This window comes from Sphingopyxis sp. EU05-FHT14B03 (genome assembly GCF_058790875.1).
This window is the reverse complement of the sequence record NZ_JBYTDC010000002.1, coordinates 1,166,055-1,272,001: the sequence shown is the minus strand read 5'-3', so window position 1 is coordinate 1,272,001 and position 105,947 is coordinate 1,166,055. Positions and strand designations below refer to the sequence as shown.

The window sequence follows — 105,947 nt, the reverse complement described above, 5'->3', positions numbered from 1 at the left end:
ATGAGCGCTGGAAGAAGGCGCCCGCCGCTGGCTATCGGCTTATCAAGGCCACGACGATGAGCAACTCGGCGAATCTGCCCGAGGGCTACATCGACAGCTTGCGCGCGTCATACCCATCGAACCTCCTGCAAGCCTATCTCGATGGCGAGTTCGTCAACCTGACCGCTGGTAGCGTCTACGCTGAGTATGACCGCGAGAAGAACGCCAGCACCGAGACGATCCAGTCGGGCGAGCCGCTGCACATCGGCATGGACTTCAACGTCGGTAATATGTCCGCTGTCGTGTTCGTGCTTCGTGATGGCGAGCCGCACGCGGTCGATGAGCTGACCGGCATCCTCGATACCCCCGCCATGATTGCCACGATCAAGTCGCGGTACGAGGGGCACGCGGTCCACGTATACCCCGATGCGACGGGCAACAGCCGCAAGTCGAACAACGCGAGCGAGAGCGACATATCCTTGCTGCGCGCTGCCCGCTTCAATGTGCTGGTCGCCACGTCGAACCCCGCCGTCAAGGATCGGGTGCTGTCGATGAACCAGATGATCCACAGCGAAGGCAACCGCCGGATGCGCGTCAACGATGACCGCTGCCCGAGCTTCGCCGAGACGCTTGAGAAGCAGGCCTACGACAAGAACGGCGAACCCGACAAGACGAGTGGCTTTGACCACCTCAACGACGCGGCGGGATACTTCATATTCTACCGTTATCCGGTGAGGGGCCGGACCATGCAGAAAATCCAGATCGGGGGCATATAATGACCGGCGTTTCCACCCTTCATCCCAAGTACGAAGCCTATGCCGCCCAATGGCAGCGGTGCCGCGATGTCGTCGCCGGTCAGGACAAGGTGCATAAGGCAGGTCCGCTCTACTTGCCCAAGCTCAAGGACCAGACGACCGAGGATTACAACGCCTACGTCAAGCGCGCTGGCTTCTACAATGCGACCTGGCGCACGATCAGCGGCTTGCTCGGGATGATGTTCCGCAAGCCCCCGACGATGGACATTCCCGCAGGTATCGAGGGCTACCTCGAAGATGTCACCATGTCGGGCATGTCGTTCGGCACCTTCACGCGCAATGTTGCTGACGAGGTGCTGGAGGTTGGCCGCGTCGGCGTGCTGGTCGATCATCCCAAGGTCGAGACCATCGCACCCCTGACAGTGGACGCTGCTGCCAAGCTGGGCCTGCGCCCGACGATGCAGATCTACACTGCCGAGAGCATCATCAATTGGAAGCATCGCCGCATCAACAACCGGCATGTTCTCAGCATGGTGGTGCTGAAAGAGTGTCGCATGGAGGCAGAGGACGAGTTCAAGGACAAGGAGGTGGTACAGTACCGCGTCCTCGATCTCGACGGGGCCGGATTATATCGCGTGCGCCTGTTCGAGCGTCAGGACGAGAAAGATGTCCAGATTGGCGGCGACGCCTATCCGCTTATGAACAATCAGAAGCTCGACTATATCCCATTCGCGATTGTCGGGGTCGATGGCCTCGACAGCGCACCGGACGAGCCGCCGCTGATTGACCTCGTCGACCTGAACCTGTCGCATTATCGCACCAACGCCGATTATGAGCATGGGGCGCACTTCACCGGCCTGCCGACCGCCGTTGTGTCTGGCTACCAGCCCGAAGACGATACAAAGAAGCTCTATATCGGCTCGCAGGCCGCATGGGTATTCCCTGACCCCAACGCCAAGGCTGAGTATCTGGAATTTACCGGGCAGGGTCTAGGCGCGCTCAAGGATATGCTGGACCGCAAGGAGCAGCAGATGGCCGTGCTTGGCGCCCGTATGCTGGCAGCCGAGAAGAAGCAGGCCGAGACTGCCACGACCGCTGCCATCCACCGGACGGGCGAGAACAGCATCCTTTCGAGCATTGCGATTGCCATTTCTGAGGCGATGACATGGGCGCTCGACGTGTTTTCACAGTGGGCTGGCCAGTCGGGCAAGATCGTGTTCGAGATCAACCGCGACTTCCTGCCCGCGATGATCGACGCGGCCACGCTTACCGCGCTCATGTCGGCATGGCAGGCGGGCGGCATCAGTGAGCCGGAGCTATTCGACTTGTTGCAGCGCGCCGACCTGATCGACAGCGAAAAGACGCTGGAGGAGCATCAGGGCGAGATTGACGAGGCTCCTCCGCCTGCGCCCGAACCGGTGAAGCCCGCTGTCAATGACGACGAAGCAGTGACGCAACTCGATGCTGCGATTGCTCGTCACGAGCGGCACATGAACGGCACGGAACCGACTTCCGATGCCTCTCAGATGAAGATGATGAACGAAATGAAAGCGGCGCGGGCGGCGCTAGGCGGCGGCAAGAGCAAGCCGCGTAAGTCTGGAATGACGATGTGAGCGCGTATCGTGCCTGCGAACGCGGCGTAGTGGGTTCCGAAATCGAGATCGTTATCAAATGAGCGAACTCGAACTCCAGGACGCGATCATTCGCCACAGCCTCGACCTAATGCGGTTGACGGCTGGCGAGCAGCGCGTCGCTGAGGCATTGCTCAAGGAATTGCAGGACGACCTCAAGCGGCTGCTCCTGTCGCGCACGCTGTCCGCATCGGCCAAGGCGAGCGTCGAAGCCCTGATTGCCGATGCTGACGCCGCGATCAAAGCACGCTATGCCGCGATTGCGAAGGGACTGGACACCCGCACCCTCGCAATCGTCATCGCGCAAAAGACGGTCGACGCGATTGGAGAATACTTCCCCGTCTCGATTGCGCTGCCGACCCCTGAGACGTTCGCCAGCCTTGTTGACGAGGTGCTGATTGAGGGCGCCCCCTCCGCTGCATGGTGGGACAAGCAGGCCAGCGACACATCGCTCAAGTTCGGCGCGCAGGTGCGACAGGGCGTCATCAGCGGCGAGACCAACGAGAAGATCGTCTCCCGCATCACGAACCGGACTGACGGCCTGTTGATCGGCGCCCGCCGCAATGTCCGCACGCTGGTGCACTCATCGGTACAGGCTGCGGCGAACAATGCCCGCCTTGCGACCTATCGGAACAACAGCCGGCTCATCAAAGGCGTGAGGCAACTGTCTACCCTCGACAGCCACACGTCGGACATTTGCATCGCCTATTCGGATGCAGAGTGGGACTTGGACGGCAACCCGCTCAAGGGCACGACGCTGCCGTTCAACGGTGGCCCGCCGCGCCATTTCGCGTGTCGATCGATCCTGACCCCGATCCCCAAGACGTTTAAGGATATCGGCCTCGACATAGACGAGCCTACCGACGTCGGGCAGCGCGCATCGTCGCTTGGCCCGGTTGCCGGGGACACCACCTTTGACGCCTTCCTCAAGCGCCAGCCTGCGAGCTTTGCCGACAAGGTACTCGGCAAGGGCAGGGCAGACCTTTGGCGCGCCGGGAAGATCAGCCTTCGTGATTTGGTCAGCGGGACAGGGCGCCCGTTGACACTCGACCAGCTACGCGCCCTCTGAGGAGAGTTACCATGCCTTTCGACCCCAACGACCCCGACACCAAGGCCGCACTCGCCGCCGCCGTCAAAACTGCCGTCACCGAAGCCACGACCGGACTTGACGCCAAGAACAAGGAGCTTCTCGACGAGGTGAAGGCTGCCAAGGCCGAGCTGCGCAAGCACAAGGACATCGACCCCGCCGACGTTGCCAAGCTCGAAGCCGAGGCCGAGCGCCTGTCGAAGGAGCTGGCGGACGCCAACAAAGCCGCCAAGGACGCGACCACGGCGGCGGAGAAGGCCACCAAGGCCCTCGAAGCGGAAACCGGCTTCACCGCCAAGCTGCTGGTGCAGGACGGCCTCAAGTCGGCCCTGCTCGCGAATGGCGTCAAGGACGAGGACTTCATCGACACGCTGTCGGCAAAGATGGCGTCGGCTGCGCAGGTGGTCACCGAGGGCGATGCCCGCGTGGCGAAGATCGGCGACAAGACCGTGGCCGATTATGTCAAGGAATGGGCGGCAACCGACGTCGGCAAGAAGTTCGTCGCGGCGCCGAACAACTCGGGCGGCGGGGCGGGCGGAGGCAAGGGCACCGATGCCAACGTCAAGACCATGACTCGCTCAGCCTTCAACACCCTCGATCCGAGTGGGCAGATGGAGTTTTCAAAGGCTGGCGGTCGCCTAACCGAGGACGCCTAAAGCACGGCGGGGCGGCTTTAACGGGTCGCCCCGCAATCTGCTGTTGACACTTTCGCAAAAGTGTGAAAGAGGCAGAGCATTGGACGGGTTGCGCCTGTCCCCGATCTCCGGTTGCGCCGGACCCGCGACACCCTGCTGCGCAGGCTGCGGTTCCCCCATTCAGCACCGGAGCATCCTCCAATGGCTAATACCATTACCAATCTCATTCCTGACCTGTACAACGCGCTCGACGTCGTGTCGCGCGAACTCGTCGGCCTCATTCCTGCCGTTTCGTCGGACATGACCTTTGAGCGCGCTGCGGTCGGTCAGACTGTCCGTTCGCCCGTCGCGCCCGCCGCGACCGCTGGCGATATCACCCCCGGCGTCACTCCGCCCGACGATGGTGACCAGACCATCGGCAATGTCAGCATGACGATCACCAAGGCTCGCCGCGTTCCGGTGCGCTGGAACGGAGAGCAGTCGCTCGGCCTCGGCAACAACGGCCCCGGTCGTTCGCGCATCATGGTCGATCAGTTTGCGCAGGCCATGCGTACGCTGTGCAACGAGGTCGAGGTAGACCTCGCCGCGCAGCATGTCTACGCCTCGCGCGCCTATGGTACCGCTGGCACCACGCCGTTCGGCACCGCTGGCGACTTTTCGGACGCTGCCTACGTCTCGAAAATCCTCAAGGACAACGGCGCGCCGCTCGGCCCGCAGGTTGCCTCGCTGATCCTCGACACGTCGGCGGGCGCCAAGATGATCGGCCTCCAGTCGCGCTACGATATCGCTGGCGACACGACCATGCAGCAGCAGGGCATCTTCCTGAACAAAGCCGGTCTCGACATTCGCGAGTCGGCTGCCATCGTGACGAGCACGGCGGGCACGGGTGCTTCGGCTACCACCAACAACGCCGGTTACGCTGTTGGCGCCACGGTCATCACCCTGGCGTCGGCGGGCACCGGCACGATTGTTGCTGGCGACGTCATCACCTTTGCGGGCGATACGAACAAGTATCTGGTCGTGAGCGGTGACACCGACGTTTCGAACGGCGGCACGATCACGATTGCGGCGCCTGGTCTGCGCGTTGCCATGTCGGCTGCGACCAAGAACATCACCGTTGTGGCAGCTGCGGCTCGCAACATGGCGTTCACCCGCAACGCGATTGCTTTGGCGACCCGCGCGCCCGCGCTGCCGGAAGAGGGCGATCTGGCGGTTGACCGTCAGGTCATCACTGACCCGCGCTCAGGCCTGTCGTTCGAAGTCTCGCAGTACATGCAGTACCGTCAGGTGCAGTATGAGGTCGCGCTGGCTTGGGGTGTCAAGACCGTCAAGCCGGAACACCTCGCGCTGCTGCTCGGCTAATAGAGGGGCGGGGGCTTCGGTCCCCGCCTCCACACTAGGGAGGCGAGCATGGATTATTGCGCGACAGTCAAGGTTAAGCCGTGGGGCGAGGGGCAGGGCGATTTCGTCGAGGTCAACGCCGACGAGTTCGACCCCGATGTTCACGATCTGATCGGCTCGCCTGAAAAGGCCGTGCCCGCGAAGCCTGCGGCAAAGGCTAAGGCCGCAAAATGACGCTCATTACCGAAAATGGCACCGGACTCGCGAACGCGGAAAGCTACACCTCCGTAGCTGCTGCGGACGCGCGCCATGCTGCTTTCGGCAATACTGCCTGGGCCACTTTCGACACATCCGCAAAGGAAGTCGCGCTCAGGCAGTCCACATCCTACATGGTGCAGGCCTACCGCGAACGGTGGGCAGGTTGCCGTGTCAACTCGACGCAGGCCCTAGACTGGCCTCGCTACGGTGTCGTCGTGGACGGCTATTCTGTGGCATCTGACAGCGTTCCTACCGATATTGCTAACGCCTGTGCAGACCTCGCGCTGAAAGCCTCCACGGCGACGCTCGCCCCCGATATCGAACGGGCGGTGGTCCGCGAGAAGGTCGGGCCGCTTGAGACCGAGTACAGCCCTCATTCGTCGCAGGTGACGCGCTATCGTGCGATCGACAACGCACTCGCTCCCTATCTGACAGGGGGCGGGGCCATGGCTCGTCTGGTGCGCGCATGACGGTTGCTCAACGCGCTCGCGCCGCCTCCATGATCGGGGACAAGGGCCAGACCGTCACCATCACGGCATCGTTGCCGGGGACCTATAACCCCGCGACTGGCACCTCTACGCCCACGACAGCCAACATCACCACGACGGCAGCCCTGTTGCCGCTGTCGAAGTCGCGCATGTTCGGGAACACGAACCTTATCGCGGGCGACGAGACGCTGCTCATCTCGGCATTGGACAATAGCGGCGCCCCGCTCACCGAGCCGAAGGTCGGCAGCGTCGTGACCCTTGCCAATGGCGGCAAGCGCAAGATCATCGCGATTGACACGCTCAGCCCTGCTGGCCTCGATATCATGTTCGACGCGGTGGTCAGGAAGAACCCATGACCTTCGCGCTGGACCTCCAGAAGTTCGCTGAAAAGACGAAGGACAAGGCCAACGATGCGGTCGGGTCGATTGTCGTCCGCATCGCGCAGGAACTCGACAAGCGCTCGCCTGTCGGGGACGCAACCTATTGGAAGAACCCGCCGCCCAAGGGCTACATCGGCGGGCGCTTTCGCGGCAACTGGCAGCTTGGGGTGGGCACGATCCCCGCTGGCGAGACGGGCCGCATCGACACTGGCGGTGGTGCAACTGTCTCCGCGATCATCGCTGGCGTTCCTGAGGACGCGGCGGGAAAGATCTACTTTTTGGCGAATAACGTCCCGTACGCGAACCGGCTGGAGAACGGCTGGTCGCGTCAGGCGCCGCAGGGTGTCGTGGGCCTTACTGCCGTCATGTTTCAGCAGATCGTCGATGAAGCGGTGGAGGCATTGCCATGAGCCTTGTCGCCGTCCGCGCTGCGCTGGAGACCGCTCTGGCTGCAATCTCGCCCGCGCTCGCTACGCAATATGAGAACGTGCCCTATTCGCCAGTTGAGGGCACGCCCTATCAGCGCGTCTATCTCATGGCTGCCGAGCCGGACAATCCCGAGGTTGGCCGGCTGACGACCGAGCGCGGCTATCTGCAAGTCACCCTTGCATACCCACTCAACGATGGTCCCGGCGCAGCCGATGCACGCGCCGAACTTATCCGTTCGACCTTCTATCGGGGGCGCACGTTCACGGCGTCGGGTGTCTCCACCATCATCGACAAAACGCCGGACATCCGCCCCGCCCGCATCGAGGATGATCGATACACAGTCGATGTCCGCATCCGCTTTTTCGCGAATTACTAAGGAGTAAGCAGTCATGGCCGTTGCACAAGGCATCCGCAAGCAGACCATCTTCAAGGCGCAGGCCGCGCTCGGCACCCCCCAGTCGGGTTCGGGTGGCCAGGTCATCCGCCGCAACAGCAGCGTCTTTGAACTGGCGCGCGACACGTTCGAAAGCGACGAGATCGTTGCCCACGAACAGCACACCGGCGTTGCCTATGGCATGGTCAAGACGACCGGCAAGATCGGCGGGCTTCTGTCGCCGGGGACCTACTCGTCGTTCCTCGGCAACCTGCTGCGCGCCGACTTCGCCGCCGTCTCGGCTCTGACGGGCCTGTCCCTGACCATCGCGGGCAGCGGCCCCTACACCATCACGCGCGGCTCGGGCGACTTCCTCGCAGGCGGCATCAAGGCGGGTGACGTCATCCGCATCACGGCGGGCACCTACACGGGCACGGCGCGCGACATCAATATCCTGTTGTCGAGCGTCACCGCTACCGTCCTGACCGGCGTTGCCCTCAATGGCTCGGCTCTGACCGCGCAGGGACCGATTGCCACCTCGACCATCACTGTGGTCGGCAAGAAGTCCAAGCCGCCCCTGACGGGCCACACCAACGTCTATTACACCATCGAAGAATGGTATTCGGACATCACCAAGTCGGAACTGTTCACCGACTGCAAGGTGGCCAAGTGCGACGTCGGCCTCCCGGCGACCGGCAACGCGACCGTCTCGTTCGACTTCCTCGGGCTGGGCCGCACGCGCGGGACTTCGCAGGTGCTTACGACCCCGACCGCTGAAACGACCACTTCGGTCCTGACTGCGGTGAACGGCGCGGTCTATGTCAACGGCTCGGCTGTCGGCAACATCACCGGGGCGCAGATCAGCATCGATGGCAGCATGAAGCATGGCGAGGCCGTCATCGGCTCGAACTATGCCATCGACATCGACCGGGGCAAAATCAAGGTGTCGGGCCAGTTTACCGGCCTGTTCGACAGCACGACCTTGCAGGCGTTCTACGACACCGAAACGCCTGTCAGTCTTGTGCTGGTCATTACCGATGACGAGACCGCCGACGCTGATTTCGTGAGCTTCACGATGGGCCGCATCAAGATCACTGGCGACGCACCCGACGACGGCGAAAAGCAGGTGGTCCGCACCTATCCGTTCACCGCCGAACTCAACTCGGCTGGCGGCGCTGCCCTCGCTTGGGACCAGACCATCATCACCTGCCAAGACTCGGCAGCGTAACGACCTACGGCGGTGGGGCCGAATAGCTTATCAGGTTCCGGCGGTGCCCTCTCCCGCCGCCGGGACAACCGGAGAGAGAATATCATGACTAAGACCACCTTTGACCTCGCGTCGCTCGATACGCGCGCCGCCGCCGACAAGGGCTATGAGCTTGAGCTTACGCACCCTGTCACCAATGAGGCGCTGGGCGTGTTCATCACCGTCCTTGGCCGCGATAGCACGGTGATGACGGAACACACCCGCCGGGGCGTCAATGAGCGCCTCCGCCGCAACGCCATGCGCGAGTTGAAAAACAAGAGCGCGGAAATCCCGACCATCGAAAAGATCGAGGAGGAGGGGATTGCGATCCTCGCCCTTTGCACGACGGGATGGCGGGGCGTCGTCTATCAGGGCGCAGAACTGCCTTTCTCGCAAGAGAATGCGAAGAAGCTCTACGGCGACCAGCGGTGGATTCGCAGCCAGGTCGATGAGGCGATCTCAGACCTGGGAAATTTTATCGCGAGCTAGAGGAGGGTTTCGAGGCGTTCGCCGCTAGCCAGTTCGAATTGTCGGCCCCGCAAGAGGTTGACGGCAGGCCGCTACGGGAACACCTCGAAAGCATCGCCCGCCAGTCGGGCGTTACCCCCGATCAGCTCGCGGACGCACCCGATCTACCCGATGGCTGCCAAGCGCTGTGGCTCGACTTTCTGGCGTTGCATGAGCGCCGGGGGATGACGGGCTTTGGTCCGGCAAAGATCACGTTCGGTGACGTGGACGCCTACCAGCGCGTTGAGGGCATGGCCTTCGAGCGCTGGGAGCGGCGGTGCATATTCAAGGCCGACGCGGCGTTCTTCGCTTCGCTCCCAAAGCCGAAGGACAGTTGATTGCGCTGCGAGAATGTGCAAACCAGCGTCATGCGCTATCGCCTATTGCCAGCCGTGGCACTCGCTCTGCTCCCGACTACCGCTTTCGCGGCTGATCAGTTTGACCTGATTTGCACGGCCCCCAAGGAGGCGCAGAGGTTTCGGATCGACCTTGCGCGTGGTGAATGGTGCTTTAAAAAATGCGAACTCGTTCAAAAGTTGGCCGGTGTTACTTCGGGGATGATATCCCTACATGACCATGTGGCAGAGTATCGCGGTGACTCGACGTACTATAATAGAATCAACCGACTGACCGGCGAATGGGAGTGGTATAACCATGACCCGAAGGACACGGCCTTGGGGTTGCTCCCAATGGACGTCCGTGGGCGCTGCGAGGTTGCACCTTTCAGCGGGATGCCCACGCCGAAGTTCTAATTGACATTGCCGCCTATCTGTGAAAGAGCCTAAGACCTAAGCGGGCTGCGCTCGCTTTTCATCTCGGTTGCGCCGAGGCCCGCAATATACAGCTGCGCTGTTTGCGGTCACCCAATGCACCGGATGAACCGTGGTCGATCTAGCGACACTCGCAATCAAAGTTGACAGCTCCGACGTCCGCGATGGCGTCGATGAGCTTGATAAGCTGAGCGCGGCTGGCAACAAGGCCGAGAAGTCCGTTTCAAGTCTTGGCAACGAGACGTCGAAAACCGGGGCGAAGGTCGGCACGGCGAGCAGCGCCGCCCAAGAATACACAGACAAGATATTGCAGCAAGGTTCAGGCTTGGACGCGCTAAGCGGCAAGACCCAAGGCGCGACTGGTGCCATAATGGGCCTCCAGCGCGGCACAGTATCGACGGCGGCGGCCATTGTGGGCGCTACCGCTGTGACGGGGCTTCTCGGGATCGCGGTTGGCGTTGCGTCGGCAGCGGTAGACATGCTCGTGGAAAGCCTGTTCGACTCTGAAAGCGAGTTGCAAAAAAATGCCGACGCGCTTGGTAAAGTCCAAATGGCTTCCGATGGCGTCGGCGCTGCCCAGTCAGCGATGGGCGAGATGTTCGATCTGGCAACGGGCAAGATCAAGAATAATTCAGCGGCGCTCCGTACAAACCTAGAGCTTCTGGCGGCGCAAAACCTCGCTAATGCGGCTAACGCGAGAGGCATTGCCGCAGAAGCCGTGAATGATTCCGGCGAATATAGTTGGGGCGGTCTCTGGCGCAAGAACGTGCCAGGGCGGCTCGCGGGGGTGTCCAGGAATACGAACGCCAGGCAGCGATTGCAGGACGTCCTTGATGGGAGCCGTTCGCCCGATGATGTTGTGCGTTGGGCATCGAGCCAAGACTTCTCCAATCTTAACATAACACGTGATGAGTACATCAACGCTGTGGTGCGCGCCGCCTCTGCGCCGGGGATGGAGGACACCGCCAGCCGGATTAGGAGTAGTTTGGACAATGGCGTGGCCGACCCATCGTTTAGGACGGAGCCGCGTGTCACGCGGTCACGCTCGACCGGTGGTTCTGGCGGGTCGGGTTCCAGTCGTGCGTCGGCAATCTCTGACGAGCAGCGCGCTTACGATTCCGCGTTGAAATCTGCGCAAGCGTATCAGGACAGCTTAGACGTAGAGACGTCCAAGATCGGAAAAAACATATACGAAATCAAGCGTATGGAAGTTGCGGCAGCCGCAGCCGCAGCGCAGAAAGCTGCGGCGCTTGCCCCAACCACAGCGCAAACGGAAGCGCTTCGCGCGGAAGCGTTCGCCATCTTGGCGGCTGGCGAGGCATGGGAGCAAGATACCCGGTCAAAGGCCGCACTCGACTTTCAGAGCAACATCATCAAGCCGCTCGAAGATGAAATTGCCCTGCTCGGTTTGACTGGCGCCGCGCGCGAAGCAGCCGCGCTTGAACTCGAAAAAGAAGGTTTCATGGCCAAGACTGCGGCGAGCGGCGTCACAGATGTCGTCGCCGCTTGGGAGCAATATTTCACCGCCAAGTCGGCTGTGATCGAGGGCAAGGACATCATCGCTCGCGAGGCAGAGGCGGCGCAAGCGTTGACCGACTCTATCCGCGAAGCTGCTTTCGCTGCCAACGAAATGGGCGACGCGCTCGCCAACGCTTTCGGGCGGGGCGGTGGCGCGCTGGCCGACATGATTTCCATCGTGGCCGAATATCGGGTCCGGCAAGACGCGCTGGCCAAGGAGGTTGCGAAGGGCAACAAGACGCAAGCGCAAGCCGACGCGATCACCAAACAGCAACAACTTAGCAACTTCACCGCCCTGACCGGCGCCGCCAAGACGTTCTTCAAAGAGGGAACGACTGGCTACAAGGCCCTTGAGGCTGCCGAGAAGGCGCTCGCTGTCGTCCAGCTCATCAACACGGCCCGCTCGGTCGCGGCTGGTGCTGCCCGCATGTTCGAAGTGCTTGGCCCGTTCGGCTTCCCCGCTGTGGCGGCGATGCTTGGCGTGATGGCCTCGCTCGGCTTCTCGGGTGGCAAGGGTGGCTCTGCTTCGGTTCCTACCGCAGAGGATATTCAGGCCGCGCAGGGCACCGGTTCCGTCCTTGGCGACAGCAAGGCCAAGTCGGACAGCATCACCGCCTCGCTCGAAATCATGTCGAAGAACAGCAACAAGGACTTGGAATATTCCAACTCCATGGTGCGGTCGCTTCGCGCCATTGAGAACAACATCGGCAAACTGACCAGCCTGCTCGCCAAGCAGTTGGGGGTTTCCGGCGCGTTCGACACCTCGGGTCTTGGCCTCGGCACGACCTCGGGCGGGCTTTCCGGCACGCTGTTCGGTCTTGCTGGCGGGCTTCCCGGCCTGATCGCGTCGAAGCTTCCGATCATTGGGGATATCATCGGCGCGGTGGCCAAGTTCGTGTTCAGCACGAAAAAGACCGTTACCCTGATCGACCAAGGGCTGACCTTTGGCGCGCAGACGGTTGCTGACATTCTGGAAAACGGCCTCGCGGGCAGCACTTATCAGACGGTCGAGATCAAGAAGAAGAAGAAGCTGTTCGGCATCAGCATTTCGAACAGCACTAGCACCTCGACCGCCACCAACCCGCTCGGCAGCGAAATTGGCAATCAGGTGTCGCTCATCATCGGGTCGCTCAAGGACGGCATCCTTGCGGCGGCCGATATCCTCGGGGTGCAAGGCGCTGCTGCTGCGCTCGATGCTTTCTCGGTCAACATCGGCAAGATCAGTCTCAAGGACTTGACCGCCGACGAGATCGGCAAGGAGCTTGAGGCGGTCTTTTCGAAGCTGGGCGACGACATGGCCCGCGCTGCTATCCCCGGCCTCGATGCCTTCCAGAAGGCGGGCGAGGGGCTGTTCGAAACCCTTAGCCGTCTCGCCAAGGACTATATCACCATCGACACGACGTTGCAGTCCATCGGGCGCACGTTCGGCGCTGTCGGAGCTTCGTCGGTCGCGGCTCGCGAGGAGCTGATCGACCTGTTCGGTTCGCTCGACGACTTCGTGGAGCAGACGGCTTTCTTCCGCGAAAACTTCCTCACGGAAGCGCAGCAGATCGCGCCCATCGCCACGGCCCTGTCGGCGGAGTTGACGCGCCTTGGCCTGACTGGCGTGACGACCAAGGACGCTTTTGCGCAGACGGTGCTTGGCCTCGACCTGACCACGACGGCGGGGCAGGAGATGTATGCAGCGCTGATGGCAATCGCCCCGGCGTTCGCGGCTGTGTCTGACTACACGACGAAGCTGAACAAGACGACGGCGGATGGCCTCAAATCGACCATCGATCAGTTCGGCAAGTTCGTCGAAAGCCTGACCAAATACCGCGACCAGCTTTTGCAGGGCGAGCTGCGGGTTGGCAACGTCTATGCGCGGGCGCGGGCGCAGTTCCTCGCTACGTCGCTTCTGGCGGCTTCCGGTGATGCTGGCGGTCTCGGCAGCCTTGAGGGCGTGTCCAAGACGTTCCTTGCGGCGTCGCGCGACAATGCCTCTACGCTGACCCAATATCAGCGCGACGTGGCGGCTGTGGTCAGCGCGGTGGACAAGGGCCTGTTCGCAGCGACCGAGACGGTTGACTATGCCCAATTGCAGCTTGCAGCGCTCGATAACAGCGTTGCCCTACTGACGTCCATCGACGCGAACATCGCTGCCATCGTCCCCGCCAATCAGACGCCCGCCCCGATCGCTGGCACGCCGCCCGCTGGTACCGCGACGCCCGACAATGGCGCCATGGCCAATGAGCTTGCTCAGATTCGTGCGGATCAGGCCGCGATGGCGGCTGACATGGCCAAGACCAACGCGGCGATGCTGCGCTTCTATAATCGCTGGGAATCTGACGGCCTGACGGTCCGCACCGATCCGCTCCAGCCGCTCGACGTGGCAATCCCATGAAGCTGATCCGCCCGTCAACCTTCGCGCTGTCCGCCAGCAATGTGCATGAGACGCCCCCCGCGACCTATAACGCGGGCACGACCTATGCCGCTGGCGCGTTCGTCAGCGTCTACACCGGCACCCTCGCGACCGTCTACGAAAGCCTTGTCGGGTCGAACCTCGGCAACACGCCTGCTTCCAGCCCGACGCAGTGGAACCCCGTCTCGACGACCTACGAGGTTTACAGCGGCTCGAAAGTGTATGAGCTTGGCGAGATCGTCATCGATACGACGTCTCACCGGGAATATCAGAGCCTCACTGGCGTCAACCTCGGGACGGCGACCGTCACGATTGCCACGCCGGGGGTTGTGACCCGCGCCGCGCATGGGCTGGCTGCGAACACCCCTGTCTGCTTCGAAACGTCTGGCGCGCTGCCTACTGGCCTCACGGCGGGCACGATCTACTATGTCCGCAACCCCGCCGCCGATACGTTCGAAGTCTCGCTAACCTCTGGCGGGGCCTCGATCAACACGACCGGCTCGCAGTCGGGCACGCACACGCTCCATTCCGATCCGAACATCGGCTACAGCCTGTCCGATACGAGCGATGACGCCAAATGGCTCGACATCGGCGCCGATAACCGCTGGCGCATGTTCGACCAGTATAATTCCTCCCAGACCATCCGGGACGAGCAGGTTGACGTGACCCTCAATGTGACGGGCCGCGCGGACGGGATTGCGCTGCTCAACGTGCTGGCGGCTACCATCCGCATTGTCGTGAACGACGGAACCAGCGACGTCTACGACGAGACGCATAGCATGGTGTCGGACAGCGGGATTACCGACTGGTACGCCTATTTTTTCGAGCCGATCATTCGCAGCAGTGACCTGATTGTCACCGATCTACCTAGTGTCGCAGCGCCTGAGATTCAGGTGATCGTCGATAACGTCAACGGCTCGGTTGAAGTCGGGACGCTTGTTGTCGGTCAGACGAAAGACCTTGGCGCGACGGTATACGGCGCCCGCATCGGCATTCAGGATTACAGCCGCAAGGTCACCGACGAGTTCGGCAATTTTACCATTGTGCAGCGGGCCTATTCCAAGCGCGCGACCTTCGACGTGTCGGTGGATAACGCCAAGATCGACGCCATCACCGCTTTGCTCGCGACCTACCGCGCGACGCCGGTTGTCTGGATCGGCACCGACCTGTTCGCATCGACCTGGATCTACGGCTTTTACAAGGATTTCTCGGTGCAGGTTCAATACCTGACCAAGAGCAATCTGAGCCTCGAAATTGAGGGGCTGACCTGATGCCGCTTCCCACTATCTCTGCTCTGCCTTCGGCCCCGGCTCGCACCGACCTGCCGGATGTGTTCATCACGAAGGCCGATGCCTTCATGGCTGCGCTCCCGACGTTTCAGGGCGAGGTCAACACCTTCGGCTCCGCGCTCAACGTCTATGTGCCGCCCTCGGGGCTGGGGTCGATTATCGCCGGGTCGGGTTTGACCGGCGGCACGATCACGACGAGCGGGCAGACGATCGCCCTCGACACGTCGGTTGCGGCGACCCTGACCGGCTCGCAGACGCTGTCGAACAAGACGCTCACCGCGCCGGTTATCGCGACGATCAGCAATTCGGGAACGATCACCCTCCCGACCGGCACGCGCACGCTTGTGGCCCGCGACACGACCGACACGCTGACGAATAAGACCCTGACGAACCCTACGGTCACCAACTACACCGAAACGCTCTACGCGCCTTCTGCGGGGACGGCGTTCACGGTCGATCTGGCGAACGGTACCGTCCAGAAGCTGACCAGCAGCGGCAACCTAACGGTGACGCTCCCGGCTTCGGTGCTGGGCAAGTCCTATGTCGTCATGGTTGCCTACGGCGGGACGCACACCCTGACTTGGGCCGGTGGCTCGACGATCAAGTGGGCTGGCGGGGCTGCCCCGACTGCTACGTCGGTCAACGGCAAGATCGATATCTTCGGCTTCATCTGTGACGGCACGAACACCTACGGCTCCCTGATCGGGAGCAACTTCTGATGTTCGCCGCCCACCTCGCCCGATCTACCAACGTCCCGGTCATTCTGCTCGACCGCCTCGTCGAGCATGCCAATTCGGGCGGGGCTTTTACGAGCTTCACCCTAGGCTCGTCGGGCGGTGTTTTCGAAGCGATTGGCGGCGGCGGGGACTCTTACCTGTACAACTGGACCAGCGGTACCCCGGCGAACTTTGAGGCGCGAGCTACCTTGTCGTCTGGCGCCGTGAACGGCGGCACGTTCGGTTCCTGGCTGGCGCTGTCGTCGGCCCGCACGTGGAGCAACACAGCTTCCGCAGGGTCTTCGTCATTCGGCGACTTTCTACTCGAAATCCGCGACGTGGCGACGTCCACTGTGCGCGCGTCGGCGAACATCTCCCTTGAAAGCGATGCACTATGACCGCTCCCGTTATCACGCCCCTGCCGGATGCTCCCTCGCGGCAGGACGACCCCTCCACCTTCGTCACCAAGTCGGATGCTTGGGTTGCTGCACTGCCAACCTTCACCGATGAAGCGAACGCGGCGGCGGCGTATGTCGATGGCGTGGGCGGAGCGGTTGACGCTGCGCTTACCGATCCGGGCTTCATCGCGGTCGCCGCTGATCTTGTGGGCGACAACGATATTGGCACGGTCGCCGCCAACATCGCCGATGTTACCACCTGTGCAGTCAATATGGACGACATTCAGGCGGCCCCCGCTGCGGCTGCGGACGCGCTTACGGCGGCAGCTTCGGTCTACGTGACCAGCAGCGCCCATCCTCTCGCCAGCGGCAACCGCACGGCCACAGCGATTGCCAACGGCGGCAGTTTCACCACCACCCTGACCACAGGCGGCGGAACCATTGCCAACCTCATCAACGGCAGCGTCACGAACGACAATACCAACGCTATCGTGCTGACCGGCATTGCGCTCACCGGGCATGAGCTGTTTCGCTGGATTTTCCCGCTCGGTCGTTCGCTGATCTGCGACAGCGTGACAATCAAGAACAGCGGCACGCAGAGTTACGGCGCTGCCACCTTCTACGCCCTGAAGAACGACGGCACTTGGGTTGCCGTCAGCGCCAGCGCGAATATTGGCGGGGCAACGTCCGTTACCATCGCCCTGACTGCAATCGACAAGGGCGGCTATCTCGGCCTCAGGTGCGTGTTCGACAGCGGCACCGCAGGAAGCGGGCGGATGCTCGAAATCGAGTTCAAGTTCGCCAATGCTGCGCAGGACACGCTCTACAAATTGCCCGCCACCACCGGACGCGGGAAGATGGTGCAGCATCAAAGCGCGATCCCCGGCGACTATGTGCTTGCAGAGCCGCGCGGCTTCTTCCGCACGGTGCCCGCTGGCCATAGCCCGCTGTGCGAATACCTGTTTGACGGCAAGGGCACGGATACCGTCGTCACCGACTATTCGGGCAACGGGAAGCACATCGACCTCGCTGCGGCGGTTACGGCCTATGGAGGCTCCTACCAGTGGGTGAAGGAAGGCCTTCGTCTTGATGCTGGCCTCGCACCGACGCCCTCCATTACGAGCTGGCGGACCATTGTCGCGGTGTGGGAGGTCGATTACGAAGCGACGGGCTATCAGCTGGCGACCAGTTCGACCTCAGGCCAGGCGTTCGTCAACGGCTCCACCTTCAACGGCAACTGCACGATCCATACCGGGCACGGCGGGGAGTCCGTAGCTCCGCTTTACGCGGATGTTTCGGGTGCGGCGGGTAGCTCGGCGTTCAAGCTTGATCGCGGCGGCGCGGTGATGGTCTTTATTGATCGCGTCACCGGACAGACCAGCCAGATTTGCCTTGGTGGGCCGATCACTGCGACCACGACGAACCGCACGGTTCAGATGAAATGCTCGTATCTGGCGGCCTATTCCACCGGCTTTAATGACGCCGAGCGGACCTACATCCGCGACGGCCTCCGCCCCGCACTTGAGCCGCGCGGCATCTATTTCGACTGGCGCGATTGCCGGACCTATCACATCGGTGCCCTGCACGTTGGGCAATCGAACGTCGGGAACGCGAGCATCGCCGCAACGGCGCTCGGCTCGACGAACCTTTCGAGCGCCGCCTACACGCCCAGCACATGGATTCTCTCCGCCGGTCGCCAGAATGAAAACTGGATGAGCCAGCCGCAGGAATATCGGGTCGGCTTCAACAGCATTCCCGGCAGGGGTGATGGCGTCGGCTTCGAAGCGGGTATGGCCTTTGCTCATGAGGAAGCGTTCCAGACGCGCAAGCGCCGATTGGCCATCTGCAAGATCGCTCCCGGCAGCGCGTCCGTCTATCAGTCCGCGAACAACAATAGCTGGAACGTCGCCAACACCGTGGGCGTCGGGCTGATGGGATACGCGCTCAAGCGCTTCTGGTCCATGGAGCAGTATTTCCTCAAGCGCGGCGAGGGTGTGCGGCTCGTCGTCATCAACACGCAGGATGGCGAGCAGGAGTGCGGCGCGACGGGGACCAGTGATGGTGCGCCCGCCGTCTATCAGGTTCGCAAGCAAGAGATTTGGGACAAGTTCAAGGAACAGCTCAAATTCTCGGGCCTCAAGATGCAGATCGGGCAGCTCGCACCTTACCAGGTCGGCAGTCCCCTGACGCAAGCGAGCATCGATACCGTGCGTGCAGCGCAAGTGGCGCTGGTCGCCGCCAACTCGACGGAAATGACGCTGGTTTCGACCGCCTCGGGGCTGCTGCAAGGCGACTTCCTGCACTTCACCCCTGACAACGAAGTGACGCGCGGGCGGACCTTCTACGCCGGGATGCCCACGTCATGACCTTAGTCCATAGGACTCGGCCAAAGGAACGGCAGCGCGATCATAAGCGCCATAAAGGCGAGGGCGGTAACGCCAGCGAGCAAGGCGATAACGCCATTTCGTTGCATCCTTCCCGCATGGGCGGGGCGCGAGGTGTCCGTCAAACAAATTTATTGAATCACAGATGTTTGACTGATTCACCCAGTCGATTTGTCGGGAGCGTCCCATGACCCCCGAACACGCCGACACCATCAAGCACGTCGGAGACGGCGCATCCTTTCTCATTGCGCTGGGGGCGCTTGTGGACCTGCTGCCGTCTGTTGCCGCGCTTCTCTCGATTGTCTGGCTCTGCATCCAGATCAGCCAGTCGGCGCGCTTCGCTCAATTCTCAGCGTGGATCGGGCGGACGTGGGCACGGCTGCGCGGTCGCTAGGCCTGTGCGGGCTGCTCCTGCTCCTTTTCTACGTGCGCGGGGCTGTCGTCCCGGTGGTGATCTTTGCGGCGCTGTTCGGCGCCATGACAACGAGGTGAAGCTTGCAGGTCGATGAGAACCTCTATCAGTACGCCACCGCCACCGAGCGGCGCGCGCTAGATGCCATCGCCGAGCATGGGAGCGGGAAGGCGGCGGAACGCGCGCTAGGGCTGGGTGGCGACACAATCAACAAGGCGGTGCGCCGGGTGAAGGAGCGTGCGGCGCGCGAGGGCTACGCGCCGGGGCATTTTGAGCATGGGGTGGCGTCGGGCTACCTCATGGGCAAGGTCACCGTCCAGCGCGGCCCTGATGGGGCTGTGGAGCGCGTTTGGGAGCGGCAGCACCCTGACAGCCAGCGCGCCTTCGAGGCGCTGCGTGAGGCCATGGAGGCGCTTGCTGCCGACACGGCGCCGCTGCCACCGATCGCTGCGCCATCATACCACGACGCGCGGCTTTTGACAGTCATTCCTCTGGGCGACCCGCATTTTGGGATGCACTCATGGGCTGCCGAGACTGGCGAGAATTTCGACCTCGCGATTGCCGAGCGGCTGACCTTCGACGCGGTTGACCGGATATGCGCGCGGACGCCATCGAGCGACACGGCAATGCTGCTCAACCTTGGCGACTATTTCCACGCGGATAACAGCACCAACCGGACCCCGAACAGCGGCGCGCGTCTCGACGTTGACGGGCGTTTCAGCAAGATCGCGACTGTCGGCGTGCGAGCGATGGTCCGCTGCATCGAAAGGCTGCTTGAGAAGCACCAAACGGTCATCGTTCGGAACAACCCGGGCAATCACGACCCGCACCAAGCGGCGATGCTGTCCATCTGCCTTGCCGCGCGCTTCCACGACAACCCGCGCGTCACCATCGACGATAGCCCGTCGAGCTTCTTCTATAAGCTGTGGGGCAAGACGCTGATCGGATCTACCCACGGCGACGGGGCGAAGCTGGGCGACCTCCCGCTTATCATGGCGGCCGACGTTCCATCGCTGTGGGCGCAAGCAATCTGGCGCGTCTGGCACTGCGGGCACTTCCACCACAATCAGCGGCTCACCGAAAAGGATTGCGTCGGCTGCACGGTCGAGACGCACCGCACGCTTGCCGCTGGCGACGCATGGCACCGGCACCAAGGCTACCGCGCTTATCGCGACCTCAAGGCCATCGTTTACGACCTCGATTATGGCGAGGTGATGCGGCTGCGCTGCGGCGTCGAGGAACTGGAGTTGGCAGCATGACCGACAAGTTCGTCTGGGCGCTGGTCGCCCTGTTCGTCGCCGGCCTGATCGGCAGCACCGTAGGGAGCGCCGACTGGCTTTGGCTGTGCGCCCCGCTTCTCCTGTTTCTCGCCATCGTCGCGTTCGTCTTCTGGCTCGCGCATCGGCAATTGAAGGGGCTAAACCTGTGGCGATAGACGAAAAGCGGTTCTTCGCGCACCTCCGCGCCGGCTTGCTCGGCCCGACGCTCGAAGAGCGCGAGGTGAGCGGATGTAAAGCCATACTTGACGCCTGCATCGGCTGGCGCCCCGCATGGACGGCCTACGCGCTGGCGACCGCCTACCATGAGACGGCGCACACGATGCAGCCGATCAAGGAATATGGCGGGCCGAAATACTATAACCGCCTGTACGGGGTGGAGGGCGACAACCCGTCCCGCGCGCGACGGATGGGCAACACGGCCCCCGGCGACGGCGCAAAATATGCGGGCAGAGGTTATGTGCAGCTTACTTGGAAGTGCAACTACGCGAAGGCGGGCAAGGCGCTCGGCATCGACCTGGTTGGCAATCCCGACCTCGCCATGAACGCCGACATTGCCGCCCGCATCTTGCGCGAGGGCATGGCCTACGGGTGGTTCGGCAAGAACCTGCTCCAGTGCCTCCCCGACACCATCGGCACGCTCGACCAGTTCATCAAGGCGCGCGGCATCATCAACGGGACCGATAAGTCGCTGCAAATCGCCAAGTACGCGCTCGCATTCCAGAAGGCGATCACCGGATGAAACTCCCGTCCCCCGAATGGCGCCCATGGCTCTACGGCCTCGCATGGCTCCTTGGCGGCATTGCTGCCCTAGCCGTGTCGCTGTGGCTCATCACGCTGGTCCGCTGGGGTTGGCCGGCGGATCGTGCCGAACAGCAGCTCACCATCTTGGGCAACGCGCTCTACATCTTCGCCGCGACGAACGGCCTTGTCGTGTTCGGCCTCACCATGCGCGCCGCGATCCGCAACTTCAAAGGCTCGGCAGGAGCGCTGTCCTTTGAAGCGGACAGCCGCGAGGACGTTGTTCACAGCGGCGATCAAGTCACTATCCAGAAGGATGCGCCGTAATGCCCCGGTACTTCGCAAAGCCCGCTCGCTCGTTCGACGATGACGAGTATTGGCCCGAACCTTCGCTGATTACCAGTATCGACGTCTGCGATCATGTGGCGGTCGATACGGGGCTGCTCGACGCGGACGGCAATAGCATCTGGCGCGCGCCTAACCCGCTCGGCTTCGGGAGGGATGACGAATGGTGATGTTCCTGCTCAAGCACTGGCGCCTCGCCGCGTCGATTGCCGCGCTCGCCGCCGCCTTCGGATCGGGCTGGTACGTCCGCGCCAAGATCGCCGACGCCGACATGGCAAAGGTGCGGGCCGAGCTTCAAGAGGCCGTCGATGCTCAACGGGCGAGGGCGGACGCTGCGGCTGCTTCCTACGAGGCGACCCGCGCGGCCCTCAATCAGCAATCCTACGCCACACAGACGACCATCAGGGAGTATTATCGTGAGAACCCCGTCAATCCTGATTGCGCTGCTGGCGAGCCTATCGTTAACAGCTTGCGGACAGCCGTTGAAGCCGCCAACCGGGCCGCTTCCGGCGAACCTCCGCCAGCCGTGTCCGAAGCTCCCACTGCCCCCTGAACCGCTAGTAGGTGAGGCGAGGGACCTGTGGGAGGCCGCGCTCGTCGCAACCTATGGGGAATGCGCAGCTAGGCATCTGGCAGCGGTGAAGGCGACGACGCCCTAGGCGTAACCACCGCCGTTGCACTCGAAATGTCCGTACCCTCCGCAGTCAGGGCAGGGCGGGTTCGGGTCCCATGCAGCGCGGCGGGCCTTTTGCTCAAGATGCCCATGGTAAGACGGGGCAGGGTCTTCGGGGCGGACATCCCGCTTCCAAAGCTCGAACAAAATGCGCTGCGTCTCTATGAACTCAGCACTCTCCGGCGCGCCAGCGTTTCTCGGCTTGTGGCTCATTCCCGTTCCCCCGCGTTCAACCGAACCGCTTCCGCCTGCGCCTTGTCCGCGCTGTCGAAAGCCTCGGGAAGCGTTTCTTCTTCCTCCCCATCCATCTTTACGATGAACCAGTCTCCATCTGGATCGGGGCCGCGTATCTCATGGGGCATGGGGGTGGTCACTCTCCGACCATGGCCATGGCAACGCGCTTAATCCCGAATATCTCGGCGGCCTTCAACTGGTCGTCAATGGGCATCGCGCGCAAAAGGTCGCCGTGAGTGGGGCGCTCCACTTTGCGCATCGCGCGGAACCGATAGCCGCGTTCGGCATCGATTTTTCGTCCCTCTGCGAACGCGGCTGCGATTGCTTCATCGTCCGCGCCATCCTTGAAGGCATCCCAGCCCATCGCCTCGGCCATACAATCCCAACGAGACGGCGCGTGCATCGGGTCGCTTCCACGGGAAACGCAAGCCTCGTAGTCGATCAAGACCACATTCTTGGTCCAGCAATAGGTGGCGAAAGCCTCGGTGGCGGTGCGCCCGCGCCGAAGGTCTGCGATGTATGCTTTGATACTCGTGTCCATCCCATCATCCTACACGAATCCCGCAGAAAAGCGAGGATTTTGTTTGCCCTTCCTCCCCTATTGTGCTAGCAGAATAGGGCGCGGCAGAGCGGGTGGTTCGCTTGGCAACGCCGGCATTTAGAGGCAATGTGTAGTTGCAACCTCGACGTCGGGGGTCGCTCGTCACTCCAACTACTGACGAGCAGCTGGTCAATCCAGCCCGCGCATTTCAGTTGTACGCTGGTATCGTACAACTGCCCTCATTCCCCCGCGTTCAACCTATCCGCTTCCGCCTGCGCCTTGTCCGCGCTGTCGAAAGCCTCGGGAAGCGTTTCCTCTTCCTCCTCATCCATCTTTACGATGAACCAGTCTCCATCTGGATCGGGGCCGCGTATCTCATGGGGCATGGGTGAATTCCTTTGCGGCGCTCGTAGCGCGGCTGGCGAGTTTCCGGCTCGGCGCGGCGTTGCGGGCGCCGATCTTCCACCGCTTGACGTGCTGATTACCCTGCGTGTGAGGGAAGCACCTATCGCTGTTGAGCGACAAACATATCTTGTTCGGGCAACCCGGAACCGGGCAGTCGGGCCAATCGTCCATGATCATTCCCCTTACGCCGCGATCAGTGCGGGCGAGTTCAAAATGGCCACCAAGCGCTCGACATGGGCGCGGTCGATGCCGGTGACAAACGGCGTCTGGACGAAGCGCGGCAACTGATTGGCCAGCATGTCGTCGTCATCGTCCACTATGGCGTAGCACGTCACTTCGGGATGGCAATGGAGCCAAGCTGCTATCTCGCCCCCGCGACGGTCGCCGAGGTAGAGGCTCCCGATCTTGCCGCCGTATGGGGTGCGCCAATCCGGGTGCAGCGGAATCCCGCGCGAGCGCAGCGCCGCCTCTGTGTCGTCGGAAAATCGCCACGTGCTGCTAACGCAAACGATGGCGCCGGTTCGTTCGCAAACCTCTTTGATTAGAGCGATCTTGGCGGGCGGCAGGTATCGGTTATTATTCTCGGGCTTCCACAGTTCTTCACCCGAGAGGACCACGCCGTCAATGTCCAGAAAGAGAACCTTCAGCATCCCAAAACCCTAGCATTTCCGGCGAGTCGCGGCAAGTTATTGTTTGCGATTCCTCCCCTATTGTGCTACCGAGAATAAGCGCGGCGGCACAAACGGATTGGCGTATGCCGGTCGGGTCGAAACGGGGTCGCTCCTCGATCCGCGCACTTATTGGCGGCACCTGCCCAGTCCGGTTGCAAACGGCGAAGTGGTGCGGAGGTATCGGGCAAAGCGCAACCGCGAGGTCACCGACCAAGCACGCCTCTGGCCCGATTGGAAGCGGGAACCGGCATAGATTACCCCGCGCACCTTCTCCGACCTCATGCCCGTTACTGGTTCGGGATAACCGGTCGGGGAGGGGTTACTGGATCACCCCCGCCAGCATAAGCAGCCCGATCAACGCCCCCGCACACGCCATGACCCCGAGGACGATGACAACGCGACGGCCTTTGGCGATCGGGTCCATCACTTATCGCCCTGGTCGCGAAGGAGGATGGCGCGGACGGAGAGGCCGAGTGGTGTGAGCGTCGCACGTCCGGTGCCGCCCTCGATCAAGCCGTCGTCTCGCAGCCGCCGGTAAACGGCGTAGCGCATGTAGATCGTGGCGCGAATAGACGATCCATTGCTGGGGAAGCGCATCAGCGCTGTGATGCGATCGGGGGCGAGGGTTCGCTTATGCGGATGCCCCTGCATCACCCTCGCAATCGCCTCAGCGTCCATCCTGCTTACCTCCTGCTGCCTGTAGAGCGGCGCGGGATGCGGCGGCCACGCTTCGAGGGCTGATACTGGCGTGGTCGTGACCGTGCCACTCAAGGCGGACCTCGTTGGCGATTGCGCTGCCCACCCTCCCCACAACCTCATCCGTCTCCAGATAGGTGCGGACTGCGTTGGCGATGTGCGCGGCGAACGAAGCTGACAAATTGTCGTCGGCAGCAGGGCCATGCCCAAGCGCGTTCGCCCAATCGAAGCGGGCGTTGTCGATCACTTTCGCCAGCTCATCCATGTTTCTTCTCCCCGTTGAGGGTGGCGCGGAGGGCAAGAAGCGCGTCTCCCGCCGCCTTGCCGCATTCCGAGGCACACTGGTCCTTACTGCGGATGCACGGCGCGTCCGGCCCCGCATGGCAAGCGTAGGCGCAAAGCGCTTCGTCAGCGGTTCGCAACGCCACCTCTAGCTCAGCTATACGGGTGCGGAGAGGGGAGGCGTGGGCTGCGAAATCGTTAGCGAGCGCCGTCCGGTACACAGCGGGCACCCCATATCGTTCGCTAAGCGCGTCGAACACGTCGTCCGCCGCCTCGCGATCCTCCTGCCTTACTTCATCGGTCATGTCCGTTCTCCGTGCTTGGAGAGGAGGGCGGCGGTATTCGCCCAATGCGCGCACCACTCGCAAGGCTTACCGGCGATCTCTGGCCGGTTGTCCGCATCCCATAAGCCGGGCACGTCATGCGAGTGCCCCGGCCCCTGAGAGCGGCTGTGGAAATGCTCTTCGATGCCCCGCAGCCCCGCGACAAGTTCGTCTATCGCTTCCTGTTGAGTGGCGATGCGGGTGTTCCATGCGGTGATGGCTTCGGGAGGGGTCTCGGCAGCATTATCGGCCTTGTAACTTGGCCCCTTGGCGCGGCATTTGACGCAGCCAATGGCATAACCATACGGATGATAAACACACACCGGCACGACGTCGTCAAAGCCGCAAAACGGGCACGGCAGCAATCTCTCTATCAGGTCATCGGTCATGGGTTAGGGTTCCTTGGTCTCGTTGGGGATGTTGAGGTCTCTCTATCCTATTGTTGTGGGCGGGGGAGTGCCAGTCAGGCGTTCGGGGAACTGGCACTTGAGCAGTCGAGATTGCTCGACCATCATTTCACAGCAGGCCATGGCGGCCTCCCTCGCCTTGTGGTGCTGTTGGTCGAACATCCGCGCCGAGATCATCGTCGGTAGGTGCGTGACGGTCACCCAAGCGGCGTTCGGTCCGCAGTGCCATTGCCCGTTTTCTGGCCTGTCCTCGGTGAGGTGGATGCGATACTCGTTTCGAGGCTCATTCATTGCTGGCCCGCCTTTCCGCGACGGATCGCGATGGGGTAGATCGACGGCAGTTCCTGATAGTGCGTCGGCTCGTATTTGAGCCTGAGCCGCAGCCCGACGCCCTCGTAATACCATTCGCCGAGCGCGTCCTGTATCGCGACTGCCCACCATCCGAGCAGGCAGTCGTTGCATACCAGCACCGTCGTTTGCGACGGGCAGCGGGCTATCGGCAGCCAGCCGTTCCTATCCTCTGTCATAGGGAAGAACCTTGAGAATGGCGGGCAACGTCATGAGATATCGCCTTTGACCATTGGCCTGCATTCGCGAGCGCGTTGAACGGCGGGCTTGAGGCGATGGTCGTGGTTCATAAAGCCCCACGACCCGCTCGCCTTGCTGGTGTCTACCCAGCCTTCGCAATCCGAGCAAAGCGGCGCTCCACAAACGAACTGTCCAGTGTGGTTGCATTCGTTCGTCGCCTGATCACCACAGACGCAGCATTTCTTGCCGACGTGGCTGGTACAAAAGCCCGTCTCGCCAGCCAGCGCCCCGCATCCGCTCGCATATGCCGGACGATAACGGCAGCCGAACTCTGCTGCGGCGTTGCGGTCAGCGGTCACGACAGCACCCCTTCGCCATCCATGGCTTCGATCTGTGCGAGCAGCGGGTGCCGCCACACTTTCTCGCCGCGATCCTCGACCACAGCCGCGAGCAGATCATAGACTTGGCCGAGTCGCCCATCCTGCCAGCCGCCGACGCCTTCGTAGGTCGAGCGATCGCAGGGCAGCACGGCTTGCAGGGCAGAATCCGAGCGCGTATTTGAATCAGTAGCCATCACGAAAATATCCTTCGTCGTTGGTCAGGGCGGCGCGGGATTGCACTCCCGTTGCCGCCCGAATTGTTTTCCAGCATCCCGCTAAGTATCTGGCCACATTAGGGGTGATTTTCCCTGCCGAAGCGGCGGAAACCGCGTGAATGGTGCATTCTATCTTAACCGACACTTCACCCCTCACAGCTAGGTGTGCGCCTGAAAGGGCGCCACTTTCCCATGTTCCGACTGTTCAAACATTATGTCCCGCACGCCGTCGTCTGGCTGGCGCTGATCGAGTTTTTCGCGCTGCTCGGCTCGGCCGAGGGGGCGTGGCATCTTTATGCGCACCAGGCCGGTTTCGACGCCGGCGAACTTGCCGACCGTTGGCTGCCGATCCTGACCTTCGCGGTGTCCAACGCGCTCGCGATGATGGCGGTCGGCATGTACGGGACCGAGGCGCTGCGCTCGATGGGTTTCGCCACCGCACGGCTGCTCGCCGCGATCTCGCTCGGCGTGATCTTCCTGTCGCTCATCGGCTTTCTGCTCCCCGACGCGACCCTGTGGCGCGCGAACAGCGTTTACGCGATGGCGTTCGCGATCGCGCTGTTGTTCCTGATCCGGCTGGCGGTGACCCAGACCGCGGGGGCCGACCAGTTCCGACGGCGGATTCTGATCCTCGGCGCGGGGCCGCGCGCGGCGCGGCTGCGCACGCTCGCCGACGAACCGGGGAGCGGGCTGACGATCACCGGCTATGTCGCGATGGCCGATGGCGAGACCGCGATCGCCGACGCGGTGCCGCGCGGCGATGTCGCGAACCTCGCCGACCATGCCGTCGCGCTGGGGGCGGGCGAGGTGGTGCTGGCGATGGAGGAACGGCGCGGGTCGCTGCCGCTTGCCGACCTGCTGCGGGTCAAGACCACCGGGGTGCATGTCAACGACATCGCGAGCTTTCTCGAGCGCGAGACCGGCCGCGTCGACCTGGCGACGACGAACCCGAGCTTCCTGATCTTTTCGGACGGATTTTCGGCGGGGCAGCGGATCGGCAAGGTCAGCAAAAGGCTGTTCGACATTTTCGCCAGCCTCGCGGTGCTGGTGATCGGCCTGCCGCTGATCGTCATCGCGGGGATCGCGGTGCGGATCGATAGCAAGGGGCCGATCTTCTATCGCCAGCCGCGCGTCGGGCTGTTCGGCGAAACCTATAATATCGTCAAGATCCGCTCGATGCGGACCGACGCCGAGGCCGCGGGCAAGGCGGTGTGGGCGAGTGCGAACGATCCGCGGATCACCCGTGTCGGCAACATCATCCGCAAGCTGCGCATCGACGAACTGCCGCAGACCTGGTGCGTGCTGAAGGGCGAGATGAGCTTTGTCGGCCCGCGCCCCGAACGGCCGAGCTTCGTCGAGGAGCTGACCGAGGAACTGCCCTATTATGCCGAGCGCCACATGGTGAAGCCGGGGCTGACCGGCTGGGCGCAGATCAACTATCCCTATGGCGCGTCGGTCGAGGATGCGCGGGTGAAGCTCGAATATGATCTCTATTACGCCAAAAATTATTCGCCCTTCCTCGACCTGCTGATCCTGCTCCAGACCGTGCGCGTCGTGCTGTGGCCCGAGGGCGCGCGCTAAAATGGGCGCGCTCACCAGTCTTTCGGCGATCCTCGGCGGCCTGGCGCTGGCGGGTTTCGCCGGCGTCACCTTGTGGCTTCTGATGCGGCCGCGCGCGCGCATGGCGACGCTGATGCCGGGTTTCGGCTGGCTGGTCGCCGCGGCGGCGGCGATGACGCTGTGGTGCGCCGCGGCCTATGTCTTCGGCCCCGGATCGGCCGAGGCGCTCGTCGGGCGGGCGCTGCGCAACATCGCCCTGCTCGGCTGGCTCGGCGCGACCTTCTGGAACGAGCGTGCGCCGATGTCGCGGCCGCTGCGGCTGATTCAGCGCATGCTCGTCACCTTCTGCGTCGTCGCGCTGTCGTTCGGCAGCGCGGTGTGGCTGCGCCAGGGCGGGCTGTCGGACGAATGGGCGGGGCCGGGGCTTGAACTGGTCGCGATGATCGCCGCATCGGGCGGGCTGCTGCTCATCGACAGCGGGGTGCGCCACGGCAGCGCCGGGCTGCGCATGCCGGTGCTCGCGGTCGCCGGGGGCTTTGCGATGCTCTGGGCCTATGAACTCAACATCCAGCTGATCGCCGCGCTGACCGGGTCGGCGGCGACGACGCTGATCCTGTTGCTGCCGGCGGTCGCACTGCTCGCGTTGCCGACCTTCGTCGTTGCCGCGATGGATGTCGGGCGCGAACGGATGCGGCTGTCGCGCACCGCGGCGACGCGGACCTTGCTGCTGATCGGCGGCGCCGCGTATCTGGTCCTGATCGGGCTGGCTGGCGCGGTGGCGCGGATGGTCGGCGGCAATTACGGCGAACTGGCACAGGGGCTGTCGCTGGTCGTCGCGCTCGGCGCCGGCGGGATGCTGCTCGCCTCGGGCCGCGCGCGGGCGTGGCTGTCGGTAATGATTTCCAAGCATTTCTTCGAGCATCGCTATGACTATCGCGCCGAATGGATGCGCTTCACCGCGACGCTGGCGCGTGCCGGCGACGACGCCGACAAGAGCGCCGACAAGGGGGAAGGCGACCTGTACCGCCGCGTCGCCAAGGCGCTCGCCGAACTGACCGGAAGTCCGGGCGCGCTGCTGATGCTGCCCGACCCGCAGGGCAGCTATCGCGTCGCCGACCGCTGGCATTGGGAAGGCGGGGTCGAGGCCGATGCGATATTGTCGCTGCGCTCGGCCTTCATGCTGCAGGACACCGGCCATATCGTCGACCTCGATGCGGTGCGCCGCGGCGCGACGACGGTCGCGGGCGGGCACGACCTCGCGATCCCCGACTGGCTGGTCGCCGACACGCGCGCGTGGGTCGTCGTGCCGGTGCTCCATTTTCAGCGCATGATCGCGGTGGTGGTGCTGCACCGTCCGCCGGTGACGCGCGCGCTCGACTGGGAAGATCTCGACGTGCTGCGCATCGCGGGACGGCAGGCGGCGAGCTACCTCGCCGAATCGCACAGCCAGCAGGCCTTGTCGGAAGCGAAGCGTTTCGACGAGTTCAACCGCCGCTTCGCCTTCATCATGCACGACATCAAGAATCTGGCGAGCCAGTTGGCGCTGCTCGCGCGCAATGCCGAGCGTCATGCCGACAATCCGGCGTTTCGCGCCGATATGGTCGAGACGCTGAAGCTGTCTGCGGGACGGTTGTCCGACCTGCTGGCGCGCCTGTCGCCGCGCGAGCGCGGGCGCGCGGCGGAGGCCGGGCGCGTGGCGATCGAACCGCTGCTCGACGCCGTCGCGGCGCAGATGCGGCCGCGCCGGACGCTGTCGATCGGCTGCGACGCCGGGCTCGCCGCCTGGGCCGATAGCGGATCGGTGCGGCAGATCCTCGAGCATCTTGCGACCAATGCGATCGACGCCTCGTCCGCCGACGGATCGGTGCAGCTGATCGCGGCGCGCGAGGCGGGGCGGGTGCGGATCGACGTGCTCGACCAGGGATGCGGGATGACCCGCGAGTTCATCCGCGACGAATTGTTCAAGCCCTTCGTTTCGACAAAGGAAGCGGGGTTCGGGCTTGGCGCCTATGAAGCGTTGCAGATTGCGCAGGCGATGGGCGGCACGATCGATGTCGCGAGCGAGCCGGGCAAGGGAAGCCGCTTCACCCTGTGGTTGCCCGCCGCGGGCGAAGGCGGTGCGGCGGGGCGGGGCAACGACTGGATGAAAGTGGCATCATGAAGAACGACGGCGCCGAAGCACCGCGCAAACTGCTGGTGGTCGAGGACGACCCGGGGCTGCAGACGCAGCTCAAATGGGCCTATGACGGCTATGCGGTGCTGATCGCGGGCGACCATGACAGCGCGATCGACCTGCTGCGTGCCGAAGAACCCGATGTGGTCACGCTCGACCTGGGCCTGCCGCCCGATCCCGACGGGACGCGCGAGGGATTCCGGACGCTGAAGGCGATCCTGGAGATCAAGCCCGACACCAAGGTCATCGTCGTGTCGGGGCACGGCGAGCGCGCCAGCGCGTTGAACGCGATCGCTCAGGGCGCGTGGGATTTCTACCAGAAGCCGATCGATATCGAGGAGCTGGGGCTGATCGTGCGGCGGGCGTTCCATGTTCGCGAACTCGAGGTCGAAAATGCGCGGCTGGCGGAGCAGGGGACGAACGACAACCGCGTACTCGGCGGGATGATTACCGGGGCGCCCGAAATGCTGAAGGTCGCGCGGACGATCGAGCGCGTCGCCAATCTGGGCGTATCGGTAATGCTGCTCGGCGCGAGCGGCACCGGCAAGGAGTTGCTGGCGCGCGGGCTGCACGAGGCGAGCGGGCGGCGCGACGGCGCCTTCGTTGCGATCAACTGCGCCGCGATCCCCGAGAATCTGCTCGAAAGCGAATTGTTCGGGCATGAGAAGGGCGCCTTCACCGGTGCGGTGAAGACCACCGAGGGCAAGATCGAGCTGGCGCATGGCGGCACTTTGTTCCTCGACGAAGTCGGCGACATCCCGCTGCCGCTGCAGGTCAAATTGCTGCGATTCCTGCAGGAACGCACGATCGAGCGGATCGGCGGGCGCAAGCCGATCGCAGTCGATACACGGATCGTCTGCGCGACGCACCGCGACCTCGACGCGATGATCGCGGCGCAAAGCTTTCGCGACGATCTTTATTATCGGCTCGCAGAGATGGTGGTGAAAATTCCGGCGCTCGCCGAACGGCCAGGCGATGCGGTGCTGTTGGCGCGGCATTTCCTCCACCAATATGCGCCCGAGATGAACCCCGGGGTGCGCGGCTTTGCCCCCGACGCGCTGCAGGCGATCGACGAAGCACGCTGGCCGGGCAATGTCCGCGAACTGGAAAACCGCATCAAGCGCGCGGTGATCATGGCCGACGGCAAGCTGGTGACGAAGGGCGATCTCGATATCGCCGGAAGCGCCGATGGCGCCCATGGACCGGGCGACGAGGAAGCCTGGCTCAACCTGCGCAGCGCGCGCGAGGCGGCCGACCGGGTCGCGATCCGCCGCGCGATGATGCAGAGCGAGGGCAATATCTCGCTCGCGGCGAAGCTGCTCGGGATCAGCCGCCCGACGCTGTACGATCTGCTCAAGCAATATCGGATGCAGGCGGCCTGAATTGCGGCGCCTGCGCATCTTGACCGGGGTGCTGTTCGGTGCGCTGTTGCTGGCAGGGTGCGACGGGCCGCGCCCGGCGAGTCCGCGCGCCGATCTTGAACAGCGGCGCGTCGAACTGCAGCAATCGCTCGCCGACGATCCGAGGCAGCTTGCGGCGCAGGTCGAGCTGGCGCGCATCCTGTTCAAGCTCGGCGACGGTGTCGGGGCCGAGGCCGCGGTGCAGGCGGCGCTCGGTGCGGGGGGCGACGCGGCGGCGCTGCGCCCGTTGGCGGCGAAAGCCGCGGCGATGCAGGGCGAGGGCGACCGCGCCTTCCGCATCCTCGACGCCGGGCCGATCGCGCCCGAGATGATCGGCGAGGCGGCGTGGGTCGCGGGCAATGTCCACCTGGGCAATGGCGACCTTGCCTCGGCGCGCGATGCGTTCGACCGCGCGGTGCAGGATTTGCCGCGTAGTTCGGACCTGTGGGTCGACGTCGCGCGCTTTCGCGACGCCAATGCCGATGCGCTCGGCGCGCGCGATGCGATCGACTATGCGATCGAACTCGACAAGGCGAGCAGCGCGGCGCTGGCGTATAAGGCGAACCTGGTGCGCACCCAGCTGGGGCTGACCGCGTCGCTGCCCTGGTACGACCGTGCGCTGGAGGCCGATCCCGACAATGCCGGGGCGCTGATCGACCGCGCCGCGACGCTCGGCGATCTGGGGCGGTACAAAGACATGCTCGTATCGCTGCGCCACGCCGCGACACTCGTGCCGGGCGAGCCGCGCCTCTATTATCTGCAGGCGGTGGTCGCGGCGCGCGCCGGCAACTATCGACTTGCGCGCAGCCTGCTCCAGCGCACGCGCGGGCGAATGGACGAGGAACCGGCGTTCATGCTGCTCAGCGCGATCGTCGAGCTCGAACTCGGCGGCGAGGCGGTGGCGGCGACCTGGGCCGACCGGCTGATCGAGGAACAGCCGCACAATCTGACCGCGCGGCGCATCCTGGCGGTGTCCGAATGGTCCGGGGGCGATGCCGATGGTGCCGCCGAGGCGCTGGCGCCGATCGTGTCGCGCACCGATGCCGACAGCTGGTCGCTGTTGCTCGCCGCGCGGGTCGCCGCCGAACTGGGTCGGGCGGCCGATTCGGCCGATTATCTCGCGCGCGCTGCCGCGCTGGCGCCGGGCGAGGCGGCGCCTTTCCGCCCCGATGGCTTTGCGCTGTCGGCCGCGGCCGATGCCGACCCGCTCAACCCGGCGAAGGTCATCCCGGCGATGGAGGCCGAGATGGCGGCCGGCAATGCGGCGCGGGCGCTGGAGCGCGCGACACGGCTGCGCGACGCCAATCGCGGCGTCGCCGATGCGCATATCCTGTATGGCGACGCGGCGCTGGCGGCGGGCGAATATGGCCAGGCGGTGCAGAGTTTCCGCGCCGCGCGCGACCTCGACGCGGGCGAGCGGACGACGCTGCGGCTCGCGAATGCCCTGTTCCGGGCGGGTGACATCGCGGGGTCGGGGGCGACGATCCTCGCGCTGCGCGACAGCCAGCCGTCGAGCATCGCCGCCGACCGGCTGGCGGGTTCTCTGGCGATGGACATCGAACATTGGGACGATGCGATCACCCATTTCGAGCGCGTGCGCCAGCGGATCGGCAATCGTGACGTCGTGGTGCTGCGCGAACTGGCGAAGGCCTATGCGGCCAGAGGCGATCGCGCACGCGCGACCGGGCTGATCGCGCTGGCGTACCGGCTGCAGCCGCTGAACGGCGAGATCATGCGGCTCTATGCTGACCTGCTCGCTGAGGGTGGAAACGCACAGGGCGCGGCGGATTTGCGCGAGAAGATGGAGCAGGTGGGGCGGTAGTTTCGAAATCCTCCCTGTGGCGAAGCCATGGGGAGGGGGACCGCTTGCGAAGCAAGTGGTGGAGGGGCGGCGACGGCAGTGTTTTAGCCCCTCCGTCAGCGCTTCGCGCTGCCACCTCCCCATGGCTTCGCCACAGGGAGGATTTTTCTCAGGCCTCGGTCAAATCCAGCAACGTCCGCGCGTCGAGGCCGATGCGGCGCATCTGGTCGGCGACCGGGGGCCACACATTGGCCAAGAAATCTTCGCGCATCAGCGTGCGCAGGCGCTCGGTCGCGCCGTCGGCGACGAACATGCCGACCCCGCGCTTCACGGTCACCAGGCCTTCGTCCTGGAAGGTTTGGTACGCCTTGGCGACGGTGAGTGGGTTGGCGCCCTCTTCGGCAGCGAGGCTGCGCACCGACGGGAGCATGTCGCCGTCGCCGAAGCTGCCGTCGAGGATGGCGTTGGCGATCACATCGCGCAGACGCTGGTACACGGGTTTGGACTGATCGAGCATGCCGCCTTAATGCCATAAGACAGCAGCACAGTCAAATCACAATATTATCGATGTGTAGCAGGGTTTGAAATTAAATGTCCCACTCGCGAACGACGTCGTCATATTCAGGACGGGGGCGTTCGGAGAGGTTGGCGCCGGCGGTGCCGAGGAAGAAATAGCCGACGATCGTGTCGCCGACGCGCGCGCCGAACGCCGCGGCGACGTCGGGGCTGTACGCCGCCCAGCCGGTGAGCCAGCTGCCGACGAAGCCATGCGCGTGGGCGGCGTGGAGCAGGTTCATGCCGACCGCGCCCGCCGACATCTGCTGTTCCCACAGCGGGATCTTCGATCCTTCGACCGGAGTCGACAGGAGGACGAGCAGGGTTGGCGCCTGATGTGCGAACTGGTCGAGCGCGGAGAGGTCGAGACCCGCCGCGCCCGGATTCTCTTTCACCCATGCCTGCTTGAGCAGCGTCGCGAGCGTCTCGCGCTGGTCCTCCGCGACCGTGACGATGCGCCAGGGGGCGAGCTTGCCATGGTCGGGGGTACGCAGCGCGAGTGCGATGATGTCGTGCAGCGTCGCGGCGTCGGGGCCGGGCGCGACCATGTCGCGGGCCTTGCCCGAACGGCGGGTGGCGAGGTGGGCGCGGAGCGAGGAGGTGTCGTTGAACATGGCCAGCCATGTGGCGGTTTCCGAGCGTTTGCGCAAGTGTTGCGAATCGTTCGCAACACTATTTCGGCCCGATTGCGATGGTTTCACGCGCAATTAGATTCTTCCCATACGCAATTTTGACGCTAGTGTTACGTCCATCTGTCCCGTTTTCGGGACCAACACCATACCCAGGGAAGGGTCGCCATGACCAAAGCCTATGCCCAGCACGGGGATGCTGCCGGGACGTTTCTCGGCCATCCGAAGGGCCTGTTTGTTCTGTTCTTCGCCGAAATGTGGGAGCGTTTTTCCTATTACGGGATGCGCGCGCTCCTGATTTTCTACCTGACCAAGCACTGGCTGTTCTCGGACAGTGAATCGGGTGTCATCTATGGGGCGTATACCGCGCTGGTCTATATCACCCCGGTGCTCGGCGGCTATCTCGCCGACCGATGGCTGGGGCAGCGAAAGGCGGTGCTTTATGGCGCCGTGTTGCTGACCTTCGGGCATTTCATGATGGGATTCGAGGGCGATGGCGGACAGGATCCGACCAGCCTCAACATCTTCTGGCTGGCGCTCGCCTTCATCATCGTCGGCTCGGGCTTCCTGAAAGCCAATATCTCGGTGATCGTCGGCCAGCTCTATCCGCGTACCGACGTGCGCCGCGACGGCGCCTACACGATCTTCTACATGGGTATTAACCTCGGCGCGGCGCTCGGTTCGCTGCTCTGCGGCTATCTCGGCGAAGTCTATGGCTGGGCCTATGGCTTTGGCGCCGCCGGCTTCGGCATGCTGCTTGGCCTGATTGTCTTCGTGGTGTTCAAGCCGCTGCTGCTCGGCCGCGGCGAGCCGGAGAATCCGGCGCTGCTCACCGAAAAGAAGTTCGGCGTGCCGTTCGAATGGCTGCTCTATCTCGTCGGCCTCGTCGCCGTCGTCGTCTGCTGGTGGCTGGTCCAGAATCAGGCGATCGTCGGTACGCTGCTCGGCGGTGCGGGTGCGATCCTTGTCGCCTATGTCATCGGCACCGCGGTCATCAAGCTGCCCGCCGAGGACCGCGATCGTATCTTTGCCGCGATGTTCCTGATTCTCGGTTCGATCCTGTTCTGGGCGCTGTTCGAACAGGCCGGGTCGTCGCTCAACCTGTTCACCGACCGTTATGTCGACCGCGGCGGGGTGCCGGCATCGGTGTTCCAGTCGGTCAACGCCATCTATATCGTCCTGCTCGCACCGCTGTTCGCGGGGCTTTGGACCTGGCTCGGACGCCGCGGCATGGAGCCGTCGACACCGGTCAAGTTCGGCCTTGCGATGCTGCAGCTCGGACTTGGTTTCTATGCGCTGAAATGGGGCGCGGCGGCGGTCGGCATGGAAAATGCCACCCCGGTGCTCTTCATCTTCCTGATCTACCTCTTCCACACGACCGGCGAACTGTGCTTGTCGCCCGTCGGTCTCAGCGCGATGAACCGGCTCGCGCCGGCGCATATGGCGAGCCTGATCATGGGCACCTGGTTCTTCGCATCGGCAACCGGCAACTTCGCCGCCGGCCTGATCGCGGCGGCGACGGGGTCGGAAAAGGCGAGCGGCGAGGGCGCGGGCAAGGCGCTCGTCCTCGACGTCTATGGTACGATCGGCCTGTGGGCGGTCGGCTTCGGTATCCTGGTGATCGTCGTGTCGCCGCTGATCAAGAAGCTGATGCACCTCGACACGCTGCGCGATGCCGACGATCTGGCTGGCCAGAACGAGTTGGCCGAGCCGCAGGCTGCGGGCGTCCATCCCGAACCCAAGGGGGCATAATCGATGATCCGGGGCGTGAAAGCCGGCCTTTTGGCCGCGGTGTCGCTGGCGTTCGCGGGTTGCACCGCGAATAGCGGCGAGGTGGAGACGGCGAGCAGCAAGCCCGCCGCCGAAAAGCCGGTGAAGTTCAACAAGGATCCCTATCCGTCGACCTACAAGGGATATCCGACGCGGCTGACCGTCGTGCGGAACGTCACCATCTTCGACGGCGAGGGCGGACGGATCGACAATGGGTCGATCGTGATGTCGAGCGGCAAGGTCTTGTCGGTAGGCGGTCCCGATATGGAATTGCCCACCGACGCCGATGTCGTCGACGGCACCGGCAAGTTCGTCACCCCCGGGGTCATCGACATCCACAGCCACCTCGGCGACTATCCGAGCCCGAGCGTCGAGGCGCATTCGGACGGTAACGAGGCGACCTCGCCGACCACCCCCGAAGTCTGGTCCGAACATAGCGTCTGGCCGCAGGACCCGGGGTTCAGCCGCGCGCTGGCGAACGGCGGCGTGACGTCGCTCCAGATCCTGCCGGGCAGCGCGAACCTGATGGGCGGGCGCTCGATCACGCTCAAGAATGTGCCGTCGCGCACCGTGCAGGGGATGAAATTCCCCGGCGCGCCCTATGGCCTGAAAATGGCGTGCGGCGAGAATCCGAAGCGCGTCTATGGCGGCAAGGGGCGGATGCCCTCGACCCGCATGGGCAATTTCGCGGTCAATCGCGCGACCTGGCAGAAGGCGGCCGCCTATAAGAAGAAGATGGACGAGGGGAAGGTCGTCGACCGCGATCTCGCGATGGAAACGCTCGCCGGCGTGCTGTCGGGCGAGATCCTCGTCCACAACCATTGCTACCGCGCCGACGAAATGGCGCTGGTGATCGATATGTCGAAGGAATTCGGCTATAAGGTGTCGACCTTCCACCACGCGGTTGAAAGCTACAAGATCGCCGATATCCTCGCGAAAGAGGGCATCTGCTCGGCGATGTGGGCCGACTGGTGGGGCTTCAAGATGGAAGCCTATGACAGCGTGCCCGAGAATATTCCGCTCGTGTACAAAGCGGGTGCTTGCACGATCGTCCATTCGGACGATGCCAACCAGATCCAGCGGCTGAACCAGGAAGCGGCGAAGGCGCTCGCCTCGGGCCGCCGCATGGGCATGCAGATCAGCGACGAACAGGCCTGGACCTGGCTGTCGTACAATCCCGCCAAGGCGCTGGGCATCGGCGACAAGACGGGCAGTTTGAAGCCCGGCAAGATGGCCGACGTCGTGCTGTGGAACGGCAATCCGTTCAGCGCCTATACCCGGCCTGAGAAAGTGTGGATCGACGGCGCGATGATGTATGACGCGATGAACCCCAAATTGCGGCCGGTGAGCGATTTCGAGCTCGGCCAGCCGGGCGAAGGGGATGTGAAATGAGCGGTCTCCGGAACACCATCGCCCACTTCCGTTTGTCCCGAGCGCAGTCGAGGGACGCGAAAGCCGGCGCAAGCGTGTCTCGACTTCGCTCGACACGAACGGGGTTGGGGGGCACCTTGATCGCCGCGTTGGCGCTTGCCACACCGGCGCAGGCGCAGGATGTCGCGATCACCAATGCCAAGCTCGTCATCGGCGACGGCAGCGCCCCGATCGAGGGCGGCACCGTCGTCGTGCGCGGCGGCAAGGTTGTCGCGGCGGGCGCCGGCGTCGCCGTGCCCGCGGGTATCGAACGCGTCGATGCGGGCGGTCGCTGGGTCACCCCCGGCATCGTCGCGGCGTTCAGCCGCGTCGGGCTGACCGAGGTCGATGCCGTCAGCGGCACCAACGACCGGTCGGCGAACAAGTCGCGGTTCTCGGCGGGGCTCGACATCGCCCCGGCGCTCAATCCGATGGGGTCGCCGATCGCGGTCAACCGCGCCAATGGCGTCACCCGCGCGATCGTCGCGCCGGGATCGAGCGGCAATTTGTTCGCCGGGCAGGGCGCGGTGGTCGACCTCGCCGACGACAATGACATGGTGACCAAGCCCCGCGCGCTGCAATATGTCGCGTTCGGCGAGGATGGCTCGGCAAAGGCCGGCGGCAGCCGCGCCGCGCTGTTCCTGCTGTTCCGCGAACAATTGCTCGCGGCGCGCAGCTATGCGCGCAATCCCGCGACCTTGGCCGAATGGGGCAGCGATGCGCTGATCCAGCGCGCCGACGCCGATGCGCTGGTGCGCGTGATCGACGGCACGACGCCGCTGTTCGTGCGCGTCGACCGGGCGACCGACATCCTCAACGTGCTCAAGCTGAAGACCGAGTTTCCGGCATTGAAGCTGGTGCTGGTCGGCGCGACCGAGGGCTGGCTGGTCGCGGGCGACATCGCCGCGGCGCGGGTGCCGGTGCTGGTGTCGCCGCTCACCGACCTGCCGGGCAGTTTCGAACAGCTCGGCGCGACCCAGTCGAATGCCGGACGGCTCGCCGCCGCCGGGGTGCCGGTGTCGGTCGGGGTGTTCGACGACGACGACGCGCACAAAATGGGCTATGCGACGCAATATGCGGGCAACCTCGTCGGGCTGGCGAAGCTGCCGGGCGCGAGCGGGATGAGCTGGGACCAGGCCTTTGCCTCGATCAGCAGCGTCCCGGCGCGCGCGGTCGGCATGGACGCCAGCATCGGCTCGCTCCGTGCGGGCCGCGTCGGCGACGTCGTGATCTGGGACAATGATCCGCTCGAACTGGGCAGCCGCCCGACCGCCGTGTGGATCGATGGCAAGGCGCAGTCGCTGGTGACCAGGCAGGATCGCCTGCGCGACCGTTACCTGACGCCGCAGGAAGGCAATCTGCCGAAGGCTTACGACAGGTAATCGCCCGCGCCTGATGACCAAGCGGCGGACCGGGGAAACGGAGAGGAGAACTCCATGCAACCGATGACGCTGTTGATCACCACCGGCGCGCTGTTCGTCGGCACCCATTTTGCCCTGTCGCACCCGCTGCGCGCGCCGCTGGCGGGACGGATGGGCGAACGGGCGTTCCTGATCGTCTATTCGGTCGTCGCGATCGCGACTTTCGTCCTGCTGGTGCAGGCGTGGCGCGGCATGCCGCCCGAGCCGCCGCTGTGGGCGGTCGGCGACGGCCTGTGGATGCTCGCGTCGCTGCTGGTGCTGTTCGCGAGCATATTGTTCATGGGCTCGCTGATCGGCAATCCGGCACTGCCGGCGCCGAACGCCGCCGCGGCGGCGCAGGGCGCACCGCGTGGGGTGTTCGCGATCACGCGCCACCCGATGATGTGGGGCTTCACCTTGTGGGCGCTGGCGCATGCGCTGGTGATGCCGACGCCGGGGCAGATCGTCCTGTCGGCGATCATCGCCTTTCTCGCGCTTGCCGGGTCGGCGGGGCAGGACGTCAAGAAGGCGCGGCTGATGGGCGATGCCTGGCGCCACTGGGCGGCGCGGACGAGCTTCGTGCCGTTTGCGAGGCAGCTTGGCGGGCGCGGGTCGTGGATCGACACGATCCCGCGGCCGCACGCGCTGTTCGGCGGCATCGTCCTGTGGATCGTCGCGACCTGGGCGCATGGCGCGCTCGGTTACATGGTCGCCGGCATCTGGCGCTGGGTGGGATGATCGGATGAACGGCGAGGCGCATCTTTCGGACCTCTCGCTGCGATTGCTCGGGCGGCCCTATGCGGACCTCGACCCCGACGAATGCCGGGTGATCGCGGCGATCGCCAACCGCCAACTGATCAGCCGCGATGCCGCCGACCTCGACGATGCCGAGGCCACGTTCGGCGCGCGGCTATCCGACAAGGTCGCGGCGGTCGGCGGGTCGTGGAGTTTCATCATCCTGTTCACCGCCGTGCTGCTCGGCTGGATGCTGCTCAATTCGGACGTGCTGGCGCGCTGGGGAATGGCGTTCGACCCCTATCCGTTCATTTTCCTCAACCTGATGCTGTCGACGCTGGCGGCGGTGCAGGCGCCGATCATCATGATGAGCCAGAACCGGGCGGCGGCGAAGGATCGCATCGCGGCCGGGCTTGACTATGAAATCAACCTGCGCGCCGAGCTGGAGATCATGCGGCTGCACGAGAAGGTCGACCAGTTGACGGAGGCGGTGAAGGCGTTGAAAGTACAGCCCTGACCAAGCGGAATGGGGCGCTGCGACGATGACCACCGACCTGTCTTTTTGCGGCCGCGAGGTCGAGCTGGCTACCCTCGGCGAATGTTGGCGACTGGCGTCGAATGCTGATGACCCGCAACCGCAGCTTGTCCTGCTCGCGGCCGAGCCGGGGGTGGGCAAGACGCGGCTTGTGCTCGAATTCCTGCGCCGGCAAATTGCGGGGCTCACCGATCAGCCGGGCTATTGGCCCGATCCCGCGGGCCTTGTGTCCGATCTCCTGCATCTGAATTTTCCGCCCGACCAATGCCGCTTCGACCGGCCGATACCGTTCCTGTGGTGGGGCATCGCGGCGCAGGCCGAGGGCGGCGACAGCGTCGCGCTCCACGATCGCTTCCTCGCGCCGCACCTCGTCGCGATGTCGATGCGCGCCCGCATGGCGGGCACCGGCGTTTCGCTGGCAAAAATCTGGGCGGGGGCCGGCGTCGATGCGCTGGCTGGCGCGCTGCAGGTCGACACGATATTGTCGGTCGGCGGTGCCTTCCTCGATTCGGTCAAGCTGCTGCAGGGCGAGATCGGCAAGGGCGCGGCGCAGGCCTTGGCGGGGGACACGCTGGTGAAGAACCGCGTCGATGCGCTGCTCGCTGACCTCGAACAGGTGCTGAACCCCGCCGCGCGGCTGGGCTATGCGCGGGTGCCGGCGATGATCCTGATCGATGATGCGCAATTCGCCGCCGCCGATCCGGGCCTGCTGCGCTTCGTCGAGCGGCTGACCCATGCCGCGATGACGCAGCGCTGGCCGGTGATGATCGTGATGACGCACTGGCAGACCGAATGGACGCTCGAAGGCGATCGCGGCGGCCGGTCGGTCGCGACGCTGGTCCATCATGCGCGCCATGGCGGCAGCGACGAGCCGGGGCCGATCTCGGGGATATGCGGCGGTTATCTCAACAGCGAAAATTATCACGAGATCCGGCTGGCAAAGCTGAACGATCTCGATCCCGCGCTGCGGACCGCCTTGCCGGGCCTGCCCGCCGACCAGCGCAGCGCACTGCTGGACGCGGTCGACGGCAATCCGCGCTTTCTGGAACAGATCATCGCCTATCTGCGCGGCGAGCCGCGGCTGTTCGACGATTTCGATCCGGCGCGCGCGCTCACCGCCGAGGGGCTGGCCGAAGCGCTGTCGCGCTCGCAGCGCGTGCATGAGGTCGTGCTGGCGCGGCTGACGTCGGCGCAGGTGGCGCCCGAGGTTCGCGAGGCGCTGGCGCTGGCGAGCGTGCAGGGCATGCAGGTGGTTCGCGAGGTGGTCGAGGCGGCGGGGCGGTCACTGCTAGGCCACGACCTCGGCGAGCCGCTGCTGCGCGGGCAGGACCCGTTCAGCGTCATGGCATTCGAGAGCGGCGGCGCGGTCGGCAGCTTTACCGAGCGCCTGTTCCTCCAGGCGGCGGCGCAGTTGCGGCGCAACATCAAGGGGCTGCACGACGAGGCGGCGGTGAAGGCGGCGCTGATCCCGGCGATCCAGACGATGCTCGACGATCCGGGCGCGGATGCCGCGACGCGCGACGCGGCGGCGTCGGTGGCGCTCCGGCTTGTGGAGGATGCCGGCGATGCCGCCGCGCGCCGCCTGGTCGCGACCGCGGCCGCCACACGCATGGAGGCGAGCGATGAGCCCGAGGCGATCCGCGCGCTGCTCGATCGGTTTTTCGCCGCGATCGCAGCGGGCGATGATGCCGAGCAGGCGACGACGATCGCGGCGATGCCGCACGAACCGCTGGTGACGGCGGTGACGAATGCCCGGTTGTTCGACCGGAAAGAGGCGATCGCGCGGCTGGCCGACCTGCGCATATCCGCGCTGCGCAAGGCGGGCGGAACCTCAGCGCGCGAGCGGTACGAGCTGGCGATCTGGTTGAAGGGCCGCGGCGTGATCCACGGTGGTGCGGGCGAGTTCGACGAAGCGACCGCCTGTTTCGAGGAAGCCATCGCCCTGTACCGCGATGCGCTGTCGACCGAGCCGTCGCGGGCGATCCTCGACGGGATTCAGGACGTGCTGACCTTGACGGCGGGCGACGACGACATGACCGGATCCTATGCCAAGGCCGACGAACGGATCGACCTGTTGCTCGACATCATCGGCTGGGCGCGGGACCAGGCGGTGCTGACCGACGATGAGGCCGATTACCGGCGCGGTGCGACCTTGTCGCTGCGCGGGCATTTGTTGATGGCGCGCAATCGCCGGTCGATGCAGTCGGCGGGGGATGTTCGCGCCCGGATGCGCGCGCAGGCGGCGCGTCGGCCGACGATCGAGGCGAGCTTGGCCGAAGCCGAGGCCATCGCGCGCAAGCTGGTCGAGCAGGGCGATGGCGACGCGCGGCGCGACCTGTCGGCGGCGCTGAACAGCCGCGCCGAGCGAACGCGGACGAGCGATGCCGATGCGGCGCTGGCGGCAAGCGACGAGAGCGTCGCGATCATGCGCGCGCTGGTTGCCGAGGCACCGCGCGTGGCATGGCTGAGGGATCTGGCGACGGCGCTGACCGTCCGCGCGCGCGTGATGCGACAGCGCCAGGAATCGTCGGCGGACGAACTGGCCGAGGCACTCGATTTGCTGAAGCAGGCCGAGGCGCGCCTGCTCAACGATGCCGCGCGCGCCGATGTCGCGGCGGCGATCCGCAATGTCGCGATGGATCATGCGCGAAACGCCCCGCAACTGGCGACGATGGGACACATGCTGCTCGAACGGCGCGATATTGCGGGTGCCTTCGCGGCGTTTCGCGCCGCGGTGGCCGCGGTCGCGCCGATCTATGACCGGGAGATTTCCCACGAGTTGCTAACGCCGCTGTTTCAGTCGGCGTTGACGATGCTGGGACTCGCCCCGCATCTCGACCCGCCGCTCGACGCCGAAGCCGCCGAGCAGGTGATGCTCGAAGGCTTCATGGCGGCGATGGCCTTCGTCAAGCGCCGGATGCCCGATGGCGCCGACGGGATCGCCGAGGCAGGCGCGGCGTGCGCCGACGCTTATGCCGACACCGGCCTCGCCAAGATGTTCGCCGACCTCCTCGCGCTGGTGCAGGACCAGCGCGAGGTCGATGCCGACCTTTCCTAGAGCCGCACCATCCGCATGCCCTGTTCGCCGTAGCGCGGGCCGCTGGTGCCGCCCATCGGCGCCGCCGCTGCGATCGCGGCGAGGTCGTCGGGGGTGAGCGTCAGCTCGGCGGCGGCGACGCTGTCCTCCATCGTGACGCGGCGCTTGGTGCCGGGGATCGGGACGATGTCGTCGCCCTGCGCGAGCAGCCAGGCGAGCGCGACCTGGGCTTTCGAGGCGCCATGCTTGTCGGCGACCGCGCCGATCGCGTCGACGATCGCGAGGTTGGCGGGGAAGTTTTCCTCGCTGTAGCGCGGGTCGTTACGGCGCCAGTCCTTCTCGGGCAACTCGTCGCGGCTGCGCACCGCGCCCGCGAGGAAACCGCGACCGAGCGGCGAATAAGGGACGAAGCCGATGCCATTTTCGCGGCACGCGGTCAGGATTTCCGCCTCGACGTCGCGTTCCCAGATCGAATATTCGCTCTGCAGCGCGGTGATCGGCGCGGAATTGGCGGCGCGGCGGATCGTCTCGGGGCCGGCCTCGGACAGGGCGATGTGGCGGACCTTGCCTTCGTTGACCAGGTCCATCATGCCGCCGACCACCTCCTCGATCGGGATCGCGGGATCGATGCGGTGCTGATAGAAAAGGTCGATCGTGTCGATGCCGAGCCGCTGGAGCGAGCCTTCGCAGGCGGCGCGGGCGTTGGCGGGCGAGCCGTCGACCCCGACGATCTGGTTGCCATCGAATTTGAAGCCGAACTTGGTCGCGATGACGAGGCCCTCGCGCTTGCCCTTGATCGCCGCGCCCAGCAGTTCCTCGTTCGAAAACGGGCCATAGATTTGCGCGGTGTCGAAGAAGGTGACGCCGAGGTCGATCGCGCGGTGGATCGTCGCGGTCGATTCGTCGAGGTCGGCGGCCTCGCCATAGAGGATATTGCCGCCCTTGATCATCGGCATGCAGCCGATGCCGATGGCGGACACTTCGAGGCCGTGGCCGAGCTTGCGATATTTCATGGCGTCTCTCCTGCTGATTTCGTGTCGTCGTCGATGCCGTCTGCCGCATATTTCGTCGCGGCGACGTCGCCGATAACATTGCCGAGCGTCCGGAAGATGTCGGGGAAGGTCTCGACCGCGACGAGCAGCCCCAGCGGCGCGACGGGCACCCCCATCGACACCGCGATCGGGGCGATCGAGGTGACGAAGCTGATCGACCCGGGCAGGCTGACCGAACTCAGCGCCGCCGCCATCGCGACCCCCAGCCCGACCGCCATCTCCCACGGCGTGAGCTGAATGCCGAACAGCCAGGCGACATACACGACGACCGCGAGGTTCATCGCCGGGCTGGTGAAGCGGAACAGTGCGACCGCGAGCGGCAGGACGACATCGGCCTTCTTGGGATCGACGCCGAGTTCTTCGGAGGATTTGAGCATCGCGGGCAGGCTGGCGAGCGAGCTTTGGGTGCTGATTGCGACCGCGAGGGTCGGGACCATCGCGCGGACGAAGCGCGGCAGCGAAATGCCGACGACGAGCCAGGCGAGCAAGAGCCCGAGGATCAGGCAGCAGACGCCGATTCCCATCAGGATCAGCACATAATGGATGAGCCCGCCGAACGCCGCGACCCCGGCCTTGACGGCGAGCGCATAGCCCAGGGCGAAGACGCCGATCGGCGCCAGCGCGAGCACCCAGCCGATGACGATCAGCATCGCATCGCCCAGCGCCTTGAACAGCCCCGACAGCGTCGCGCGCTGCACGGGTTCGAGCTTGGTGATCGCGAAGGCGAAGATCGTCGTGAAGACGATGAGCGGCAGGATCGCGGTTTCGGCCGCCGCGGCGATCGGGTTGGTCGGGATCAGCGAGAGCAGGAAATCGGCGAAGGTCGGCGACGGTCCGGCGGTTGCCGTGCCGCCAAGCCCGTGACGCAGCGCTTCGGCGGCCCCGGCCGAGAGCGGGAAGAGCCGCAACAGCAGCGGCGTCATCAACAGCGACATCGTCCCCGACAGGAAGATCGCGGCAAGAAAGATCATCACCGAGCGCGCCGCGAGCCGGCCCGCGCGCGCGGCGTCGGCGGTCGCGGTGATCCCGGTGATGAGCAGCGCGACCACCAGCGGCACGATCGTCATCTTGAGCGCGTTGAGCCACAGCAGGCCGATCGGTTCGATAAAGGGTAGCGAGGCGGTCGCGGCGGCGAGCGAAACGCCCTCGACCGCGATCCCGAGCAGCATGCCGGCGACGAGCGCCCCAAGGATGATCCATGCCGATTTCAAGTTCAAATCCCCCAAAGGAACGCTGGCCAGCTTGCCAAGCAAAACGGCGTAACCTAGGGCCATCCCAGGAACGCCGGGGCAGGCTCTGTCTTCATCCCGGCTTAGGTAGCAGAGGTGGTATGCGCAAGTTTTTCGGAACCGATGGCATCCGCGGCCTGACCAACCAGATCCCGATGACGGTCGAGGTCGCGATGCGCGTCGGCATGGCGGCGGGCGCGCATTTCCTGCGCGGCGACCACAAGCATCGGGTGGTGATCGGCAAGGACACGCGGCTTTCGGGCTATATGCTTGAAAATGCGCTCGTCGCGGGGTTCACCAGCGTCGGCATGGACGTGGTGCAGGTGGGGCCGATGCCCACTCCCGCGATTGCGATGCTGACCCGGTCGATGCGCGCCGACCTCGGCGTGATGCTGTCGGCCAGCCACAATCCCTTTTACGATAACGGCATCAAGCTGTTCGGGCCCGATGGTTACAAGCTGTCCGACGCCGACGAGGCACAGATCGAGCTGTTGCTCGCGAGCGAACCGAAGCTCGCTGAACCCGCACAGATCGGCCGCGCGAAGCGCATCGACGATGCGCGCGGGCGCTATATCCATGCGGTGAAGCAGAGCCTGCCCGAATCGGTGCGGCTCGACGGGCTGAAGATCGTGCTAGATTGCGCCAATGGCGCCGCGTACAACAGCGCGCCGACGGTGTTCTGGGAACTCGGCGCCGATGTCGTCGCGATCGGGGTCACGCCGAACGGCATCAACATCAACGACAAATGCGGATCGACCGCGCCCGGCCTGCTGCAGGAAACCGTCGTCGCGAGCGGCGCCGACATCGGCATCGCGCTCGATGGCGATGCCGACCGGCTGATCGTCGTCGACGAAAAGGGCGCGATCGTCGACGGCGACCAGATCATGGCGCTGATCGGCGCGAGCTGGGCGCGGCAGGGGCGGCTGAAGGGCGGCGGGGTCGTCGCGACGGTGATGTCGAACCTCGGGCTCGAACGGTTTCTCGAAGGCCAGGGGCTGACGCTCGAGCGGACCAAGGTCGGCGACCGTTATGTGCTCGAACGCATGAAGAGCGGCGGGTTCAACGTCGGCGGCGAACAGTCGGGGCATATGATCTTGTCCGACCATGCGACGACCGGCGACGGCACGCTGGCGGGGCTTCAGGTGCTCGCCGAACTCGTCGCGTCGGGCAAGCCCGCGAGCGAATTGCTCCACCAGTTCGATGCGGTGCCGCAGCTTTTGAAGAATGTCCGCTTCGCGGGCGGTGCGCCGCTTGACGATGCCCATGTCAAAGCCGCGATCGCCGACGGCGAAGCCGCGCTCGCCGGGCGCGGGCGCCTCGTCATCCGCGCCTCGGGCACCGAACCCCTCATCCGCGTCATGGCCGAAGGCGATGACGCATCCCAGGTAGAAAGCGTCGTCGACAGTATCTGCGACGCAGTCAGAAAGGCAGTAAGTTAATGTTGGAAATGCGACCCGATTGCGAAAAGTGCGGCAAGGACCTGCCCGCGAACATGCACGGCGCCTTCATCTGTTCGATGGAATGTACCTTTTGCGCCAATTGTGCCGACCGGTTGGACGAGCAATGCCCCAACTGCGGCGGCGACCTGCTCGACCGGCCGTTGCGCGAGGGCGCGATCCTCGCGAAATATCCGGGCTCGACGGTGCGGAAGTACAAGGTTTGACCGCACGCGTCCTGATCATCGCCGGCTCCGACAGCGGGGGCGGCGCGGGGATTCAGGCCGATATCAAGACGGTCACGATGCTCGGCGGCCATGCGATGACCGCGATCACCGCGATCACCGCGCAGAACACGCTGGGGGTCGAGGGCGTCCATGCCATCCCGACCGAGATGGTGGTGCAGCAGATGCGCTGCGTTGCCGAGGACATCGGGGTCGATGCGGTCAAGATCGGGATGCTCGGCAGCGCCGACACCGCGATGGCGGTCGCCGAGGAACTGATCTCGGGCGTTTATGGCGAATCCTTCGTCTTCGATCCGGTGATGGTCGCGACCAGCGGCGCGATGCTCGCCGATCCCAAGACGATCGACGCGATGGAACTGCTCGCGAATCTGAGCACCGTCGTGACGCCGAACTGGCCCGAGCTCGCCGCGCTGCGCGGATGTGCGGCGATCACCGCCGACACGGTCGAGGCCGAAGCGGTCGCCTATGCGCAAAAGGTCGAGGCCGCAGTGCTTGCCAAGGGCGGCCATGGCGGGGGCGAGACGGTCATCGACCGGCTGGTCACCGGGCATGGCACGATCGCGTTGTGGGAAGCGCCGCGGATCGACACCCGCAGCACCCACGGCACCGGCTGCACGCTGGCGAGCGCGATCGCAACCGGGCTGGCGCAGGGCATGCCGCTCGAACCCGCGGTCGCGCGCGCGCGCGACTTTGTGCGGCTGGCGCTGCTCGACGCGCCGGGGCTGGGGCAGGGGCACGGCCCGATGGGGCAGCAACTGGTGCGCAACGACGGGCTGTTCACCGGCCCGGCGCTCAACCAGATCACCCTGCCGGCGAAGGATTATGCGGCGTCGGTTGCTTTTTACAAACAGATGGGTCTGACGCAGATCGTCGACAGCCCGGACAATGGCTATGCGCGTTTCGAGGCGATCAACGGGGTAACCTTGTCGATCCACGTCGGCGACGGCGAAGCAGGCGGCGCGACGACCTATCTGGAAAGCGGCGCGCTCGATGCCTGGGTCGCCTATCTGGCGCGGCGCGGGGTGCAGTTCGAGCAGATGCCGGCCGACGAGGAATGGGGCTGGCGCGAGGCGCGGCTGAGCGATCCGGCGGGGAACCGGCTGTGCCTGTACCAGGCGGGCGAATATCGGAGATATCCGCCGTGGCGGGTGTGATCGTCGGCGTCGACGAAGCCGGGCGCGGACCGCTCGCCGGCCCCGTCGTCGCGGCCGCGGTGTTGCTCTGCGACGGCGGCATCGCCGGCCTCGACGACAGCAAGAAACTCAGCGCCAAACGTCGCGCCGCACTCGAGATCGAGATCAGGGCACGCTGCCGCTGGGGCATCGGCGAGGCGAGCGTCGAGGAAATCGACCGCATCAACATCCTGCAGGCGACCTTCCTCGCCATGACCCGCGCGGTCGAGGCGCTGGGGATCGAACCCGCCGAGGTGCTCGTCGACGGCAACCGCCTGCCGCGCTGGCGCTACACCGCGCGCGCGATCATCGGCGGCGACGCGACGCATCCTTGCATCTCGGCCGCCAGTATCCTCGCCAAGGAACATCGCGACCGCTTCATGATCGCGGCGGCGCGCGACTTCCCCGGCTTTGGCTGGGAAACCAACATGGGTTATGGTACCGCCCGTCATCTCGCGGCGCTGCGTCAGCATGGTCCCACGCCGCTCCATCGGACCAGTTTTGCCCCGGTCGCTCAATTGCAGCTGGTCTGACCGCAAATCCGTAAAGGGGAGACGGCGATGAGCAAGGGTTTCACGGCCGACGACGTCGGCGCGCAAACGGGCCGAAGCTTCCTTGTCACCGGTGCCAATGCCGGGCTGGGTTTCGAGGTGTCGCGGGTGCTGGCAGCGCGCGGCGCGCATGTCATCCTCGCCTGCCGCGACGCGGGCAAGGCGGCGGCGGCGATCGATCGCATCCGCGCCGACGTGCCGGCGGCCGAATTGTCGTTCCAGCCGCTCGATCTCGCCGATCTCGACCAGGTGCGCGAGGCGGCGAAAGCGGTGCTGGCGGGACCGCGGATCGACGTGCTGGTCAACAATGCCGGGGTGATGATCCCGCCCAAGACGCTGACCAAACAGGGGTTTGAGCTGCAGTTCGGGGTCAACCACCTCGGCACTTTCGCGTTGACGGGACTGATCCACCCCCATGTCGACGACCGTATCGTCATCACCGGCAGCATCGCGCACAAGGGCGGCGAAATCGATTTCAGCGACCTCTCGGCGAGCCGGAGCTATCACAACTGGCAACGCTATCAGGCGAGCAAGCTCGCGAACCTGCTCCATATGTTCGAACTCGACCGGCGGCTGAGCGCCGCGGGGCGCTCGACGCAGGCGATCGGGTGTCATCCCGGGGTCGCGCTGACCGAGTTGACGCGGCATTTGCCGTTGCCGCTGCGCACGATGACACCGCTGGCGGCGCCCTTCTTCAACAGCGCCGCGCAGGGCGCCTGGCCGACCCTGCAGGCGGCGACCGGCGCGCATGTCCAGGGCGGGGATTATCTCGGGCCGCAGGGGCTGGGCGAGATATCGGGACGCTCGGGTCCGGCGCGTGCGACGCGCACCGCGCGCGATCCGAAGCTGGCGCGCGAGTTATGGGAGCGGTCGGTGGATCTGACCGGGGTCGATCCGGGGATATAGGCGGCCAAGACCGCGCGGAATGGGGGAGATGCGATGGGCCAGCATATGATGGGCGAGGGGCCGCTGCACGATGATGCGGGACGGCTGATCGATCCCGGCTATGCCACGCGCGAGGTGCGCTGGTACGATCGTGCCGCGATCGGCGCCGAAGCGGTGCGGATCAAGGAATGGGACTATTATTGCGTCATGAACGCCGATCTGGCGCTGGCGCTGACTGTCGCGGACAACGCCTATGCCGGCTTTCTGGGGGTGTCGTGGATGGATTTGCGGGCCGGGAGCTTCGTCAATCATGGCGTGCTGATCCCCGAACCGATGGGGCGCATGGCCTTGCCGGCCAGCGCCGATTACGGCGATATCGTGGAGGCGGCGGACGGGATGGAACTGGCGTTCCGACACGAGGCCGGAGGGCGCCGGCTGACCGTCCACGCGCCGGGCTTCGCCGATGGACGCGGATTGTCGGGCGAGATCTGGCTCGACCAGCCCGCGATGGACCGGATGGTGATCGCGACCCCCTTCGCCGACGATCCGCATGCCTTTTACTATAATCAGAAGATCAACTGCATGCCGGCGCGAGGGCGCGTTAAGATCGGCAGAGAATCTCATGATTTCCTGTCCGAAAATGCGTTTTCGGTGCTCGATTGGGGGCGCGGCGTCTGGACCTATGACAATGTCTGGTACTGGGGGTCGGCATCGGGGCTGGTCGACGGTCGGCGCTTCGGTTTCAACATCGGCTATGGTTTCGGCGACACCTCGGCGGCGAGCGAGAATATGCTCTTCATCGACGGCCGCGCGCACAAGCTCGACCAAGTCGATTTCCACATGCCCGAAGGCCCGCCCGACAGCGGAAACTGGCGCTTTTCGAGCAATGACGGACGGTTCGAACTCGACTTCGCTCCCGCCGTCAATCGCTGGGCCAAGGTCGACGCCGGGATGGTCCGGACTGAGCAGGATCAGGTCTTCGGCTGGTTTTCGGGGCGCGTGATCCTCGACGACGGCACCGCGATGACCGTTCGCGACCTGCCGGGCTTCGCCGAGAAGGTCTGGAACCGCTGGTAGCAGCCAGCGCCCAGGTTGACCCGTCAATCCTCCCTGTCGCGTAGCGATGGGGAGGGGGACCGCCGCGAAGCGGTGGTGGAGGGGCCGCGACGTTACGCTATAGCCCCTCCGTCAGCGCTCCGCGCTGCCACCTCCCCATGGCTTCGCCACGGGGAGGATCGAATTTGAGATTTTTTTCGGCACTGAGTCCTCTTCGCCACACCACCACCCGTTGAGTCTCCGATTCGGCCGAGACTCCATATGGTGTGTGGGACTCGTTTCGTTCCCCTGGCGTTAACCTTTATGACACCCGGAATCCTTAGAATCCCGGGCTTGACGGCGGACTCCGCCGGACTCATCAGGGCCTTCTTTTCATGCGGGACAGGGGCGAAACATGGGTGTGATGGAACGGGTGAAGGCACCCGCGGTGAAGCAGCGCGCGGCAAAAACGGTGCCGGTCGACCTGCCGCTCGACAGCATCCTGCAGGGCGATTGCGTCGAAATGATGCGCCGCCTGCCCGCGGCGTCGGTCGACATGATCTTCGCCGACCCGCCGTATAATCTTCAGCTTGGCGGCGACCTGCATCGCCCCGACGGCAGCCAGGTCGACGCGGTCAACGACGAATGGGACAAGTTCGACAGCCTCGCGACCTATGATCGCTTCACCCACGCCTGGCTCGCCGAGGCGAAGCGCATCCTGAAACCCGGCGGCAGCATCTGGGTGATCGGCAGCTATCACAATATCTTCCGCGTCGGCGCCGCGCTGCAGGATCGCGGTTACTGGATCCTCAACGACGTCGTGTGGCGCAAGGCGAACCCGATGCCCAATTTCAAGGGCACGCGTTTCACCAACGCGCACGAGACGCTGATCTGGGCGTCGATGGGCGAGAAGGCGAAATATACCTTCAACTATCGCGCGATGAAGACGCTCAACGACGAATTGCAGATGCGCAGCGACTGGCTGATCCCGATCTGCGCGGGGCAGGAGCGGCTGAAGAAGGGCGGGCACAAGGTCCATCCGACCCAGAAGCCCGAGGCGCTGCTTTACCGGATTCTGCTCGCCTGTTCGAACCCTGGCGACGTGATCCTCGATCCCTTTTTCGGGACCGGCACGACGGGCGCGGTCGCGAAGCGCCTCGGCCGCCATTATATCGGGATCGAGCGCGAGGATGATTATATCGCCGCGGCGAAGGAGCGCATCGAAATGGCGCTGCCGCTCGACGAGAGCGCGGTGAAGACGATGATGGCGCCGAAAGCGGCGACGCGCGTCGCCTTTGGCACGCTGGTCGAATGCGGCCTGATCGCGCCGGGGTCGGTGCTGACCGACAGCAAGCGGCGCTGGAAAGCGACCGTGCGCGTCGACGGCAGCCTCGATTGCGCCGGCCAGCCTGCGGGGTCGATCCACAAGGTCGGCGCCGGGGTCCAAGGCGCTCCGAGTTGCAACGGCTGGACCTTCTGGCATGTCGACGACGGCAAGCAATTGCGGGTGATCGATGCGGTGCGGCAGGACTGGCTGCTGGCCAACGAGGCGTAGCATCACGGTGTCATTGCGAGGAGCCGAAGGCGACGAAGCAATCTCCAGCCATCGGTGTCGCGCAACGTCGATGGCTGGAGATTGCTTCGCTTCGCTCGCAATGACGGATAGGGAAGAGGCATGTTCCAACCACTGACCAAGCCCGACCTCGGCAACGCATCATCCGATGCGCGGCTCTATTGCCGCCCGGCCTGCTTTGTCGACCGCCCGCATGAACTCGACGACGCCTGCCTTCGTGTCGCCGACTCCATGGTCTGGTTCGCCGCCTGGCACATCAGCCTGCGCGATGGGGGCGTCGTCAAATCGGCGATCGTCACGGTTCCCGAATTCGCTGATTGGGTCGCGGCGATGCCTGATCACCTCGTCGCCATGGCCGCCGCCCAGCGCGCCGGCGTGCTGCGTCCGCGCGGGGCGCTGCAGCTTGGCGAACGCATCGTGCGGCTGAATGAACCGCAGCTGATGGGCATCCTCAACATCACCCCCGACAGCTTTTCCGACGGCGGTAAACATGTCGACAGCGCCGCGGCGATCGACGCGGGCTTCGCGATGGCGTCGGCAGGCGCGGCGATCATCGACGTCGGCGGGGAGTCGACCCGGCCCGGTGCGCCGCTCGTCTGGGAAGGCGACGAGATCGAGCGCGTGCAGGCGACCGTCGCGGGACTGGCGAAAGGCGGGGTCGCGGTGTCGATCGACACGCGCAAGGCGGCGGTGATGGAGGCGGCGCTCGCCGCCGGCGCGACGATCGTCAACGATGTGTCGGCGCTGCGTTACGATGACCGCGCGATGGAGGTCGTCGTCAAGGCGGGCTGCCCGGTCGTGCTGATGCACGCGCCCGCGGCGAAGAGCGACCCGCATGAAGGCGGCGATTACGGCCATGTCTTGTTCGACGTCTATGACCTGCTCGCCGAGCGCGTCGCGGCATGCATCGCGGCGGGGGTCGACCCCGCGAAGATCATCGTCGATCCGGGACTCGGTTTCGGCAAGGGCATCGGCGACAATCTGGCGCTGATCAACGGCCTCGCGCTGTTTCACAGCCTCGGTTGTTCGATATTGTTCGGCGCGAGCCGCAAGCGGATGATCGGCGCGCTCGACAATGAAGCGCCCGCCGACCAGCGGCTCGGCGGCACGGTGGCGCTGCATTATCAGGCGGCGACGCAGGGCGCGCAATTGCTGCGCGTTCACGACATCGCCGAGAACCGGCAGGCGCTGCGCATATGGCGCGGGCTCAGGGATGCCGCGCTGACCGCCTGAGCGCCACGGCGCGCCGCATCGTGCGCAACCCAATCCTCTTCCCGTGCGTCTCTTTTGTGAAGCTCCCCCGTTCTGGCGGCGCTATTCCCAAGGAGATTTTTATGCAGCTGCCCCATGGCGCGCATGTCGCCGTCGCAGACGGCGAACGGTTTGTCCTGTTCCGCAACGATGGCGACGCCGCCATCATTAACCTCGTCGATGCTGTGAGCCCCGAGGTCGAAACCTCCAACCGCAGCGGCGCCAGCCCCGAGGTCCGCGATCTGGACGAACGCGGCCACGCGGCGGGCGTTGCGGCATTGCTCAACAAGCGTGTGCTCGACAATGATATCGAAAAATTGCTGATCGTTGCCGACCCGCATACGCTGGGAGTCATGCGCGGCCATTATCACGGCGAACTGGAAAAACGACTGATTGGTGAAATCGCCAAGACATTGACCAACGCCGACACCGCGCAGATCGAACAGGCGATTTCGGCGGCCTGAAGTCCTTCAGGCGGCGGTATCGATCCCGAGATCGCTGAGCTTGCGGTACAGCGTCGAGCGCCCGATCCCCAGCCTTCGTGCGACTTCGCTCATCCGGCCGCGATAGTGGCCGATCGCGAGACGGATCACGTCGGCCTCGATCTCCTCGAGCGGGCGGAGGTTGCCGTCGGGCAGGTAGAGGGTGACGCCGATCGCTTCGCCGTTGATCGCGACATCGCCCTGGCCAACCATGCTGCCGCCGGCGAGCGTCGCCTCGAGCGCCTGGAAATCGGCGCTGGTGAGCACGTCGGTGGTGCTGCCGACCGCAGCGCGGAACAGCACGTCCTGCAACTGGCGGACATTGCCCGGCCAGGCATAGGCGGCGAGCAGGCGCAGCGCGTCGTCGGTGACCCCGATCGGCCCCATGCCCGGCAAGCCGCCGATACGCGCGAGCAAATGGCGCGCGAGCGGGCCGACGTCGCCGCGGCGCTCCGAGAGCGAGGGCAGGGTGAACTGCGCGCTCGACAAGGCGTAGAACAGGTCTTCGCGGAAATGGCCGGCCTCGATCAGCTTGTCGAGCGGGCTGGCGCTGGTCGCGATGATGCGCACGTCGACGCTCTGGCGGATGCTGCCGCCGATCATCTGGACTTCGCCGGTGTTGAGGAATTCGACGAGCTTCGCCTGCGTCTCGAGCGGGATGCACTCGACATGGTCGATGATGATGCTGCCCGCGTCGGCCTGCACCAGCCGGCCGACCTGGCGGTCGAAGGCGCCCGGAAAGGCGCCGCGTTCGTGGCCGAACAGCCCCGATCCGATCAGCCCCGGCGACACCGCCGAGCAATCGACCATCACCAGCCCGCCGCGGGCGCGCGGGCTGGCGCTGTGGATCGCGCGGGCAAAGACTTCCTTGCCGGTGCCGGGCTTGCCGTTGATCATCACCGGCACGCGCGCGCGCGCCGCCTTGGCGGCGATCGCGAGCGCGCTGCGGAAATTGGGGCTCGACCCGATGATCTCCTCGAACGCCAGCGGCGCGCGCAGCTTTTCGGTGAGCGGGCGGAGCTCGGCTTGCGGGCCGCTTGTCGTGGTGATGCGGTCGAGCGCGTTGAGCAATCGGTCGGGGGCGATCGGTTTCTGGACAAAATCGCTTGCCCCGGCGCGCATCGCGCTGACCGCGACCTCGACCCCGTTGCGCATCGTGATGACGATCAGCGGTAGCGCGGGGCGCCAGCGGCGCAGTTCGGCGACGAATTCGGCCATATCCATGCCCGGCGTGCCCTGATCGACAAGCACGGCGTCGAGCGCCATGCCTTCCTGGGTGCCGAGCTTGGCGAGCGCGGTGTCGGTGTCGCCGGCGATCACGCTGCGCCAGCCGCCACGCGACACAAGCGCCGACAGGAAGCGCTGTTGCGCCGTTTCGCTGTCGACGATCATCACCATTCGGGTGTCGCGCGCGCTTGCCATCGGTGTGAATATGCCCCCATTGGGCGGCAGTTTTCTGCCACCTGTTCCGCGTCGAACCGCCGATCTACGCGAAAGGGGTAAAAGGGCGATTAAGCGCGTCGGGCTTTTGCGGCGGGCGACTTATCGCGAAACCATCTATTGAGCATCGCGGGAGGCATGGCTAAGACCGGCGCGAAGGCCGATTCCGGGCCGGGCGCGGCGCGCCCGCTCGGCGTCCGGCAGCGACAAAGGGGAAAAAGCCATGGCACAGCAGGAAATGAAGGCAGCGGAAGACACCTATTCGGGTTTCATCAGCCTGTTCAAGGTCGGGTCGATCATCACCGCGATCGTCGTCGTCCTCGTCGTCCTCCTGATCTCCTGACCGGACCGGCATGCGTATCGCTGTCCTGAAGGAACTCGCCGCCGGCGAGACCCGCGTCGCCGCCACTCCGGAAACCGTGAAGAAATTCATTGGCTTGGGTGCGGAACTTGCCGTCGAATCGGGAGCGGGTGACAGCGCGTCGATCGCCGATGCCGACTATAGCGCCGCGGGCGCGACGGTCGGATCGCGCGCCGATGTGCTGAAGGGCGCGAACATCGTCCTCGCCATCCAGGGACCCGATCCCAAGGGGCTGACGGGGATGGCCGACGGCGCCTGGCTGGCGGCGGGGCTCAACCCGTTCGGCGAGCGCGAGCGTGTCGATGCCTATGCCAAGCTCGGTATCGAGGCGCTGGCGATGGAGTTCATGCCGCGCATCACCCGCGCGCAGTCGATGGATATCCTGTCCAGCCAGGCGAATCTCGCGGGCTATAAGGCGGTCCTGATGGCGGCGAACGCCTATGGCCGTGCGTTTCCGATGATGATGACCGCGGCGGGCACCGTCAGCGCCGCCAAGGCGTTCGTGATGGGCGTCGGCGTTGCGGGGCTGCAGGCGATCGCGACCGCGCGCCGCCTGGGCGCGCAGGTCAGCGCGACCGACGTGCGTTCGGCGACCAAGGAACAGATCATGTCGCTCGGCGCCAAGCCGATCTTCGTCGAGGCCGTCGCCGGCATCGAGGGCGAGGGCGCGGGCGGCTATGCCACCGAAATGTCCGACGAATATAAGGCGGCGCAGGCCGAGCTGGTCTCGTCGCACATCGCCAAGCAGGACATCGTCATCACCACCGCGCTGATCCCGGGGCGCCCTGCGCCGCGGCTGATTTCGGACGCGCAACTCGCGACGATGCGCGCCGGCAGCGTGATCGTCGACATGGCGGCCGAAAGCGGCGGCAATGTCGAGGGTGCGGTCTCGGGCGAGGCGAGGAAGATCCACGGCGTCACGGTCATCGGCGCGAAGAATATCGCGGCGCTGATGCCCGCCGATACCAGCGCGCTGTTCAGCCGCAACCTCTTCAACTTCCTCTCGGCCTTCTGGGACAAGGAAGCGGGCAAGCCGGTGCTCGACGAGGAAATCGGCACCGCGGTGCGGCTGACGCAGGGCGGCAAGGTGGTGCACGAGCGTTTGCTGGGGTGATGCGGCGCTACGCGTGCGTCGCGACACTGGCGCTGGCGATTGCGACGTCTTCGGCGGATGCCAAAGAGGCCGACGCCGGGTCGATCCGTTATGGATTTGATACGTTGCTGGTCCCCGGGGACCCCGCTGAGCGGACGCACACGGTAGACAAGAAGGACGTCTGGTTCGTCGGCAAGGCCGTGCCCGCAGGCGCGGTCGTGCTTGATGCGCCGGTTGCCATTCCGAAAACCAAGGCGGTCCTCGAAAAGGGCCTGCCGCTGTCCATTGCGACGAGCAGTTATTTCATCGCGTGTCAGCAGGGTCTGTCGGTCACCGCCGGCCTTTTCGGCGGTGGCAAGGCGTCGGTTTGCCTGATCGATTACGACCGGGACGGTGTGCTCGATTCATGGTTCCGGAGCAGCGTCGCCACGATCTGGAGCGAATATCTCGGCAATATCCAGCGCGATGACATCTATCCTATCGGACCGATTGCGGCGACGCGCCTTACCCCTGAACAGGTCGACGACCTTGAGTCCTGGACGATGTATGCGCTGCGTTATGTCGGCGGCAGGCTGACCTATTGTATCGGCCTTGGCTATACTTGCCTGACCAACGGTCCGAAGATCGAGCCGATGGCGACCGAGCAGACGGTGGAGTTCGTAGGCGGCGAATATGGCTTCGCCCTTCTGGCCGACGGGCGATTGAACATCCGAATGATCCGCGATCCGCACAAGATGGTCTTCGTGCGCGGCGGTCTCGTAGCGCCGGCCCCTTGACCACGGGCAGCAAGGTTCGCTTCGCTTGCTAGGCCAAGCGTAGCCGGGCAATTTGTGCCGCCACGCGTCGCGTGACCCGCACTCCATTCGTCGCAAACGAGCGGCCCGCTGGAACGATCCTGTCGCCGTGGGAGTCATGCAGGGAGAGGGGACATCCCCCCGATCTCTGGAGATGATGTCATGAAAATCAGCTATCTGACGACGGCGGCCATGGTCGCCGCGCTCGGCCTTTCGGCTTGCAGCAAGACCGACGCGCCGCCCGCCACCGAAACCACGACCGTCGCCGAAGGCGACGCGGTGCCCGCCGATACCATGGCGCCGAGCACCAACCCGATGGTCGGCGGCGCCGAAATGTTCCCGACCAAGACGATCGTCGACAATGCGATCGCCTCGCCGATCCACAAGACGCTGGTCGCCGCGGTGACGCAGGCCGGACTGGTCGACACGCTGAAGGGCGCGGGTCCGTTCACCGTCTTCGCGCCGACTGACGACGCCTTTGCCAAGGTGCCGAAGGCGACGCTCGACGGCCTGATGCGTCCGGCGCAGAAAAGCGTGCTTGCCGACGTGCTGAAATATCATGTCGTCGCCGGCAAGCTGACCGCCGCCGATCTTGCCGCCAAGATTACCGCCGGCGGCGGCAAGGCGGTGCTCAAGACCGTCAACGGGCAGGATCTGACCGCGACGATGGCGGGCAATGTCATCACCCTGACCGGTGCCGACGGCAGCAAGGCGACGGTGACGCAGGCCGACGTCAACCAGTCGAACGGGGTGATCCATGTCGTCGACGGGGTGCTGACGCCGAAGATGTAGGCTTGAGGCGCCGACCGCGATGCCGACGAATCGGGCCCGCGATGCCGTCTGGACGGCGCCGCGGGCCTGTTTCTCTTGGCGGACTATCGCCAGCGAAGCACGGTTCGTGGGAAAATTGATAGAAAATGGCCGATTATGGCCTTTTCATGACAATGTTCTTGCTTAGGATGGGGCCGAGGGTTTGACCCCGTCCTTTCCTTATCCGGAGAAATGTCTGATGTTGCGTGCCAAGTTTCTTGTTGCCCCCCTTCTTGCCTTGACCACCGTGCTTGCCGTTCCTGCCCATGCCTGGGCCGACGAAGTGGCCGCCGAAGCCGCGCCCGACACGACCGTCGCGCAGGCCGCCGCCAACACCCCCGATCTGACGACGCTGGCGCAGGCGATTTCGGCCGCCGGACTTGGCGATACGCTCAACGGCGCCGGCCCCTACACCGTCTTTGCGCCGACCGACGCCGCTTTCGCCGCGGTTCCGCAGCCGATGACCGACTATCTGATGGCCCCCGCCAACAAATGGGCGCTGGAGCAGGTCCTGACCTATCATATCGTGCCCGGCGAGATCACCGCCGAGGATCTGTACAAGAAGATCAAGGCCGGTGGCGGCACCGCGAAGCTGACCACCGTCGCGGGCCAGGAGATCTCGTTCACCGAGGTTCAGGGCAATATCAAGGTCGACGGCACGCAGGGCAGCTCGGGCTACATCACCCGGTCAGACGTCGCGCAGTCGAACGGCATGGTCCATGTGCTGAACGGCGTGCTGATCCCGACGATCACGCCGCCCGCAGCGCCCGCAGCCGATGCCGCGGCGCCGGCGGAAGCGACCCCCGCGAGCTGATCGCCCGCGACATTTAATTGCCGCATGGGCCCGCAATCCGCCACCCGGCGATTGCGGGCCCGTCTTTTTGCGCGTCTTAGGAGTCGACAGGGTGGCGGCGGCGCGGCAAGAGGTGCGCTCGCGGAATCAGCAGGGGAGCTCGCCGTGGATTTCATCGGTATTTTTTCGATTTTCGTCCTGGCGTGCTTCGTCGGTTATTTCGTCGTCTGGTCGGTGACCCCGGCGCTGCACACGCCGTTGATGAGCGTGACCAACGCCATTTCGTCGGTGATCATCGTCGGCGCGCTGATCGCCAGCGCCGCCGCGGGCTCGGCGACGTCGAAATGGCTCGGACTCGCCGCGGTCGTGATGGCCAGCATCAACATCTTCGGCGGCTTCGCGGTCACCGCGCGCATGCTCGCGATGTACAAGAAGAAGGCGCGCTGAGATGGACATGCAATCGATCCTCTCCGCCGCGACCGGCGAACACGGCCTCGCCGTGAATCCCTGGGCCGCCGTCGCCTATCTGGTGTCGGGCGTGCTCTTCATCCTCGCGCTGCGCGGGCTTTCGAGCCCCGCGACCGCGCAAAGCGGCAACCGTTTCGGCATGGCCGGCATGCTCATCGCGGTCGTCACGACGCTGCTGACGCATGCGCCGGTCGATGCGGCGGGCGTGCTCGACAGCGTTAGCCTGATCGAAATCCTTGTCGCGATCGGGATCGGTGCCGTGATCGGTATCGTCATGGCGCGCCGCATCGCGATGACCGCGATGCCGCAGCTCGTCGCGGCGTTCCATAGCCTCGTCGGCCTGGCGGCGGTCGCGGTCGCGGCGGCGGCCTACCTCAACCCGCTCGCGTTCGGCATTGCCGATGCGGCGGGGCAGATCCATGTCGTCAGCCGCATCGAGATGGGGCTCGGCATCGCGATCGGTGCGATCACCTTCTCGGGCTCGGTCATCGCCTTCCTCAAGCTCAACGGCAATATGTCGGGTTCGCCGATCATGCTGCCCGGGCGGCATATCATCAACCTTGGCACGCTCGCCGCGATCGTCGGCCTGACCGCCTATTTCACGCAGGACCAGTCGCCTTGGGTGTTCTGGACGATCACCGGCCTTAGCTTCGCGATCGGTTTCCTGCTGATCATCCCGATCGGCGGCGCCGACATGCCCGTCGTGGTGTCGATGCTCAACAGCTATTCGGGTTGGGCAGCGGCGGCGATGGGCTTCACCCTCGGCAACACCGCGATGATCATCACCGGCGCGCTGGTGGGCTCGTCGGGCGCGATCCTGTCGTACATCATGTGCCGCGCGATGAACCGCAGCTTCATCAGCGTGATCGCAGGCGGTTTCGGCGGCGACGATGCCGCAGCAAGCTCGGGCGGGTCGAAGGAACAGCGCCCGTGGAAACCGGGCAGCGCCGAGGATGCGGCCTTCCTGATGAGCCAGGCCGAGAATGTCATCATCGTCCCCGGATACGGCATGGCGGTGGCGCAGGCGCAGCACGCGCTGCGCGAGATGGGCGACCAGCTCAAGAAGGAAGGCGTCAACGTCAAATATGCGATCCATCCGGTCGCGGGACGCATGCCGGGCCATATGAACGTGCTGCTGGCCGAGGCGAATGTGCCCTATGACGAAGTCTTCGAGCTCGAGGACATCAACGGCGAATTCGCGCAATGCGACGTCGCTTTCGTCATCGGCGCGAACGACGTGACCAACCCGGCGGCGAAGACCGACAAGACGTCGCCGATCTATGGCATGCCGATCCTCGATGTCGCCAATGCCAAGACCGTGCTGTTCGTGAAGCGCTCGATGGGCGGGGTCGGCTATGCCGGCGTCGACAACGACGTCTTCTATATGGACCAGACGATGATGCTGCTCGGCGATGCCAAGAAGATGGCCGACGACATCGTCAAGGCGCTGAGCGGCAGCGGGCACTAGACAAGAATCGTCGCCCCTGCGAAGCAGGGGCCGCTATGACGGCAGCTCCAGACTGCCAGCGGCCCCCGCCTACGCGGGGGCGACGTGTTTTAGAGGGACCTTATGCGCAAAATCGGCCTGATCGGCGGCATCAGCTGGGCATCGACCGAGCTCTATTACCGCCACCTCAACAAGGGCGTGCAGAAGCGCCTCGGCACCGCCTGTTCGGCACCGATCATCCTCGAAAGCCTCAACTATTGCGAGCTGTCGCGGCTGACGACGCCCGAGCAATGGGACCATGCGAAGTTCGTGCTGATCTCCTCGGCGCTGCGGCTCCAGGCCGCGGGCGCGACCGCGCTGATGATCGCGGCCAATTCGATGCACCGGATCGCCAAGGATATCGAGGGCGCGCTGTCGATTCCGCTGATTCATATCGTCGATGAGACGGGCGAGAAATTAAAGGCCGACGGAATCAAGTCTGCGGCGGTCATCGGCACCCGCAATGTGATGACCGAGCCATGGTTCCGCCAGAATCTGGTGCGCTACGGACTGACACTCGCGCCCTATGATGCCGAACGCGCCGAGGCGATCGACAACATCATCTATGACGAGCTGATGCAGGGCAAGGTCACCGAAAATTCGCGCCGCACGATGAAGACCTTCATCACCGACATCGCGAAACAGGATGTCCAGGCGCTGGTACTCGCCAGCACCGAACTGGTGATGCTCGTCGATCCCGACGCCAATGTGCTGCCGGTCTATGACACCACGCGCATCCATGTCGCGGCAGGGGTGGACTGGATTTTGGGGGATACGCCCTGAACTGATCCTCCCTGTGGCGAAGCCATGGGGAGGGGGACCGTTCGCGAAGCGAATGGTAGAGGGGCCGCGGCGCCGCACCGACGCCTGACGGCGTCGGCCCCTCCGTCAGCGCTTCGCGCTGCCACCTCCCCATGGCTTCGCCACAGGGAGGATCGAGTAACTACCCCATCTTCGTCCAGGTCACCGTCCTGCAAAAGACGCTGACGCAGCCCTTCATCGTCATCTTGCCGCCCTTCGCGGTGAGATGTGCCTTATAATAGCGGCCGTCCTCAGGGCTGTAGCCTTGGCCCTTCCACGCATTGCCGTCGGCGGCGAGGTCCCAGTAGATTTGCAGACCCGATACCTGGCGCGCGCGCTTCGCCTTGTCGGGATTGCGTTCGTCGCGCTGGCCGCCGGCGGGCTGGGCGATCAGCAATTTGTGGACCTTGCCGCACAGCTTGGCGCCGCAGGCATAGATGTCGACGATCGCCTTGCCGTCGTCGGTGGCCCAGCGGCCGGTAATCGATTGCGGCGCAACCGCCGACGCCGGCGATGCGGCGACGAACACGGCGGTCGCCGCGATGATAAGATGCTTCAATTTCTTCTCCCCGGTGCGGGCGGGGTTGCGACCCTGACCCTAGCTACATCCATGTCAGCAACATGGCTTGGCATGCGCGCAGTCTTGCACCATGCTGGCAAAAAACAAGGGAGAGTCTGATGCGATTCCATTATTTGGCCTTGCCGCTGGTTGCCGCGCTGATGGTCGCGGTGCCGACACAGGCCAGGACGATCAAGATCGAAGCGGGCGCCGCCGACGCGAACGAGAAACTCCAGGAAGCGCTGATCGTTGCGCAGCCCGGCGATGTCGTCGAACTCGGCGCGGGAACTTGGCATCTGACCGATGGCCTGTCGCTCGACGTGGCGAACGTCACGATCCGCGGCGCGGGGACGGGCGAGGGCGGATCGATCCTCGACTTCACGGGCCAGCAGGGCGCGGGCGAGGGGCTGCTCGTCACCAGCGACGATGTTTTTCTTACCAATTTTGCTGTGCTCAACAGCAAGGGCGACGGGATCAAGTCGAAGGGCGCCGACCGCATCGTCTATCACAAGCTGCGCGTCGAATGGACCGCGGGACCAAAGGAAACCAACGGCGCCTATGGCATCTATCCGGTCGAAAGCAGCGATGTACTGATCGACAGCGTCTACGTCCGCGGCGCGTCGGACGCGGGCATCTATGTCGGCCAGTCGAAGAATATCGTCGTCCGCGATTCGATCGCGACCGAGAATGTCGCGGGGATCGAGATCGAAAACAGCTACGACGCCGACGTCCACGACAATATCGCAACGAAGAACACCGGCGGTATATTGGTGTTCGACCTGCCCAGTCTGCCGATGCAGGGCGGGCACAACGTCCGCGTGTTCGACAATGACGTGAAGGACAACAGCACGCCCAATTTCGCGCCGAAGGGTAATATCGTCGCGAGCGTTCCGACCGGAACCGGTGTGCTGATCATGGCGAACCGCCATGTCGAGATTTTCGACAACGACTTCGATCAGAACGGCACCGCGAACGTCATGATCGTCGGCTATCGCTACGAGCATAAGGACCCGAAATACCAGCCGCTGCCGCGTCAGATCGTCGTGCGCGACAATGTGCATGGCAAGGCGGGCTATGCCCCGGCGTTCGACGGCGGGGCGCAGATCGCGGCGGCCTTCGGCGGCGCAATCCCGCCCGTCCTGTGGGACGGCGCGGGCGAGGATGTGATCGTGCTCGACAAGGTCGGGGTGCTGTCGCTCGGCCTGCCCGACGTCGCGACGCCGCGTGACCAGGCGAAGCCCGCGCCCGCGGACCTGTCGAAGGGCACGCCGCCCGCGGCACTGCCGGGGATCACGCTGCCTGAAGCGATGGAGGCGAAGGTCAAGTGAAGCGCGTTTTCGCCGCGCTGGCGGCGGCATTGCTGTGCGCGAGTGGCAGTTCGGCGGTTGTTATCCCGGTGCCCGAACCCGATCAGTCGCTGATCGAGGGCAGCGTCCTGCCGCCCAAATTGTCGGCGTTCCGGCTGTTCTGGCCGGACTCGTCGCAGCCGCTCGAATCGTTGACGCCCTATACGCTGCGCACCGCGCTGTTCTCGGACTATACCGAGAAGCACCGGATGTTCTGGATTCCGAAAGGCCGGAAAGCCTCGGTCGCCGCCGATGGCGGCATCGCTTTTCCGGTCGGCAGCATCATCGTCAAAAGCTTTGGCTGGCCCGACGTCAATGGCGGACGCCCGGTCGAGACGCGGCTGCTGATCCATCGCGCCGAAGGCTGGGTCGCGCTCCCCTATATCTGGGATGCCGACGGCAAGGATGCGACGCTGGCGCTGGGCGGGCGCCGCGTGGCGGTAAGCTTTAAGAGTCCCGACGGCGAAACACATGACATCCGCTACGCGGTGCCGAACAAGAACCAGTGCAAGGAATGCCACAGCCTGTCGGGCGAGATCGTGCCGATCGGACCCAAGGCGCGGAATTTTATACTGCCGGCGGGCGCGACCGACTATTGGCGTGGTATCACCTTCGACAAGCCTGCGGCGCTGAAACCGACGATGCCGCAATGGGACGACCCCAAATCGGGCAGCGTCGCGGACCGCGCGCGCGCCTATCTCGACGTCAATTGCGCGCATTGCCACAATCCGGCGGGCAGCGCGTCGAACAGCGGGCTGTTTCTGCGCTGGACCGACGATCCGACGACGGTCAATTACGGCGTCGGCAAGCGCCCGACCGCGGCGGGGCGCGGCAGCGGCGGCATGGATTTCGCGATCGCGCCGGGCGATCCCGACCACAGCTATATGATCTATCGCCTCGAAAGCACCGACGCCGGCATCGCGATGCCCGAAGTCGGACGCTCGACGGTGCACAAGGAGGGCGCGGCCCTGCTGCGGCAATGGATTGCGGAGATGCCGAAAGCATCGCATTAGACGCGCCATGACAAAGCTCGTCCTCCACGATTATTTCCGCTCCTCGGCGAGCTATCGCGTCCGCATCGCGCTCAACCTGAAAGGGCTCGCTTACGAGCGCGTCGAGGTCAGCCTGATCGCGGGCGAGCAGCGCAGCGACGCCTATCTCGAACTCAATGCGCAGGGCTTTGTGCCGCTGCTGATCGCCGATGGCGAGACGATCATCCAGAGCCTGGCGATTATCGACTGGCTCGACCGCGCCTTCCCCGAGCCGCGGCTGATTCCGGAGGAAGCAATGCCGCGCGCGGTCGCGCTGGCGCAGGCGCAGGTGGTGGCGAGCGACATCCACCCGCTCAACAACCTGCGCGTGCTCAAATATCTGACCCGCGACCTCGGCCTCAACGAGACGACCAAGGACCGCTGGATCGCCACCTGGATCGCGCAGGGATTTGAAGCTTTGGAAGCCATGGCGGGCGAGGGGACGTACCTTGGCGGCGCCACGCCGAGCATCGCCGACTGCTGTTTGGTGCCGCAGATGTACAACGCGCGGCGCTTCGAGGTGCCGCTCGACGCATTCCCGCGGCTGACCGAGATCGACGCTGCCTGCATGGAACTCGAAGCGTTTCAGAAGGCCCATCCCGACGCGGTCAAGCCCGTATGATCCGGCTGCTGACGGGGGTGGCGCTGCTGGCGATGCCGGCGGCGGCGATGGGGCAGGAAGCGGTCGATGACAGCGATACCGCAGTCGTCCTTCAAATGACGGCTCCGATTCCGGCGGAGGAGATCGTCGTCACCGGCGCTGGATCGCTGAGGCCATCGGGCGGTGACTCGGTGCAGACGACCGCTGTCCTCCGCGACCTCCAACCCGGCTTCGGCACGCGCATCGAGAACCGCCTCCGCGACGAAGCCGGCATCGTCCAGTTCCGCCGCAGCGACGGCCGCAGCGCCCATCCGACGAGCCAGGGCGTCACGCTGCGCGGACTCGGCGGCAATGCGTCGGCGCGCGCATTGGTGACGCTCGACGGGGTGCCGCAGGCCGACCCGTTCGGCGGCTGGGTGCCATGGAGCGCTTATGACGCGATCAACCTCGGCGGCATCGTCATCGCGCGCGGTGGCGGCAGCGGCGCCGACGGCCCGGGCGCGCTCGCGGGGACGATCGGCCTCTATTCGACGATGACCGACGGCGTCACCGCGAGCGCGGCCTATGGCAGCCGCGACAGCTGGGACGCCTCGGCCAGCGTCGGCGGCAAGCTGGGCGGCGGGCAGGTCGCGGTCGATGGCCGTTACGGTCGCGGCGACGGTTTCATCCCCGTCGCGGAAGGGCAGCGCGGAGCGGTCGACCGCGCCGCGCCCTATGAACAGGGCGGCCTCGGACTCCGCCTACGCTTCGACGCCGGCGACGACAGCCGGATCGAGGCGAGCCTGCGCGGCTTTTCGGACCGGCGCGACCGCGGCACCGATTTCACGACGAGCAAGACCGACGGCGTCGATGCGAGCTTGCGCGTCGTCCACGATCCCGCGGGCGCGGCGCAATGGCTCGCACTCGCCTATGTCCAGGTCCGCGATTTCGACAGCGGCTTCGCCAGCGTCGCGGCGGGTCGCAACAGCGTCGCCCCTGCGCTCTTTCAGCGCGTCCCCGCGACCGGCCTCGGCGCGCGCTTCGAGCTGCGGCCGGCGATCAGCGGCGACAACCCGCTGCGCATCGGCACCGACTGGCGCCGCACCACCGGGCGGACCGAAGAGGATTTCTTCTTCAGCGGCGTCACGCCGGGCCGCCACCGGATCGCCGGCGGCAGCAGCGATACCGTCGGCGCCTTCGCCGAATGGAGCGCGGGCGATGCCGGCGACGGGCTGCTCTGGACGCTCAGCGGCCGTGTCGATCACTGGTGGCTCGGCGAGGGCTATCGGCTCGAACGCAATATCGGCGGTTCGACGATCACCAACCTGCGCTTCGCGGCGCGGCAGGGCTGGGAGGGCAGCGGTCGCGCCGGGGTGCGCTGGACCTCAGACGCGCTGTCGCTGCGCGCAGCGGCCTATCGCGGCTGGCGGCTGCCGACGCTCAACGAACTCTACCGCCCGTTCCGCGTCGGTGCCGAGGTGACGACCGCGAACGAGATGCTCGAACCCGAACGTCTGTGGGGCGGTGAGGTCGGGGTCGACTGGGCGAGCGACGGCACGAAGCTGTCGGCGACCCTCTTCGCCAACCATCTGTCGAACGCCATCGCCAATGTCACCCTCGCCCCGAACCTCAACCAGCGCCAGAATCTCGACGCCATCGACAGCAAGGGCATCGAGGTCAGCGCCGAACAGGCGATCGGCCCCGCGACCTTGCGCGCGACCTATGCCTTTACCGATGCCAGGGTCGACGCCTCGGGCACGGCGGCGCCGCTCGACGGGCGCCGCCCGGCGCAGATCGCGAAACATGGCGGCAGCGTGTCGTTGCGCAGCAATGGCGACGGTCCGTTCGGCGGCTTCGCCACGCTGCGCTATATCGGCAAGCAGAATGAGGATGACCGTGGCCTGTTGGTGCTGGGCGACGCGCTGACGCTCGACGCCGGGCTGTCCTGGCGCCTGAACAAGGCGGTCAGCATCGAGGCACGCGGCGAGAATCTGTTCGACGAACTGGTGCCCGCCGCGATCTCCGCGTCGGGCGTCGTCGAACGCGCGACGCCGCGCACGCTCTGGGTCGGCGCCCGCGTGTCTTTCTAGGAATTTGGCGCAATTGCGGCCTTCACAGCGCCGGGATTGTCGATAAGAACGGGGACATGGCCGCAAAGAACCTCAACCTCGACAATTTCCTGCCCTATCGCCTGTCGATCGCGTCGAACGCGCTGTCGGAACGGATCGCCGCCGAATATCAGAACCGCTTCGGGCTCAAGATCCCCGAATGGCGACTGATGGCGGTGCTCGGCGAGGGCGCGCCCAAGACCCAGCGCGAGCTGGTGCAGGCGACGCGCATGGACAAGGTGACGGTGAACCGTGCCGCCAAGGCGCTCGCCGACCGGCAACTGATCGCGCGGCAGGCGCATGAGGCCGACGGCCGTTCGCATCACCTCGATCTCACCGCGACCGGGCGCGAGCTTTACAACGCGATCGTTCCCGCCGCGCTGGCGAGCGAGGCGCGGCTCGAATCGAACATCAGCGCCGCCGAGCGCGCGACGCTGCTCGCGATCCTCGCCAAGCTGACCGCCGCCGCCGAAGATTATGGCTGATCGTACGTATCGCGCAGCGGGGGAGGGCGCGCTGCGGGTCGAACCCTTGGGCGAACTGACCGCGATCTTCGACCGGCGGTCGATGCAGACCCACCTCGTCGTGGCGCCGATGCCCGAGATATTGACCGCATTGGCCGGCAGCCCGTGCAACGCCGCGACGCTCGCCGCGCGGCTCGCCGACCGCTTCGACCTCGACGGCGAAGGCGATGCCACCGCGATCCTCGCCGCGCGGCTCGCCGAACTCGCGGCGATGGGGCTGGTCGAGCCGGCGTGAGGCATCGCACGCGCATCGCCGTCGGCCCGGTCCAATTCCGTATCGGCAGCGACTGGGCGCAGCCGATCGCCGCGCTGAAGACCCTCTACGCCGGCTATCCCCGCGACGATGCCCGCCCCGCCGACGCGACGGTGCGCTTGTTCGCGGCGCGGCCCTGGCGGCGCTGGCTGCGCCCGTCGGTGCATATCGGCGGCGACTATATCGTCCCCGACGCGCTGCCGCTGCCGCTGTCGATGGGATTGCTCGCCGCCGAAATGGGGATGAACCTGCAGGTCGCGCTCGGCTGGCGGCGGCACATGCTGCTCCACGCCAGCGCGGTCGCGAAGGACGGCCGCGCGGTGATCCTGTCGGGCGAGTCGGGCTCGGGAAAATCGACCCTCGCGGCGCTGCTCGGCGAGGGCGAGTGGCGGCTGATGGGCGACGAGTTCATCTTGATCGATCCGCAGAGCGGCGCCGCGCTCGGCTTTCCGCGTGCGGTCAGCCTGAAGAATGAGGCGATCGCCGAGGTCGAAGCGCGCGTCGACGCGGCGCGGTTCGGCCCGTTGCTCGCGGGCACGCCGAAGGGCGATCTCCGCCACCTGATCCCGCGCGCCGATGCGATTGCCGCGATGCACGAACCCGCGCGCCCGGCGCTGCTGCTCTTCCCCCGCTTCGGCGGCGCGCCGGCGATCGAGCGCATCGGCGAGGGCGAGGCCTTTGTCCGGCTGACCGAGGCATCGACCAATTATGTCGCGCTGGGCGAGGCGGGGTTCGCCGCGATGACCCGGCTGGTGCGTGAGACGCCGGCCTTCACCATCGGCTATCCCGACAGCGCGAGCGGCATGGCGATCGTCGCGCAATTATGGGCGGAGGCAGTGCGATGAGCGCGGTCGAAGCGCTCGTCGACCTGCTCGCGGGGCGGCGCGACCCCGGCTCGCTGGCCCCGCGCGACTGGGACGGGGTGGTCAGCGTCGCGCGTGCAGAGGCGCTGCTGGCGACGCTCGCCTGCCGGCTCGAGGATGCGGCGCTGCCCCCCTCGGTCGCTGCCCTGTTCGCCGACCAGCGCGCCGCCGCCGCGGTAGGGCAGGCGCAGGCGCTGTGGGAGGCCGAAATGGCGCGCCGTTCGCTCGACCCGGCGGGGGTCGAGTTCGTGCTGCTCAAGGGCACCGCCTATGCGGCGGCGGGCCTCGCCTGCGCCGCGGGGCGCCAGATCGGCGATCTCGACATCCTTGTGCCCTGGCACGACCTTGGCCGTGCCGAGAATCTGGCGCTGATCGACGGATGGGAATGGCTGAAGCAGGACGACTATGACGATGCCTATTACCGCGACCATATGCACGAGCTGCCGCCGCTGATCCACAAGGACCGCGACCGGATGATCGACGTCCACCACACGATCCTGCCGCGCACGCACCGGATTACGCCCGATGCGCTGGCATTGGTCGGCGATGCGATCCGCACGCCGGGCGGCTTTCGTATACTCAACCCCGCCGACATGGCGTGCCACTGCGCCGCGCATATGCTCGCCGACGGCGACCTGCAGGGGGGCCTCCGCAACCTGTGGGATTTCCATAGGCTGACCGCCGAATTCGCCGCCGCCGATCGCGGTTTCTGGGGCAAGCTCGATGCGCGGGCGGAGGTGCACGGACTCGAAAAGCCGGTCCACCGCGCCGCGCGGCTGGCGCGCGACCTTTACGGGACGCAGCTGCCGTCGGGCTGGAACCGGATCAAGCCCGGTGATGAGCGATACCAGCGCCGCCTGCTCGCGCGCGACGATTGGGGCCGCGCGACCGATCCGCTGCTGCAACAGATCTTCTACATCCGCTCGCATTGGCTGCGTATGCCGCCGCTGATGCTGGCGCGGCATTTGTGGACGAAATGGCGCAAGGGCCGCGCGGCTATTTGAGGCCGCGCGCCATCTCCTTTTGCGCGGCCCGCATCCGTTGTCGTCCGGCGTCCGCGATCGTCTCGAGCTGCTCGGAAAGGGCGTTGAGCCGGTCGCTGTGGCGGTCGAATGCGGCCATGTCGCTTCGCGAGGTGAAGGCGAAGACCGTGCCCTGGGCATGCCAGTTGCCGCGCGCCAGCACCTGGCATGCGGCATGGGCGGCTTCGATCTGCTGGCCGTTGAGGTCCCAGCTTCGCTCGATGTCCGACCGCGCCTGCGGCATTCGGCTATCCATGCCGCGCAGAACCGCCTCCACCATCTCCGATTCCGCATCGACGTCTTCGAAATCGCGCCGCCCCTTTTCGATCAGGGCAAGGTGCCGCGCCTTATATTTCGGGATGTCCGACTTGACCGCGATGATCGCGCCGCAATTCTTGAACATGCCGGGATTGACGCGAATCCGGTTGGCATCGAACAGCGCCAGCATTCCGGACTGGTCCAACTGAAGCATATATTCGTCGTTGAGCTTTTCGGTTTCCTTCGCGAGCTTGATCGTCGCCCGCGAAAAGGGACCGTGGCTCGACGGGTCGGGGGGCGCCACCAGCCTGCCGCCGGCGTCGAAATACAGCTTGCCGAAGGTCGCCATATCGGCCTTGACCGCCACGGCATGCCGGTCGGCCTTGTCCAGATTGACCAGCATGATGACGACGAACAGGCCGGCCGCGGTCGCGATCGGACGCCAGGTCGGGCCATCGCGCATCCAGGTGAAATAGAGGATCGCCGAAAGCAGCACCGTCTGCATCAGGCTGTACCCGAGCACGCCGGTCGGCGAGACCTGCGACGGCCGCATCCCCACGATGGCCGCGATCAGCGCCGCGGCCGCGAGCACTCCGCCCAGCCGCACCCACTGATTGGGCGCCGGCGGCTCAATCTCTTCGTCCCATATCTGATTGGACATGCGAATCCCCCAACTCGCGCAACAAAGGCAGTAATGCGTTGTAATGATCGATAATATGGTCGGCGCCAAGCGTTTCGACCGGCTGGTTCGGAAAGCCGAACCGCACCGCGATGCTCGTCACCCCCGCGGCGTTGGCGGCCTCCATGTCATAGATGCTGTCGCCGACGAAGGCGGTGCGCCCGCCGCCGCAGCGCGCGATCATTTCGTGGATCGGGGCGGGGGAGGGTTTGGCATTCTCGCGCCCCAGCGTGTCGCCGCCGATGATCGTCGCGAAACGATCGGCGAGCCCGAGGTCGCCGAGCAGCAAACGCGCGAGGCGTTCGGTCTTGTTGGTCACCACCGCGGTCTTCACGCCCAGCGCGTCGAGCTGGTCGAGCGCCTCGATCAGCCCGGGGAAGGGGCGGCTGTGGACGGCGATATTGGCTTCGTAATGGCGCAGGAATTCGCGGAACAGCCGCTCGAAATCGCCACCTGGGACGCCGCCGGTCGCGTGCAGTCCCTGTTCGAGCATATGCCGCCCGCCCAGCCCGATCATCGGCCGCACCTGGTCGACGGTCAGCGGCGCGCGCGCGGCGAGGCTGAGCGCATGATTGACCCCGGCGGTGAGGTCGCCCGCAGTATCGACCAATGTGCCGTCGAGATCGAAGCCGATGATGGCGAAGGGAAATGACATGACACGAGCCCCGATTCCCGTTCGCATCGAGCGAAGTCGAGATGCGAACGGAGTTTGAAGGAGCGCATGGCGCGATGTTCTGGAAACCGCAATGATTTGCTGGCATGGCTCGCGCCATGAGCAATTCGATCGCTGCCGTCATCCTCGCCGCGGGTAAGGGCACCCGCATGAAGTCCGACCTGCACAAGGTGCTGCACCCGATCGCCGGGCGTCCGATGCTGCTCCACCTGATGGCCAGCGTCGATGCGCTGAGACCCGCGAAGAAGGTCGTCGTCGTCGGCGACAAGGCCGAGCAACTCGAAGCCGCGCTCGCGGGCAGCGCCGACCTCGCGGTGCAGGACCCGCAGCTTGGTACCGGCCATGCCGTGCAGCAGGCCGAGGGCGCCTTGACCGGCTTCGATGGCGATGTGCTGATCCTCTATGGCGACGTGCCCTTCGTCCCCGCCGCGACGATGCAGGCGATGATCGACCGGCTCGCCGCCGCCGATGCGCCCGCCGTGGTCGTGCTGGCGTTCGAGCCGGCCGATCCGCTGCAATATGGGCGCGTGATTGTGGAGGGCGACCGCGTCACCAAGATGGTCGAGCACAAGGACGCGACCGAGGCCGAGCGCGCGGTGACTTTGTGCAATTCGGGGCTGATGGCGGCCAGGTCGGCCGATCTGTTCGCGCTGCTCGCGCGCGTCACCGACGATAATGCGGCCGGGGAGTTCTACCTCGTCGATATCGTCAACATCGCCAACGCCGACGGGCGGCACTGCGCGGTGGTCAAGACCGACCCCGCCGACGTCGCCGGGATCAACAGCCGCGCCGAACTCGCCGCCGCCGAGGCGCAGTGGCAGGACTTCAAGCGCGACGAGGCGATGGCGGGCGGCGCGTCGCTGCGCGCGCCGGAGACGGTCTGGTTCTCCTGGGATACCGAGCTTGGCCGCGACGTGACGATCGAGCCCCATGTTTTCTTCGGTCCCGGCGTCACGATCGCCGATAATGTGACGATCCGCGGCTTCAGCCATATCGAGGGTGCGAGCATCGCGAGCGGCTGCGAAGTCGGTCCCTTCGCGCGGCTGCGCCCCGGCACGGTGCTGGAGGAGAAGGCGAAGGTCGGCAATTTCGTCGAAGTGAAGAAAACGACGCTGGGCAAAGGCGCCAAGGCCAACCATCTCACCTATCTGGGTGATGCGACGGTCGGCGCGGGCGCGAATATCGGCGCGGGCACGATCACCTGCAATTATGACGGCTATTTCAAATATCGGACCGAGATCGGCGAGAATGCCTTCATCGGATCGAACAGCGCGCTCGTCGCGCCGGTGAAGATCGGCCGCGACGCGATCGTCGCCGCCGGCAGCGCGGTGACCCGCGACGTCGCCGACGGCGAACTGCGGCTGGTCCGCGGTGAGCAACTGGTCAAACCCAATTGGGCCGACCGCTTCCACGATGCGATGCGGAAGAAGAAAGCGGCGGAGAAGAAATAACGCCATGCCCGCGCCGACCCTCACGACCGCGCGCCTCGTGCTGCGCCAGCTGCGCGAGGACGACGCCGCTGCGTTATTTCCCGTGCTGTCCGACCCCGAAGTGATGACCTGGTGGTCGAGCGGGCCGCACGCGTCGCCCGCCGAGACCGCGGACTATGTCAAAGGCAACGCGACCGAGGGGCAGGGCTTTCTGTGCTGGGCGATCACCGCGGGCGACGATGTTGCGCTCGGCTGGGTGATCCTGATCGACGGCAAGCCCGATGTGAAAGAAATCGGTTATATCCTGCACCGCGACCGGTGGGGCAGCGGTATCGCGCGCGAGGCGGTGGCGCGGGTGATCGATCATGGTTTCGGAGATATGAAACTGCGCCGTATCTTTGCCGACACCGACCCCGAAAACCCCGGGTCGATCGGATTGCTCGAGCGCCTGGGTTTCCAGCGCGAGGGCCGGCTGCGCGGCGAGTGGGAAACGCATATCGGCGTGCGCGATTCGCTGATCTACGGCTTGTTGCGGGACGAATGGATGATGGAGAAGACGCGATGAGCGACCGCTACACCGACAAGCCCTTCCTGCGCTTTGTCGACGCCTGGGTGCTCCAGGCGATCGGCCATCTCGACGACGCGACCGCCGCCTATTGCAAGGCGATGGAACCGCAGCTGCACAAGAGCTTCGGCACGACCGGAAGCTGGCCGCAGATCGTCGCGCGGCAGATGAAGCTCGGCCCCGACCTGCCCGCGCAGGTCCGCAAGATCTGGGAAGAGGGCAAGGCGCGCTTCGAACAGGCGAACAGCGCGCCGGCCGATCCGGTGCAATTCGCGATGATCTATGTCGACCGGAATTTCGGCGGTAGTTAGATTGTTGGTGACAAGCGGGGCGAGCGGAGGAGCATACGATGGGGTTGACGGTAGCGGTGGGATTATACGCGCAGAACTTGGCTGAGGATGAGGAGGAAGCTGAGTTTCTCGATGAACCGTTCGACGCGCTTAATGCAGTCCTTGCCGAGCAGGGGATGGCCGCTCACCAAGAACCCAAGTCGATGCCGCATGACAGATATTTCGAAGCCCAGATGTGGGGCTATGGCGGACTTCACGCGCTGCGGCGATTGGGGGCGTTCTGGGCTCTCAAGGGCGTGCTGCCACCTCCCGGGGCGAGTTATGAAAGCTATGCCGATGACCCCCTTTCCGTGCAATTTGGGCAGCTTCATGAACATTATTTGCTCAATCGCGATAAGCGAAAAATTCTAGGCCTGTTTGGCGGGCCACCGCCGCGCCCGAAGTTTCAGCACTTGGTGCTACATTCCGATGCCGAGGGGTTTTACCTGCCGCGGTCGTTCAAAGAAGTGATCGTCGACTTTACGCAACCGCAGCGACCCGGACTTGGCATGATGATCGGTTCTTCTGCCGCGCTGCTAGAAGAGTGTAGCGAACTGGCGGCCGCGCTTCATTTGCCGGACGATGTCGATCCAGAATCGGACGACTTTCTGGAATTGATGGATGAACCAAATACGCAAGGGTCGGTCTGGCAAGCTTATCCGGTGGAAGCGCACAGCATCCTCAACCTTATGGCGGCCTGCCGATCTTCATTGGAGACGGGCGCGGTCGTTCAGTTCACCTGATTGACTTGATATCATGATATGATATCAATCTTGCATGCGCTTCCTCGCCGACATCCCTGACGCCGACGTCGAATGGCTCGATAGCCTCGCCGCCGAGCAGGGCGTGTCGCGCGCCGAACTCGTCCGCCGCGCCGTCGCCGCCTATCGCGCCGATGCCTCGGGCGACGCCATCGACAATGCGTTCGGCATCTGGCGTGAGCGCGACGATATCGGCGACGGCCTGCGCTACCAGCGCCGCCTGCGGGGCAAGCGCGAATGATCGACGCGCAGTTCGACAGCGACATTCTCATCGACGCATTGAACGGCGTCGAGGCCGCGCGCAGCGAGATCCGCCGCGCGGGGCGCAAGAGCGTCAGCCGGATCAGCTGGACCGAGGTGATGACCGCCGCCGATCCCGTATCGGTGAAGGCGGTCGAGGCCTTCCTCGGCTGTTTCGCGGTCGAGGAGGTCGGCGATGCGGTCGCGCGCCGCGCCGCCGCGCTGCGCGCCGAGCGCAAGGGGCTGACGCTCTGCGACGCGCTGGTGCTCGCGACCGCGCAAATTAGCGGCCGCATTCTTGTTACACGCAATATCAAGGTGTTTCCGGCAGCAATGCCGGGTATTCGCGTTCCCTACACGCTCTAAACGAAAGCCAGACCCACATGTGCGGAATTATCGGAATTGTCGGCAAGGACCAGGTCGCCGATCGCCTCGTCGATGGCCTCAAGCGCATGGAATATCGCGGCTATGATTCGGCGGGGGTCTGCACCGTCGAGGGCGGCCAGCTCGTCCGCCGCCGCGCCGAGGGCAAGCTCGGCAATCTGGTGAAAGAGCTTGCGGGCAACCCCGCGCCGGGCCTCGTCGGCATCGCGCACACCCGCTGGGCGACCCACGGCGCGCCGACCACCAGCAACGCCCACCCGCATGCGACGGGCGAGGTCGCGCTGGTCCACAACGGCATCATCGAGAATTTCAAGCCGCTGCGCGAGGCGCTGCAGGCGCGCGGACGGACGTTCGAGAGCGAGACCGACACCGAGGTCGTCGCGCACCTCGTCAGCGAACAGGTCGAGGCCGGCAAGTCGCCGACCGAGGCGGTGCAGGCGGTCCTCCCGCAGCTGCGCGGCGCCTTCGCGCTCGCCATCGCCTTTCGCCAGCACCCCGACCTGCTGATCGGGGCGCGGCTCGGCTCGCCGCTGGTCGTCGGTTATGGCGAGGGTGAGACCTATCTCGGCTCCGATGCCCTTGCCCTTGCGCCGCTGACCCAGAAAATCGCCTATCTCGAGGAAGGCGACTGGGTCGTCATCACGCGAGAGGGCGCGCAGATATTCGACAGCGCGAACAATCCCGTGACCCGCGAAATCACCACCTCGGGCGTCACCGCGGCGACGATCGAGAAGGGCAATTACCGCCACTTCATGCAGAAGGAGATTTTCGAACAGCCAACCGTCGTCGCGCAGACGCTCTCCTCCTACATTCGCCCGCTCGAACAGACCGTCGCGCTGCCGCAGATGGACTTCGACCTCAGCAAAATCGACCGCATCACCATCGTCGCCTGCGGCACCAGCTTCTACGCCGGCATGGTCGCCAAATATTGGTTCGAGCAATTCGCGCGCGTCCCCGTCGACATCGATGTCGCGTCGGAATTCCGCTATCGCGACCCGGTGCTCCAGCCCGGCGGGCTCGCGCTCTTCATCTCGCAGTCGGGCGAGACCGCCGACACGCTCGCGGCGCTGCGCCATTGCAAGGCGAACGGCCAGACGATCGCGGTCGTCGTCAACGTGCCGACCAGCAGCATGGCGCGCGAGGCCGATCTGCTGCTGCCGACGCACGCGGGGCCGGAAATCGGCGTCGCGTCGACCAAGGCCTTCACCTGCCAGCTCGCGGTACTCGCCGCGCTCGCGGCGCACCTCGCGCTCAAGAAGGGCAAGCTCAGCGCTGCCGAGGAACGCGATATCGTCCGCCACCTGATCGAAGCTCCCGCCGCGCTCAACGCCGCGTTGAGCCACGACGAGGAAATCGCCGCCATGGCGCACCTCGTCGCCCCGGCGCGCGACGTGCTCTACCTCGGCCGCGGTCCCGACTATCCGCTCGCCCTCGAAGGCGCGCTCAAGCTCAAGGAAATCAGCTACATCCACGCCGAAGGCTATGCTTCGGGCGAAATGAAGCACGGCCCGATCGCGCTGATCGACGAGGCGGTCCCGGTGATCGTCCTAGCGCCGAGCGGCCCCTTGTTCGAAAAGACCGTCAGCAATATGCAGGAAGTCATGGCGCGCGGCGGCAAGGTCGTGCTGATCAGCGACGCCGAAGGCCTCGCCGAAGCCGGCGACGGCTGCATGGCGACGATCGAAATGCCCAAGGTCCACCCGCTGATCGCGCCTTTGGTGTATGCGGTACCGGTGCAGTTGCTGGCCTACCATGTGGCGGTGGCGAAGGGGACCGATGTCGACCAGCCGCGCAATCTGGCGAAGTCGGTGACGGTGGAGTGAGATGACTCAAGAGCCGGTCAATTGTCCAATCTGCCGCAATAGAGACCACATTGATTGCATCGGTTGGTATCTCGGGCAGGATACCTATCAGTTCGAGTGCGATTCCTGCGGAAAGTTCGCGCTAGTGGGCACTGCCAAAGCGATATTGGAGGGATGGGAAGCTGAGCCCGAAGATCTCCGTCGATCGCTTCTAGCCTATCGCGTGCAGCAGTCTGGGGCTTACGGCTCAGCCCTTCCAATTTTGAACAGCGATGATGTAAAAGCTGCGCTTGATGAAAAGCCTGTCCTGCCAAGCCCGCATGAACAGGCCAGTAATATCATCAAGCTTGTGGGCGACCATGTACGCGAAACTGGAGACGACCTTGTCGAAATGCCGGGCACGCTCGCGGCGATGGTAGGTGCGCCGAGCCGAAACGCCGCTCTTCGAATCGCCACCGAGTTGGTAAATCGCGGCGTATTAGCGGGAATTGAAACAGCAAGTTACGATTCACCGTACGACGTTCAGCATCTCAACTTATCGTTGGATGGTTGGGCCGCATATGATGCGGAGCGGCGCGGGAATATTGCCGGATCATTCGGATTCCTGGCCATGAAGTTTAATGATCCGGTGTTGGAAGTGTTCGCCAGAGACGTGATCAAGCCTGCAGTAGAATCTGTGGGTTTCGTATTGGTGGACATAAGAGACACAGCCAAAGCCGGAATTATTGACAATTTGCTCAGGGCTCAGATACGAGATTCGGCGTTTGTTCTAGTCGATCTTACGCACGACAATTCCGGAGCATATTGGGAGGCTGGCTATGCCGAAGGTCTCGGAAAACCGGTGCTATATCTTTGCGAGAAGAATAAGTTTGCAGAGAAGCAGACTCACTTTGATACCAATCACTGTACTACTGTCATTTGGGATGTCGAAAATCCCAGTAGGTTTTCTGAGGAGCTAGTCGCGACCATACGGCGGTCGCTAAACCTGTTTTCATGACGCGCTCCACCATTATTTTCGCTGCGACGCTGTCATCGCCTGGCAACGGCCCCCTCACCCTACCGCATTCGCCTGCTCCAGAATCGACTTCGCGATATCCTCCATCTTGCCGACGATCAGCAGCGGCGCGCCGCCGACCATGCCGACCTGCGTCTGGCCGTTCTCATAGTCGCGGAGCCACGCGACATTTTCCGCGACGAGCAGATAATTGCCGCCGCGCGATTTGAGCTCGATGAACTTCATGATTGCGTCTCCTGTTGCCATGGCCTCTAGGCCCGACAAGTTGCATTCGCATAAACAGGACGCGCGCTTATGACCCCCGCCGCCATCATCTTCGACTTCGACGGCGTGATCGCCGACAGCGAGGTGCGCGCGAATCTGTCGCTTGCCGAGAGCCTGACCGCGGTCGGCATGCCGACGACCTATGACGAGAGTTTGCGCGACTATTACGGCCATAATTGGCAGGAGACCCAGCGGCGGATCGAGGCGCGCTTCGGGCGTCCGCTGCCCGCCGATTTTCGCGAGCGGCACCGCGAGCGGGCAAGGGCGCGCTTCATGGAGGGGTTCGACGCGGTGCCCGGCGCGCCCGCCTTCCTCGATACGCTGGGGGCGCTGCCGCGCGCGATCGCCTCGTCGAGCCGCGCCGAATATATCGGCTGGGCGCTCGGGCTGTTCGGGCTCGGCCATCATTTCGGGGACCATATCTACAGCGCCGACGGCTGGGACCGCGGCAAGCCGCATCCCGACATCTATCTGGCCGCCGCCAATGGGCTCGGTGTCGATCCGGCGAAGTGCCTGGCGGTCGAGGATTCGCCGACCGGCGCGCGGTCGGCTCTTGCGGCGGGGATGACCGTCGTTGGTTTCTGCGGCGCGGGTCATATCGTCGATCGCGCCGCGCATGGCGCGATGCTGCGCGAGGTCGGGGTACACCGGCTTGCCTTTACCTTTGAAGAGATTAGCATCGCTGCTTGATCATGATTGCAGGGGGTGGATGTGATCTGGAATATCCTGTGGCCGTTGCTGTTGTTCGCTGCGCTCGTCGTCTGGCCGGTCTGGCTGTGGCGGCGGATGAAGAAGGTGCAGCAGATGGCGCGCGACGCGCTTGACGATGCGCCGATGCGCGGCGGTGCCCGCTGGGAGGAAACCGAGGCGGCGGCGGATGGGCGCCAATATGGCCGTGCCGAAAACTTCGACCCGGTTCTGGACAAGGTGTCGCGAGACCTTGCGGCCCCGGACATCATCAAGGATCTGGAGGGGCGGCGCTGAGACCCTGAAAAGGAGCTCAGCGGTCCATAATGTTGACGACACATTCGGGTCGATTCTCCCTGTCGCGTAGCGATGGGGGAGTCGCAGACGGCGCTTAGCGCCAGCGGGACTGCCGCGAAGCGGTGGTGGAGGGGCCGAAACCTTACACGACGCCTGACGGCGTCGGCCCCTCCGTCAGCGCTTCGCGCTGCCACCTCCCCATGGCTGCGCCACGGGGAGGATTGGATGCAAAAAGCGCTGTCCTAAAAAACATTGCCAGATTAGCCTGCGATCATGCAGTGCCCCGATCGCCCGTCGAAACGTCAATCGCGAATGAAGTTGCGCAGTTTTGCGCCGTTTTTCGAAGGCGAGTCGTTCGCTGTTTCCCGGAGCAGGCCGGGGTCCATGTCGTGGAGCGCGCGCCGATCTGTCTGGACCCCGGCCTGCGCCGGGGAACGATGGCCGGCGACGTGAATCCACTATAAAGTTCGGCAGTTTTCCGCCGCTTTCGAAAATCCCCCCAAGGAGAGACGCCATGTGCACCCACGAAACCGAAGCCGACCTCGACCGCGCCGGGCTGCCCGTCGGGCGGCGCAGCTTTACCGCGCTCGCGGGCGCCGGGGCGCTGATGGCGGCGCTGCCCGCGCGCGCGCTGGCGGGCCAGCCGGTCAAGGGCCGCGATGTCGAGATCAAGACCGCCGACGGCACCTGCGACGCCTATTTCGTCGCGCCCGCCGAGGGCAAGCATCCCGCCGTGCTGGTGTGGCCCGACATCCGCGGCTTGCGCCCCGCCTTTCGCCAGATGGCCGACCGGCTGGCGGGCGAGGGCTATGCGGTGCTGACGATCAACCCCTTCTACCGCTGGCAGAAATCGCCGGTCGTCGATGCTGCCAACGACTTCAACGTCCCCGAGGTGCGCGAGAAATTGTTCGGCTATCTGAAGCAGCTTAACAAGACGCTCGTTACCACCGACGCGACCGCGCATCTCGCCTTCCTCGATGCGCAGAAGGAAGTCGACACCAAGCGGCGGATCGGCACCACCGGCTATTGCATGGGCGGCGCGATGACGATCTATACCGCCGCGCTCAGCCCCAATCGCGTCGGCGCGGCGGCGAGCTTCCACGGCGGCGGGGTCGCCACCGACAAGCCCGACAGCCCGCATCTGCTGATCGACGGCACCAATGCCGGTTATCTCTTCGCGATCGCCGACAATGACGACAAAGAAAGCCCGAACGAGAAGGTCTTGCTGGCCGAGGTGCTCAAGCCGCGCCCGCAGTGGCACGAGGTCGAGGTCTATGCCGGCGCGATGCACGGCTGGTGCCCGCCCGACGGCCGCGCCTATAACGAGGCGGCGGCGGAAAAGGCGTGGGGGCGGATGCTGCAGCTGTTCAAGGCCGAGTTAAAGCCCGCCTGATTTCCCGTTCGTGTCGAGCGAAGTCGAGACACCCCGAAGGCGCGCACGACCGATGGGCATCTCGACTTCGCTCGATGCGAACGGGATTAGGGCAGGCGGTGAACTCAGCCGCCGCTCGCCGCATAGCTCGCATAGACGCGCTGGCCGTCGGGGCCGAAGGTCATCACCTTATAGGCTTCGCGGATATTGCGATATTCCATGCCGGGCGATCCTGTCGGCATACCCGCGACCGCCAGGCCCTTGACGCCCTTTGGTTTTTCCTTGAGCAGCCGGGCGATTTCCTTCGCGGGCACATGGCCCTCGATGACATAGCCGCCAACGAGAACGGTGTGGCAACTGCGCAGCGCCGCGGGCACGCCCTGCTTGTCTTTGACCGCATCCATGTCGGCCGCATTGACCACGGTGACCTTGGCCCCAAAGGAGGTCTTCACCAGCTCGAGCCATTTGAGGCAGCAGCCGCAGCCGGCGTCGCGGAACATCGTCGGATTGGCGGCGTGTGCGGTGCCGATGATGCCGGCAAAGGCGGCGAAGGCGAACAGGGTGCGGCGGGCGGGGGGCATGCGGTTTCCTTTCGGGGTGACCCGGTCAGGATAGCAAAGGTCCTCCGCGACGCAAGGCGCTCACCCCATCGGGTAGAGGATGTCGCGGCTGACCTGGTGCAGCGCCGCCATCACATCGTCGCTCAGCACCAGATCCTTGGCCGCGAGGATCGGGTCGACCTGGTCATAGGCGCTGACCCCGACGATCGTCGAGGCGACGAAGTCATGCTGCTTCGACCAGGCGGTCGCCATGGTCACAGGGTGCAGCCCGGCCTCCTCGGCGATCTTCAGATAGCGTTCGGTCGCGGCGAGGCTCTTGTCGTTGACGAAGCGGCGGCCCATCACGGCTTGCCGGCCTTCCATGCCGAGATAGCGCGAGAAACGCGCCCCCTCGGGGGTCGCGCCGCCCTGATATTTGCCCGACAACACCCCGCCGGCGAGCGGCGAGTATGGGATCAGGCTGACGCCTTCCTGCCGGCATACCTGCTTGAGTTCGTCCTCGAAGCGGCGGTTGTTGAGGCTGAAATTATTCTGGATCGTTTGGTAGCGATGGACGCCGAGCCGTTCGGACGCCGCGAGCGACTTCATCAGCCCCCAGCTTGTCTCGTTCGAGCAGCCGAGGATGCGGACTTTGCCGGCTCTGACCAGTTCGTCGAGCGCGTCCATTATCTCCTCGTAAGGCGCGTCATGGTCGGGCCAGTGGGTCTGATAGAGGTCAACATAATCGGTCTGCAGCCGCGTCAGGCTGTCGTCGATCGCCTGCATGATATTCTTGCGGTCGAGCGCGGTCATGCCGTTGCGGCACGGCGATTTGAACCAGACATGGCTCGGCCCCGAAACCTTGGTGGCGAGGATGATCGCGTCGCGCGGCTTGGTCTTCAGCCAGCGCCCGACGATTTCTTCCGTGCGGCCGACCCATTTGGTATCGGGCGGCACCGGATAGCCCTCGGCGGTGTCGTAGAAGTTGATGCCCTCGTCGAAGCAGCGGTCGAGGATGCGGAACGCTTCACCCTCGTCGGTCTGGCTGCCGAAGGTCATCGTCCCCATGCAGATGTCGGACACATGGATGGCGCTTTTGCCAAGGCGGCGGCTTTGCATACTTCTCTTCTCCGGTCGCGAGGGGAGGTCGCGCCGTGCATTAAGCCGTCAAATCAGAAGCGCAAGCGATCCGACGAGCAGCGCCGCCATCGTCCAGTTGAAGGCGCGCAGCCGCGCCGGGCTCGACAGCCAGCCGCGCAGCGCCTGTCCCATCACCGCCCAGATGCTCGTCGAGGGCAGGTTGACGATGCCGAAGACGATCGCGACGAGCAGTACCGCGACGACATTGCGGTCGGGGGCGTAGAGCGCGATCGCCGACAGCGCCATCGTCCATGCCTTGGGATTGACCCACTGGAACAGCATCGCCTGGACGAAGGTCATCGGCTTGCCGCGCGCATCGCCGTCGGTCGTCGGTGCGGCCGCATTGGCGATCTTCCACGCGAGCCACAGCAAATAGGCGACGCTGACCACCTTGAGAACAGTGTTGAGAATGGGGAACAGGTCGAAAAGGCCCATCAGTCCGACGCCGACGAGGACGATCATCAGCGTGAAGCCGATCCCGACCCCCAGTGCGTGCGGCACCGTACGGCGCAAGCCGAAATTGGCGCCCGACGCCATCAGCATCATGTTGTTCGGACCCGGCGTGATCGACGAGACGAGCGCGAAGGCCGAGAGGGCGGCAAGGGTGGTCTGATCCATATGCGCAATATAATGCGGCTTATGATGCTGGTGGTTGCAAAGATGGGCGGTTTTGCGATAGATTATGCAATCTATGGGCAACATCGACACCATTGGCCGCAATATATTGCGCGAACTGTCGCGCGACGGGCGAATCTCGAACCTCGAACTCGCCGAGCGGGTGGGGCTGTCGCCGTCGGCGTGTTTGCGCCGGGTGCAGGAGCTTGAACGCAGCGGCGTGATCAAGGGCTATCGCGCGCGGATCGATCCCGCGAAGGTCGGTTACAGCTTCATGGCCTATGTTACCGTCGGGCTGTCGACTCACACCAAGCAGGCGCAGGAGGATTTCGAGGCGGCGATGGCCGAGGCGCCCGAGGTTCGCGAATGCCACAATATTACCGGCGCGATCGAATATATCCTGCGCGTCGAGGCGGCCGACCTGGCGGCGTACAAGCATTTCCACACCGAGGTGCTGGGCATATTGCCGCAGGTGAATGCGATCACCACCTATGTGCTGATGGGTTCGCCTAAGGATGAGCGGGCGTAGTTTTTCTTGGCCGTTCCGGCGAAGCGCTAAGGTTGAACACGGCGCCCCGCGACCGCATATCGGTTTCATGCTGAAACTCTCCCTGCTCGATCTTGTGCCCGTCACCGACACCGGGACGATCGCCCAATCGCTGGCCAATGCGGCCGACCTCGCCCGACATGCCGAAGCACTGGGCTACGGCCGTTATTGGGTTGCCGAACATCACGGCATGCAGGGGATCGCGAGCGCCGCGACCGCGGTGGTGCTCGCGCATATCGGGCAGGCAACGTCGAGCATCCGGATCGGGTCGGCGGGGATCATGCTGCCCAACCATGCACCGATGGTGATCGCCGAGCAATTCGGCACGCTGGAGGCGTTGTTTCCCGGTCGTATCGACCTTGGCCTCGGCCGCGCGCCGGGGTCGGACGGAGTCGTCGCGCGGGCGCTGCGCCGCAACCTCACGAGCGACGAGCGGCAGTTTCCGCAGGATGTCGTCGAATTGCAGGCCTTTCTTGCCGGTGACGAACGGCTCGGCATCCGCGCGGTGCCGGGCGAGGGGACCCACATCCCGATCTGGGTCCTGGGGTCGAGCCTGTTCGGCGCGCAGCTCGCGGCGATGCTCGGGCTGCCTTATGCCTTCGCCAGCCATTTTGCCCCCGACGCGCTCGACGAGGCGCTCGATATCTATCGGCGGCAGTTCAAGCCGTCGGCGCAATTGTCCGAACCCTATGCCGCCGCGGCCTTCAACGTCTTCGCCGCCGACACGCGCGAAGAGGCCGAACTGCTCGCCTCGTCGCAGCAACAGGCCTTTGTCGCGCTGCGCACCGGCAATCCCGGGAAGATGAAGCCGCCGCTCGCGGGTTACAAGGACAGCCTGCCACCCAACGCGCGCGCGATCCTCGACCATGTGCTGCAATGCTCGGCGGTCGGCACGGTCGACGACGTTCGCGACGGGTTGAAGGCGTTCGCCCTGCGCACCGGGGTCGACGAGGTGGTCGTGGCTTCATCGATGTACGACCATGACGCGCGGAAGCATTCGGTGGCGCTCGCGATGGAAGCGGCGAAGAGTCTTTAGCCAAACGTCGTCATTGCGAGGAGCCGAAGGCGACGCGGCAATCCAGAGTAGCGTCAACTCGCTCTGGATTGCTTCGCTTCGCTCGCAATGACGACGTTATTGAGGCCGAAAGCTTAGGCTTGCCAGCCGCCAAGCGTTGTCGCCCATCAACTCGGTGGCAGAGGGAATGACAGCCGGCGGCGCGCAATCGACCTCAGCGGTGATATAGCGGCCGGTTTCGCGCAGCCGCACCCCGACGTCGCCGAAGCGCGCCTTGAGCGCTGCGATCAGCCGTTCGGCATCCTCGGCAATCGCGTTCGAATCGAGCGCGCGCGGGGTTCCGTCGAGCAGTTCGGCGACCGCTTGCCGCAGCGCGCCCACGGCATCCTTGATGATCGACAGCGCGATGAACAGCGCCGCACTGGCATCGGCCCACCACCAGCCGAGCCCGATGCCGGTGATGCCGGCGATCGCGGCAAGCCCGGTCTGCCAGTCGGCCTTCTGCATCAGCGCGTCGGTGTGCAGCACCTTGTCGTTGATCCGCTTTGCCACCGGCTGTTTGATCCGACCGAGGATGAGCGGCGGGATGATCGAATAGACGAGCGCCGCGATCATCAGCCAGCCCAGCCAGATGGTGTGGCCGAAGAGGGTGATGCCCCCGACGGTCGGATGCTCCTGGCGCACCAGCGTCGTGGCGCTTTCATAAACGAGGAAGCCGCCCATCGCCAGCAGTGCCGTCGCCGCAACGAGGAAAGCGAGGCTGTTGGCGCGGCGATAGCCGAAAGGGAAGCGATTGTTGGCGCGCTTGCGCTCCCAATGCACCGACAGCAGGAACACGATCGCAGGGATGAGGCTCAGCACATCCTCGATCACTGCCGACTTCATCGCCTGGCTTGCGCCCATGACGAGCGCCATCACCACGACGACGCTGCTGATCCACGCCAAGGTCCACCATTCGAGCCGCTCGCCATGCCGCACGTCGGCGGCGATGGCGTCGGGGATACCGCTGTGCAGGCTCATCGCGGGCCCTCGGAGACCAGCCGGTCGGTGGCGAGGATCAGGGCATTTTCGCCGTTGCGCCGCGCGATGCGCAGCACGGGATGTTCCTTGTCGTCGGGTTCGCCGCGCGCGACGGGCTTCGACAGCGCGATATCGGCCTGCCAAGGCGAGGCCTTGGCGAAATGACCGATGAGCGCATCGACCTCGCCGTCTTTGAGCGCCTTATGCGCATGCTCGCCGTGAATGGGCATGATGCGGAGGTGCGCGCCATGGTCGCGGGCATAGGCGCCGACGAGCGCGAGAGCGGGCTGCGCGTCGGGGGTTCCGGGGAGGACGGTGACGCGCATCGCGTGCGTGCGTTCGATCCGCTCGGTCGTGCCGGCCGCATCGCGCGGCAGGCCGTCGCAGGCAGCGAGCAGCAGCGCGGCGAAGGAAAGGGCGAACCGGTATCGCATCCCCGCTCATACGCCGCGCTGCGGCCTTGGTTGCCGCGCGCGCCCTGTGTTGACGCGGCCAAGCAGGGGGCAGTATAGGGACCCCCCGACCCAAGGGCGGCCCATCTGGGGTCGCCTTTTTGCTTTGGTCGTATCTTTTGTGTTTTGGAAAGGTGCCTGACATGTCGATCACGCCGCTGATGCCCGTTTACCCCCGGTGCGGTGTGCGTCCGGTGCGAGGTGAGGGCGCCTATCTGATCGGCGAACGCGGCGAGCGTTATCTGGACTTCGCGAGCGGCATCGCGGTCAATCTGCTCGGCCATGGCCACCCGCATCTGACCAAGGCGATCCAGGATCAGGCTGCGACGCTGATGCATGTGTCGAACCTGTACGGCAGCCCGCAGGGTGAGGCCTATGCGGCGCGGCTGGTCGAGAATACCTTCGCCGACACCGTCTTCTTCACCAACTCGGGCGCCGAGGCGGTTGAATGTTCGATCAAGACCGCGCGCGCCTACCACTCGAGCGCGGGCAACGCGCACAAGCACACGCTGATCACCTTCAACAACGCCTTTCACGGCCGCACGCTCGGTACGATCTCGGCGACCAACCAGGAGAAGCTGCGCAAGGGTTTCGACCCGCTGCTGCCCGGTTTCGCCTATGCACCGTTCGACGATGTCAATGCTGCGCTGGATCTCGTGGACGACAATACCGCGGGCTTCCTACTCGAACCGGTACAGGGCGAGGGCGGTATCCGTCCGGCGTCGCAGCCCTTTCTGCAGGCGCTGCGCGACATTTGCGACCAGCGCGACCTGATGCTGGTGTTCGACGAGGTCCAGTGCGGCGTCGCGCGCACCGGCTCGCTCTATGCTTATGAACAGTTCGGTGTGACCCCCGACATCCTCGCCAGCGCCAAGGGCATCGGCGGCGGTTTCCCGATGGGCGCGTGCCTCGCGACCGAAAAGGCGGCGCGCGGCATGGTGATCGGCACGCACGGCTCGACCTATGGCGGCAACCCGCTCGCAATGGCGGCGGGGCAGGCGGTGCTCGACGTCGTGCTCGAGGAGGGCTTCCTTGAGGGCGTCAAGGCGACGGGCGAGCGGCTGCGCGGTGCGCTCGAACAGCTGATCCCGAACCACGACAATCTGTTCGAGAGCGTGCGCGGCATGGGGCTGATGCTCGGCGTCAAGATGAAGAGCGACAGCCGCGCCTTCGTCGCGCATCTGCGCGACAACCATGGGCTGCTGACGGTGGCGGCGGGCGACAATGTCATCCGCATCCTGCCCCCGCTCAACATTGAAGAGTCGCACATCAACGAGTGCATCGAGAAATTGTCGGCGGGCGCGGCGAGCTATACGCCGCCCGAAAGCTGATGCCGAATTTTCTAAACCTGTCCGATGCGGGCGGGGATGCGATCGCAGCGATGCTGTCGGACGCGATCGACCGCAAGGCGGCGCGCGCCGGCTGGCCGAAGGCGAAACCCGACGCCGACAAGCCGCTCGCCGACCATGTGCTGGCGATGGTGTTCGAGAAGAATTCGACGCGCACGCGCTGCTCGTTCGACATCGCGATCCGCCAATTGGGCGGGGTGCCGATGATCCTCGACGCGGGCACGAGCCAGCTCGGCCGCGGCGAGACGATCGCCGACACTGCGCGCGTGCTGTCGCGCTATGCCGATGCGATCATGATCCGCACCGACCATCATGACAAGATCGAGGAACTGGCGCATTTCGCCAGCGTCCCCGTCATCAACGGCCTGACCGACCTGTCGCATCCGTGTCAGATCGTTGCCGACCTGCTGACGATCGTCGAGAGCGGCAAGGCACTGCCCGGGCTGGAACTCGCATGGCTCGGCGACGGCAATAATGTGCTGGCGTCGCTGATCGAGGCGGCGGGGCTGTTCGGTTTCAACGTCCGCGTGGGCGTGCCGCAGGGCTATGAGCCCGATGCGGGCTTCGTCGAGGCGGCACGTGCGAAGGGCGCGAAGATCGATATCGTCCGCGACGCGCGCGAAGCTGTCGCCGGCGCCGACCTGGTCGTCACCGACACCTGGGTGTCGATGGGGCAGGACCATGCGCACAACAAGCTCGCGGCGATGGCGCCCTATCAGGTCGACGAACGGCTGATGGGCGCGGCGAAGGGTGACGCGCTGTTCCTCCACTGCCTGCCCGCGCATCGCGGCGAGGAGGTCACCGATGCGGTGATCGACGGCGCGCAGTCGCGCGTCTGGGACGAGGCCGAGAACCGCGTCCATGCCCAGAAATCCGTCCTGTTGTGGGCGCTAGGGAAGTTATGAGCGAAACCGTCGAAACCTGGTTCGACCAGCCTTTGGTCTTTACCATTGCCGCGCGCCATGTGCGCGGGCGCTTCGTCCGGCTCGGGCCGGTGCTCAACACGATATTGAGCGCCCACAGCTATCCGCCGGTGGCGGAGAAATTGCTCGCCGAGGCACTGGTGCTGACCGTGCTGCTCGGCTCGACGCTCAAGACCGATGGCGGGCAATTGACGCTGCAGGCGCAGACCGGCGGCGGGCCGATCGAACTGCTCGTCTGCGACTATCGCGGCGGCGAGCTGCGCGGTTACCTCAAATTCGACGCCGAACGGCTGGCCGAGGTCGGACCGGACCCGACGCTGTTCGCGCTGTTCGGCGAGGGCTTCCTCGCGATCACCTTCGACCAGCCGGCGACCGACGAGCGTTATCAGGGGATCGTGCCGCTCGAAGGCGTGTCGATCGGCGATGCGGCCGAACATTATTTCGAACAGTCCGAGCAGATCCCGAGCCTGATCAGGCTCGCCGCGCGCCATGACCATGAAGCCGGCTGCGTCGCGGGCGGGTTGCTGCTCCAGCATCTGCCGGAGGGCGAGGTCGGTCGCGACCGGTTGCACACGCGCCACGATCATCCCGAATGGGAGCATGCGCGCACGATCGCGATGACGCTGAAACCCGAGGAACTGACCGACCCCGCGCATTCGCTCGAGACGCTGGCATGGCGGCTGTTCCACGAGGATGAGGTGCGCGTCGAATCGGGCATCACCGTGTCGCGCGGCTGCCGGTGCAGCCTCGATTATTTCGCCGGGGTGCTGCGCCAGTTTCCCGAGACCGAGCGCGTCGACATGGCCGACGAGGCCGGCAATATCGTCGTCGATTGCGCCTTTTGTTCGCGGATTTTCCCGATCCCGCTCGGCGAAATCGCCACCCCCAACTGAGCCGGCTGACGACGAATGGACGTTTTTCAGCGCCAAGCGGTTGAAATCGCGGCGCCGAAACGCTATTTTATCTTCACAGGGTCGCATGTTTGCCCGCGACGGGGGCAATCGTTGGATAGGTGTACATGGCGATCTTCTCTCCCCCGATGAAATGGGTCCTTGCGGCCACGATGTTGGCCGGCGCGACGGCGGTGCCCGCGCAGGCGCCGTCGCTGGCGATGCTCGATGGCCTCGAAAAGGGCAGCTGGCAGCTGCGCGAGCGCGGCAACAACGCCGTCGCCCAGACGATGTGTTTCGGCGACGCGCGGCGGATGATCCAGATCTACCACCCGCGCGCGAACTGCTCGCGCTATGTCATCGAGGACACGCCTAAGTCGGTAACGGTGCATTACACCTGTCCAGGCGCGGGCCACGGCCGCACCACGATCCGGTCCGAGACGAACCGCCTGGTCCAGATCGACACGCAAGGAATCGCCGACGGGAAGCCTTTCTCGCAGGCTTATGAGGCACGGCGCAGCGGCGCCTGCACGAACTGAGCCGCACCCTGCCGTAACAATCCGTTAACCAAAAGCCGCTAAGCCGGGTGTCACGACGCACCGATGTGTGTCCTTCTCCCTAACGGCTTTCATGCCGAACTGGGCCGTGTGACCTGTCATGCGGCCCGTTTCTTTGGTGCAGCGCAGCACTTGCACGCCCGACGACGCGGGCCTATCTGGCGCCGATGCAAGACGTAGCCGGAAAAACGCTGATCGTCCTCCTCTCGGGCGGGCTCGACTCGATGGTTTGCGCGGGCCTCGCGAAAGAGGCCGGCGCGCGCATCGTCGCGCTGACGATCGATTATAATCAGCGTCACCGCGTCGAACTGGAATCGGCCGCGCGCATCGCGGACTATGTCGGGGCGGCCGAGCATATTGTGCTGCCGCTCGACCTCCGCCGCTTCGGCGGCTCGGCGCTGACCGATGATATCGCGGTGCCCAAGGACGGCGTCGGGGACGAGGTGCCGGTCACCTATGTGCCCGCACGCAACCTGATCTTCCTGTCGCTGACGCTCGGCCTCGCCGAGGCGCGGGCCGCGCAGGACATCGTCATCGGGGTCAATGCGCTCGACTATTCGGGCTATCCCGACTGCCGCCCCGAATTCATTTCGGGCTTCGAAAAACTGGCGCGGCTCGCGACGCGCGACGGCGACAAGGGCGTCGATTTCCGCATCCACGCACCGCTCCAGCATATGACCAAGGCCGATATCGCCGCCGAGGCGGCGCGACTCGGTATGGACGCGGGCATGAGCTGGTCGTGCTACGACCCGACCCCCGAGGGGCTGCACTGCGGCGCGTGCGACAGCTGCCGGTTGCGCAGCAAGGGTTTTGCCGATGCGGGGCTCGCCGACCCGACGCGCTACGCCTGACCATGAGCTACGCGGTCAAAGAGATTTTCCTGACGCTGCAGGGCGAGGGCGCACAGGCAGGCCGCCGCGCGGTTTTCTGCCGCTTCGCCGGCTGCAATCTGTGGACGGGTCGCGAGAAGGACCGGTCCAAGGCGATATGCCAATTCTGCGACACTGACTTCGTCGGCACTGACGGCACATTGGGGGGCAAGTATAAGGACGCGACGGCGCTCGCCGCGACGATCGTCGCGAGCTGGGGCGAGGGTGAGGCCGACCGCTATGTCGTGCTAACCGGCGGCGAGCCGATGCTGCAGGTCGACGATGCGCTGATCGACGCGCTACACGCGCAGGGGTTCATCATCGCGATCGAGAGCAACGGGACTTTTGCCGTGCCGCGCAGCATCGACTGGATCTGTATCAGCCCGAAGGCGGGCAGCGAACTGGTGCAGACGAGCGGCGACGAACTGAAACTGGTATGGCCGCAGCCGGGCAGCGACGTTGCACGGTTTGCGACGCTCGATTTCGGGCATCTGCTGGTGCAGCCGCTCGACGATCCGAATGCCGCTGCCAATGTCCAGGCGTGCATCGAACTGGTGATGGAAGACCCGCGCTGGCGTCTGTCGCTCCAGGCGCACAAGAGTTTGGGGCTGCGCTAACCCAGCGCTATTCGCCGGCCTTTTTGGCAGGCGCCGGGGTGTCGGCCTTCTTGCCGACGGGGACAGTGATCGCTTCGCCTTCACCACTCGTCTCTTCGGCGTCGGCCTCGTCGGCCGCTTGCTCATCCTTCTTTGTCGCTGGCTTCGCCGTCCCATCGTCGGGAACGCTGTTGTCGACCGCAGTGCCGTCGCCGCTCGCATCGTCGAGGATGATCATCGAATCGCTGATCGTGCCCGGCTCGACCTCGACCGCTTCGAGCTTGGTCGTCGTCTTGCCCGACGGTTCGCTGCCGCAGGCGGCGAGGGCGAGGATCAGGAGCGAGGGGAGGATGATGCGGGTCATGGACATGTCCTAGTCGCTGGCCGAAATTTTGTCGAGAAAGGCCGGAAGCGCGCGTTCGAGCGCGGCGTCGACCTCGGTGAAGCTTGCCGCCTTGCCGAGCGCCGCGAGGCTGGTCACCGGAAATTCGGCGATCCCGCACGGCACGATGCCGCCGAAATGCGAGAGGTCGGGCGCGATGTTGATCGAGACGCCGTGCATCGTCACCCAGCGCTTCACGCGCACCCCGATCGCACCGATCTTGGCCTCGCGGCCATTTTCGTCGTCGGTCCAGATGCCGATGCGGCCTTCGGCGCGGCGTGCCGCGACGCCGAATTCGGCAAGCGCATCGATCACCCAGCCTTCGAGCGCCGAGACATAGGCGCGCACGTCGCGGCCCCGTTTGGAAAGGTTGAGCTGGACATAACCGACGCGCTGGCCGGGGCCGTGATAGGTGTAGCGCCCGCCGCGCCCGGCGTCATAGACCGGGAAACGCGGGTCGAGCAGCTCGGCGGGATCCGAACTGGTGCCGGCGGTGTAGAGCGGCGGATGTTCGAGCAGCCAGATGCGCTCGCTGGCCTCGCCCGCGAAAATCGCCGCGGCGCGCGCCTCCAGGTCGGCGAGCGCGGCGGGATAATCGCTCAGGCCCGGCGAAACGGTCCATAGAGGTGGCGGCAGATGGCTCATCGTGCCGCCTCCTGCTCCCACGCGCGAGCGAGTGCAAGGGGCGCGCGCTAAATCGTTAACATGGCTGGACATCGGGGAGCAAGACCGCCAGTCTCCCGCGTCAACGGGTCAACCAGAGACGGGATTTAGATGCCAAAATTCGACATGGGCGCGGCGTGGGAAGACAGCTTGGTCCTGCTGCGGTCGCACAGCGTATTGACGGGCACCATCGCCGCCGTCTTCCTCTTTCTGCCGACGCTCGCGGTCGCCTGGTTCGGGCCGGTCCCGATCGAGCCCGCCGCTGGCGCGACATTCGACCAGATGATGATGACGTTTCGCGAAAGCGCGCGGCAGGCCGTGCCGTATCAGTTGCTCGTCAGCGTGATTTCGGCGATCGGCGGGGTCGGTATCCTGCGCCTCTGGTTGTCGCGGACCAGCACCAGCGTCGGCGACGCGCTCGTCTTCGCGCTCAAGATGATCCCGACGATGATCGCGATCCAACTGATCCTCGGCGTCGGGCTGGGCCTGATCGCGGTTCTGGCGATCATGCCGGGAATCGCGGCGGGGGGCGGCGCCGTCGGCGCGCTGCTGTTGTTCGTCGGCGCGCTGTTGATCATCGGCATCTGCGCTTATTTGTGGGGGCGGCTCGCGGTGACCTCGCCGGTCGTTGCCGATCGCACCCAGTATAATCCGGTCGTCGCGATCCAGGAAAGCTGGCGTTTGACCAAGGGCAATGGTTGGCGGATTGCGCTCTTTCTGTTTCTCGTCACACTCGTGATCATCATCGTCGCACTGCTCCTCGGCGGGGTGATCGGCGCGGTCGTGGGGACCGGTGACGGTATCGGACGGATGCTGACCGGATTCGTCGAAGGCGGCGTCGCGGCGGTCGGCGGCATCGTCTCGGCTGCGATCAGCGCCGCGACCTACCGTCAGTTGGCGCTCACCGGCGGCAACGCCATATTTTCCTGAGGGAAACGCAAGAGGCCTTTGTCCGTGACGTCATGAAGTGATCGCAAACCGGACGACGGCCCGCTAATGAGGGACATTGGGCGCACAAAAAGGAACAAGGAACAGGTTCAACAAAGGGGGAAAATCATGGTCAAGATGAGTATCGGTGCCGCTTTTTCGGAGACCTTCGGGTTTCTGAAGACCAATTGGATGCAGATGCTGTTGTGGCTTGGTGGCGCGGTGGTGATCGCCTGCCTGCTCGGCTGGTTGCTGTTGCGCAATGCGATGATGACCATGATGATGGCGCAGGGCGATCCGTCGGCCGCATTCGGAGCCTTCGGGTCGATAATTCTGTTCGGTTTCATCGCCGGGACGATCGTCTATGCGGCGAGCCTTTTGATCTGGCGGACGGGACTGGTCGGCGGTGAGCCTGCCAGCGATATCGGCTGGGGCTTGGGCGCGGGCGCCGCGCTGATGCTCGCCAACTTCGTCGTGCAGATCGCGTTGATGATCGTCTTCTACATCGTGTTGTTCATCGTCGGCCTGCTGGCGTTCGGCATTTTCGGTGCCAGCGGCATGTCGCTGGAGAGTTTCGCGACTGGGGGTGCATCGGCCGGACTCATTCTGTTCGGCGTGATCTTCTATGTCGCGCTGATCGTCTTCTTCCTCTGGTTCTTCGGTCGCCTGACCGCCGCCGGCCCGGTGATGGCGGTGAACCGTTCGTCGAATCCCTTTTCGGCCTTCGCCGAATCGTGGCGCCTGACGAGCGCATCGCAATGGACGATCGTCGGCTTCAATTTTCTGATGATCCTCCTCTTTCTCGTCTTCTTTTTCATCGTCTCGATGGTCTTCGGCGGGGTTGCGAGCGCGATGATGACGCCCGACGCGGGCATGGGCGCGATGATCGGCGCGCTCATCATGGCGCTGGTCATCTATGTGCCGGTGGTTCTGGTGTCGGTGTCGATGCCGGCGGGCATCTATCGCTGCATCGGGGTGCAGGGTTCGCCGGACGTTTTCGCCTGAGGTGAGCCGATCAAAGCAAAAGAAGGGGCGCTCCGGAAACGGGGCGCCCTTTTCGCATCAGCTCCACTTGGCGAGTGGCGGCAGGCTCATCAGGATGGCGTCGATATTGCCCCCGGTCTTGAGCCCGAACAGGGTGCCGCGATCGTAGACGAGATTGAATTCGGTATAGCGGCCGCGCCAGATGAGCTGCGCCTCGCGGTCGGCGTCGGTGAAGGGCAGGCCCATGCGTCGCCGCACGATCTGCGGAAAGATATCGAGGAAGGCCTCGCCGACCGCGCGGGTCAGCTGGAAATTGCGGTCGAACTCGGCATCGTCGCCGGTTTCGAGATGGTCATAGAATATGCCGCCGACGCCGCGATGGACGCCGCGGTGCGGAATATAGAAATAATCCTCGGCCCATTTGGCATAGCGTTCATAGACCTCGGGACCGAAAGGCGCGCAGGCGGCGCGCAGCCGGGCATGAAAGGCGTCGGTGTCCTCGGCATAGGGAATCGGCGGATTGAGGTCGGCGCCGCCGCCGAACCAGCGCCGCGTCGTGACGAGGAAGCGCGTGTTCATATGCACAGCGGGAACATGCGGGTTCGCCATATGCGCGACGAGGCTGATCCCGGTCGCGAAAAAACTGGGGTCCTCGGCCGCGCCATGGATCGACGCGGCGAAATCGGGGGCGAACTGGCCGCCGACGGTCGAGACATTGACCCCGACCTTTTCGAACACCTGGCCGGTCAGCACCCCGCGCACTCCGCCGCCGCCTGCACCGGAGTCGAGTCCTTCGGCCTCGCGGTCCCACGGCGTATAGGCGAAGCGCGCGTCGCTGCCGGCTTCGGTCTCGATCGCCTCGAATTCGGCGCAGATCCGGTCGCGCAGCGATTCGAACCAGTCGCGCGCGGCCTGTTGCTGGGGATCGAGCGAAATCATGCGGGAAAACCTTTCGTCTGCCGAAGCGCTTCGGCGAGCGCGATGCCAGCCGCGACCGCGACATTCAAGGAGCGAAAGCCCTGGCACATCGGAATCGCGACCCGCGCGGTCACCGCCGCATGGACATGATGCGGGACGCCCGCGCTTTCCGATCCGAACAGCAGGATGTCGCTTGCGGTGAAATCGAACCGGGGCAGGGGCGTCGCCCCCGTCGTCGTCAGGAGCACGAGCCGCTGGCCGCCGATTTGCGACCATATCCGGAACGCGCCCCAGTCTGGGTGGCGCCGCACATTGGCGCGCGCCGTATAATCCATGCCCGCACGCTTCAGCGCGCCGTCGGAGAAGGGAAAGCCGCACGGCTCGATAATATGCGCGGGCACGCCGAAACAGGCGGCGGTGCGCAGCGTGGTACCGACATTGCCCGCGATGTCGGGCTGAAACAGGGCGATTTCCATGCGCTTTCCTTAGGGCGCGCGGCGTCGCAAATCGAGCGTTTCGGCACCGCGACATGATCCGGTCAAAGAAGCGGAAATTGCCTGTTGGCAAGCCCCGACTGTGCGGCTATCAGGCCCGCAATTCCCGGAGGGGCCGCCGGGGCGCGCCATTTCGTGCGCGCGCAATCAGGGTGGCCCTCAGCCCGGGGAAATTGTCAGTTCAGCCATACAAGGGCAATCGAATGGCCAGTGAAACCGAACACACCGCCGGAATCGAAGACGGGGTGCGCCGCCGTGATTTCATCAACATCGCAGCGGTCAGCTTTGCCGGGGTCGGTGCGGCCGCGGTCGTGCTGCCGCTGGTCAACCAGATGAACCCGTCGGCGGACGTGCTCGCGCTGTCGACGACCCAGATCGATATTTCGGCAATCCAGCCGGGCCAGGCGATCAAGACGAGCTGGCGCAAGCAGCCGGTGTTCGTTCGCAACCTGGTCGCCAAGGAAATCGCCGAGGCGAAAGCGGTGCCGCTGGGTGACCTGCGCGACCCGGAAACGATCGACCAGCGGACCAAACCCGGCAAGGAAAACTGGCTGATCACGCTCGGCGTCTGCACCCATTTGGGCTGCGTGCCGCTCGGCGCTGCTGAGGGCGAGAATCGTGGCGATTTCGGCGGCTATTTCTGCCCGTGCCACGGGTCGCACTACGACACCGCGGCGCGCATTCGTAAAGGTCCGGCACCCAAGAATCTGGTTGTGCCGCCTTATAATTTTGACAGCGACACCGTCGTGACGATCGGCTGAGGAGCGAGATAAGATGAGCTTTCCCTGGGCCAAGCAATATCAGCCGCAGCATCCGTTGATGCAGTGGCTGGACGAGAAGCTGCCAATGCCGCGCCTCGTCTACAACGCGATCGGTGCCGGCTATCCGGTGCCGCGCAACCTCAACTATTTCTGGAATTTCGGCGTCCTCGCCGGCGCCGCGCTGGCGATTCAGATCATCACCGGCATCGTGCTGGCGATGCATTATGCCGCCAATGCGGGCGTCGCCTTCAATTCGGTCGAGCATATCATGCGCGACGTGAACGCCGGCTGGTTCATCCGCTATGCGCATATGAACGGCGCGAGCATGTTCTTCATCGTCGTCTATCTCCATATCTTCCGCGGTCTTTTCTACGGATCGTACAAGGCGCCGCGCGAAATGGTGTGGTTGCTGGGCGTCGTGATCTTCCTGCTGATGATGGCGACCGCCTTCATGGGCTATGTGCTGCCGTGGGGCCAGATGAGCTTCTGGGGCGCGCAGGTGATCACCGGCTTCTTCTCGGCGATACCGCTCGTCGGCGAACCGGTCCGCGAATGGCTGCTCGGCGGCTTCGTCCCCGACAATGCCACGCTCAACCGTTTCTTCTCGCTGCACTATCTGCTGCCGTTCGTGATCGCGGGTGTCATCATCCTGCACATCTGGGCGCTGCACATCCCGGGTTCGTCGAACCCGACCGGCATCGAAGTGAAGGACGAACAGGACACCGTCCCGTTCCACCCCTATTACACCGCGAAGGACGGCTTCGGACTCGGTATCTTCCTGCTCATCTTCGCCGCGCTGACCTTCTTCAGCCCGAACATGCTGGGCCATGCTGACAACTATATCCCGGCGAACTCGCTTTCGACCCCGGCGCACATCGTTCCCGAATGGTATTTCCTGCCCTTCTACGCGATCCTGAAGGCCTTCACCTTCAACTTCCTGTGGATCGACGCGAAGCTGTGGGGCGTGATCGCGATGTTCGCGTCGATCGCGGTGCTGTTCTTCCTGCCCTGGCTCGACAGCTCGCCGGTCAAGTCGTCGACCTATCGCCCGATCTATCGCTGGTTCTTCTGGGTCCTGGTGATCGACGTGTTCATCCTGGGTTTCTGCGGCATGCAGCCGGCCGAACAGCCCTATGTGATCATGAGCCAGATCGGTGCGATCTATTATTTCGCCCACTTCCTGGTGATCCTGCCGATCGTGTCGCGCATCGAACGTCCGTTGCCGATGCCGAATTCGATCACCGAGGCGGTTCTCGCCAAGCATGCCGACACGCCGTCGGCGGCCACGGCCTGAGCGCCGGACTTTAATAGGAGCTGATACAGCCATGGTTCGTCCGCTCGGATTCCTCGTCGGCCTCGGTTTCATTGCCGCGCTGGTGCTCGCGATTCTCACGACGCCGCTCAGCAATGAAGAGAATGTCGCCCACAAGTTTCACGAACACCCCAAGCATCTGAAGCTCGCCAGCGACGGCCTGCTGCCCCATTGGGACAAGCAGCAGCTGCAGCGCGGCATGCAGGTGTACAAGGAGGTCTGCTCGGCCTGCCACAGCCTGCACCTCGTCGCCTTCCGCGACATCGAGGCGCTGGGTTACAGCGAAGGCCAGGTGAAGACCTTCGCCAAGGGTTTCCAGGTTCCGTCGATCAACCCCGACACCGGCGAACCGGCAACCCGCGATGGGCTGTCGTCGGATTATTTCCCGTCGCCCTATGCCAATGAAACCGCGGCGCGTGCGGCGAACAACAATGCGTTGCCGCCCGACCTGTCGCTGATCACCAAGGCGCGCGAAGGCGGCAAGGACTATGTCTATTCGCTGCTGACCGGGTTCAAGAACCCGCCGGCTAACCTGCCCGCCGAACTCAAGCCGGGCACCGGGCTGCACTACAACCCCTATTTCGCGAACCTCAATCTCGCGATGGCGCCGCCGCTGGCTCCGAACCAGGTCACCTATGCCGACGGCACCAAGGCGACGGTCGACCAGATGGCCAAGGACGTCACCGCGTTCCTCGTCTGGACCGCCGAGCCGAAGCTGGTGAAGCGCGTGCAGGTCGGTTGGGCCGTCGTGATCTTCCTGGCGATGTTCAGCGTGCTCGCCTATCTGTCGTACCGGAACATCTGGGCCGACAAGAAGCATTGAGCGGACTAGGGAGGGCGCGTCCCATGATCGCCCTCCCGCCGCAGCCGGACCTCGACCTCGCGTCGCTGGTCCGCACCATTCCCGACTTTCCCAAGCCGGGCATCCAGTTTCGCGACATCACGACACTGATCGGCGACGCCGCCGGCTTTTCCGAAGCCGTGCGGCGTCTTTCCGTTCGCGCGGCAAGCCATGCGCCTGACCTGATCGTTGCGGTCGAGGCGCGCGGCTTCCTGTTCGGCGCCGCGATGGCGACCGCGATGGGGCTGGGCCTCGTGCCCGTGCGCAAGGCGGGCAAGCTGCCCGGCGTCACCATCGGGGTCGATTATGAACTCGAATATGGCGTCGACCGGCTCGAACTGCACGAAGGCGCGGTGCTGCCCGGCCACCGCGTGGTGTTGGTCGATGATCTGCTCGCTACCGGCGGCACGATCCTCGCCACTGCCGAACTGATGCGCAATGCCGGGGCGGAGGTTGCTGCCGCGATGTTCGTGATCGACCTGCCCGATCTCGGTGGGTCGCAGCGGCTGACGGCGGCCGGACTGGCGTGCGAGACGCTGATCGCCTTCGACGGAGATTAGGCGGTTGGTCTCGGACCTTCGAGGCCGTTTAGCCGCCCTCGGCCCAGCGCACAATGCGCGCCCACAGTGGCAAGATGGCCGAGAGCGCAAGCAATATGGCGGCAGGAACCCAGATCAGCACCGAATATTTATAGAATTGTAGCGCCAAACCCGGATCGTTGCGATTGGCCGGCTCGATTACCGGAAATGCCACGACCCGGATGATCGCAATCAGGACGAGGAAAATTCCCCATTTGAAAAGCCGTGAAGGTGGGAGCATCGGACTTGGCTATCACGACTCTTGTCCTACGCAAAACGCCCGCACCTTTCAGCGCGGGCGTTCGAAGCGTCCAAGGGGGAAGGGCGCTTTTTAGAAGGGGACCCAGTTCTGCTTCTTGCGGAACTTCATATAGCCGACATTGGCGCCTAACCGTGCGCCGACGCCGACGCGGATCGGGATCAGCACCACGTCACCACGGCGCAGGTACGACGCGTTGAAGCCGCCGATCAGATAGGCAGCGCCTTCACCCGCCGGATAGCGCTTGTAGAGATCCTGGGTGTCGAACAGATTGTAGACGAGGACGAAGGTGTTGCCCGCGTTGGCGCCCGCGTCGAAGCCGATCGACGGGCCGGTCCAGTAAGCGGGCATCTCGCCCTCGATCTTGTGGAACAAAGTGCCCGAGCCGTAGCGCACGCCAAGCACCAGCGCGCCGCCGGCTTCGCGGCCGACGATATAGGCATTGGGTTCGCCTTGTTTCTTGAGGATGTCCTCGATCAGCCCGGCAAGGCCCTGTGCGCCCTTACCGAACACGCCCTCAGCGGCGCCGATCAGATCGTCCTTCTTGTAGGTCGAGCCCGGGGGTGCGTTCGTCGCCGCAGCTTCGGGACCGGTGGTCGGGGTCGCCGCCGTGTCGGGTGAGGTTACCTGATCGCCGGTCGCGAGATCACTGTCATAGGACGTATCGCCGCTCGTCGTGCTGGTGGCTGGCGGCGGCGGGGCCGGGTTGTCGAGATCGGCATCGATCGCGCTGTTGGGATCGATCTGCGTCATTTGCGCCGCCGCAGGTAGCGGCGACACGGCGAGGCCGATCGAAGCGATGGCCATCAAGGCGAGACTGGAAAGCGACTGACGCATGATATTCCCCCAAATTCCGGGCCGGCGACGCGCGATCGCGCCGCAGGGCAGTATTTACCATGACTCCAATTGGCCGGCGGGCAATGAACCGGCGATGACCTGAGTCGATTTTGCGCCAGGCCGAATCGATTTCGGCGCCGATCCGATGCTCGGGTGCAAAAAAATGGCAATGTTTGCCGTTGCGGGGTGCGAGGCGGCTGGCTATAGCGACCCGCCTAAGCCAGCCTGTCGTTAGCGCGACAGACCATGCGGAGACGTGGGTGAGTGGCTGAAACCAACGGTTTGCTAAACCGTCGTACTGGTAAATCCGGTACCGAGGGTTCGAATCCCTCCGTCTCCGCCACCTACCCTTCCGCAGGGGTCCGTCTCAGTCCACAGAGATTGAGCTTTTCCCAGAAAACCAGAGCTTTTCGGATTCGCTCGTCCGCGACGTCTTTACGCGGCTCGGCGAGGCGACGGCGTGCGGCCTGAAGAGCCGCTTGGTGCGCGGTTTGCAGGAGGATTCTCGCGCCGCCAGCGTTTCGCCGCGATCGACTTGCCGAACAGCGCGCGGGCCATGCCCTGCCGGGTCGTCTCCTGCATGGGGCCTCGCGGAGATTGAGTCCGGTTATGCGGTGCTCGACGAGGATTGGCAGGGTGCCTTGAAAGCGGACATTCGTATTTCACCGTCATCGACTATATCCGCCAAGCCGGATTTAACCCGGCGACATGTCCTTGCTGGTACTCGCCCGGCGGGCTAGTGGAGCTGAGCGTAAGTGCTCGCGTTCATTTTGAATGCGCAATCAATTTGCCGTTCGCACGTCAGGCAACCATCGCGACACGATATTCGTCCGAGCGACAACAGGATGCGTAGTGAAACTTCGCCAGATTGAAATCTTCCACGCCGTTTATGTGACTGGCTCGGTCAGCGCCGCGGCGCGGGTGCTGAATATTTCGCAACCGTCGGTCACGAAAATCTTGCGTTATGCGGAGACCAGCCTCGGGCTGTCGTTATTCGAACGGACGAAGGGGCGCCTGGTCCCCACCGAGGATGCGCACGAGCTTTTCCTGGAGGTGGCGGAGGTCCAGAAGCGTGTCGACCAGCTCCGGCGGGCGAGCCGCAACCTGCGGTTCGGGCAAGGGCGGACACTGCGCGTTTCGGTGCTGCCGTCCCTCGGGCTCGGAGCGATTCCGGATGCGGTCACGGCCTTTCTGGCCAAACATGAGGGCGTGTCGCTCGAGCTTCACACGGCGCATCACGACGACATGGTGCGCAAGCTGTACGAGCGGGAAACGGATCTGGTCATCAGCTATGACGTGCCTTCGACCGCTCCCGTAGGCTTCGACGTGCTGGGCACGGGAGAATTGGTCGCGATCTATAAACCGGGCGCTATTCAATGCGATATGCCGCGCATGCCCCTGAGCGCGCTGGAAGGGCATCGCTTCATAACCACAGTCAAAAGCGGCCCCATGGGTAATCTGTTGTCCGAGGAACTCGCCCAGACCGGCGTGATGTTGAATGACGTCGTCTCGTCCCAGACCTTCTTTGTCGCGGCGGCGCTCGTCCGGTCGGGCGCAGGTGTCTCGATCGTCGACAGTTTTACGGCACAAGCAATCGCGGCGCCGGACATCGCCTTCAAGCCGCTCCAGCCGCCCATCCCGTTCAACGTCTATGCCATCTATCTGCAGAACCGGCCCCCGTCGAAATTGGCGACCGTTTTGCTGAAGCATCTGAAAAGCGCCTTTCAGGCCTATAGAAAATTTCTATAGGCCGCCGCCGGATAGATATTGTTCGGATCGTCCGTCGCGGATTAGGCAAGCAACATCTGTCAGTCAGCAAAGCGGATCATTGCGCTTGTCCTTCGATATTTGTGGTATTTCCGGGGTCGTATCCAGCCAATGGTCCGGCCTGGGCAGGCTTGGCCATCGCTTGAGGCGAGGGCGGCGTGGGACGCTGGCCGCCTTGCTGGCCGGTGCCGGGATTGCGATAGGCATGGGAGGAATCGGATCGTCCTCGGCGCAGGTCGTCGACCAGCCGCGCGTCCACGCTCGCGACATTGGTATCGCGCCGGGAATATTTGCGCCCGGTCCTCTCAATTCCATCACCGACGTCGATGGCGTGCGAGTTGGCCAGGTGACACGTATCGAGGGCGCCGACGTCAGGACCGGCGTCACGGCGATCTTGCCGCACGGCGGCAATATTTTCCAGGACAAGGTGCCCGCGGGTATCGTCGTCGCCAATGGCTTCGGCAAATTTGCGGGCGCGACGCAGATCGCCGAGCTGGGCGAGATCGAGACGCCGATCGTCCTGACCAACACCTTGAGCGTCGCGCCGGCGATCGATGGCATTCTCGACTGGACCCTGACGCGGCCCGGCAACGAACATGTCCGGTCGGTCAATGCGGTGGTGGGCGAAACCAACGACAGTGTCCTCAATAACATCCGCAAGCGGGTGATCGGCCGGTCTGACGTGATCGCGGCCATCGAGGCCGCAACCGGCGGCCCGGTTGCGGAAGGCAGCGTGGGCGCCGGCACTGGCACCATGGCCTTTGGCTGGAAAGGCGGTATCGGCACGAGTTCGCGCATACTCCCGCCGGCGCTGGGCGGCTATCGCGTCGGCGTGCTGGTGCAAACCAATTATGGCGGGACGCTGACGATGGACGGCGTTCCCGTCGGCAAAGCGCTGGGGCGCTATTATCTGCGTGAGCATAGCGAGCGGGCGTCGGCCGACGGGTCGATCATTCTGGTCGTGGCGACCGATGCGCCGCTCAGCGATCGGAATCTGACCCGGCTCGCTCATCGCGCGATCGCGGGTCTGGCGCGGACCGGGGCAGCCTTTTCAAACGGGTCCGGCGACTATGCCATCGCTTTCTCGACCGCCGATGGGGTTCGCCGGACGGCCGCACGGCGTGCCGGTGTCGCGGCCTATCCCGAACTGGCCAATGACGAGATGTCGCCGCTGTTCGTGGCGGTGTCGGAAGCGGCCGAGGAAGCAATCTATAATTCGCTGCTGATGGCCACGACCATCGACCGGCAGGCGACGGCCGAAGCCGGAGCGGCGAGGGGAGAGGCGCTCGACATCGCGGCGGTCAGGCAGGCGATCGCACGCTATCGACCGGCGGCGACACGGCGCCCGGCGCCGGCGAAGGGAAATGTCCGTTGAGGCGGGTCGACATATTGGTGATCGGCGGCGGGATTGCCGGCGTGTCGGCGGCGGCGCGATTCGCGCAGCGGTCGGAAACCATCTTGCTCGAACGCGAAAGCGCGCTTGGCTATCATTCGTCGGGGCGCAGCGCGACCTTCTATCATTTCGGCATCGGCGATGACGCGGTGCGCGGGCTGACGGCGGCCAGCCGCCACTTTTTCGCCAATCCGCCGGGTGGAGAGGAACTGCCGCCGCTGTGGCAGACGAAATCGGCCATGTTCTTCGCAACGTCCGAAACGATGGACCAGCTGTCGGCGCTCGAAACCGAAATGCGACGCTTTTCTGACAATATCTCGCAAGTGGGACCGGCTGAGATGCAGGCGATTGTCCCCGTGCTGAAGGTCGGGACGGGCGGCGCGGTTGCCGGACTGGTCGATACGGGGGGTCGCAAGCTGGACGCCGATCTGCTCCTCCAAGCCAATGCGCGCGCGCTGCGGACGGCAGGCGGCGAGATACATTTCCACGCCGGGGTGACGGGTATCGCGCACGACGGGGCCGATTGGATCGTCGATACGGTGGAGGAGAGTTACGCAGCCCGGATCGTCGTCAACGCAGCGGGCGCCTGGGCGGATGAATTCGCGGCGATTGCCGGCGTCCGCCCGCTCGGATTGATCCCGCTCCGGCGGACTATCATCGGCTTTGATCCGCCACAGGGTCTCGATGTGTCGGACTGGCCGTTTCTCAAGACGGTCTTCGACGATGGCTTCTACATGTTGCCCGATGCCGGCCGGCTCCTGGCTTCTCCCATGGATGTCACGCCATCGCCGGCGTGCGATGCCCAGCCGGAAGATTATGAAACGGCGCTTGCCGCGTGGCGCGTCGAAGAGGCGACGACATTGTCGGTGGACCGGATCGCGCTAAAATGGGCCGGTTTGCGAAGCTTCGTGGCGGACAAGGTACCCACCGCCGGGTTCGCGCCCGACGCGCCGGGATTCTTCTGGCTCGCCGGGCAGGGCGGTTACGGGCTGCAGACATCGCCCGCGATGGCGCTCGCCGCCGAAGCCCTGTTGTTCGACCTTCCCTGGCCCGAACTGCTTCGCGAACATGGCGTCGAGCCGCGCCAGATCCGGCCCGAACGCTTGTACGTCTGATGCCCAAGGCCGGGCGATGGTTTTTGGGACGATCCTATCGGGAGTAATCTTGCATGCGTTTCCTGACCCTGATCGGCGCGCTCTGCGTCGCGACAACGCCCTCCGCCTATGCGCAGGACAAATGGACGGTCGTCATCCATGGCGGGGCCGGGGAGATGGCCCGGGGCAAGACGTCGCCGGAGCAGGATCAGGCGCTTCGTGCCGGTCTGAATGCGGCGCTCGATGCGGGGGCTGGTGTGTTGGCGGCCGACGGCAGCGCGCTGGACGCCGTCGAAGCGGCGATCAAGGTGCTGGAGGATGATCCGCGTTTCAATGCGGGGCGCGGCGCCGTCTTTACCTGGGAAGGGCGCAACGAACTCGACGCCGCGATCATGGACGGGCGCACCCGCGCGGCGGGTGCGGTGGCGGGTATCACGCGCACGCGCAATCCCGTCAGCCTCGCGCGGGCGGTCATGGAAAAAAGCCCGCACGTCTTCCTCGGCGGT

Annotated in this window: 120 protein-coding genes and 1 tRNA gene (2 of these 121 cut by a window edge); 90 read left to right on the top strand and 31 right to left on the bottom strand. The window is 64.9% G+C overall.

Features of this window, described 5'->3' with window-relative positions:
- From AC3WS4_RS15275 to AC3WS4_RS15155, 25 genes are all read left to right on the top strand, one after another.
- On the top strand, positions 1-755 hold the 3' portion of the coding sequence (locus tag AC3WS4_RS15275) for a phage terminase large subunit family protein (protein WP_492742866.1). The gene continues 490 nt to the left of window position 1, outside the view; the window shows 755 of its 1,245 coding nt (coding positions 491-1,245); the start codon falls outside the window, past its left edge; the stop codon is at positions 753-755.
- Positions 755-2,347, top strand: coding sequence for a DUF4055 domain-containing protein (locus AC3WS4_RS15270; protein ID WP_492739421.1), 1,593 nt, complete (start codon positions 755-757; stop codon positions 2,345-2,347). The genes AC3WS4_RS15275 and AC3WS4_RS15270 overlap by 1 nt, the downstream gene beginning before the upstream one ends.
- Before the next feature lie 58 nt (positions 2,348-2,405).
- Positions 2,406-3,434: a hypothetical protein gene (locus AC3WS4_RS15265; protein ID WP_492739422.1), complete on the top strand. Its 1,029-nt coding sequence runs from the start codon at positions 2,406-2,408 to the stop codon at positions 3,432-3,434.
- A gap of 11 nt (positions 3,435-3,445) precedes the next feature.
- The gene (locus AC3WS4_RS15260; RefSeq protein ID WP_492739423.1) at positions 3,446-4,108 is read left to right on the top strand and encodes a hypothetical protein; all 663 of its coding nucleotides are present in this window, start codon (positions 3,446-3,448) and stop codon (positions 4,106-4,108) included.
- A gap of 180 nt (positions 4,109-4,288) precedes the next feature.
- A complete protein-coding gene (locus AC3WS4_RS15255; protein WP_492739424.1) occupies positions 4,289-5,449 on the top strand; it encodes a major capsid protein in 1,161 nt (386 codons plus the stop codon).
- 48 nt (positions 5,450-5,497) lie between these two features.
- Positions 5,498-5,662, top strand: a complete 165-nt coding sequence (locus AC3WS4_RS15250; protein ID WP_492739425.1) for a hypothetical protein — start codon at positions 5,498-5,500, stop codon at positions 5,660-5,662.
- Positions 5,659-6,156 (top strand): DnaT-like ssDNA-binding protein, encoded by a 498-nt coding sequence (locus tag AC3WS4_RS15245; RefSeq protein ID WP_492739426.1) that lies wholly within the window; start codon positions 5,659-5,661, stop codon positions 6,154-6,156. The genes AC3WS4_RS15250 and AC3WS4_RS15245 overlap by 4 nt, the downstream gene beginning before the upstream one ends.
- A 29-nt stretch (positions 6,157-6,185) precedes the next feature.
- Positions 6,186-6,530, top strand: coding sequence for a hypothetical protein (locus AC3WS4_RS15240; protein ID WP_492742864.1), 345 nt, complete (start codon positions 6,186-6,188; stop codon positions 6,528-6,530).
- Positions 6,527-6,964, top strand: coding sequence for a hypothetical protein (locus AC3WS4_RS15235; protein ID WP_492739428.1), 438 nt, complete (start codon positions 6,527-6,529; stop codon positions 6,962-6,964). Before AC3WS4_RS15240 ends, AC3WS4_RS15235 begins: the two co-directional genes overlap by 4 nt.
- Positions 6,961-7,359: a phage tail terminator-like protein gene (locus AC3WS4_RS15230; RefSeq protein ID WP_492739429.1), complete on the top strand. Its 399-nt coding sequence runs from the start codon at positions 6,961-6,963 to the stop codon at positions 7,357-7,359. The genes AC3WS4_RS15235 and AC3WS4_RS15230 overlap by 4 nt, the downstream gene beginning before the upstream one ends.
- 13 nt (positions 7,360-7,372) lie before the next feature.
- Positions 7,373-8,584: a phage tail tube protein gene (locus AC3WS4_RS15225; protein WP_492739430.1), complete on the top strand. Its 1,212-nt coding sequence runs from the start codon at positions 7,373-7,375 to the stop codon at positions 8,582-8,584.
- A gap of 84 nt (positions 8,585-8,668) precedes the next feature.
- Positions 8,669-9,091, top strand: a complete 423-nt coding sequence (locus AC3WS4_RS15220) for a hypothetical protein (RefSeq protein ID WP_492739431.1) — start codon at positions 8,669-8,671, stop codon at positions 9,089-9,091.
- A gap of 38 nt (positions 9,092-9,129) precedes the next feature.
- Positions 9,130-9,447 (top strand): phage tail assembly chaperone, encoded by a 318-nt coding sequence (locus tag AC3WS4_RS15215; protein WP_492739432.1) that lies wholly within the window; start codon positions 9,130-9,132, stop codon positions 9,445-9,447.
- A gap of 544 nt (positions 9,448-9,991) precedes the next feature.
- Positions 9,992-13,780 carry a hypothetical protein gene (locus AC3WS4_RS15210; protein ID WP_492739433.1) on the top strand — a complete coding sequence of 1,263 codons (3,789 nt, stop codon included), beginning with the start codon at positions 9,992-9,994 and terminating at the stop codon, positions 13,778-13,780.
- Complete coding sequence (locus AC3WS4_RS15205) at positions 13,777-15,069, top strand: hypothetical protein (RefSeq protein WP_492739434.1); 1,293 nt, start codon at positions 13,777-13,779, stop codon at positions 15,067-15,069. Before AC3WS4_RS15210 ends, AC3WS4_RS15205 begins: the two co-directional genes overlap by 4 nt.
- Positions 15,069-15,806: a hypothetical protein gene (locus AC3WS4_RS15200; RefSeq protein WP_492739435.1), complete on the top strand. Its 738-nt coding sequence runs from the start codon at positions 15,069-15,071 to the stop codon at positions 15,804-15,806. Before AC3WS4_RS15205 ends, AC3WS4_RS15200 begins: the two co-directional genes overlap by 1 nt.
- Entirely contained in the window at positions 15,806-16,201 is a 396-nt protein-coding gene (locus AC3WS4_RS15195) for a hypothetical protein (protein WP_492739436.1), read from the top strand. Before AC3WS4_RS15200 ends, AC3WS4_RS15195 begins: the two co-directional genes overlap by 1 nt.
- Positions 16,198-18,567: a sialate O-acetylesterase gene (locus AC3WS4_RS15190; protein ID WP_492739437.1), complete on the top strand. Its 2,370-nt coding sequence runs from the start codon at positions 16,198-16,200 to the stop codon at positions 18,565-18,567. The genes AC3WS4_RS15195 and AC3WS4_RS15190 overlap by 4 nt, the downstream gene beginning before the upstream one ends.
- Positions 18,568-18,772: 205 nt before the next feature.
- Positions 18,773-18,979, top strand: a complete 207-nt coding sequence (locus AC3WS4_RS15185) for a hypothetical protein (protein ID WP_492739438.1) — start codon at positions 18,773-18,775, stop codon at positions 18,977-18,979.
- A 101-nt stretch (positions 18,980-19,080) separates the two neighbouring features.
- Positions 19,081-20,256, top strand: coding sequence for a hypothetical protein (locus AC3WS4_RS15180; RefSeq protein ID WP_492739439.1), 1,176 nt, complete (start codon positions 19,081-19,083; stop codon positions 20,254-20,256).
- Positions 20,253-20,432, top strand: a complete 180-nt coding sequence (locus AC3WS4_RS15175) for a hypothetical protein (RefSeq protein ID WP_492739440.1) — start codon at positions 20,253-20,255, stop codon at positions 20,430-20,432. Before AC3WS4_RS15180 ends, AC3WS4_RS15175 begins: the two co-directional genes overlap by 4 nt.
- A complete protein-coding gene (locus AC3WS4_RS15170) occupies positions 20,423-21,016 on the top strand; it encodes a glycoside hydrolase family 19 protein (protein ID WP_492739441.1) in 594 nt (197 codons plus the stop codon). The genes AC3WS4_RS15175 and AC3WS4_RS15170 overlap by 10 nt, the downstream gene beginning before the upstream one ends.
- Positions 21,013-21,342 (top strand): hypothetical protein, encoded by a 330-nt coding sequence (locus tag AC3WS4_RS15165; protein ID WP_492739444.1) that lies wholly within the window; start codon positions 21,013-21,015, stop codon positions 21,340-21,342. The genes AC3WS4_RS15170 and AC3WS4_RS15165 overlap by 4 nt, the downstream gene beginning before the upstream one ends.
- Positions 21,342-21,530, top strand: coding sequence for a hypothetical protein (locus AC3WS4_RS15160; protein ID WP_492739445.1), 189 nt, complete (start codon positions 21,342-21,344; stop codon positions 21,528-21,530). Before AC3WS4_RS15165 ends, AC3WS4_RS15160 begins: the two co-directional genes overlap by 1 nt.
- Positions 21,524-21,913 (top strand): hypothetical protein, encoded by a 390-nt coding sequence (locus AC3WS4_RS15155; protein ID WP_492739446.1) that lies wholly within the window; start codon positions 21,524-21,526, stop codon positions 21,911-21,913. Before AC3WS4_RS15160 ends, AC3WS4_RS15155 begins: the two co-directional genes overlap by 7 nt.
- A 329-nt stretch (positions 21,914-22,242) precedes the next feature.
- Here the strand turns inward: AC3WS4_RS15155 and AC3WS4_RS15150 are convergent, their stop codons facing one another.
- From AC3WS4_RS15150 to AC3WS4_RS15100, 11 genes are all read right to left on the bottom strand, one after another.
- Positions 22,243-22,395 (bottom strand): hypothetical protein, encoded by a 153-nt coding sequence (locus AC3WS4_RS15150; RefSeq protein ID WP_492739447.1) that lies wholly within the window; start codon positions 22,393-22,395, stop codon positions 22,243-22,245.
- Positions 22,396-22,403: 8 nt separating this feature from the next.
- Positions 22,404-22,808: a hypothetical protein gene (locus AC3WS4_RS15145; protein ID WP_492739448.1), complete on the bottom strand. Its 405-nt coding sequence runs from the start codon at positions 22,806-22,808 to the stop codon at positions 22,404-22,406.
- Between the two features lie 239 nt (positions 22,809-23,047).
- Positions 23,048-23,194, bottom strand: coding sequence for a hypothetical protein (locus AC3WS4_RS15140; RefSeq protein WP_492739449.1), 147 nt, complete (start codon positions 23,192-23,194; stop codon positions 23,048-23,050).
- A 201-nt stretch (positions 23,195-23,395) separates the two neighbouring features.
- Positions 23,396-23,863 (bottom strand): HAD domain-containing protein, encoded by a 468-nt coding sequence (locus AC3WS4_RS15135; protein ID WP_492739450.1) that lies wholly within the window; start codon positions 23,861-23,863, stop codon positions 23,396-23,398.
- Positions 23,864-24,307: 444 nt separating this feature from the next.
- The gene (locus AC3WS4_RS15130) at positions 24,308-24,562 is read right to left on the bottom strand and encodes a hypothetical protein (RefSeq protein WP_492739451.1); all 255 of its coding nucleotides are present in this window, start codon (positions 24,560-24,562) and stop codon (positions 24,308-24,310) included.
- Positions 24,552-24,845, bottom strand: coding sequence for a hypothetical protein (locus tag AC3WS4_RS15125; protein WP_492739452.1), 294 nt, complete (start codon positions 24,843-24,845; stop codon positions 24,552-24,554). The genes AC3WS4_RS15130 and AC3WS4_RS15125 overlap by 11 nt, the downstream gene beginning before the upstream one ends.
- A complete protein-coding gene (locus AC3WS4_RS15120; RefSeq protein ID WP_492739453.1) occupies positions 24,838-25,167 on the bottom strand; it encodes a hypothetical protein in 330 nt (109 codons plus the stop codon). Before AC3WS4_RS15120 ends, AC3WS4_RS15125 begins: the two co-directional genes overlap by 8 nt.
- Positions 25,164-25,574: a Lar family restriction alleviation protein gene (locus AC3WS4_RS15115; RefSeq protein ID WP_492739454.1), complete on the bottom strand. Its 411-nt coding sequence runs from the start codon at positions 25,572-25,574 to the stop codon at positions 25,164-25,166. Before AC3WS4_RS15115 ends, AC3WS4_RS15120 begins: the two co-directional genes overlap by 4 nt.
- Before the next feature lie 305 nt (positions 25,575-25,879).
- Positions 25,880-26,119 carry a hypothetical protein gene (locus tag AC3WS4_RS15110; protein ID WP_492739455.1) on the bottom strand — a complete coding sequence of 80 codons (240 nt, stop codon included), beginning with the start codon at positions 26,117-26,119 and terminating at the stop codon, positions 25,880-25,882.
- A gap of 30 nt (positions 26,120-26,149) precedes the next feature.
- Positions 26,150-26,479 (bottom strand): hypothetical protein, encoded by a 330-nt coding sequence (locus tag AC3WS4_RS15105; protein WP_492739456.1) that lies wholly within the window; start codon positions 26,477-26,479, stop codon positions 26,150-26,152.
- Complete coding sequence (locus AC3WS4_RS15100) at positions 26,476-26,694, bottom strand: hypothetical protein (protein ID WP_492739457.1); 219 nt, start codon at positions 26,692-26,694, stop codon at positions 26,476-26,478. Before AC3WS4_RS15100 ends, AC3WS4_RS15105 begins: the two co-directional genes overlap by 4 nt.
- 213 nt (positions 26,695-26,907) lie before the next feature.
- Here AC3WS4_RS15100 and AC3WS4_RS15095 point away from each other — a divergent pair, with 213 nt between their 5' ends.
- The 4 genes from AC3WS4_RS15095 to AC3WS4_RS15080 are packed head-to-tail and all read left to right on the top strand — an operon-like array spanning position 26,908 to position 33,670.
- Positions 26,908-28,296 (top strand): TIGR03013 family XrtA/PEP-CTERM system glycosyltransferase, encoded by a 1,389-nt coding sequence (locus AC3WS4_RS15095; RefSeq protein WP_492739458.1) that lies wholly within the window; start codon positions 26,908-26,910, stop codon positions 28,294-28,296.
- Between the two features lies 1 nt (position 28,297).
- Entirely contained in the window at positions 28,298-30,436 is a 2,139-nt protein-coding gene (prsK, locus tag AC3WS4_RS15090) for an XrtA/PEP-CTERM system histidine kinase PrsK (RefSeq protein WP_492739459.1), read from the top strand.
- Positions 30,433-31,830: a PEP-CTERM-box response regulator transcription factor gene (prsR, locus tag AC3WS4_RS15085; protein WP_187139720.1), complete on the top strand. Its 1,398-nt coding sequence runs from the start codon at positions 30,433-30,435 to the stop codon at positions 31,828-31,830. Before prsK ends, prsR begins: the two co-directional genes overlap by 4 nt.
- 1 nt (position 31,831) lies before the next feature.
- Positions 31,832-33,670, top strand: coding sequence for a tetratricopeptide repeat protein (locus tag AC3WS4_RS15080; RefSeq protein WP_492739460.1), 1,839 nt, complete (start codon positions 31,832-31,834; stop codon positions 33,668-33,670).
- Between the two features lie 148 nt (positions 33,671-33,818).
- Here AC3WS4_RS15080 and AC3WS4_RS15075 read toward each other — a convergent pair whose 3' ends face one another.
- Both AC3WS4_RS15075 and AC3WS4_RS15070 read right to left on the bottom strand, forming a co-directional pair.
- On the bottom strand, positions 33,819-34,166 hold the full coding sequence (locus AC3WS4_RS15075; protein WP_056350846.1) for a GntR family transcriptional regulator: 348 nt from the start codon (positions 34,164-34,166) through the stop codon (positions 33,819-33,821).
- A gap of 70 nt (positions 34,167-34,236) precedes the next feature.
- The gene (locus tag AC3WS4_RS15070) at positions 34,237-34,818 is read right to left on the bottom strand and encodes a nitroreductase family protein (RefSeq protein WP_492739774.1); all 582 of its coding nucleotides are present in this window, start codon (positions 34,816-34,818) and stop codon (positions 34,237-34,239) included.
- 183 nt (positions 34,819-35,001) lie between these two features.
- Here AC3WS4_RS15070 and AC3WS4_RS15065 point away from each other — a divergent pair, with 183 nt between their 5' ends.
- The 6 genes from AC3WS4_RS15065 (at position 35,002) to AC3WS4_RS15040 (ending at position 43,741) form a co-directional block, all read left to right on the top strand.
- Complete coding sequence (locus AC3WS4_RS15065) at positions 35,002-36,585, top strand: peptide MFS transporter (RefSeq protein ID WP_187139721.1); 1,584 nt, start codon at positions 35,002-35,004, stop codon at positions 36,583-36,585.
- 3 nt (positions 36,586-36,588) lie between these two features.
- Positions 36,589-37,995: an amidohydrolase gene (locus tag AC3WS4_RS15060; protein ID WP_492739461.1), complete on the top strand. Its 1,407-nt coding sequence runs from the start codon at positions 36,589-36,591 to the stop codon at positions 37,993-37,995.
- Between the two features lie 116 nt (positions 37,996-38,111).
- A complete protein-coding gene (locus AC3WS4_RS15055) occupies positions 38,112-39,395 on the top strand; it encodes an amidohydrolase family protein (RefSeq protein WP_492739462.1) in 1,284 nt (427 codons plus the stop codon).
- Between the two features lie 54 nt (positions 39,396-39,449).
- Positions 39,450-40,151, top strand: coding sequence for an NnrU family protein (locus AC3WS4_RS15050; protein WP_492739463.1), 702 nt, complete (start codon positions 39,450-39,452; stop codon positions 40,149-40,151).
- Between the two features lie 4 nt (positions 40,152-40,155).
- A complete protein-coding gene (locus AC3WS4_RS15045; RefSeq protein ID WP_056350854.1) occupies positions 40,156-40,665 on the top strand; it encodes a DUF1003 domain-containing protein in 510 nt (169 codons plus the stop codon).
- Between the two features lie 25 nt (positions 40,666-40,690).
- The gene (locus AC3WS4_RS15040) at positions 40,691-43,741 is read left to right on the top strand and encodes a hypothetical protein (RefSeq protein WP_492739464.1); all 3,051 of its coding nucleotides are present in this window, start codon (positions 40,691-40,693) and stop codon (positions 43,739-43,741) included.
- Here AC3WS4_RS15040 and AC3WS4_RS15035 read toward each other — a convergent pair.
- Both AC3WS4_RS15035 and AC3WS4_RS15030 read right to left on the bottom strand, forming a co-directional pair.
- Positions 43,738-44,733 carry an aldo/keto reductase gene (locus AC3WS4_RS15035; protein ID WP_492739465.1) on the bottom strand — a complete coding sequence of 332 codons (996 nt, stop codon included), beginning with the start codon at positions 44,731-44,733 and terminating at the stop codon, positions 43,738-43,740. The genes AC3WS4_RS15040 and AC3WS4_RS15035 overlap by 4 nt on opposite strands.
- Positions 44,730-45,989, bottom strand: a complete 1,260-nt coding sequence (locus tag AC3WS4_RS15030) for a dicarboxylate/amino acid:cation symporter (RefSeq protein WP_492742861.1) — start codon at positions 45,987-45,989, stop codon at positions 44,730-44,732. Before AC3WS4_RS15030 ends, AC3WS4_RS15035 begins: the two co-directional genes overlap by 4 nt.
- A 113-nt stretch (positions 45,990-46,102) precedes the next feature.
- Between AC3WS4_RS15030 and glmM the strand changes: the two genes are divergently transcribed.
- From glmM to AC3WS4_RS14985, 9 genes are all read left to right on the top strand, one after another.
- Positions 46,103-47,440, top strand: coding sequence for a phosphoglucosamine mutase (glmM, locus tag AC3WS4_RS15025; protein WP_492739466.1), 1,338 nt, complete (start codon positions 46,103-46,105; stop codon positions 47,438-47,440).
- A complete protein-coding gene (locus AC3WS4_RS15020; RefSeq protein ID WP_194952849.1) occupies positions 47,440-47,664 on the top strand; it encodes a DUF1272 domain-containing protein in 225 nt (74 codons plus the stop codon). Before glmM ends, AC3WS4_RS15020 begins: the two co-directional genes overlap by 1 nt.
- Complete coding sequence (gene thiD / locus AC3WS4_RS15015; protein ID WP_492739467.1) at positions 47,661-48,836, top strand: bifunctional hydroxymethylpyrimidine kinase/phosphomethylpyrimidine kinase; 1,176 nt, start codon at positions 47,661-47,663, stop codon at positions 48,834-48,836. The genes AC3WS4_RS15020 and thiD overlap by 4 nt, the downstream gene beginning before the upstream one ends.
- On the top strand, positions 48,824-49,387 hold the full coding sequence (rnhB, locus tag AC3WS4_RS15010) for a ribonuclease HII (RefSeq protein ID WP_492739468.1): 564 nt from the start codon (positions 48,824-48,826) through the stop codon (positions 49,385-49,387). Before thiD ends, rnhB begins: the two co-directional genes overlap by 13 nt.
- A gap of 27 nt (positions 49,388-49,414) precedes the next feature.
- The gene (locus AC3WS4_RS15005) at positions 49,415-50,311 is read left to right on the top strand and encodes an oxidoreductase (protein ID WP_492739469.1); all 897 of its coding nucleotides are present in this window, start codon (positions 49,415-49,417) and stop codon (positions 50,309-50,311) included.
- A 33-nt stretch (positions 50,312-50,344) separates the two neighbouring features.
- A complete protein-coding gene (locus AC3WS4_RS15000) occupies positions 50,345-51,367 on the top strand; it encodes a DUF2804 domain-containing protein (protein ID WP_492739470.1) in 1,023 nt (340 codons plus the stop codon).
- Between the two features lie 373 nt (positions 51,368-51,740).
- Positions 51,741-52,880, top strand: coding sequence for a site-specific DNA-methyltransferase (locus tag AC3WS4_RS14995; RefSeq protein ID WP_492739471.1), 1,140 nt, complete (start codon positions 51,741-51,743; stop codon positions 52,878-52,880).
- Positions 52,881-53,000: 120 nt separating this feature from the next.
- The gene (gene folP, locus AC3WS4_RS14990; protein WP_492739472.1) at positions 53,001-54,131 is read left to right on the top strand and encodes a dihydropteroate synthase; all 1,131 of its coding nucleotides are present in this window, start codon (positions 53,001-53,003) and stop codon (positions 54,129-54,131) included.
- Positions 54,095-54,613 (top strand): host attachment family protein, encoded by a 519-nt coding sequence (locus tag AC3WS4_RS14985; protein ID WP_492739473.1) that lies wholly within the window; start codon positions 54,095-54,097, stop codon positions 54,611-54,613. Before folP ends, AC3WS4_RS14985 begins: the two co-directional genes overlap by 37 nt.
- 6 nt (positions 54,614-54,619) lie before the next feature.
- On the opposite strand, the gene AC3WS4_RS14980 is transcribed toward AC3WS4_RS14985, so the two are convergent.
- Positions 54,620-56,053: a sigma-54-dependent transcriptional regulator gene (locus AC3WS4_RS14980; protein WP_492739474.1), complete on the bottom strand. Its 1,434-nt coding sequence runs from the start codon at positions 56,051-56,053 to the stop codon at positions 54,620-54,622.
- A gap of 241 nt (positions 56,054-56,294) precedes the next feature.
- Here AC3WS4_RS14980 and AC3WS4_RS14975 point away from each other — a divergent pair, with 241 nt between their 5' ends.
- The 8 genes from AC3WS4_RS14975 to AC3WS4_RS14940 all read left to right on the top strand — a co-directional run bounded on the left by AC3WS4_RS14975 (position 56,295) and on the right by AC3WS4_RS14940 (position 62,659).
- Complete coding sequence (locus AC3WS4_RS14975) at positions 56,295-56,414, top strand: aa3-type cytochrome c oxidase subunit IV (RefSeq protein WP_056350876.1); 120 nt, start codon at positions 56,295-56,297, stop codon at positions 56,412-56,414.
- A 10-nt stretch (positions 56,415-56,424) separates the two neighbouring features.
- Positions 56,425-57,546 carry an NAD(P) transhydrogenase subunit alpha gene (locus AC3WS4_RS14970; RefSeq protein ID WP_492739475.1) on the top strand — a complete coding sequence of 374 codons (1,122 nt, stop codon included), beginning with the start codon at positions 56,425-56,427 and terminating at the stop codon, positions 57,544-57,546.
- The gene (locus AC3WS4_RS14965) at positions 57,546-58,301 is read left to right on the top strand and encodes a hypothetical protein (RefSeq protein WP_492742859.1); all 756 of its coding nucleotides are present in this window, start codon (positions 57,546-57,548) and stop codon (positions 58,299-58,301) included. The genes AC3WS4_RS14970 and AC3WS4_RS14965 overlap by 1 nt, the downstream gene beginning before the upstream one ends.
- A 180-nt stretch (positions 58,302-58,481) precedes the next feature.
- Positions 58,482-59,111 (top strand): fasciclin domain-containing protein, encoded by a 630-nt coding sequence (locus AC3WS4_RS14960; protein WP_056350882.1) that lies wholly within the window; start codon positions 58,482-58,484, stop codon positions 59,109-59,111.
- Between the two features lie 265 nt (positions 59,112-59,376).
- The gene (locus tag AC3WS4_RS14955) at positions 59,377-59,943 is read left to right on the top strand and encodes a fasciclin domain-containing protein (RefSeq protein ID WP_492742892.1); all 567 of its coding nucleotides are present in this window, start codon (positions 59,377-59,379) and stop codon (positions 59,941-59,943) included.
- 144 nt (positions 59,944-60,087) lie between these two features.
- Positions 60,088-60,369, top strand: a complete 282-nt coding sequence (locus tag AC3WS4_RS14950; protein WP_077146687.1) for a proton-translocating transhydrogenase family protein — start codon at positions 60,088-60,090, stop codon at positions 60,367-60,369.
- Between the two features lie 7 nt (positions 60,370-60,376).
- Positions 60,377-61,858, top strand: coding sequence for an NAD(P)(+) transhydrogenase (Re/Si-specific) subunit beta (locus AC3WS4_RS14945; protein ID WP_492739776.1), 1,482 nt, complete (start codon positions 60,377-60,379; stop codon positions 61,856-61,858).
- A 102-nt stretch (positions 61,859-61,960) separates the two neighbouring features.
- Positions 61,961-62,659, top strand: coding sequence for an aspartate/glutamate racemase family protein (locus AC3WS4_RS14940; protein ID WP_492739478.1), 699 nt, complete (start codon positions 61,961-61,963; stop codon positions 62,657-62,659).
- A gap of 160 nt (positions 62,660-62,819) precedes the next feature.
- Here the strand turns inward: AC3WS4_RS14940 and AC3WS4_RS14935 are convergent, their stop codons facing one another.
- Positions 62,820-63,236 carry a DUF2147 domain-containing protein gene (locus tag AC3WS4_RS14935; RefSeq protein WP_056350890.1) on the bottom strand — a complete coding sequence of 139 codons (417 nt, stop codon included), beginning with the start codon at positions 63,234-63,236 and terminating at the stop codon, positions 62,820-62,822.
- A 119-nt stretch (positions 63,237-63,355) separates the two neighbouring features.
- Between AC3WS4_RS14935 and AC3WS4_RS14930 the strand changes: the two genes are divergently transcribed.
- From AC3WS4_RS14930 to AC3WS4_RS14895, 8 genes are read left to right on the top strand one after another with little or no spacing between them, the layout of a single operon-like run.
- Positions 63,356-64,564: a parallel beta-helix domain-containing protein gene (locus AC3WS4_RS14930; protein WP_492739479.1), complete on the top strand. Its 1,209-nt coding sequence runs from the start codon at positions 63,356-63,358 to the stop codon at positions 64,562-64,564.
- The gene (locus AC3WS4_RS14925; RefSeq protein WP_492739480.1) at positions 64,561-65,595 is read left to right on the top strand and encodes an SO2930 family diheme c-type cytochrome; all 1,035 of its coding nucleotides are present in this window, start codon (positions 64,561-64,563) and stop codon (positions 65,593-65,595) included. The genes AC3WS4_RS14930 and AC3WS4_RS14925 overlap by 4 nt, the downstream gene beginning before the upstream one ends.
- A gap of 7 nt (positions 65,596-65,602) precedes the next feature.
- The gene (maiA, locus tag AC3WS4_RS14920; protein WP_056350896.1) at positions 65,603-66,235 is read left to right on the top strand and encodes a maleylacetoacetate isomerase; all 633 of its coding nucleotides are present in this window, start codon (positions 65,603-65,605) and stop codon (positions 66,233-66,235) included.
- A complete protein-coding gene (locus tag AC3WS4_RS14915; RefSeq protein ID WP_492739481.1) occupies positions 66,232-68,283 on the top strand; it encodes a TonB-dependent receptor in 2,052 nt (683 codons plus the stop codon). The genes maiA and AC3WS4_RS14915 overlap by 4 nt, the downstream gene beginning before the upstream one ends.
- Positions 68,284-68,339: 56 nt before the next feature.
- A complete protein-coding gene (locus AC3WS4_RS14910) occupies positions 68,340-68,786 on the top strand; it encodes a MarR family winged helix-turn-helix transcriptional regulator (RefSeq protein ID WP_492739482.1) in 447 nt (148 codons plus the stop codon).
- A complete protein-coding gene (locus tag AC3WS4_RS14905) occupies positions 68,779-69,060 on the top strand; it encodes an HPr-rel-A system PqqD family peptide chaperone (protein ID WP_492739483.1) in 282 nt (93 codons plus the stop codon). Before AC3WS4_RS14910 ends, AC3WS4_RS14905 begins: the two co-directional genes overlap by 8 nt.
- Positions 69,057-69,923, top strand: coding sequence for an HprK-related kinase A (locus tag AC3WS4_RS14900; RefSeq protein ID WP_492739484.1), 867 nt, complete (start codon positions 69,057-69,059; stop codon positions 69,921-69,923). The genes AC3WS4_RS14905 and AC3WS4_RS14900 overlap by 4 nt, the downstream gene beginning before the upstream one ends.
- The gene (locus AC3WS4_RS14895; RefSeq protein ID WP_492739485.1) at positions 69,920-70,945 is read left to right on the top strand and encodes a nucleotidyltransferase family protein; all 1,026 of its coding nucleotides are present in this window, start codon (positions 69,920-69,922) and stop codon (positions 70,943-70,945) included. The genes AC3WS4_RS14900 and AC3WS4_RS14895 overlap by 4 nt, the downstream gene beginning before the upstream one ends.
- On the opposite strand, the gene AC3WS4_RS14890 is transcribed toward AC3WS4_RS14895, so the two are convergent.
- Entirely contained in the window at positions 70,938-71,882 is a 945-nt protein-coding gene (locus AC3WS4_RS14890) for a hypothetical protein (RefSeq protein WP_492739486.1), read from the bottom strand. The genes AC3WS4_RS14895 and AC3WS4_RS14890 overlap by 8 nt on opposite strands.
- The gene (locus AC3WS4_RS14885; RefSeq protein ID WP_492739487.1) at positions 71,851-72,555 is read right to left on the bottom strand and encodes an HAD-IA family hydrolase; all 705 of its coding nucleotides are present in this window, start codon (positions 72,553-72,555) and stop codon (positions 71,851-71,853) included. Before AC3WS4_RS14885 ends, AC3WS4_RS14890 begins: the two co-directional genes overlap by 32 nt.
- Before the next feature lie 116 nt (positions 72,556-72,671).
- On the opposite strand from AC3WS4_RS14885, the gene glmU reads away from it, so the two are divergent.
- From glmU to AC3WS4_RS14845, 8 genes are read left to right on the top strand one after another with little or no spacing between them, the layout of a single operon-like run.
- Positions 72,672-74,024 carry a bifunctional UDP-N-acetylglucosamine diphosphorylase/glucosamine-1-phosphate N-acetyltransferase GlmU gene (gene glmU / locus AC3WS4_RS14880; protein ID WP_492739488.1) on the top strand — a complete coding sequence of 451 codons (1,353 nt, stop codon included), beginning with the start codon at positions 72,672-72,674 and terminating at the stop codon, positions 74,022-74,024.
- 4 nt (positions 74,025-74,028) lie between these two features.
- Positions 74,029-74,568 carry a GNAT family N-acetyltransferase gene (locus AC3WS4_RS14875; RefSeq protein ID WP_492739489.1) on the top strand — a complete coding sequence of 180 codons (540 nt, stop codon included), beginning with the start codon at positions 74,029-74,031 and terminating at the stop codon, positions 74,566-74,568.
- The gene (locus AC3WS4_RS14870; protein ID WP_492739490.1) at positions 74,565-74,879 is read left to right on the top strand and encodes a hypothetical protein; all 315 of its coding nucleotides are present in this window, start codon (positions 74,565-74,567) and stop codon (positions 74,877-74,879) included. Before AC3WS4_RS14875 ends, AC3WS4_RS14870 begins: the two co-directional genes overlap by 4 nt.
- A 38-nt stretch (positions 74,880-74,917) precedes the next feature.
- Positions 74,918-75,640, top strand: a complete 723-nt coding sequence (locus AC3WS4_RS14865) for a putative DNA-mimic protein (RefSeq protein WP_492739491.1) — start codon at positions 74,918-74,920, stop codon at positions 75,638-75,640.
- A 34-nt stretch (positions 75,641-75,674) separates the two neighbouring features.
- Positions 75,675-75,899 carry a ribbon-helix-helix domain-containing protein gene (locus AC3WS4_RS14860; protein WP_492739492.1) on the top strand — a complete coding sequence of 75 codons (225 nt, stop codon included), beginning with the start codon at positions 75,675-75,677 and terminating at the stop codon, positions 75,897-75,899.
- Positions 75,896-76,264 (top strand): PIN domain-containing protein, encoded by a 369-nt coding sequence (locus tag AC3WS4_RS14855; protein WP_056350918.1) that lies wholly within the window; start codon positions 75,896-75,898, stop codon positions 76,262-76,264. The genes AC3WS4_RS14860 and AC3WS4_RS14855 overlap by 4 nt, the downstream gene beginning before the upstream one ends.
- Before the next feature lie 17 nt (positions 76,265-76,281).
- The gene (glmS, locus tag AC3WS4_RS14850) at positions 76,282-78,105 is read left to right on the top strand and encodes a glutamine--fructose-6-phosphate transaminase (isomerizing) (protein ID WP_492739493.1); all 1,824 of its coding nucleotides are present in this window, start codon (positions 76,282-76,284) and stop codon (positions 78,103-78,105) included.
- A gap of 1 nt (position 78,106) precedes the next feature.
- Positions 78,107-79,081 carry a hypothetical protein gene (locus AC3WS4_RS14845; RefSeq protein ID WP_492739494.1) on the top strand — a complete coding sequence of 325 codons (975 nt, stop codon included), beginning with the start codon at positions 78,107-78,109 and terminating at the stop codon, positions 79,079-79,081.
- Positions 79,082-79,135: 54 nt separating this feature from the next.
- Here AC3WS4_RS14845 and AC3WS4_RS14840 read toward each other — a convergent pair whose 3' ends face one another.
- A complete protein-coding gene (locus AC3WS4_RS14840) occupies positions 79,136-79,324 on the bottom strand; it encodes a hypothetical protein (protein ID WP_492739495.1) in 189 nt (62 codons plus the stop codon).
- Between the two features lie 69 nt (positions 79,325-79,393).
- On the opposite strand from AC3WS4_RS14840, the gene AC3WS4_RS14835 reads away from it, so the two are divergent.
- The 3 genes from AC3WS4_RS14835 to AC3WS4_RS14825 all read left to right on the top strand — a co-directional run bounded on the left by AC3WS4_RS14835 (position 79,394) and on the right by AC3WS4_RS14825 (position 81,740).
- Positions 79,394-80,053 (top strand): HAD family hydrolase, encoded by a 660-nt coding sequence (locus AC3WS4_RS14835; RefSeq protein WP_492739496.1) that lies wholly within the window; start codon positions 79,394-79,396, stop codon positions 80,051-80,053.
- A gap of 21 nt (positions 80,054-80,074) precedes the next feature.
- Positions 80,075-80,347 (top strand): hypothetical protein, encoded by a 273-nt coding sequence (locus tag AC3WS4_RS14830; RefSeq protein WP_492739497.1) that lies wholly within the window; start codon positions 80,075-80,077, stop codon positions 80,345-80,347.
- Positions 80,348-80,861: 514 nt separating this feature from the next.
- Positions 80,862-81,740 (top strand): dienelactone hydrolase family protein, encoded by an 879-nt coding sequence (locus tag AC3WS4_RS14825; RefSeq protein ID WP_492739498.1) that lies wholly within the window; start codon positions 80,862-80,864, stop codon positions 81,738-81,740.
- Positions 81,741-81,844: 104 nt separating this feature from the next.
- On the opposite strand, the gene AC3WS4_RS14820 is transcribed toward AC3WS4_RS14825, so the two are convergent.
- The 3 genes from AC3WS4_RS14820 to AC3WS4_RS14810 all read right to left on the bottom strand — a co-directional run bounded on the left by AC3WS4_RS14820 (position 81,845) and on the right by AC3WS4_RS14810 (position 84,016).
- Positions 81,845-82,300 (bottom strand): DUF411 domain-containing protein, encoded by a 456-nt coding sequence (locus tag AC3WS4_RS14820; RefSeq protein ID WP_492739499.1) that lies wholly within the window; start codon positions 82,298-82,300, stop codon positions 81,845-81,847.
- A gap of 60 nt (positions 82,301-82,360) precedes the next feature.
- Positions 82,361-83,326, bottom strand: a complete 966-nt coding sequence (locus tag AC3WS4_RS14815) for an aldo/keto reductase (RefSeq protein WP_492742857.1) — start codon at positions 83,324-83,326, stop codon at positions 82,361-82,363.
- 99 nt (positions 83,327-83,425) lie between these two features.
- Positions 83,426-84,016: a LysE family translocator gene (locus AC3WS4_RS14810; protein ID WP_492739501.1), complete on the bottom strand. Its 591-nt coding sequence runs from the start codon at positions 84,014-84,016 to the stop codon at positions 83,426-83,428.
- Between the two features lie 73 nt (positions 84,017-84,089).
- Here AC3WS4_RS14810 and AC3WS4_RS14805 point away from each other — a divergent pair, with 73 nt between their 5' ends.
- Together AC3WS4_RS14805 and AC3WS4_RS14800 are read left to right on the top strand one after the other, a co-directional pair.
- Positions 84,090-84,542: an Lrp/AsnC family transcriptional regulator gene (locus AC3WS4_RS14805; protein ID WP_492739502.1), complete on the top strand. Its 453-nt coding sequence runs from the start codon at positions 84,090-84,092 to the stop codon at positions 84,540-84,542.
- Between the two features lie 67 nt (positions 84,543-84,609).
- Complete coding sequence (locus tag AC3WS4_RS14800) at positions 84,610-85,596, top strand: LLM class flavin-dependent oxidoreductase (protein ID WP_492739503.1); 987 nt, start codon at positions 84,610-84,612, stop codon at positions 85,594-85,596.
- 96 nt (positions 85,597-85,692) lie between these two features.
- Here AC3WS4_RS14800 and AC3WS4_RS14795 read toward each other — a convergent pair whose 3' ends face one another.
- On the bottom strand, positions 85,693-86,595 hold the full coding sequence (locus tag AC3WS4_RS14795) for a cation diffusion facilitator family transporter (protein ID WP_492739504.1): 903 nt from the start codon (positions 86,593-86,595) through the stop codon (positions 85,693-85,695).
- Complete coding sequence (locus AC3WS4_RS14790; protein WP_492739505.1) at positions 86,592-87,029, bottom strand: hypothetical protein; 438 nt, start codon at positions 87,027-87,029, stop codon at positions 86,592-86,594. The genes AC3WS4_RS14795 and AC3WS4_RS14790 overlap by 4 nt, the downstream gene beginning before the upstream one ends.
- 161 nt (positions 87,030-87,190) lie before the next feature.
- Between AC3WS4_RS14790 and AC3WS4_RS14785 the strand changes: the two genes are divergently transcribed.
- From AC3WS4_RS14785 to queE, 6 genes are all read left to right on the top strand, one after another.
- The gene (locus AC3WS4_RS14785; RefSeq protein WP_056350943.1) at positions 87,191-88,378 is read left to right on the top strand and encodes an aspartate aminotransferase family protein; all 1,188 of its coding nucleotides are present in this window, start codon (positions 87,191-87,193) and stop codon (positions 88,376-88,378) included.
- Complete coding sequence (gene argF / locus AC3WS4_RS14780; RefSeq protein WP_492739777.1) at positions 88,375-89,301, top strand: ornithine carbamoyltransferase; 927 nt, start codon at positions 88,375-88,377, stop codon at positions 89,299-89,301. Before AC3WS4_RS14785 ends, argF begins: the two co-directional genes overlap by 4 nt.
- On the top strand, positions 89,298-90,212 hold the full coding sequence (hslO, locus tag AC3WS4_RS14775; RefSeq protein ID WP_492739506.1) for an Hsp33 family molecular chaperone HslO: 915 nt from the start codon (positions 89,298-89,300) through the stop codon (positions 90,210-90,212). The genes argF and hslO overlap by 4 nt, the downstream gene beginning before the upstream one ends.
- A 125-nt stretch (positions 90,213-90,337) precedes the next feature.
- The gene (locus AC3WS4_RS14770) at positions 90,338-90,748 is read left to right on the top strand and encodes a hypothetical protein (RefSeq protein WP_056350949.1); all 411 of its coding nucleotides are present in this window, start codon (positions 90,338-90,340) and stop codon (positions 90,746-90,748) included.
- A gap of 185 nt (positions 90,749-90,933) precedes the next feature.
- Positions 90,934-91,617, top strand: a complete 684-nt coding sequence (queC, locus tag AC3WS4_RS14765) for a 7-cyano-7-deazaguanine synthase QueC (protein ID WP_492739507.1) — start codon at positions 90,934-90,936, stop codon at positions 91,615-91,617.
- A gap of 2 nt (positions 91,618-91,619) precedes the next feature.
- A complete protein-coding gene (gene queE, locus AC3WS4_RS14760) occupies positions 91,620-92,252 on the top strand; it encodes a 7-carboxy-7-deazaguanine synthase (protein ID WP_492739508.1) in 633 nt (210 codons plus the stop codon).
- Positions 92,253-92,259: 7 nt separating this feature from the next.
- Here queE and AC3WS4_RS14755 read toward each other — a convergent pair whose 3' ends face one another.
- Positions 92,260-92,595 (bottom strand): hypothetical protein, encoded by a 336-nt coding sequence (locus AC3WS4_RS14755; RefSeq protein ID WP_492739509.1) that lies wholly within the window; start codon positions 92,593-92,595, stop codon positions 92,260-92,262.
- 9 nt (positions 92,596-92,604) lie between these two features.
- Positions 92,605-93,258: a lipoyl(octanoyl) transferase LipB gene (lipB, locus tag AC3WS4_RS14750; protein WP_492739510.1), complete on the bottom strand. Its 654-nt coding sequence runs from the start codon at positions 93,256-93,258 to the stop codon at positions 92,605-92,607.
- A gap of 129 nt (positions 93,259-93,387) precedes the next feature.
- Here lipB and AC3WS4_RS14745 point away from each other — a divergent pair, with 129 nt between their 5' ends.
- Together AC3WS4_RS14745 and AC3WS4_RS14740 are read left to right on the top strand one after the other, a co-directional pair.
- Positions 93,388-94,206, top strand: a complete 819-nt coding sequence (locus AC3WS4_RS14745) for a glycerophosphoryl diester phosphodiesterase membrane domain-containing protein (RefSeq protein WP_492739511.1) — start codon at positions 93,388-93,390, stop codon at positions 94,204-94,206.
- Positions 94,207-94,332: 126 nt separating this feature from the next.
- The gene (locus AC3WS4_RS14740) at positions 94,333-95,208 is read left to right on the top strand and encodes a hypothetical protein (RefSeq protein WP_187139776.1); all 876 of its coding nucleotides are present in this window, start codon (positions 94,333-94,335) and stop codon (positions 95,206-95,208) included.
- A 57-nt stretch (positions 95,209-95,265) separates the two neighbouring features.
- Here AC3WS4_RS14740 and hemF read toward each other — a convergent pair whose 3' ends face one another.
- Together hemF and AC3WS4_RS14730 are read right to left on the bottom strand one after the other, a co-directional pair.
- Positions 95,266-96,126, bottom strand: a complete 861-nt coding sequence (gene hemF / locus AC3WS4_RS14735) for an oxygen-dependent coproporphyrinogen oxidase (RefSeq protein WP_492739512.1) — start codon at positions 96,124-96,126, stop codon at positions 95,266-95,268.
- Complete coding sequence (locus AC3WS4_RS14730; protein ID WP_492739513.1) at positions 96,123-96,581, bottom strand: tRNA (cytidine(34)-2'-O)-methyltransferase; 459 nt, start codon at positions 96,579-96,581, stop codon at positions 96,123-96,125. The genes hemF and AC3WS4_RS14730 overlap by 4 nt, the downstream gene beginning before the upstream one ends.
- 221 nt (positions 96,582-96,802) lie before the next feature.
- On the opposite strand from AC3WS4_RS14730, the gene petA reads away from it, so the two are divergent.
- The 4 genes from petA to AC3WS4_RS14710 are packed head-to-tail and all read left to right on the top strand — an operon-like array spanning position 96,803 to position 100,073.
- Positions 96,803-97,360 (top strand): ubiquinol-cytochrome c reductase iron-sulfur subunit, encoded by a 558-nt coding sequence (petA, locus tag AC3WS4_RS14725; RefSeq protein ID WP_056350967.1) that lies wholly within the window; start codon positions 96,803-96,805, stop codon positions 97,358-97,360.
- Between the two features lie 13 nt (positions 97,361-97,373).
- Positions 97,374-98,654 (top strand): cytochrome b, encoded by a 1,281-nt coding sequence (locus tag AC3WS4_RS14720; protein ID WP_056350969.1) that lies wholly within the window; start codon positions 97,374-97,376, stop codon positions 98,652-98,654.
- Positions 98,655-98,685: 31 nt separating this feature from the next.
- A complete protein-coding gene (locus AC3WS4_RS14715; protein WP_056350971.1) occupies positions 98,686-99,495 on the top strand; it encodes a cytochrome c1 in 810 nt (269 codons plus the stop codon).
- Between the two features lie 23 nt (positions 99,496-99,518).
- Positions 99,519-100,073, top strand: a complete 555-nt coding sequence (locus AC3WS4_RS14710) for an adenine phosphoribosyltransferase (protein WP_187139777.1) — start codon at positions 99,519-99,521, stop codon at positions 100,071-100,073.
- Between the two features lie 28 nt (positions 100,074-100,101).
- On the opposite strand, the gene AC3WS4_RS14705 is transcribed toward AC3WS4_RS14710, so the two are convergent.
- Positions 100,102-100,266, bottom strand: coding sequence for a hypothetical protein (locus tag AC3WS4_RS14705; protein WP_187139778.1), 165 nt, complete (start codon positions 100,264-100,266; stop codon positions 100,102-100,104).
- Positions 100,267-100,422: 156 nt separating this feature from the next.
- Positions 100,423-101,187, bottom strand: a complete 765-nt coding sequence (locus AC3WS4_RS14700) for a DUF1134 domain-containing protein (protein WP_187139779.1) — start codon at positions 101,185-101,187, stop codon at positions 100,423-100,425.
- Positions 101,188-101,437: 250 nt separating this feature from the next.
- On the opposite strand from AC3WS4_RS14700, the gene AC3WS4_RS14695 reads away from it, so the two are divergent.
- From AC3WS4_RS14695 to AC3WS4_RS14675, 5 genes are all read left to right on the top strand, one after another.
- A tRNA-Ser gene (locus tag AC3WS4_RS14695) sits at positions 101,438-101,530 on the top strand.
- A 509-nt stretch (positions 101,531-102,039) separates the two neighbouring features.
- Positions 102,040-102,936 carry a LysR family transcriptional regulator gene (locus tag AC3WS4_RS14690; protein ID WP_492739514.1) on the top strand — a complete coding sequence of 299 codons (897 nt, stop codon included), beginning with the start codon at positions 102,040-102,042 and terminating at the stop codon, positions 102,934-102,936.
- Positions 102,937-103,159: 223 nt separating this feature from the next.
- Positions 103,160-104,329: a P1 family peptidase gene (locus tag AC3WS4_RS14685; RefSeq protein ID WP_492739515.1), complete on the top strand. Its 1,170-nt coding sequence runs from the start codon at positions 103,160-103,162 to the stop codon at positions 104,327-104,329.
- Positions 104,326-105,462 carry an NAD(P)/FAD-dependent oxidoreductase gene (locus AC3WS4_RS14680; protein ID WP_492739516.1) on the top strand — a complete coding sequence of 379 codons (1,137 nt, stop codon included), beginning with the start codon at positions 104,326-104,328 and terminating at the stop codon, positions 105,460-105,462. The genes AC3WS4_RS14685 and AC3WS4_RS14680 overlap by 4 nt, the downstream gene beginning before the upstream one ends.
- A gap of 53 nt (positions 105,463-105,515) precedes the next feature.
- A protein-coding gene (locus AC3WS4_RS14675) for an isoaspartyl peptidase/L-asparaginase family protein (protein ID WP_492739517.1) crosses the window boundary here: on the top strand, positions 105,516-105,947 show its 5' portion. Its footprint extends 552 nt past the window's final position; 432 of the gene's 984 nt are visible here — the first part of the coding sequence; the start codon lies at positions 105,516-105,518; its stop codon lies beyond the right edge, outside the window.

What these genes read in the sequence shown, in the direction of transcription:
- AC3WS4_RS15270 (WP_492739421.1), top strand. Translation starts at nt 755, where the DNA reads ATGACCGGCGTTTCCACCCTTCATCCCAAGTACGAAGCCTATGCCGCC.
- AC3WS4_RS15265 (WP_492739422.1), top strand. Translation starts at nt 2,406, where the DNA reads ATGAGCGAACTCGAACTCCAGGACGCGATCATTCGCCACAGCCTCGAC.
- AC3WS4_RS15260 (WP_492739423.1), top strand. Translation starts at nt 3,446, where the DNA reads ATGCCTTTCGACCCCAACGACCCCGACACCAAGGCCGCACTCGCCGCC.
- AC3WS4_RS15255 (WP_492739424.1), top strand. Translation starts at nt 4,289, where the DNA reads ATGGCTAATACCATTACCAATCTCATTCCTGACCTGTACAACGCGCTC.
- AC3WS4_RS15250 (WP_492739425.1), top strand. Translation starts at nt 5,498, where the DNA reads ATGGATTATTGCGCGACAGTCAAGGTTAAGCCGTGGGGCGAGGGGCAG.
- AC3WS4_RS15245 (WP_492739426.1), top strand. Translation starts at nt 5,659, where the DNA reads ATGACGCTCATTACCGAAAATGGCACCGGACTCGCGAACGCGGAAAGC.
- AC3WS4_RS15240 (WP_492742864.1), top strand. Translation starts at nt 6,186, where the DNA reads ATGATCGGGGACAAGGGCCAGACCGTCACCATCACGGCATCGTTGCCG.
- AC3WS4_RS15235 (WP_492739428.1), top strand. Translation starts at nt 6,527, where the DNA reads ATGACCTTCGCGCTGGACCTCCAGAAGTTCGCTGAAAAGACGAAGGAC.
- AC3WS4_RS15230 (WP_492739429.1), top strand. Translation starts at nt 6,961, where the DNA reads ATGAGCCTTGTCGCCGTCCGCGCTGCGCTGGAGACCGCTCTGGCTGCA.
- AC3WS4_RS15225 (WP_492739430.1), top strand. Translation starts at nt 7,373, where the DNA reads ATGGCCGTTGCACAAGGCATCCGCAAGCAGACCATCTTCAAGGCGCAG.
- AC3WS4_RS15220 (WP_492739431.1), top strand. Translation starts at nt 8,669, where the DNA reads ATGACTAAGACCACCTTTGACCTCGCGTCGCTCGATACGCGCGCCGCC.
- AC3WS4_RS15205 (WP_492739434.1), top strand. Translation starts at nt 13,777, where the DNA reads ATGAAGCTGATCCGCCCGTCAACCTTCGCGCTGTCCGCCAGCAATGTG.
- AC3WS4_RS15200 (WP_492739435.1), top strand. Translation starts at nt 15,069, where the DNA reads ATGCCGCTTCCCACTATCTCTGCTCTGCCTTCGGCCCCGGCTCGCACC.
- AC3WS4_RS15195 (WP_492739436.1), top strand. Translation starts at nt 15,806, where the DNA reads ATGTTCGCCGCCCACCTCGCCCGATCTACCAACGTCCCGGTCATTCTG.
- AC3WS4_RS15190 (WP_492739437.1), top strand. Translation starts at nt 16,198, where the DNA reads ATGACCGCTCCCGTTATCACGCCCCTGCCGGATGCTCCCTCGCGGCAG.
- AC3WS4_RS15185 (WP_492739438.1), top strand. Translation starts at nt 18,773, where the DNA reads ATGACCCCCGAACACGCCGACACCATCAAGCACGTCGGAGACGGCGCA.
- AC3WS4_RS15175 (WP_492739440.1), top strand. Translation starts at nt 20,253, where the DNA reads ATGACCGACAAGTTCGTCTGGGCGCTGGTCGCCCTGTTCGTCGCCGGC.
- AC3WS4_RS15165 (WP_492739444.1), top strand. Translation starts at nt 21,013, where the DNA reads ATGAAACTCCCGTCCCCCGAATGGCGCCCATGGCTCTACGGCCTCGCA.
- AC3WS4_RS15160 (WP_492739445.1), top strand. Translation starts at nt 21,342, where the DNA reads ATGCCCCGGTACTTCGCAAAGCCCGCTCGCTCGTTCGACGATGACGAG.
- AC3WS4_RS15155 (WP_492739446.1), top strand. Translation starts at nt 21,524, where the DNA reads ATGGTGATGTTCCTGCTCAAGCACTGGCGCCTCGCCGCGTCGATTGCC.
- AC3WS4_RS15150 (WP_492739447.1), bottom strand. Translation starts at nt 22,395, where the DNA reads ATGCCCCATGAGATACGCGGCCCCGATCCAGATGGAGACTGGTTCATC.
- AC3WS4_RS15145 (WP_492739448.1), bottom strand. Translation starts at nt 22,808, where the DNA reads ATGGACACGAGTATCAAAGCATACATCGCAGACCTTCGGCGCGGGCGC.
- AC3WS4_RS15140 (WP_492739449.1), bottom strand. Translation starts at nt 23,194, where the DNA reads ATGCCCCATGAGATACGCGGCCCCGATCCAGATGGAGACTGGTTCATC.
- AC3WS4_RS15135 (WP_492739450.1), bottom strand. Translation starts at nt 23,863, where the DNA reads ATGCTGAAGGTTCTCTTTCTGGACATTGACGGCGTGGTCCTCTCGGGT.
- AC3WS4_RS15130 (WP_492739451.1), bottom strand. Translation starts at nt 24,562, where the DNA reads ATGGACGCTGAGGCGATTGCGAGGGTGATGCAGGGGCATCCGCATAAG.
- AC3WS4_RS15125 (WP_492739452.1), bottom strand. Translation starts at nt 24,845, where the DNA reads ATGGATGAGCTGGCGAAAGTGATCGACAACGCCCGCTTCGATTGGGCG.
- AC3WS4_RS15120 (WP_492739453.1), bottom strand. Translation starts at nt 25,167, where the DNA reads ATGACCGATGAAGTAAGGCAGGAGGATCGCGAGGCGGCGGACGACGTG.
- AC3WS4_RS15115 (WP_492739454.1), bottom strand. Translation starts at nt 25,574, where the DNA reads ATGACCGATGACCTGATAGAGAGATTGCTGCCGTGCCCGTTTTGCGGC.
- AC3WS4_RS15110 (WP_492739455.1), bottom strand. Translation starts at nt 26,119, where the DNA reads ATGACAGAGGATAGGAACGGCTGGCTGCCGATAGCCCGCTGCCCGTCG.
- AC3WS4_RS15100 (WP_492739457.1), bottom strand. Translation starts at nt 26,694, where the DNA reads ATGGCTACTGATTCAAATACGCGCTCGGATTCTGCCCTGCAAGCCGTG.
- AC3WS4_RS15095 (WP_492739458.1), top strand. Translation starts at nt 26,908, where the DNA reads ATGTTCCGACTGTTCAAACATTATGTCCCGCACGCCGTCGTCTGGCTG.
- prsK (WP_492739459.1), top strand. Translation starts at nt 28,298, where the DNA reads ATGGGCGCGCTCACCAGTCTTTCGGCGATCCTCGGCGGCCTGGCGCTG.
- prsR (WP_187139720.1), top strand. Translation starts at nt 30,433, where the DNA reads ATGAAGAACGACGGCGCCGAAGCACCGCGCAAACTGCTGGTGGTCGAG.
- AC3WS4_RS15075 (WP_056350846.1), bottom strand. Translation starts at nt 34,166, where the DNA reads ATGCTCGATCAGTCCAAACCCGTGTACCAGCGTCTGCGCGATGTGATC.
- AC3WS4_RS15070 (WP_492739774.1), bottom strand. Translation starts at nt 34,818, where the DNA reads ATGTTCAACGACACCTCCTCGCTCCGCGCCCACCTCGCCACCCGCCGT.
- AC3WS4_RS15065 (WP_187139721.1), top strand. Translation starts at nt 35,002, where the DNA reads ATGACCAAAGCCTATGCCCAGCACGGGGATGCTGCCGGGACGTTTCTC.
- AC3WS4_RS15060 (WP_492739461.1), top strand. Translation starts at nt 36,589, where the DNA reads ATGATCCGGGGCGTGAAAGCCGGCCTTTTGGCCGCGGTGTCGCTGGCG.
- AC3WS4_RS15050 (WP_492739463.1), top strand. Translation starts at nt 39,450, where the DNA reads ATGCAACCGATGACGCTGTTGATCACCACCGGCGCGCTGTTCGTCGGC.
- AC3WS4_RS15045 (WP_056350854.1), top strand. Translation starts at nt 40,156, where the DNA reads ATGAACGGCGAGGCGCATCTTTCGGACCTCTCGCTGCGATTGCTCGGG.
- AC3WS4_RS15040 (WP_492739464.1), top strand. Translation starts at nt 40,691, where the DNA reads ATGACCACCGACCTGTCTTTTTGCGGCCGCGAGGTCGAGCTGGCTACC.
- AC3WS4_RS15035 (WP_492739465.1), bottom strand. Translation starts at nt 44,733, where the DNA reads ATGAAATATCGCAAGCTCGGCCACGGCCTCGAAGTGTCCGCCATCGGC.
- glmM (WP_492739466.1), top strand. Translation starts at nt 46,103, where the DNA reads ATGCGCAAGTTTTTCGGAACCGATGGCATCCGCGGCCTGACCAACCAG.
- AC3WS4_RS15020 (WP_194952849.1), top strand. Translation starts at nt 47,440, where the DNA reads ATGTTGGAAATGCGACCCGATTGCGAAAAGTGCGGCAAGGACCTGCCC.
- AC3WS4_RS15005 (WP_492739469.1), top strand. Translation starts at nt 49,415, where the DNA reads ATGAGCAAGGGTTTCACGGCCGACGACGTCGGCGCGCAAACGGGCCGA.
- AC3WS4_RS15000 (WP_492739470.1), top strand. Translation starts at nt 50,345, where the DNA reads ATGGGCCAGCATATGATGGGCGAGGGGCCGCTGCACGATGATGCGGGA.
- AC3WS4_RS14995 (WP_492739471.1), top strand. Translation starts at nt 51,741, where the DNA reads ATGGGTGTGATGGAACGGGTGAAGGCACCCGCGGTGAAGCAGCGCGCG.
- folP (WP_492739472.1), top strand. Translation starts at nt 53,001, where the DNA reads ATGTTCCAACCACTGACCAAGCCCGACCTCGGCAACGCATCATCCGAT.
- AC3WS4_RS14985 (WP_492739473.1), top strand. Translation starts at nt 54,095, where the DNA reads ATGGCGCGGGCTCAGGGATGCCGCGCTGACCGCCTGAGCGCCACGGCG.
- AC3WS4_RS14980 (WP_492739474.1), bottom strand. Translation starts at nt 56,053, where the DNA reads ATGGCAAGCGCGCGCGACACCCGAATGGTGATGATCGTCGACAGCGAA.
- AC3WS4_RS14975 (WP_056350876.1), top strand. Translation starts at nt 56,295, where the DNA reads ATGGCACAGCAGGAAATGAAGGCAGCGGAAGACACCTATTCGGGTTTC.
- AC3WS4_RS14970 (WP_492739475.1), top strand. Translation starts at nt 56,425, where the DNA reads ATGCGTATCGCTGTCCTGAAGGAACTCGCCGCCGGCGAGACCCGCGTC.
- AC3WS4_RS14965 (WP_492742859.1), top strand. Translation starts at nt 57,546, where the DNA reads ATGCGGCGCTACGCGTGCGTCGCGACACTGGCGCTGGCGATTGCGACG.
- AC3WS4_RS14960 (WP_056350882.1), top strand. Translation starts at nt 58,482, where the DNA reads ATGAAAATCAGCTATCTGACGACGGCGGCCATGGTCGCCGCGCTCGGC.
- AC3WS4_RS14945 (WP_492739776.1), top strand. Translation starts at nt 60,377, where the DNA reads ATGCAATCGATCCTCTCCGCCGCGACCGGCGAACACGGCCTCGCCGTG.
- AC3WS4_RS14940 (WP_492739478.1), top strand. Translation starts at nt 61,961, where the DNA reads ATGCGCAAAATCGGCCTGATCGGCGGCATCAGCTGGGCATCGACCGAG.
- AC3WS4_RS14930 (WP_492739479.1), top strand. Translation starts at nt 63,356, where the DNA reads ATGCGATTCCATTATTTGGCCTTGCCGCTGGTTGCCGCGCTGATGGTC.
- maiA (WP_056350896.1), top strand. Translation starts at nt 65,603, where the DNA reads ATGACAAAGCTCGTCCTCCACGATTATTTCCGCTCCTCGGCGAGCTAT.
- AC3WS4_RS14915 (WP_492739481.1), top strand. Translation starts at nt 66,232, where the DNA reads ATGATCCGGCTGCTGACGGGGGTGGCGCTGCTGGCGATGCCGGCGGCG.
- AC3WS4_RS14910 (WP_492739482.1), top strand. Translation starts at nt 68,340, where the DNA reads ATGGCCGCAAAGAACCTCAACCTCGACAATTTCCTGCCCTATCGCCTG.
- AC3WS4_RS14905 (WP_492739483.1), top strand. Translation starts at nt 68,779, where the DNA reads ATGGCTGATCGTACGTATCGCGCAGCGGGGGAGGGCGCGCTGCGGGTC.
- AC3WS4_RS14895 (WP_492739485.1), top strand. Translation starts at nt 69,920, where the DNA reads ATGAGCGCGGTCGAAGCGCTCGTCGACCTGCTCGCGGGGCGGCGCGAC.
- AC3WS4_RS14890 (WP_492739486.1), bottom strand. Translation starts at nt 71,882, where the DNA reads ATGTCCAATCAGATATGGGACGAAGAGATTGAGCCGCCGGCGCCCAAT.
- AC3WS4_RS14885 (WP_492739487.1), bottom strand. Translation starts at nt 72,555, where the DNA reads ATGTCATTTCCCTTCGCCATCATCGGCTTCGATCTCGACGGCACATTG.
- glmU (WP_492739488.1), top strand. Translation starts at nt 72,672, where the DNA reads ATGAGCAATTCGATCGCTGCCGTCATCCTCGCCGCGGGTAAGGGCACC.
- AC3WS4_RS14875 (WP_492739489.1), top strand. Translation starts at nt 74,029, where the DNA reads ATGCCCGCGCCGACCCTCACGACCGCGCGCCTCGTGCTGCGCCAGCTG.
- AC3WS4_RS14870 (WP_492739490.1), top strand. Translation starts at nt 74,565, where the DNA reads ATGAGCGACCGCTACACCGACAAGCCCTTCCTGCGCTTTGTCGACGCC.
- AC3WS4_RS14865 (WP_492739491.1), top strand. Translation starts at nt 74,918, where the DNA reads ATGGGGTTGACGGTAGCGGTGGGATTATACGCGCAGAACTTGGCTGAG.
- AC3WS4_RS14860 (WP_492739492.1), top strand. Translation starts at nt 75,675, where the DNA reads ATGCGCTTCCTCGCCGACATCCCTGACGCCGACGTCGAATGGCTCGAT.
- AC3WS4_RS14855 (WP_056350918.1), top strand. Translation starts at nt 75,896, where the DNA reads ATGATCGACGCGCAGTTCGACAGCGACATTCTCATCGACGCATTGAAC.
- glmS (WP_492739493.1), top strand. Translation starts at nt 76,282, where the DNA reads ATGTGCGGAATTATCGGAATTGTCGGCAAGGACCAGGTCGCCGATCGC.
- AC3WS4_RS14845 (WP_492739494.1), top strand. Translation starts at nt 78,107, where the DNA reads ATGACTCAAGAGCCGGTCAATTGTCCAATCTGCCGCAATAGAGACCAC.
- AC3WS4_RS14840 (WP_492739495.1), bottom strand. Translation starts at nt 79,324, where the DNA reads ATGAAGTTCATCGAGCTCAAATCGCGCGGCGGCAATTATCTGCTCGTC.
- AC3WS4_RS14835 (WP_492739496.1), top strand. Translation starts at nt 79,394, where the DNA reads ATGACCCCCGCCGCCATCATCTTCGACTTCGACGGCGTGATCGCCGAC.
- AC3WS4_RS14825 (WP_492739498.1), top strand. Translation starts at nt 80,862, where the DNA reads ATGTGCACCCACGAAACCGAAGCCGACCTCGACCGCGCCGGGCTGCCC.
- AC3WS4_RS14820 (WP_492739499.1), bottom strand. Translation starts at nt 82,300, where the DNA reads ATGCCCCCCGCCCGCCGCACCCTGTTCGCCTTCGCCGCCTTTGCCGGC.
- AC3WS4_RS14815 (WP_492742857.1), bottom strand. Translation starts at nt 83,326, where the DNA reads ATGGGGACGATGACCTTCGGCAGCCAGACCGACGAGGGTGAAGCGTTC.
- AC3WS4_RS14810 (WP_492739501.1), bottom strand. Translation starts at nt 84,016, where the DNA reads ATGGATCAGACCACCCTTGCCGCCCTCTCGGCCTTCGCGCTCGTCTCG.
- AC3WS4_RS14805 (WP_492739502.1), top strand. Translation starts at nt 84,090, where the DNA reads ATGGGCAACATCGACACCATTGGCCGCAATATATTGCGCGAACTGTCG.
- AC3WS4_RS14800 (WP_492739503.1), top strand. Translation starts at nt 84,610, where the DNA reads ATGCTGAAACTCTCCCTGCTCGATCTTGTGCCCGTCACCGACACCGGG.
- AC3WS4_RS14795 (WP_492739504.1), bottom strand. Translation starts at nt 86,595, where the DNA reads ATGAGCCTGCACAGCGGTATCCCCGACGCCATCGCCGCCGACGTGCGG.
- AC3WS4_RS14790 (WP_492739505.1), bottom strand. Translation starts at nt 87,029, where the DNA reads ATGCGATACCGGTTCGCCCTTTCCTTCGCCGCGCTGCTGCTCGCTGCC.
- AC3WS4_RS14785 (WP_056350943.1), top strand. Translation starts at nt 87,191, where the DNA reads ATGTCGATCACGCCGCTGATGCCCGTTTACCCCCGGTGCGGTGTGCGT.
- hslO (WP_492739506.1), top strand. Translation starts at nt 89,298, where the DNA reads ATGAGCGAAACCGTCGAAACCTGGTTCGACCAGCCTTTGGTCTTTACC.
- AC3WS4_RS14770 (WP_056350949.1), top strand. Translation starts at nt 90,338, where the DNA reads ATGGCGATCTTCTCTCCCCCGATGAAATGGGTCCTTGCGGCCACGATG.
- queC (WP_492739507.1), top strand. Translation starts at nt 90,934, where the DNA reads ATGCAAGACGTAGCCGGAAAAACGCTGATCGTCCTCCTCTCGGGCGGG.
- queE (WP_492739508.1), top strand. Translation starts at nt 91,620, where the DNA reads ATGAGCTACGCGGTCAAAGAGATTTTCCTGACGCTGCAGGGCGAGGGC.
- AC3WS4_RS14755 (WP_492739509.1), bottom strand. Translation starts at nt 92,595, where the DNA reads ATGACCCGCATCATCCTCCCCTCGCTCCTGATCCTCGCCCTCGCCGCC.
- lipB (WP_492739510.1), bottom strand. Translation starts at nt 93,258, where the DNA reads ATGAGCCATCTGCCGCCACCTCTATGGACCGTTTCGCCGGGCCTGAGC.
- AC3WS4_RS14745 (WP_492739511.1), top strand. Translation starts at nt 93,388, where the DNA reads ATGCCAAAATTCGACATGGGCGCGGCGTGGGAAGACAGCTTGGTCCTG.
- AC3WS4_RS14740 (WP_187139776.1), top strand. Translation starts at nt 94,333, where the DNA reads ATGGTCAAGATGAGTATCGGTGCCGCTTTTTCGGAGACCTTCGGGTTT.
- hemF (WP_492739512.1), bottom strand. Translation starts at nt 96,126, where the DNA reads ATGATTTCGCTCGATCCCCAGCAACAGGCCGCGCGCGACTGGTTCGAA.
- AC3WS4_RS14730 (WP_492739513.1), bottom strand. Translation starts at nt 96,581, where the DNA reads ATGGAAATCGCCCTGTTTCAGCCCGACATCGCGGGCAATGTCGGTACC.
- petA (WP_056350967.1), top strand. Translation starts at nt 96,803, where the DNA reads ATGGCCAGTGAAACCGAACACACCGCCGGAATCGAAGACGGGGTGCGC.
- AC3WS4_RS14720 (WP_056350969.1), top strand. Translation starts at nt 97,374, where the DNA reads ATGAGCTTTCCCTGGGCCAAGCAATATCAGCCGCAGCATCCGTTGATG.
- AC3WS4_RS14715 (WP_056350971.1), top strand. Translation starts at nt 98,686, where the DNA reads ATGGTTCGTCCGCTCGGATTCCTCGTCGGCCTCGGTTTCATTGCCGCG.
- AC3WS4_RS14710 (WP_187139777.1), top strand. Translation starts at nt 99,519, where the DNA reads ATGATCGCCCTCCCGCCGCAGCCGGACCTCGACCTCGCGTCGCTGGTC.
- AC3WS4_RS14700 (WP_187139779.1), bottom strand. Translation starts at nt 101,187, where the DNA reads ATGCGTCAGTCGCTTTCCAGTCTCGCCTTGATGGCCATCGCTTCGATC.
- AC3WS4_RS14685 (WP_492739515.1), top strand. Translation starts at nt 103,160, where the DNA reads ATGGGAGGAATCGGATCGTCCTCGGCGCAGGTCGTCGACCAGCCGCGC.